The sequence below is a fragment of the Methanolinea mesophila genome, assembly GCF_017873855.1.
GTDB lineage: Archaea > Halobacteriota > Methanomicrobia > Methanomicrobiales > Methanospirillaceae > Methanolinea_B > Methanolinea_B mesophila.
On record NZ_JAGGKR010000001.1, the window covers coordinates 2007494 to 2121280 of the forward strand.

The 113787-nt window shown below is 58.1% G+C and carries 110 protein-coding genes and 4 tRNA genes (2 of these 114 only partly in view); 71 read left to right on the forward strand and 43 right to left on the reverse strand.

The window, feature by feature from the left end; genetic code table 11:
* Positions 1-1045, forward strand: the 3' portion of a protein-coding gene (locus tag J2741_RS09560) for an SLC13 family permease (RefSeq protein ID WP_342452256.1). 176 nt of this gene lie to the left of the window's left edge; 1045 of the gene's 1221 nt are visible here — the last part of the coding sequence; the start codon falls outside the window, past its left edge; it ends in the stop codon at positions 1043-1045.
* Between the two features lie 146 nt (positions 1046-1191).
* Here J2741_RS09560 and J2741_RS09565 read toward each other — a convergent pair whose 3' ends face one another.
* Positions 1192-1785, reverse strand: a complete 594-nt coding sequence (locus J2741_RS09565; protein WP_209675038.1) for a protease inhibitor I42 family protein — start codon at positions 1783-1785, stop codon at positions 1192-1194.
* A 204-nt stretch (positions 1786-1989) separates the two neighbouring features.
* Here J2741_RS09565 and J2741_RS09570 point away from each other — a divergent pair, with 204 nt between their 5' ends.
* The 6 genes from J2741_RS09570 to J2741_RS09595 all read left to right on the forward strand — a co-directional run bounded on the left by J2741_RS09570 (position 1990) and on the right by J2741_RS09595 (position 9045).
* A complete protein-coding gene (locus J2741_RS09570; protein ID WP_209675039.1) occupies positions 1990-4419 on the forward strand; it encodes a heavy metal translocating P-type ATPase in 2430 nt (809 codons plus the stop codon).
* A 16-nt stretch (positions 4420-4435) separates the two neighbouring features.
* Positions 4436-4576 (forward strand): YHS domain-containing protein, encoded by a 141-nt coding sequence (locus J2741_RS09575; RefSeq protein WP_209675040.1) that lies wholly within the window; start codon positions 4436-4438, stop codon positions 4574-4576.
* Between the two features lie 141 nt (positions 4577-4717).
* Positions 4718-5461: a hypothetical protein gene (locus J2741_RS09580; RefSeq protein ID WP_209675041.1), complete on the forward strand. Its 744-nt coding sequence runs from the start codon at positions 4718-4720 to the stop codon at positions 5459-5461.
* Between the two features lie 98 nt (positions 5462-5559).
* Positions 5560-6048 carry a ferritin gene (locus J2741_RS09585; RefSeq protein WP_209675042.1) on the forward strand — a complete coding sequence of 163 codons (489 nt, stop codon included), beginning with the start codon at positions 5560-5562 and terminating at the stop codon, positions 6046-6048.
* A gap of 78 nt (positions 6049-6126) precedes the next feature.
* The gene (locus J2741_RS09590; protein ID WP_209675043.1) at positions 6127-7254 is read left to right on the forward strand and encodes a DUF362 domain-containing protein; all 1128 of its coding nucleotides are present in this window, start codon (positions 6127-6129) and stop codon (positions 7252-7254) included.
* A 201-nt stretch (positions 7255-7455) separates the two neighbouring features.
* Positions 7456-9045, forward strand: coding sequence for an FMN-binding glutamate synthase family protein (locus J2741_RS09595; protein ID WP_209675044.1), 1590 nt, complete (start codon positions 7456-7458; stop codon positions 9043-9045).
* Positions 9046-9286: 241 nt separating this feature from the next.
* On the opposite strand, the gene J2741_RS09600 is transcribed toward J2741_RS09595, so the two are convergent.
* Positions 9287-10432, reverse strand: coding sequence for a hypothetical protein (locus J2741_RS09600; protein ID WP_209675045.1), 1146 nt, complete (start codon positions 10430-10432; stop codon positions 9287-9289).
* A gap of 134 nt (positions 10433-10566) precedes the next feature.
* Here J2741_RS09600 and J2741_RS09605 point away from each other — a divergent pair, with 134 nt between their 5' ends.
* The 9 genes from J2741_RS09605 (at position 10567) to J2741_RS09645 (ending at position 19534) form a co-directional block, all read left to right on the forward strand.
* Positions 10567-11058: a response regulator gene (locus tag J2741_RS09605; protein WP_209675046.1), complete on the forward strand. Its 492-nt coding sequence runs from the start codon at positions 10567-10569 to the stop codon at positions 11056-11058.
* A gap of 113 nt (positions 11059-11171) precedes the next feature.
* Positions 11172-11245, forward strand: a tRNA-Lys gene (locus J2741_RS09610).
* Between the two features lie 78 nt (positions 11246-11323).
* Positions 11324-11575: a DNA-directed RNA polymerase subunit H gene (locus J2741_RS09615; RefSeq protein WP_209675047.1), complete on the forward strand. Its 252-nt coding sequence runs from the start codon at positions 11324-11326 to the stop codon at positions 11573-11575.
* A 17-nt stretch (positions 11576-11592) separates the two neighbouring features.
* Positions 11593-13152 (forward strand): DNA-directed RNA polymerase subunit B'', encoded by a 1560-nt coding sequence (locus tag J2741_RS09620; RefSeq protein ID WP_209675633.1) that lies wholly within the window; start codon positions 11593-11595, stop codon positions 13150-13152.
* Positions 13149-14963 (forward strand): DNA-directed RNA polymerase subunit B, encoded by a 1815-nt coding sequence (rpoB, locus tag J2741_RS09625; RefSeq protein ID WP_209675048.1) that lies wholly within the window; start codon positions 13149-13151, stop codon positions 14961-14963. Before J2741_RS09620 ends, rpoB begins: the two co-directional genes overlap by 4 nt.
* Positions 14964-14973: 10 nt before the next feature.
* Entirely contained in the window at positions 14974-17613 is a 2640-nt protein-coding gene (locus tag J2741_RS09630) for a DNA-directed RNA polymerase subunit A' (RefSeq protein ID WP_209675049.1), read from the forward strand.
* A gap of 3 nt (positions 17614-17616) precedes the next feature.
* The gene (rpoA2, locus tag J2741_RS09635; RefSeq protein WP_209675050.1) at positions 17617-18780 is read left to right on the forward strand and encodes a DNA-directed RNA polymerase subunit A''; all 1164 of its coding nucleotides are present in this window, start codon (positions 17617-17619) and stop codon (positions 18778-18780) included.
* A gap of 12 nt (positions 18781-18792) precedes the next feature.
* Positions 18793-19083: a 50S ribosomal protein L30e gene (locus J2741_RS09640; RefSeq protein ID WP_209675051.1), complete on the forward strand. Its 291-nt coding sequence runs from the start codon at positions 18793-18795 to the stop codon at positions 19081-19083.
* Position 19084: 1 nt separating this feature from the next.
* Positions 19085-19534, forward strand: a complete 450-nt coding sequence (locus tag J2741_RS09645) for a NusA-like transcription termination signal-binding factor (protein ID WP_209675052.1) — start codon at positions 19085-19087, stop codon at positions 19532-19534.
* A gap of 510 nt (positions 19535-20044) precedes the next feature.
* Here the strand turns inward: J2741_RS09645 and J2741_RS09650 are convergent.
* The 4 genes from J2741_RS09650 to J2741_RS09665 all read right to left on the reverse strand — a co-directional run bounded on the left by J2741_RS09650 (position 20045) and on the right by J2741_RS09665 (position 27628).
* Positions 20045-26140: a PKD domain-containing protein gene (locus J2741_RS09650; RefSeq protein ID WP_209675053.1), complete on the reverse strand. Its 6096-nt coding sequence runs from the start codon at positions 26138-26140 to the stop codon at positions 20045-20047.
* 202 nt (positions 26141-26342) lie between these two features.
* Positions 26343-26417 (reverse strand) — tRNA-Arg (locus J2741_RS09655).
* Between the two features lie 83 nt (positions 26418-26500).
* Positions 26501-26893 carry a DUF473 domain-containing protein gene (locus tag J2741_RS09660; protein ID WP_209675054.1) on the reverse strand — a complete coding sequence of 131 codons (393 nt, stop codon included), beginning with the start codon at positions 26891-26893 and terminating at the stop codon, positions 26501-26503.
* Positions 26894-26899: 6 nt separating this feature from the next.
* On the reverse strand, positions 26900-27628 hold the full coding sequence (locus J2741_RS09665; RefSeq protein ID WP_209675055.1) for a proteasome assembly chaperone family protein: 729 nt from the start codon (positions 27626-27628) through the stop codon (positions 26900-26902).
* 33 nt (positions 27629-27661) lie between these two features.
* Between J2741_RS09665 and J2741_RS09670 the strand changes: the two genes are divergently transcribed.
* A complete protein-coding gene (locus J2741_RS09670; RefSeq protein ID WP_209675056.1) occupies positions 27662-27979 on the forward strand; it encodes a DUF5611 family protein in 318 nt (105 codons plus the stop codon).
* Positions 27980-27983: 4 nt separating this feature from the next.
* Here J2741_RS09670 and leuS read toward each other — a convergent pair whose 3' ends face one another.
* Genes leuS through J2741_RS09690 form a run of 4 tightly spaced genes read right to left on the reverse strand, consistent with a single transcriptional unit; the run spans position 27984 to position 33885 of the window.
* Positions 27984-30764 (reverse strand): leucine--tRNA ligase, encoded by a 2781-nt coding sequence (gene leuS / locus J2741_RS09675; RefSeq protein WP_394357420.1) that lies wholly within the window; start codon positions 30762-30764, stop codon positions 27984-27986.
* Positions 30765-30801: 37 nt separating this feature from the next.
* A complete protein-coding gene (locus J2741_RS09680) occupies positions 30802-32691 on the reverse strand; it encodes a PINc/VapC family ATPase (protein ID WP_209675057.1) in 1890 nt (629 codons plus the stop codon).
* 24 nt (positions 32692-32715) lie between these two features.
* A complete protein-coding gene (gene hisI / locus J2741_RS09685; RefSeq protein ID WP_209675058.1) occupies positions 32716-33087 on the reverse strand; it encodes a phosphoribosyl-AMP cyclohydrolase in 372 nt (123 codons plus the stop codon).
* A 12-nt stretch (positions 33088-33099) separates the two neighbouring features.
* Positions 33100-33885 carry an A24 family peptidase C-terminal domain-containing protein gene (locus J2741_RS09690; RefSeq protein WP_209675059.1) on the reverse strand — a complete coding sequence of 262 codons (786 nt, stop codon included), beginning with the start codon at positions 33883-33885 and terminating at the stop codon, positions 33100-33102.
* A 133-nt stretch (positions 33886-34018) separates the two neighbouring features.
* Between J2741_RS09690 and J2741_RS09695 the strand changes: the two genes are divergently transcribed.
* On the forward strand, positions 34019-34639 hold the full coding sequence (locus J2741_RS09695) for a hypothetical protein (RefSeq protein WP_209675060.1): 621 nt from the start codon (positions 34019-34021) through the stop codon (positions 34637-34639).
* Between the two features lie 179 nt (positions 34640-34818).
* On the opposite strand, the gene J2741_RS09700 is transcribed toward J2741_RS09695, so the two are convergent.
* From J2741_RS09700 to J2741_RS09715, 4 genes are all read right to left on the reverse strand, one after another.
* Positions 34819-35016: a hypothetical protein gene (locus J2741_RS09700; RefSeq protein ID WP_209675061.1), complete on the reverse strand. Its 198-nt coding sequence runs from the start codon at positions 35014-35016 to the stop codon at positions 34819-34821.
* Positions 35013-35798, reverse strand: a complete 786-nt coding sequence (gene minD, locus J2741_RS09705; protein WP_209675062.1) for a cell division ATPase MinD — start codon at positions 35796-35798, stop codon at positions 35013-35015. The genes J2741_RS09700 and minD overlap by 4 nt, the downstream gene beginning before the upstream one ends.
* A gap of 69 nt (positions 35799-35867) precedes the next feature.
* On the reverse strand, positions 35868-36377 hold the full coding sequence (locus J2741_RS09710; RefSeq protein WP_209675063.1) for a hypothetical protein: 510 nt from the start codon (positions 36375-36377) through the stop codon (positions 35868-35870).
* Between the two features lie 51 nt (positions 36378-36428).
* Positions 36429-37172: a hypothetical protein gene (locus J2741_RS09715; protein ID WP_209675064.1), complete on the reverse strand. Its 744-nt coding sequence runs from the start codon at positions 37170-37172 to the stop codon at positions 36429-36431.
* A 160-nt stretch (positions 37173-37332) separates the two neighbouring features.
* Here J2741_RS09715 and J2741_RS09720 point away from each other — a divergent pair, with 160 nt between their 5' ends.
* The 5 genes from J2741_RS09720 (at position 37333) to J2741_RS09740 (ending at position 43280) form a co-directional block, all read left to right on the forward strand.
* A complete protein-coding gene (locus J2741_RS09720; protein WP_209675065.1) occupies positions 37333-37680 on the forward strand; it encodes a roadblock/LC7 domain-containing protein in 348 nt (115 codons plus the stop codon).
* A 1-nt stretch (position 37681) separates the two neighbouring features.
* The gene (locus J2741_RS09725; RefSeq protein ID WP_209675066.1) at positions 37682-38368 is read left to right on the forward strand and encodes a roadblock/LC7 domain-containing protein; all 687 of its coding nucleotides are present in this window, start codon (positions 37682-37684) and stop codon (positions 38366-38368) included.
* Between the two features lie 65 nt (positions 38369-38433).
* Complete coding sequence (locus J2741_RS09730) at positions 38434-41145, forward strand: ATPase, T2SS/T4P/T4SS family (protein WP_209675067.1); 2712 nt, start codon at positions 38434-38436, stop codon at positions 41143-41145.
* Entirely contained in the window at positions 41138-42061 is a 924-nt protein-coding gene (locus tag J2741_RS09735) for a type II secretion system F family protein (protein WP_209675068.1), read from the forward strand. The genes J2741_RS09730 and J2741_RS09735 overlap by 8 nt, the downstream gene beginning before the upstream one ends.
* A gap of 1 nt (position 42062) precedes the next feature.
* Complete coding sequence (locus J2741_RS09740; RefSeq protein ID WP_209675069.1) at positions 42063-43280, forward strand: type II secretion system F family protein; 1218 nt, start codon at positions 42063-42065, stop codon at positions 43278-43280.
* A gap of 303 nt (positions 43281-43583) precedes the next feature.
* Here the strand turns inward: J2741_RS09740 and J2741_RS09745 are convergent, their stop codons facing one another.
* From J2741_RS09745 to J2741_RS09765, 5 genes are read right to left on the reverse strand one after another with little or no spacing between them, the layout of a single operon-like run.
* The gene (locus J2741_RS09745; RefSeq protein WP_209675070.1) at positions 43584-44153 is read right to left on the reverse strand and encodes a hypothetical protein; all 570 of its coding nucleotides are present in this window, start codon (positions 44151-44153) and stop codon (positions 43584-43586) included.
* A 31-nt stretch (positions 44154-44184) separates the two neighbouring features.
* Positions 44185-45273: a DNA topoisomerase IV subunit A gene (locus J2741_RS09750; protein ID WP_209675071.1), complete on the reverse strand. Its 1089-nt coding sequence runs from the start codon at positions 45271-45273 to the stop codon at positions 44185-44187.
* Positions 45266-47068 (reverse strand): DNA topoisomerase VI subunit B, encoded by a 1803-nt coding sequence (locus J2741_RS09755; RefSeq protein WP_209675072.1) that lies wholly within the window; start codon positions 47066-47068, stop codon positions 45266-45268. The genes J2741_RS09750 and J2741_RS09755 overlap by 8 nt, the downstream gene beginning before the upstream one ends.
* Entirely contained in the window at positions 47052-48287 is a 1236-nt protein-coding gene (gene hisS / locus J2741_RS09760; protein ID WP_209675073.1) for a histidine--tRNA ligase, read from the reverse strand. The genes J2741_RS09755 and hisS overlap by 17 nt, the downstream gene beginning before the upstream one ends.
* Before the next feature lie 14 nt (positions 48288-48301).
* Complete coding sequence (locus J2741_RS09765) at positions 48302-48622, reverse strand: ABC transporter permease (protein WP_209675074.1); 321 nt, start codon at positions 48620-48622, stop codon at positions 48302-48304.
* Positions 48623-48672: 50 nt separating this feature from the next.
* Between J2741_RS09765 and larB the strand changes: the two genes are divergently transcribed.
* The 3 genes from larB to J2741_RS09780 are packed head-to-tail and all read left to right on the forward strand — an operon-like array spanning position 48673 to position 51260.
* Positions 48673-49452 (forward strand): nickel pincer cofactor biosynthesis protein LarB, encoded by a 780-nt coding sequence (gene larB / locus J2741_RS09770; protein WP_209675075.1) that lies wholly within the window; start codon positions 48673-48675, stop codon positions 49450-49452.
* A complete protein-coding gene (locus tag J2741_RS09775) occupies positions 49449-49970 on the forward strand; it encodes a nicotinamide-nucleotide adenylyltransferase (RefSeq protein ID WP_209675076.1) in 522 nt (173 codons plus the stop codon). The genes larB and J2741_RS09775 overlap by 4 nt, the downstream gene beginning before the upstream one ends.
* An 18-nt stretch (positions 49971-49988) precedes the next feature.
* Complete coding sequence (locus J2741_RS09780) at positions 49989-51260, forward strand: hypothetical protein (RefSeq protein WP_209675077.1); 1272 nt, start codon at positions 49989-49991, stop codon at positions 51258-51260.
* Positions 51261-51406: 146 nt separating this feature from the next.
* Here J2741_RS09780 and J2741_RS09785 read toward each other — a convergent pair whose 3' ends face one another.
* Positions 51407-52198 (reverse strand): hypothetical protein, encoded by a 792-nt coding sequence (locus J2741_RS09785; RefSeq protein WP_209675078.1) that lies wholly within the window; start codon positions 52196-52198, stop codon positions 51407-51409.
* Between the two features lie 136 nt (positions 52199-52334).
* Between J2741_RS09785 and J2741_RS09790 the strand changes: the two genes are divergently transcribed.
* Positions 52335-52601: a hypothetical protein gene (locus tag J2741_RS09790; protein WP_209675079.1), complete on the forward strand. Its 267-nt coding sequence runs from the start codon at positions 52335-52337 to the stop codon at positions 52599-52601.
* A 33-nt stretch (positions 52602-52634) separates the two neighbouring features.
* Here J2741_RS09790 and J2741_RS09795 read toward each other — a convergent pair whose 3' ends face one another.
* Together J2741_RS09795 and J2741_RS09800 are read right to left on the reverse strand one after the other, a co-directional pair.
* Complete coding sequence (locus J2741_RS09795; RefSeq protein ID WP_209675080.1) at positions 52635-52973, reverse strand: type II secretion system protein E; 339 nt, start codon at positions 52971-52973, stop codon at positions 52635-52637.
* 86 nt (positions 52974-53059) lie between these two features.
* The gene (locus J2741_RS09800; protein ID WP_209675081.1) at positions 53060-54502 is read right to left on the reverse strand and encodes a cobyric acid synthase; all 1443 of its coding nucleotides are present in this window, start codon (positions 54500-54502) and stop codon (positions 53060-53062) included.
* A gap of 55 nt (positions 54503-54557) precedes the next feature.
* Between J2741_RS09800 and J2741_RS09805 the strand changes: the two genes are divergently transcribed.
* Positions 54558-56207, forward strand: coding sequence for an adenosylcobalamin-dependent ribonucleoside-diphosphate reductase (locus J2741_RS09805; protein ID WP_209675082.1), 1650 nt, complete (start codon positions 54558-54560; stop codon positions 56205-56207).
* A gap of 153 nt (positions 56208-56360) precedes the next feature.
* Positions 56361-56666 carry a stress response translation initiation inhibitor YciH gene (yciH, locus tag J2741_RS09810; protein ID WP_209675083.1) on the forward strand — a complete coding sequence of 102 codons (306 nt, stop codon included), beginning with the start codon at positions 56361-56363 and terminating at the stop codon, positions 56664-56666.
* A 128-nt stretch (positions 56667-56794) separates the two neighbouring features.
* Here the strand turns inward: yciH and J2741_RS09815 are convergent, their stop codons facing one another.
* From J2741_RS09815 to J2741_RS09825, 3 genes are read right to left on the reverse strand one after another with little or no spacing between them, the layout of a single operon-like run.
* Positions 56795-57220 (reverse strand): OapC/ArvC family zinc-ribbon domain-containing protein, encoded by a 426-nt coding sequence (locus J2741_RS09815; RefSeq protein WP_209675084.1) that lies wholly within the window; start codon positions 57218-57220, stop codon positions 56795-56797.
* Between the two features lies 1 nt (position 57221).
* Entirely contained in the window at positions 57222-57584 is a 363-nt protein-coding gene (locus tag J2741_RS09820; RefSeq protein ID WP_209675085.1) for a DUF2073 domain-containing protein, read from the reverse strand.
* Positions 57585-57590: 6 nt separating this feature from the next.
* A complete protein-coding gene (locus J2741_RS09825) occupies positions 57591-58232 on the reverse strand; it encodes an Era-like GTP-binding protein (protein WP_209675086.1) in 642 nt (213 codons plus the stop codon).
* A 283-nt stretch (positions 58233-58515) separates the two neighbouring features.
* Here J2741_RS09825 and J2741_RS09830 point away from each other — a divergent pair, with 283 nt between their 5' ends.
* From J2741_RS09830 to J2741_RS09960, 27 genes are all read left to right on the forward strand, one after another.
* Positions 58516-59025, forward strand: a complete 510-nt coding sequence (locus tag J2741_RS09830) for a CBS domain-containing protein (RefSeq protein ID WP_394357421.1) — start codon at positions 58516-58518, stop codon at positions 59023-59025.
* A complete protein-coding gene (locus J2741_RS09835; protein ID WP_209675087.1) occupies positions 59022-59771 on the forward strand; it encodes a CBS domain-containing protein in 750 nt (249 codons plus the stop codon). Before J2741_RS09830 ends, J2741_RS09835 begins: the two co-directional genes overlap by 4 nt.
* A gap of 118 nt (positions 59772-59889) precedes the next feature.
* Positions 59890-60783 (forward strand): CBS domain-containing protein, encoded by an 894-nt coding sequence (locus tag J2741_RS09840; RefSeq protein ID WP_245249482.1) that lies wholly within the window; start codon positions 59890-59892, stop codon positions 60781-60783.
* A gap of 2 nt (positions 60784-60785) precedes the next feature.
* Positions 60786-61625: a CBS domain-containing protein gene (locus J2741_RS09845; RefSeq protein WP_209675089.1), complete on the forward strand. Its 840-nt coding sequence runs from the start codon at positions 60786-60788 to the stop codon at positions 61623-61625.
* Positions 61622-62398 (forward strand): CBS domain-containing protein, encoded by a 777-nt coding sequence (locus J2741_RS09850; RefSeq protein ID WP_209675090.1) that lies wholly within the window; start codon positions 61622-61624, stop codon positions 62396-62398. The genes J2741_RS09845 and J2741_RS09850 overlap by 4 nt, the downstream gene beginning before the upstream one ends.
* Before the next feature lie 254 nt (positions 62399-62652).
* On the forward strand, positions 62653-63657 hold the full coding sequence (locus J2741_RS09855; protein ID WP_209675091.1) for a deoxyhypusine synthase: 1005 nt from the start codon (positions 62653-62655) through the stop codon (positions 63655-63657).
* A gap of 328 nt (positions 63658-63985) precedes the next feature.
* Positions 63986-64070: transfer RNA gene (locus J2741_RS09860), tRNA-Ser, on the forward strand.
* A gap of 34 nt (positions 64071-64104) precedes the next feature.
* Positions 64105-64560, forward strand: a complete 456-nt coding sequence (locus J2741_RS09865; protein ID WP_209675092.1) for a 30S ribosomal protein S13 — start codon at positions 64105-64107, stop codon at positions 64558-64560.
* 12 nt (positions 64561-64572) lie between these two features.
* The gene (locus J2741_RS09870; RefSeq protein WP_209675093.1) at positions 64573-65121 is read left to right on the forward strand and encodes a 30S ribosomal protein S4; all 549 of its coding nucleotides are present in this window, start codon (positions 64573-64575) and stop codon (positions 65119-65121) included.
* On the forward strand, positions 65121-65516 hold the full coding sequence (locus tag J2741_RS09875; protein WP_209675094.1) for a 30S ribosomal protein S11: 396 nt from the start codon (positions 65121-65123) through the stop codon (positions 65514-65516). The genes J2741_RS09870 and J2741_RS09875 overlap by 1 nt, the downstream gene beginning before the upstream one ends.
* The gene (locus J2741_RS09880; RefSeq protein ID WP_209675095.1) at positions 65516-66361 is read left to right on the forward strand and encodes a DNA-directed RNA polymerase subunit D; all 846 of its coding nucleotides are present in this window, start codon (positions 65516-65518) and stop codon (positions 66359-66361) included. Before J2741_RS09875 ends, J2741_RS09880 begins: the two co-directional genes overlap by 1 nt.
* Positions 66342-66710 (forward strand): 50S ribosomal protein L18e, encoded by a 369-nt coding sequence (locus tag J2741_RS09885; protein WP_209675096.1) that lies wholly within the window; start codon positions 66342-66344, stop codon positions 66708-66710. Before J2741_RS09880 ends, J2741_RS09885 begins: the two co-directional genes overlap by 20 nt.
* 5 nt (positions 66711-66715) lie before the next feature.
* A complete protein-coding gene (locus J2741_RS09890; RefSeq protein WP_209675097.1) occupies positions 66716-67138 on the forward strand; it encodes a 50S ribosomal protein L13 in 423 nt (140 codons plus the stop codon).
* Between the two features lie 10 nt (positions 67139-67148).
* Positions 67149-67550 (forward strand): 30S ribosomal protein S9, encoded by a 402-nt coding sequence (locus tag J2741_RS09895; protein WP_209675098.1) that lies wholly within the window; start codon positions 67149-67151, stop codon positions 67548-67550.
* Positions 67551-67582: 32 nt separating this feature from the next.
* Positions 67583-67771 carry a DNA-directed RNA polymerase subunit N gene (locus tag J2741_RS09900; RefSeq protein ID WP_209675099.1) on the forward strand — a complete coding sequence of 63 codons (189 nt, stop codon included), beginning with the start codon at positions 67583-67585 and terminating at the stop codon, positions 67769-67771.
* Positions 67772-67846, forward strand: a tRNA-Pro gene (locus J2741_RS09905).
* A 35-nt stretch (positions 67847-67881) separates the two neighbouring features.
* Positions 67882-68049, forward strand: coding sequence for a DNA-directed RNA polymerase subunit K (locus J2741_RS09910; RefSeq protein WP_209675645.1), 168 nt, complete (start codon positions 67882-67884; stop codon positions 68047-68049).
* A 2-nt stretch (positions 68050-68051) separates the two neighbouring features.
* Positions 68052-69248, forward strand: a complete 1197-nt coding sequence (eno, locus tag J2741_RS09915) for a phosphopyruvate hydratase (protein WP_209675100.1) — start codon at positions 68052-68054, stop codon at positions 69246-69248.
* Positions 69245-69856 carry a 30S ribosomal protein S2 gene (gene rpsB / locus J2741_RS09920; RefSeq protein ID WP_209675101.1) on the forward strand — a complete coding sequence of 204 codons (612 nt, stop codon included), beginning with the start codon at positions 69245-69247 and terminating at the stop codon, positions 69854-69856. Before eno ends, rpsB begins: the two co-directional genes overlap by 4 nt.
* A 30-nt stretch (positions 69857-69886) precedes the next feature.
* A complete protein-coding gene (gene amrB / locus J2741_RS09925) occupies positions 69887-70675 on the forward strand; it encodes an AmmeMemoRadiSam system protein B (RefSeq protein WP_209675102.1) in 789 nt (262 codons plus the stop codon).
* The gene (gene mvk / locus J2741_RS09930) at positions 70676-71545 is read left to right on the forward strand and encodes a mevalonate kinase (protein WP_209675103.1); all 870 of its coding nucleotides are present in this window, start codon (positions 70676-70678) and stop codon (positions 71543-71545) included. It abuts the gene before it with no gap.
* Positions 71538-72296, forward strand: a complete 759-nt coding sequence (locus J2741_RS09935) for an isopentenyl phosphate kinase (RefSeq protein ID WP_209675104.1) — start codon at positions 71538-71540, stop codon at positions 72294-72296. Before mvk ends, J2741_RS09935 begins: the two co-directional genes overlap by 8 nt.
* Positions 72297-72298: 2 nt before the next feature.
* Positions 72299-73390: a type 2 isopentenyl-diphosphate Delta-isomerase gene (fni, locus tag J2741_RS09940; protein WP_209675105.1), complete on the forward strand. Its 1092-nt coding sequence runs from the start codon at positions 72299-72301 to the stop codon at positions 73388-73390.
* Positions 73380-74717, forward strand: coding sequence for an RNase J family beta-CASP ribonuclease (locus J2741_RS09945; protein WP_209675106.1), 1338 nt, complete (start codon positions 73380-73382; stop codon positions 74715-74717). The genes fni and J2741_RS09945 overlap by 11 nt, the downstream gene beginning before the upstream one ends.
* An 11-nt stretch (positions 74718-74728) precedes the next feature.
* Positions 74729-75691 (forward strand): polyprenyl synthetase family protein, encoded by a 963-nt coding sequence (locus J2741_RS09950; protein WP_209675107.1) that lies wholly within the window; start codon positions 74729-74731, stop codon positions 75689-75691.
* Between the two features lie 2 nt (positions 75692-75693).
* The gene (locus J2741_RS09955) at positions 75694-77382 is read left to right on the forward strand and encodes a glutamate--tRNA ligase (protein WP_209675108.1); all 1689 of its coding nucleotides are present in this window, start codon (positions 75694-75696) and stop codon (positions 77380-77382) included.
* Between the two features lie 54 nt (positions 77383-77436).
* Positions 77437-79089, forward strand: a complete 1653-nt coding sequence (locus J2741_RS09960) for an ABC1 kinase family protein (protein ID WP_209675109.1) — start codon at positions 77437-77439, stop codon at positions 79087-79089.
* A 706-nt stretch (positions 79090-79795) separates the two neighbouring features.
* Here J2741_RS09960 and J2741_RS09965 read toward each other — a convergent pair.
* The 5 genes from J2741_RS09965 to cofG all read right to left on the reverse strand — a co-directional run bounded on the left by J2741_RS09965 (position 79796) and on the right by cofG (position 82850).
* Positions 79796-80074 carry a ferredoxin-thioredoxin reductase catalytic domain-containing protein gene (locus J2741_RS09965; RefSeq protein ID WP_209675110.1) on the reverse strand — a complete coding sequence of 93 codons (279 nt, stop codon included), beginning with the start codon at positions 80072-80074 and terminating at the stop codon, positions 79796-79798.
* Between the two features lie 2 nt (positions 80075-80076).
* Positions 80077-80781, reverse strand: a complete 705-nt coding sequence (gene purQ / locus J2741_RS09970) for a phosphoribosylformylglycinamidine synthase I (RefSeq protein ID WP_209675111.1) — start codon at positions 80779-80781, stop codon at positions 80077-80079.
* Positions 80778-81023, reverse strand: a complete 246-nt coding sequence (gene purS, locus J2741_RS09975) for a phosphoribosylformylglycinamidine synthase subunit PurS (protein WP_209675112.1) — start codon at positions 81021-81023, stop codon at positions 80778-80780. The genes purQ and purS overlap by 4 nt, the downstream gene beginning before the upstream one ends.
* A gap of 133 nt (positions 81024-81156) precedes the next feature.
* A complete protein-coding gene (gene purC / locus J2741_RS09980) occupies positions 81157-81861 on the reverse strand; it encodes a phosphoribosylaminoimidazolesuccinocarboxamide synthase (protein ID WP_209675113.1) in 705 nt (234 codons plus the stop codon).
* A complete protein-coding gene (cofG, locus tag J2741_RS09985; protein WP_209675647.1) occupies positions 81858-82850 on the reverse strand; it encodes a 7,8-didemethyl-8-hydroxy-5-deazariboflavin synthase subunit CofG in 993 nt (330 codons plus the stop codon). Before cofG ends, purC begins: the two co-directional genes overlap by 4 nt.
* Before the next feature lie 114 nt (positions 82851-82964).
* Here cofG and cofC point away from each other — a divergent pair, with 114 nt between their 5' ends.
* Both cofC and J2741_RS09995 read left to right on the forward strand, forming a co-directional pair.
* Positions 82965-83597: a 2-phospho-L-lactate guanylyltransferase gene (gene cofC, locus J2741_RS09990; protein ID WP_209675114.1), complete on the forward strand. Its 633-nt coding sequence runs from the start codon at positions 82965-82967 to the stop codon at positions 83595-83597.
* Between the two features lie 140 nt (positions 83598-83737).
* A complete protein-coding gene (locus J2741_RS09995; protein WP_209675115.1) occupies positions 83738-84286 on the forward strand; it encodes a hypothetical protein in 549 nt (182 codons plus the stop codon).
* Between the two features lie 113 nt (positions 84287-84399).
* Here the strand turns inward: J2741_RS09995 and J2741_RS10000 are convergent, their stop codons facing one another.
* The 5 genes from J2741_RS10000 to J2741_RS10020 form a co-directional block, all read right to left on the reverse strand.
* Positions 84400-85053 carry an ArsR/SmtB family transcription factor gene (locus J2741_RS10000; protein ID WP_209675116.1) on the reverse strand — a complete coding sequence of 218 codons (654 nt, stop codon included), beginning with the start codon at positions 85051-85053 and terminating at the stop codon, positions 84400-84402.
* An 18-nt stretch (positions 85054-85071) separates the two neighbouring features.
* The gene (locus J2741_RS10005; RefSeq protein WP_209675117.1) at positions 85072-85332 is read right to left on the reverse strand and encodes a putative hemolysin; all 261 of its coding nucleotides are present in this window, start codon (positions 85330-85332) and stop codon (positions 85072-85074) included.
* A 158-nt stretch (positions 85333-85490) separates the two neighbouring features.
* Positions 85491-86147, reverse strand: coding sequence for a putative hemolysin (locus tag J2741_RS10010; RefSeq protein WP_209675118.1), 657 nt, complete (start codon positions 86145-86147; stop codon positions 85491-85493).
* A gap of 573 nt (positions 86148-86720) precedes the next feature.
* On the reverse strand, positions 86721-87788 hold the full coding sequence (locus tag J2741_RS10015; RefSeq protein ID WP_209675119.1) for a winged helix DNA-binding domain-containing protein: 1068 nt from the start codon (positions 87786-87788) through the stop codon (positions 86721-86723).
* A 16-nt stretch (positions 87789-87804) separates the two neighbouring features.
* On the reverse strand, positions 87805-88347 hold the full coding sequence (locus J2741_RS10020; protein ID WP_209675120.1) for a DUF1697 domain-containing protein: 543 nt from the start codon (positions 88345-88347) through the stop codon (positions 87805-87807).
* 299 nt (positions 88348-88646) lie between these two features.
* Between J2741_RS10020 and J2741_RS10025 the strand changes: the two genes are divergently transcribed.
* Both J2741_RS10025 and J2741_RS10030 read left to right on the forward strand, forming a co-directional pair.
* Entirely contained in the window at positions 88647-89150 is a 504-nt protein-coding gene (locus J2741_RS10025; RefSeq protein ID WP_209675121.1) for a flavodoxin domain-containing protein, read from the forward strand.
* Between the two features lie 101 nt (positions 89151-89251).
* Positions 89252-90112: an SRPBCC domain-containing protein gene (locus J2741_RS10030; RefSeq protein WP_209675122.1), complete on the forward strand. Its 861-nt coding sequence runs from the start codon at positions 89252-89254 to the stop codon at positions 90110-90112.
* Between the two features lie 73 nt (positions 90113-90185).
* On the opposite strand, the gene J2741_RS10035 is transcribed toward J2741_RS10030, so the two are convergent.
* From J2741_RS10035 to J2741_RS10050, 4 genes are all read right to left on the reverse strand, one after another.
* A complete protein-coding gene (locus J2741_RS10035; protein ID WP_209675123.1) occupies positions 90186-91040 on the reverse strand; it encodes a hypothetical protein in 855 nt (284 codons plus the stop codon).
* A gap of 213 nt (positions 91041-91253) precedes the next feature.
* A complete protein-coding gene (locus J2741_RS10040) occupies positions 91254-92918 on the reverse strand; it encodes a RyR domain-containing protein (protein WP_209675124.1) in 1665 nt (554 codons plus the stop codon).
* A 99-nt stretch (positions 92919-93017) separates the two neighbouring features.
* Positions 93018-94421, reverse strand: coding sequence for a tetratricopeptide repeat protein (locus J2741_RS10045; protein WP_209675125.1), 1404 nt, complete (start codon positions 94419-94421; stop codon positions 93018-93020).
* 134 nt (positions 94422-94555) lie between these two features.
* Positions 94556-95917 (reverse strand): tetratricopeptide repeat protein, encoded by a 1362-nt coding sequence (locus J2741_RS10050; protein ID WP_209675126.1) that lies wholly within the window; start codon positions 95915-95917, stop codon positions 94556-94558.
* A gap of 373 nt (positions 95918-96290) precedes the next feature.
* Here J2741_RS10050 and J2741_RS10055 point away from each other — a divergent pair, with 373 nt between their 5' ends.
* From J2741_RS10055 to J2741_RS10070, 4 genes are all read left to right on the forward strand, one after another.
* Positions 96291-97499 carry a hypothetical protein gene (locus J2741_RS10055; protein ID WP_209675127.1) on the forward strand — a complete coding sequence of 403 codons (1209 nt, stop codon included), beginning with the start codon at positions 96291-96293 and terminating at the stop codon, positions 97497-97499.
* A 106-nt stretch (positions 97500-97605) separates the two neighbouring features.
* Complete coding sequence (locus J2741_RS10060; RefSeq protein ID WP_209675128.1) at positions 97606-98184, forward strand: DUF2178 domain-containing protein; 579 nt, start codon at positions 97606-97608, stop codon at positions 98182-98184.
* A 17-nt stretch (positions 98185-98201) separates the two neighbouring features.
* Complete coding sequence (locus tag J2741_RS10065) at positions 98202-98429, forward strand: helix-turn-helix transcriptional regulator (protein WP_209675129.1); 228 nt, start codon at positions 98202-98204, stop codon at positions 98427-98429.
* Between the two features lie 268 nt (positions 98430-98697).
* A complete protein-coding gene (locus J2741_RS10070) occupies positions 98698-101052 on the forward strand; it encodes a beta-propeller domain-containing protein (protein ID WP_209675130.1) in 2355 nt (784 codons plus the stop codon).
* Between the two features lie 173 nt (positions 101053-101225).
* Here J2741_RS10070 and J2741_RS10075 read toward each other — a convergent pair whose 3' ends face one another.
* Complete coding sequence (locus J2741_RS10075) at positions 101226-101804, reverse strand: hypothetical protein (RefSeq protein ID WP_209675131.1); 579 nt, start codon at positions 101802-101804, stop codon at positions 101226-101228.
* Between the two features lie 187 nt (positions 101805-101991).
* Between J2741_RS10075 and rsgA the strand changes: the two genes are divergently transcribed.
* Entirely contained in the window at positions 101992-103092 is a 1101-nt protein-coding gene (rsgA, locus tag J2741_RS10080; protein WP_209675132.1) for a ribosome small subunit-dependent GTPase A, read from the forward strand.
* A 201-nt stretch (positions 103093-103293) separates the two neighbouring features.
* On the opposite strand, the gene J2741_RS10085 is transcribed toward rsgA, so the two are convergent.
* Entirely contained in the window at positions 103294-103785 is a 492-nt protein-coding gene (locus J2741_RS10085; protein ID WP_209675133.1) for a DUF1579 family protein, read from the reverse strand.
* Between the two features lie 374 nt (positions 103786-104159).
* Here J2741_RS10085 and J2741_RS10090 point away from each other — a divergent pair, with 374 nt between their 5' ends.
* The 6 genes from J2741_RS10090 to J2741_RS10115 all read left to right on the forward strand — a co-directional run bounded on the left by J2741_RS10090 (position 104160) and on the right by J2741_RS10115 (position 111936).
* Positions 104160-104606 carry a hypothetical protein gene (locus tag J2741_RS10090; protein ID WP_209675134.1) on the forward strand — a complete coding sequence of 149 codons (447 nt, stop codon included), beginning with the start codon at positions 104160-104162 and terminating at the stop codon, positions 104604-104606.
* Entirely contained in the window at positions 104606-105403 is a 798-nt protein-coding gene (locus tag J2741_RS10095) for an SdpI family protein (RefSeq protein ID WP_209675135.1), read from the forward strand. Before J2741_RS10090 ends, J2741_RS10095 begins: the two co-directional genes overlap by 1 nt.
* Before the next feature lie 226 nt (positions 105404-105629).
* Complete coding sequence (locus J2741_RS10100; RefSeq protein WP_209675136.1) at positions 105630-106805, forward strand: metallophosphoesterase family protein; 1176 nt, start codon at positions 105630-105632, stop codon at positions 106803-106805.
* 64 nt (positions 106806-106869) lie between these two features.
* Entirely contained in the window at positions 106870-109308 is a 2439-nt protein-coding gene (locus J2741_RS10105) for an AAA family ATPase (protein ID WP_209675137.1), read from the forward strand.
* The gene (locus J2741_RS10110; RefSeq protein WP_209675138.1) at positions 109308-110336 is read left to right on the forward strand and encodes a DNA double-strand break repair nuclease NurA; all 1029 of its coding nucleotides are present in this window, start codon (positions 109308-109310) and stop codon (positions 110334-110336) included. The genes J2741_RS10105 and J2741_RS10110 overlap by 1 nt, the downstream gene beginning before the upstream one ends.
* Positions 110314-111936 carry an ATP-binding protein gene (locus J2741_RS10115; RefSeq protein ID WP_209675139.1) on the forward strand — a complete coding sequence of 541 codons (1623 nt, stop codon included), beginning with the start codon at positions 110314-110316 and terminating at the stop codon, positions 111934-111936. Before J2741_RS10110 ends, J2741_RS10115 begins: the two co-directional genes overlap by 23 nt.
* Positions 111937-111991: 55 nt before the next feature.
* Here J2741_RS10115 and cofE read toward each other — a convergent pair whose 3' ends face one another.
* Positions 111992-112780 (reverse strand): coenzyme F420-0:L-glutamate ligase, encoded by a 789-nt coding sequence (gene cofE, locus J2741_RS10120; RefSeq protein WP_209675140.1) that lies wholly within the window; start codon positions 112778-112780, stop codon positions 111992-111994.
* A gap of 351 nt (positions 112781-113131) precedes the next feature.
* Positions 113132-113787: the 3' portion of a dihydropteroate synthase gene (gene folP, locus J2741_RS10125; RefSeq protein WP_209675141.1), read on the reverse strand. The gene runs 160 nt beyond the window's last position; only the last 656 of its 816 coding nucleotides appear in the window; its start codon lies beyond the right edge, outside the window — the gene reads right to left on this strand; its stop codon occupies positions 113132-113134.

Consider the following 113787-nt stretch of genomic DNA (forward strand, 5'->3'; position numbering starts at 1 on the left):
GTTCGTAGTGGGCGGGGCGCTTGTTGAGAGCGGATCTCTCTCCGCCATCGCCTATAGTATTTTCAGGCACGCCCGCACGGGAAACCAGCTGATCCTGTTTATCCTGTTCGGGCTTGGCTTTTTCTCTGCGGTGCTGATGAACGACACGATCGCCGTCATCGGGACCCCCCTGGTCCTCGCCCTTGCCGGGACGTTCGGGGTCTCCCCGAAGGGGACACTCCTCGCACTCTGCACCGCAATTACCATTGGCAGCATACCGAGCCCCATTGGGAACCCGCAGAATGTCCTGGTGGCGAGTTATGCGGGATTTGCCAATCCCTTCGTAACGTTCGCGGTATATCTCGCCATTCCCACCCTTATCAGCCTGGTTATCGCCTACCTTCTCCTGGGCCGCCTGTACCGGTTCTCATCCCCGGAGGAACAGGTGCAGATTTCGATCCCCGAAATAATAGACCCGGCTCTTGCCCGGCTGGCAAAGATCTCGCTGCTTCTTGTCTTCGGCCTGTCAGGAATGAATATACTGGCAGGATTCGGGATATTTCCGTTTACATTCCCCCTCTCGCTCATCGCGGTCGTTGCGGCCCTCCCCGTCCTCCTGGGATCAGGGAAACGGTTCAGGATCCTCGCTTCGATAGACTGGGGCACCCTCGTCTTTTTTGTGTCGATGTTTATCCTCATGGAGAGTGTGTACCTGTCGGGTATCATCCAGCAGTTCCTCACTTCGGGGACAATTACCGGGATACCCGCAATATTCTGTTCGAGCGTCCTGGTGAGCCAGCTGGTCTCGAATGTTCCCTTCGTGGCGCTCTTCTACCCCCTCATCGCCGGGGCAGGACTTCCCACCGCCCAGATCCTTGCGCTCGCAGCGGGGAGCACCCTCGCAGGGACCCTCACGATCCTCGGGGCGGCGAGCAACGTGATTGTGATCCAGAGCGCCGAACGTCATGGGATAGAACTTTCATTCTGGGAATTCCTGCGGCTGGGAATCCCCCTCACTGCCCTTTCCGGGGTGGTATACGTGATCTTCCTCCTGCTCTTCTCATGAACGGGAATGGATGAAAAAAGTTCACTTTCCTGGAAAAACCCTGTATTGGAGGAGTCGAGCCGATTCCCCCTTTGAAAACGACGTCACGCCCTATCCGTCCTCTGGTGCCAATGGCCGGCACTCGCCGATCATCGTGACCTGAACAATCATGTGTGGAAAATGATGAACGGCCAGGTTGACGGCCGCATTACCGGAAACGTGATCTTCTTCTCGTTGCTCTGGAACTTTTTTATCAGTTCTGCCGCGGACGACCCATGGTCCTGGAAGGAAGGGGATACCGGGGTGGGTGTCACCGTGGGAGTGACGGTCGGTACGGAAGTCGGGGGAATATAGATATAGCCGCTCCCGGAATCCGGCTTTTCAACGACAAGGACGGTGAGCAGGTAATTCCTGGCGACTCCCTCCTCGAAGGGCCTCTTATACTCACCACGAACTTCCTGGAGGCCGGGTGCGGCTGCCAGGTAGACCCATTCGTGTTGTCCCTCTGCACCGAAACGATCGTTCTCGAGTTTAGTATAGGTATCATCTACGAGTTTCAGCCCGCTCGTTGCGTTCATCACCCAGCTGTACCCGGTCGACGGGTTTTCACTGAGTGTTACCGTGATCGTCGCGCCCTGCGAGACGGTCATGCTGTTCCGGGTCTCAAGTCCGACCCCCTGCAGGTCTGCGGCTGCAGCGGAGACGAAAAGCGATCCCAGCACCAGCAGGCCGGCCATCAGGAATATTGCACTTCTCTTCATCTGAATCCTGCTCCCTAGTTCCGGTGAGTATCGTTCTCCGGTCTACCCCTGATTAATTATACTGATGGATCCGGTTCACAATACTCCTTGTTCCGGTTCAGCCGGATCTGTCCATGATACCCCGGTATTGCGCAATAATTAAGGATTAAGGAGTTTATGAAAAAGAAGGAATAAAGGCGGGTAATGTCCGGATGATGATATGACATGGCGGAGGAAAAAAAGAAGGTCGATCTCAAGATTTCGGGAATGCACTGCGCGACATGTGCCATCACCGTTGAAAAAGCGGTGAAAGGGCTCGAAGAAGGTACGGATGCGAGTGTCAACTTCGGGACCGATACCGCCAGCGTGACCTTCGATCCCGGCAAAGTCACTCTTTCGCAGATCGAGGATGCGGTCCGTGAATCGGGGTACGAAGTGCTCTACGAAGAAGCGACCATAAAGGTGGGCGGAATGGTCTGCGCGACCTGCGTCCAGACCATCGAAGAGGCCCTCCGGGCTCTTCCGGGGGTTATCAGGGCGAACGTGAACCTCTCCACCGAGAAGGCGTATGTAGCCTACAACTCGTCGCTCACGAGCCTCGAAGATATGAAGGATGCCATAGAGTCGGCAGGATACCAGTACCTCGGGCTCGCTGATCTCCTCACCCAGGAGGCGGAAGAAAAGGCGAGGGCAAAAGACCTTTCCGGAAAGTTCCGCCGGTTCACGATCGGGTTTGCCGTCAGCATCCCCCTCTTCCTCCTGATGTACGTGTCCCTCCCCATATCGATGCAGGCTTTGGCCTATGCAGAACTCCTGGTGGCGACGCCGGTCTTCGTCTACGTGGCATCCCCCATATTCCGGGCGGCATGGACCGCACTGAAGAACCGGACCCTGAACATGGACGTGATGTACGCGATGGGTACCGGTGTCGCCTACGTGGCGAGCGTGATGGGCACGTTCGGTATCGTGCTCACCACGGAGTTCATATTTTACGATACGGCGGTCATGCTGGCATCGTTCCTCATGCTGGGGAGATATCTCGAGGCCCGGGCGAAAGGGCGGACCTCTGAGGCGATTAAAAAGCTCATCGGGTTACGCCCGAAGACTGCAACAGTGATCTCCGACGAGGGAGAGCGGGAAGTTCCGGTCGAGGACGTCCAGGTGGGGGACCGGATTCTCGTCCACCCGGGAGAGAAGGTGCCGGTGGACGGGGAAGTCATCGCCGGTGAGAGTTATGTCGACGAGTCCATGATAACCGGAGAACCTGTTCCGGCCGCAAAGAAGAAAGGTTCCAAGGTTGTGGGAGGGACCCTGAACACCAATAGCGTGCTCACGTTCCGGGCCGAAAGGGTGGGAAAGGATACTGTGCTTGCGCAGATCATCGCCCTCGTCGAGGAGGCGCAGGGTTCACGCCCGCCGGTTCAGCGGATCGCGGACGTCGCGGTGACCTATTTCATCCCCACGGTGCTGATAATCGCGGTCGGTGCGTTTCTCATATGGTACTTCGTCGCCGGGCAGACCCTTCTCTTTGCACTCACCGCCCTGATCTCGGTGCTGGTGGTCGCCTGCCCCTGTGCGCTCGGGCTTGCCACACCGACCGCGGTAACCGTAGGAGTAGGGAGAGGTGCTGAGCTGGGCATACTGGTAAAGAACGGGGAGGCGCTGGAGGTGGCGGACCGGCTTACCACCGTTCTTTTCGACAAGACCGGGACACTCACCCGGGGAAAACCGGAAATAACCGATATTATCCCGGAAGGGATGGATAAGGGAACGCTCCTTGCGCTCGCGGCGAGCGTGGAGAGGAACTCCGGTCACCCCCTGGCGGAGGCGGTCGTACGTGCGGCGAAGGAACAGGGGCTCCCGCTCCATGAGAGCGTGCGCTTCGACACCCTCGCCGGGCTGGGAGTCAGGGCGGAGGTGCTCGGCGAGGAGGTCCTGATCGGGAACAGGGCACTGCTTGCAGAGAAGGGGATACCGCTTCCGGCCGGCACGGATGCGTCGCTCGTGTCGCTCGAGAAAGATGGCAAGACAGGGATTATAATCGCGGTGGCCGGGATGGTCGCGGGAATCATCGGGATCTCGGACATCCTTAAAGACCACAGCAGGGAGGCTGTAGACGGGCTCGCGAAGATGAAGATCCGGGTCGCCATGATCACCGGGGACAATGAAAAGACCGCCTCGGCCATTGCACGCCAGATTGGGATCGACAGGGTGATCGCGCAGGTACTGCCCCAGGACAAGGCGAACGAGGTGAAGCGTCTCCAGCAGAAGGGAGAGGTGGTGGCGTTCGTGGGCGACGGTATCAATGACGCCCCCGCCCTGGCACAGTCGGACGTAGGCATCGCCATCGGGAGCGGGACGGACGTCGCCATAGAGACCGGTGATCTCGTCCTGATCAAGGACGATCCTCTCGATGCGGTGGCGGGGATCCAGCTCTCAAGGAAGGTGATGACAAGGATTAAACAAAATATATTCTGGGCATTCGCCTACAACACCGCCCTGATCCCGGTCGCGGCAGGGGCCCTCTATCCCTTCACCGGGTACACGTTCAAACCGGAGCTCGCCGCACTGGCGATGGCGATCAGCTCGGTGACAGTGATCTCGCTCTCCCTCCTGCTCAAAAAGTATATACCTCCGGCCAGGAAAGGTAGGTGACGAGGCGTATGCTGAAATGGCCGTAGATCCGGTATGCAAAATGGAAGTAGACGAAAAGACCGCGAAGTTCAAGTCGGAGTACCAGGGAAAGACCTACTACTTCTGCGCTCCGGGGTGCAAGAAGCAGTTCGAAAAGGACCCGAAGAAGTACCTCTGACCTCCAAACTTCTTCACACCCTTTTCCCGGGCTCCCTGCCCGTATCAGAACATCATCACCGGGCTGGAACCGGGTGTCTTCCGTTCAATCGGTTACGATAGGTATTTTTGCCCGGGAGGGGATGATCTTCTCGGTTTTTCGATGATTCAGCTACGCTGGCAGGTCAGGCTCGGGATTATCCTTGTCCTGGCGTCCCTGTCGATCTACATGGTAAAATTCCTGGTGCTGGGAGATCCCGAAAATACCTACTATTACGTCTTCAATGCGCTGGGATTCCTGCCCATCAACGTCCTGTTCGTGACCCTGATCCTGAACGAACTGCTGAGCATCCGGGCGAAGAGAGAACGGCTTGAGAAGCTGAACATGGTTATCGGTACGTTCTTCTCCGAGGTGGGGACCAACCTGCTGATGTACCTCTCGGACTGTGACCCGGATCTCGACCGGGTCCGTTCGATGCTCCTCGTCCGGAGTGACTGGTCGGAGGATGATTTCCGGCACCTGGCCGAGAGCCTGGGGAAGTACCAGTACCGGACCGACGCAGGAAGAGTCGATCTCCAGGCATTACATGCCTTCCTGCACGAACACCGGGATTTCCTGCTCCGCCTGCTCGAAAATCCGGTCCTGCTCGAACACCAGACCTTCACCGAACTGCTCAGGGCGGTGTTTCACCTCACCGAGGAACTGGAACGGAGAGAGCGTCTTGTCGGGCTTCCCGCAACTGACCTGACGCACCTGGAGGGGGACATAAACCGGGTCTACCGGAACCTGGGTGGGCAGTGGGTCGCCTATATGAGGTACCTGAAGAACAATTACCCGTACCTCTTCTCACTGGCGATGAGGACCAATCCGTTCGACCGGAATTCATCCGCGATAGTGGCGGCATGAAAAGAAATTCTCTCTCTTTTCTTCTCACCGGAAAAACACTGTTACGAAATTATTAAAAGAAAACAAGATACATACGGTTGCGTAAAGGAGATTGTACTATGTTGAAAAAGAGTGTCGAAGATGCCTTGAATAAACAGTTGAATGCCGAGTTATATTCATCGTATCTCTACCTTTCCATGTCGGCGTATTTTGAAGAAATACCCATGAAGGGCTTTGCAAAATGGTTGAGAATACAGGCGGAAGAGGAAAAAGCCCACGGGATGAAGTTCTACGATTACATCATTGAGGCCCAGGGTACCGTGAAACTGACCAAGATCGATGCCCCGAAGACTTCATGGAAGTCTCCGCTCGATGCATTCGAGGAGGTTTACGCCCACGAACAGAAGGTCACCGGTATGATCAACAATCTCATGGACCTCGCCGTGAAGGAGAAGGACTATGCAACCCAGAACATGCTCCAATGGTTCGTGAAAGAGCAGGTCGAGGAAGAAGCGAACGCCAGCGAGATAGTGGCGAAGATCAAGATGATCGGTGAGCGGATCGGCCACCTCTTCTGCCTGGACCACGAGCTCGGTAAGAGAGAATAACTTCTTTTTTGTTACCGCGGGAAGAATACGGTTTTTTGGGCAAATCCCGGCATGTTCCGGGAGAGAGCATTGATAAAAATGTCTGAACGTTTCGGGGATGCACCATCCGAAGTATTTTTTGCCGATATCAGGGCACGGGCCCCGGGAGAAAACACGATCGGGCAGATCAGGAATCTCTTCGACCGGGCGGGTTTTCCCGCGGTTATCGCGAATTCGGCTCCCACGGCAATCAAGCTCCATTTCGGGGAGTGGGGTAACGATTCGTATATCAACCCGGTGTTCGTCAGGCAGGTGGTGGACAAGGTAAAACAATCGGGGGGGCGCCCGTTCCTCACCGATTCAAACACCCTTTACCGGGGGAGCAGGTCCAATGCGGTTGATCACCTGATTACCGCCATCGAACACGGCTTCTGCTATTCGGTGGCGGGCGCCCCTCTTATCATCGCAGACGGGCTGACGGGGAAGAACCACCGCAGGGTCCGGGTCGAGGGAAATCACTTCACCTCCGTCCTCATATCTGCCGATATCGCAGAGGCCCCGTCTATGGTGGTGCTCTCACATTTCAAAGGGCACGAGGTGGCGGGTTTCGGCGGAGCGATCAAGAACCTGGCGATGGGCTGCGCCCCCCGGGCAGGCAAGCAACACCAGCATTCGGCGAGGCCGATGAACGTCGAAGGACATTGCGTAGGCTGCGGAAGGTGCATCGCGGTATGCCCGAGGCATGCAATCGACCTGGATGCAGGGGTGTCCCGCATACGAACGGAGGATTGTATCGGGTGCTTCGAATGCATGACTGTCTGCCCGGAAGACGCCATCGACGTGGACTGGACCACGGAGATCCCTCTGTTCATCGAAAGGATGGTCGAATACGCCCTGGGTGCAGTGCACAACAAGACGGGCAGGCTCGGCTTCATGAACTTCCTCATAGACATAACCCCTGACTGCGACTGCGTGCCCTGGAGCGATGCCGCAATCGTCCCCGATATCGGGATTCTCGCCTCGCGTGACCCGGTGGCGATCGATGCAGCAAGTTTCGACCTGGTGAATGCCAGCCGCGGGATCGAAGGTCCCTATCTTTCGAGGAACCTGGAGGAAGGTGCCGATAAGTTCAGGGGGATGAGAGCGCAGACCGATGCCTGCCGGCAGATCGCGTATGCCGAAAAACTCGGGCTTGGATCTTCGGACTACCGCCTGGTAAGACTGTAAACCTGGCGGTTTATTTGTTTTTTTTCTGTTTGGGGGTCGAATATTCCGCCGCCTATTGCATGATAGAAAGGTTTATAAAATGGGGGAAGGCAAGCGCTTATAAGCGAGAGAAATATAAAACTATGTTGTGTTTGAGCAATTCCCGCTCAAACGGACTTCGATATTTTATTGAGGTCAATTTTAGAGCAAAGGAGAGAATCAATGAATCTTCGACAGCCAAATGCCAATGAAGCGACCGGCACCGCAAACCGTTCGCGTGATGTGGCTCCCATGTCCGGGATCTGTACCAGGTGCCTGGACGGATGCAAGGGGAGCTGTGAAATATGGCTTTCCACGTTCAGAGGGAGAGAAGTACTCTATCCGGGACCTTTTGGAGAGATAACCGCCGGAGCGGACAAGAATTACCCGGTGGACTACTCACACCTGAATATCCAGGGATACGCGGTAGGTGCGAAAGGGCTCCCCGAGGGGACCGATATCGGGCCTGACACTGCCGTCTTTTATTCCGTGGACACCGAGACCGAGTACGGGTGGGACAAGAAGGTCAAGATGCGCCTGCCCATCTTCACCGGTGCACTTGGTTCCACCGACATTGCCCGTATAAACTGGGAGCACTTCGCCATCGGTGCGGCAATCTCGGGTATCACCATCGTCTGCGGAGAAAACGTGTGCGGGATCGACCCCGGCCTTGTCCTGGACAACAACGGCAAAGTAACGAAATCGCCCGAGATGGACCGGAGGATCGACATCTACAAGAAATTCTGGGAAGGCTACGGCGAGATGCTGGTCCAGATGAACGTGGAAGACACCCGTCTTGGCACGGCTGAATACGTTTCTTCAAAGCACAACCTCGAGACCATCGAACTCAAGTGGGGCCAGGGAGCCAAGTGTATCGGTGGCGAGATCAAGGTGCGTTCGCTGGACCGCGCCCAGGAACTGAAAAAGAGAGGATATATCGTTCTCCCCGATCCCACCCGGCCCGACATGCAGGCCGCATTCAAACAGGGAGCAATCAAGGAGTTCGAGCGGCATTCCCGTCTCGGGTTCGTGTCCAAGGAAGGCTTCCTGGAGGAGGTCGACAGGTTAAGGGGCATCGGGTTCAAGAGAGTGACCCTCAAGACCGGAGCGTACTCCGCAGTCGAACTCGCGATGGCAATCCGTTACTGCTCGGAGGCAAAGATTGACCTGCTCACCATCGACGGTGCCCCCGGCGGAACCGGAATGAGCCCCTGGCCGATGATGAACGAGTGGGGTATCCCTACCTTCTATATCCAGTCCCTGGCCTACGAATATGCGGAACTGCTCAAGCGCAGGGGAATGAGGGTACCCGACCTGGCGATGGCGGGAGGCTTCTCGGACGAGCCCAATGTGTTCAAAGCGCTTGCAATGGGTGATCCCTACGTGAAAGCGGTTTGTATGGGCCGCGGTCTGATGATCCCCGGTATGGTCGGCAAGAACATCGAGAAATGGATCAAGAACGGGGAACTCCCGAAGACCGTTTCCAAGTACGGAAGTGTGCCGGAAGAGATCTTCGTCACCTGGGAAGAGCTCAAAGAGAAGTACGGGTCCAAGTTCAAGGAGATCCCCATGGGTGCAATCGGCATTTACACCTATGCCCAGAAGTTCAGGACCGGCCTCCAGCAGATCATGGCCGGCAGCAGGAACTTCTCCCTGTCCTCCATCTCGAGGAACGACCTGATGGCACTCACCGAGGACGCATCCCGCATCTCCGGCATCCCCTACGTGATGGATGCCTACGCGGACGACGCGCTCACGGTGCTGTTGGATTAATCCACGGACCGGAGTTACCGATACGACACCGGGAGGGGTTCCCCCCTCCTTTTTGTCAAAAATAACCCCGGGATGAAGACTTTTCCCCGATTAGTCGTGTAACTTTTCTAAAATCCCCTGACAAAAAAACCAATGCTTTTAAGAATGATTTCAACCGGATAACGCAGAGGTAATGGGGGCAATTCAAAATCCCGGAGCAACTTCCTCTCCTGCGCGAACGATACGAATAGAATACTGAATATCAGCGAGGGGAAAACGCGTCGAGGATCTTTCCGGTTATCCGGGCTCCGAGGCTCGGGCTTATGGACTCAAGCCACAGGAAAAAACCGACTTTTGAGGGGGTTTTTCGTTCAAACTTAAAATTACCGTCTTTGTCCTGCACCATCTTCAGGTATTCCCTCTTCTGGCGGGACCGGAGATAGACCAGAGGTTCGTAATCAGGAAGATCTGTTGCAAGGATAACCTTTGAATACTGGCTCATGAGATTTTCGAAGTCGAGCTGCCGCCCTTTGATGGAGAGCGCCCGGTCCTGGCAGAGGTTCCTGATGGCCGAGGGATAAAGACCTCCGTACAGGATCTTCTTGACCAGCCTCGAGGTCTCTTCCGGGGTTTTTGTTCCTTTCACGTCGACCTCTTCGGCGACGTGCTTAAAGACCCTGTTACGCTCCCAGTCGTGATATTTCTGGTAATTAAATGGACGTTTCACCCGGATGCTCGTGGCACTGATCATTTTTGCATGCGCTTCCGGAGGCCTGTTCGGCACCCTCCTCGCGTCGTCCCTCCGCAACAGTCCCTTGATCTCCTCGCAGGATGCGGTCCTGATATTGATATTGTCGGGGGCTTTGAGGAGCCGCTTACCTACCGCGTAATTACTCACGTCGAACGATGAGACCAACAGGAATGGGACGCTCTGCTGGTCGAAAAGATACCCGAGCAACTGCTTTTTGTACGCGATCTCCCTCTCGAACTCCTTCATGTCCGAGGCTGAGGTGACCACCTCAGCGAAGGCGACCCTGTCCTGCCAGTCCACCATGAGGAGATCGAACTCCGCGAGGTCCTGCCCGTTTCCTCTGATGGTGATATCCCCGCAACGGGAATAATAAAGGCCGTTCTGTCCGAGCTGGATATTTTTCCGGCCGCAGGGTGCGTCGGCACCCTTGAGCGCGAGATACTTGATCACGTCAGTCCGTGCCGTGAGTTCAACGAACATCTCGTAGGCGATGGCCTCGTACCAGCGTCCTTCTGCGGTGCGCATCTGTTCTATCTCGGGAGAAAACAATCTTTTGCGCTCGATCTTGTTCATGTGTCTCACGGCGCTGGCGGCATGCAGCCGTGTAGGCTGGAGAAGTGAACGGTTTTGTTTAAGCCAGCTGGTGAGTTCTCCCATGGAATTCCTGGTAAGTATTTATTCTTTTTGGTTAAAAAGATACCCGAAGAGATAAAGAAATTCGGTTTGAGGCTGGGCGCGTGAAGGAAAAGACATTTCGGGAATACCCTCGAACACTGTACAGGGGAGCGGGAGTGTCAGGGGTGAAAGGCAGGGTTCTGGTCGTGGACGATAACGCCTACATCGTCGAAGGGCTCACAGAAATCCTGAAAAGAAAGGAGTATTTCCCGATTCCCTGCAGGGGCGGGGAGGAGGCGTTGCAGATCCTGAAATCGACCGAGGTCGATGTGATGTTGCTCGACATCTCCATGCAACCTCTCGACGGATGGAAGACGCTCGAACGGGTGCGCACCGACCCCTCGATAGCCGACACTCCGGCAATCATATTCTCGGCAAGGAAGTTCCTGGAGCACGAAGCGGAGGAGTGTCACTGGCGCGTCGATGCGGTCCTCGCCAAGCCCATCAATACCCGGGACCTCATTGAGGCGATAGAGAAGGCGATTAAAAGAACGAGGGCTCCTGCATCGGTCCAGGACGACAACGACCCGGATCTCCTCGTGCCGTGGCCGGGGGACGTCGTCTCGCTCGCCGGTGATGCTTCCCGGGATGGGGGCTCGCGTGACTGAAAGGATCCGGCAAACGGGAGCCGGGAAGGACCACGATGGTCCTGTGGTCAGACCTATAAATACTTTTAAATACTTTTCTTGTATTGTAATAATGCTGTGTTGTACTTCTGGGTGGGTCCGTAGCTCAGTTAGGTAGAGCGCCTGGCTTTTAACCAGGTGGTCGGGGGTTCAAATCCCTCCGGGCCCGCTACCGCGGTACAGACGTGGTTTTTCACCGGTGATGCATCTGAAAAAAACTTGTAGAATAATTGATGGGGGTTTTTAAGTGAGCACCAAACTGAATGTGTTGGAACACGTAATGGTGCCGGATCATAAAATCATGACTGAGGATGAGGTGAACGGCCTCCTCTCTTCCTACACTATTACTACCGAGCAATTACCAAAAATTTATCATGACGATCCTGCAGTGAAGACCATCGGGGCGAAGGTCGGTGAAGTCATCAGGATCATCCGGGACAGTCATACTGCCGGCAGGGCCGAATCGTACAGACTTGTTATCAAGCGACCGAAGAAATAAACGCGGAGCTGGTACATCTGATTGACCGTAGCATTCTATCTAAGGCATATTTTTCGCGCGAACACGTGGCGCGCCACCAGCTGGACTCGTTCAACAACTTCCTGACCCAGAACCTTCAGAAAGTGGTGAACGAGCAGCGGGTTATCGAGACCGATATCGAGATCCGGGGACGGAGCAACGAGCCGGTCTGGGTGGAACTGGGAAAGGTGGAGGTGAAGAAACCGCTCGTCAGGGAGGCGGACGGTTCACAGGGAGATCTCTTCCCGAGTGAGGCAAGGCTCCGAAACCTTACCTATGCGGCGCCGATCCAGCTCGGGCTCACCCTTGTACAGGGAGAAGACCGTCAGGAGCCGGTGATCACCACCATCGGGCAGTTACCCATCATGGTGGGGTCGGCAGCATGCAATCTCTATGGGATGAGCGACGACGAACGGGTTCTGCACGGGGAGGACCCCTACGACGCCGGCGGCTACTTCATCGTGAACGGAACGGAACGGGTCCTGATGACCCTTGAGGACCTGGCCTCGAACAAGATCATGACCGAGTATACCGAGCGGTATAACGAACGGATCTACGTGGCCAAGGTCTTTTCCCAGTACCGGGGCTACCGGGCACTGGTAGTGGTGGAAAGGAACCGGAAGAACCTGCTCGAGGTATCGTTCCCGTCCGTTGCCGGCCACCTTAAATTCGTCGACCTCATGAGAGCGCTCGGAATGGAGAGCGACCACGACGTGGTGAACGGGGTTTCGACCGACGAGGACATCCTTACCTTCATGATGCAGAACCTGGAGGAGAGCGAGTGCGACTCCATTGAGGACGGGATCATGTACGTGGGGAAGAAACTGGCCCCCAACCAGACGAGGGACTACCAGCGCAAGCGGTCCGAATTCGTGCTTGACAACTACCTCCTCCCTCACCTGAACTACCTCATGCCCGCGGGCTTAAAAGAGGAGGACGAAGGATACCGCGAGGCGGTTGAGAGCGTAAGGCTCGCGAAGGCGCACTTCCTCGGGAGGATGGCGGAGGCCTGTTTCGATCTCGTCCTTGAGAGACGGAGAATCGACGATAAGGACCACTACTCCAACAAGAGGCTCAAACTCGCCGGCGACCTGATGGAGGATCTCTTCCGTATCTCGCTGAACCGGCTGACCAGGGATATCAAGTACCAGCTCGAGCGGGCCAGCATGCGGCACCGCGATCTCTCCATCGGGACCGCGGTAAGGGCGGACGTCCTGACCGAACGGCTCCTCCACCCCCTCGCGACCGGCAACTGGGTCGGGGGAAGGACGGGGGTTTCCCAGCTCCTGGACCGGATCGACCACATGAGTGTGCTCTCCCACCTGCGGAGAGTTATCTCTCCGCTTTCGCGGTCACAGCCCCATTTCGAGGCTCGTGACCTGCACCCCACCCAGTGGGGCCGGATCTGCCCGAGCGAGACGCCCGAAGGACCGAACTGTGGCCTGGTGAAAAATTTCGCCCAGATGGTCGAGATCAGCAAGGGGGTTCCCGACGAGGACGAGGTCACCAGGATGCTCTATTCCATCGGGGTTGAACCCATCAAGGGAGGCATGAGATGAGACAGGCAAGAGTGTTCGTCGACGGTGCCCTGATCGGGCTGGTGGACGACCCGCGGTCCCTCGTGGGGAACATCAGGGCGATGCGCCGCCAGGGCGGGATCTCCACGGAGGTAAATGTCTCCTACAAGGAGTTCAACAACGACGTGATCATCCACACCGACCGGGGACGCGCCCGCCGCCCCCTGGTGGTGCTGCAGAACGGAAAACCCGTCGTGGGCAATGAAGACCTCGAGAAACTCCGTAAAAAAGAGACAGATTTCAATTACTTCATCCAGAAGGGGATGATCGAGTTGATCGACGCGGAAGAGGAGGAGGATCTCCTTATCGCGATCAATCCCGAAGACATCTCCCCCGACCATACCCATCTGGAGATCGACCCCTCCCTGATCCTGGGTATCGGCGCGGCACATGTCCCGTTCCCGGAGCACAACGCGAGTCCGCGTGTCACCATGGGTGCAGGGATGGTCAAGCAGGCGCTCGGATTCGGGGCCGCAAACATGAAACTGCGTCCCGACACCAGGAACCACCTGCTCCATTACGTGCAAAAACCACTGGTGCACACCCAGACTTCCGACCTGATCGGGTCGGACGACCGGCCCGCGGGCCAGAACTTCGTGGTCGCGATCCTCTCGTTCGAAGGGTACAACATCGAGGATGCGCTCATCTTCAACAAGGCCTCGATCGACCGCGGCCTGGGGAGATCGCACTTTTTCCGGACCTACGAGGGTGAGGAGCGACGTTACCCCGGCGGCCAGGTGGACCGGATCGAGATCCCCGACGAGGAGGTCGTGGGAGCGCACGGCTCCGAGGCCTACAAGAACCTGGACGACGACGGGGTTATCAACCCCGAGACGGTGGTCCAGGAGAAGGACGTGCTGATCGGAAAGACCTCTCCGCCCAGGTTTCTGGAAGAACCCACGAGCGACCTGATCACCGTGGAGAAGCGAAGAGACACCTCGGTGACCATGAGGAGCAACGAGCACGGCATCGTGGATACCGTGATCATCACCGAGGGCGAGAACAGCTCCCGCCTGGTGAAAGTACGGACCAGAGACCTCAGGGTCCCCGAGGTGGGAGACAAGTTCGCCTCCCGGCACGGACAGAAGGGGGTTATCGGACTGATCGCCTCCCAGGAGGACATGCCCTTCACCGAGTCGGGAATCTCGCCCGACCTGGTGATCAACCCCCACGCGATTCCCAGCCGGATGACCATCGGCCACATGCTTGAGATGATCGGCGGAAAGGTCGGCTCTCTCGAGGGCAGAAGGATCAACGGGACCGCGTTCTCGGGAGAACTGGAGACCGACCTCCGCGAGTCCCTGAAACGTCTCGGTTTCGCTCACTCCGGGCGCGAAGTCATGTACGACGGGTTTACCGGGCGCAGGTTCAAGGCCGATATCTATGTCGGCGTGATCTACTACCAGAAACTCTACCACATGGTCTCGTCCAAGATGCATGCCCGGTCCCGGGGACCGGTGCAGGTGCTCACCCGGCAGCCGACCGAGGGTCGTGCCCGTGAAGGAGGTCTCCGGTTCGGTGAGATGGAGCGCGACGTGATGATCGGTCACGGCGCCGCCATGGCATTGAAAGAGCGCCTGCTCGATGAATCGGACAAGGTACAGGAGTACGTGTGCGCCCACTGCGGTATGGTGGCCATGCTCGACCGGAAGTCAAATACCACCCGGTGTCTTGCCTGCGGCAGCGAGACCGACATCTACTCGGTGGAGATGTCGTACGCGTTCAAGCTGCTGCTCGACGAGATGAAGAGCATGGGAATTGCCCCCCGGCTGAAGCTGGAGGACGTGGTGTAAGGAGGTTATCATGCCCAGTCCAAAGAGAATAGGAAAAATAGAATTCGGCCTGCTCTCCCCGAAGGAGATCAGGACCATGAGCGTCAGGAAAGTCATCTGGGCCGATACCTATGACGACGACGGGTTCCCGTATCCCCAGGGGTTAATGGACCTCCACCTGGGAGTGATCGATCCCGGGCTTCGGTGCAAGACCTGCGACCAGAAGGCGAGCGAGTGCCCCGGGCATTTCGGGCATATCGAGCTCGCGAAGCCCGTGATCCACGTCGGCTATACCCGGCTGATACGGAAACTGCTCAGGGTGACCTGCCGGAGTTGCAGCCGCCTGCTCCTCTCCATGGAGGAGATCGAGAAGGTCGTGGGGACCGAGGACGACCTGACCGGTGACGTGCTCTCCGAGAAGGATATCAAGAAGGAGCGGGTCTGCCCCCACTGCGGGGAGCAGCAGCTGAAGATCAACTTCGAGAAGCCCACCACTTTCTCGGAGGTGCTTCTGGAAGAGGGCAAGAAGGTGGAGCACAAGCTCACCCCGGCCGATATCCGGGCGCGGCTGGAGAAGATCCCCGACGAGGACCTCCGCCACCTTGGGATAAATCCCGATGTGGCACGTCCCGAATGGACCATCCTCACTGTACTGCCGGTCCCGCCGGTCACCATGCGCCCCTCGATCATTCTCGAGAACGGGCAGCGGTCCGAGGACGATCTCACCCATAAACTTGTGGACATCATCAGGATCAACCAGCGGTTCAAGGAGAACCAGGACGCGGGGGCACCCCAGCTGATCATCGAGGACCTGTGGGAACTGCTCCAGTATCACGTGACTACCTATCTGGACAACGAGGTCGCGGGATGCCCGCCGGCCAGGCACCGGAGCGGAAGGCCGTTAAAGACCCTCTCCCAGAGGCTCAAGGGCAAGGACGGGCGGTTCCGCGGATCGCTTTCGGGGAAGAGGGTGAACTTCTCGGCCCGTACGGTCATCTCGCCGGACCCCAACCTGAGCGTGATCGAGGTGGGGATTCCCCTCGCGGTGGCGAACGAGATGTCCATCCCGGTCCACGTCACCCCCTACAATATCGAAGAGCTCCGCCAGATGGTGCGCTGCGGACCGGTAAGGGCGAGCCTTCAGCAGCCCTGCGGGGCGAACTACGTGATCCGCCCCGACAAACGCAGGCTGCGGCTGGCGGAAGGGAACCTGGACACCGTTGCCGAGATGCTCGAACCAAGCTGGACCGTGGAGCGCCAGATCCGTGACGGCGATATCGTGCTCTTCAACCGGCAGCCGTCGCTTCACCGGATGAGCATCATGGCCCACCGGGTCAAGGTCATGGACGGGAGAACATTCCGGCTCAACCCGGCCGTATGCCCGCCCTACAACGCAGATTTCGACGGGGACGAGATGAACCTCCACATCCCCCAGACGGAAGAGGCCCGGGCCGAGGCGGCGATCCTCGTCGCAGTGGAGGAGAACATCCTCTCGCCCAGGTTCGGGGGCCCCATCATCGGTGGGATCCACGACCACGTGTCAGGCATCTTCATGCTCACAAACCAGCTCCGGTGGTTCGAGAAGACCGATGCCCTCTATCTCCTGAAGAAGATCGAGGTGGACCACCTTCCCGAACCGGGAAGGACTGAGAACGGTATGCCGATGTGGAGCAACAAGCAGGTATTCTCCACGATCCTTCCCCCGGAACTGAACATGGTGTTCCGGGCGAGTTCCTGCCAGAACTGCGATACCTGCATGCGTGAGGACTGCGACCGTGACGCCTACGTGAAGATCATCGACGGGGAACTGGTCACCGGCACCATCGATAAAAAGGCGGTGGGTGCGTTCGACGGCCAGATCGTGCACCGGATCATCCGGCAGTACGGAATGAAGCGTGCCGCGGGCTTCATCGACGATGTCACCCAGCTCGCAATCCGTGGAATCATGCTGGACGGTTTCTCCTTCGGGATCGATGACGAAGACCTCTCCAAGACGGAATACGGGCAGATCGACGATGTGCTGCATACCGCAATGATGGACGTCCAGCGCCGGATCCGGATCTACGAAGACGGCCAGCTCGAGCCGATGCCGGGAAGGACGCCTGAAGAGACCCTGGAGATGCAGATCATGCAGGTGCTCGGCAAGGCCCGTGACCGCACCGGTGAGATCGCCGGCCGGCACCTCGGGCTCGGGAACTCCGCGGTGGTGATGGCGGTGAGCGGTGCCAGGGGTTCAATGCTGAACCTTACCCAGATGGCGGGGTGCGTCGGCCAGCAGTCGGTCCGTGGGGAACGCATCATGCGAGGGTACGACGAGAGGACCCTTCCCCATTTCAGAAAAGGCGACCGTGGCGCTGACGCCCGCGGGTTCATCATGCACAGTTACAAAGGCGGCCTGAACCCTACGGAATTCTTCTTCCATGCGATAGGGGGCCGTGAAGGGCTGGTGGACACTGCGGTGCGTACATCACAGAGCGGGTACCTCCAGCGGCGGATGATCAACGCGCTCCAGGACCTGAAGGTTGCCTACGACGGCACCGTCAGGACCACGGGAGGGAGGATCATACAGTTCAGGTACGGAGAGGACGGGACCGACCCCATGAAGAGCAGTTTCGGGGACCCGGTGGACGTAAAGGGCATCGTGGGAAGTATCCTCAAAGAGGAGGTGTAAGAGATGCGTCCGGAATTTGAGGAGCTGATCGAGTCGGCCGAGCTCCCGGTCAAGACCAAGGAGCAGCTCCGCACCCATCTCGAAGGAAAAGAGGTGAGCGAAGCGCAGTTCAGGCAGATCATCGACCAGGTGATCAGAGAATACCAGAACACCAGGATCGAAGCCTGCGAAGCGGTGGGGATCATCGCCGCTCAGTCGATAGGCGAGCCCGGCACCCAGATGACCCTGCGAACCTTCCACTACGCGGGTGTCGCCGAGATCAACGTTACCCTGGGTCTGCCCCGGTTAATCGAGATCATGGACGCGAGGAAGGAGCCGTCCACCCCCACCATGACCATCTATCTGCGGGCCGACTTTTCGGCGGACCGCGACAAGGCGCGTGAGGTCAGCTGGCAGATCGAGGCCGCACCCCTCCATGAATTCGGAGATATTACCATCGACATGGAGAACATGCAGATCCTTGTCCAGCTGAACAAGGCGGTCTGCGACAAGCGGAAGATCGCGGTCGCGACAATCATGGAGATCGGGCCGAGGAAGATCCGTGAACGGCGGCACTACCGGGACTTCGAGTTCGAGACGGACGAGGAGAAGGGGACCCTTCTCTTCTTCCCGAAGGACCGGGAGAGCTACCAGAACCTGTTCCAGCTCGCGGAGCACGTGCGGAACGTGATCGTCCAGGGCATCGACGATATCGAACGGGTGGTGGTCCGAAAGGAGAGCGGAGAGTATATACTTTATACCGAGGGCTCCAACCTTAAAGACGTGTTCGAGGTTGATGGTGTGGACACCACCCGGACCCGCACCAACAACATCAGCGAGATCTCCCAGGTGCTGGGGATCGAGGCTGCCCGTAACGCGATCATCTACGAAGCCCTCTCCACCCTGTCGGAACAGGGTATCATGGTTGACGTGCGGCATATCATGCTGGTCGCGGATATGATGTGCATGGAAGGGGAAGTAAAGCAGATCGGGCGGCACGGGATCGCCGGAGAGAAGGAAAGCGTCCTCTCCCGGGCGGCGTTCGAAGTGACGGTGAACCACCTCCTCGATGCCGCGGTGGCCAACGAGGTGGACGAACTCTCGGGTGTGACCGAGAACGTCATCGTCGGCCAGCCCATTCAGCTCGGCACCGGAGATGTGAAGCTGATTGCAAAACCTATGAACTAGGAGAAATTATAAATGGACTTTAATGCATCATTGCGCAGGGCCATCAAGACGGGCAATGTGATCCTCGGGCAGAACGAGACCGAGAAGAGCATCCGGGAGAAAAAAGCCCAGCTTGTGGTCGTAGCGAAAAATTGCCCCCAGGAATTCAGGGAAATTATCAACCAAAACAAAGAACTCGATGTCTATGTCTTCGAGGGATCGAGCGTCCAGCTCGGGATGGCCAGTGGAAAACCGTTCATGGTAAGCGCGCTTGCTGTCGTTGACCCGGGTGAATCAGATATTTTAAGCCTAAAGAGGGCATGAAATGGCAGAAGTTGTGCTGACCGAAGACTGCATGCGCCTGATCTCCCAGTTCGAGCGGCTTACCGGTGCAGGGAGCAGGGACTGCGTCATTGACGAACGGAACAACCGGATAATCTTCGTGATCAATCCGGGTGAAATGGGACTCGCTATCGGGAAATCCGGCTCTTCCATCAAGAAAGCGATGGAAGTGATGGGCAAGAGGATCGAGGTCGTCGAGTATGCCTCGAACGCCGAGCAGTTCCTGAAGAATTGTTTCCTTCCCGCCAAGGTCCTTAACGTGGACCTTGAAGGCAATGACGACGAGAAGGTGGCATATATCACCGTAGCGGATGAAGACCGCGGCATCGCGATTGGAAAAGAAGGAAAGAATATTTTCAAGGCGAAGAAGCTCGCCCAGCGTCAGTACAACATTGCAGACGTACTTCTCACTTCAAACGAAGAAGCTTCTTAACCTTCCCGCTTTTTTTTACTAATTAACGAATGATTTCAACCGATCGAATTTTCATCAGCGTACCTCGTATCCGAATATTCAATTGACCTTGTCGGATCTTGCCCGTTGTTGACAGGATAGTCCCGCCCTGGGAGAATTCTCACTGAATGAGACGCGACAACCCCGACCCTGTAGAACCGTGACTCCGAATAATTCCAGGTCTTTACCCGGATTGACGAAACAGGATCGTCGCTCCCGTCCACAGGGCAGGCACCGCGCTCTCCGAAGGCAGCGGTGGTATTGACGCCGGAATTCATGGTCCCCACGTAGAAGAAAGATCACCATCACCGGGACCGGTCAATGCGATCAGTTTGAGCATGGTGATACGCGACGACCGAGAGAAAATACACCCCTCACCTTCGTAAATACATTCGTGTATCCGCCCGTGGTGCGTCAAATCGTTCCACGCGATCCCGTGATTCGAAATTCACCGTAAGGCTGCAGGAAAAAAAAGATAGATTTGTCCGGGGGTCACCCGTGATACCACGGGGGCCTTATCCGGTCGAGGATGCTTGATCCGGAACTGCTTCCTGAAGTGGTCTGGCTGGGGACCGCCACCTTGATCTCACCTGTCTTGATCACGGTATTTGCCCCCCAGTCGTTCATCGCGGTCAGGGTTACCGTGTAGGTTCCCGGGTTGGTGTAGATGTGGGTCGGGTTTCTCAGGTGCGAGGTGGTGTTGTCACCAAAGTCCCAGAGCCATGCCGTTGGTGAGCCTGTAGAGAAGTCCATGAACTTCACCGAGAGCGGTGAACCGCCTGTCCTCGGTATGGCCACGAACCTGGCGACCGGGGGATACACGATCACTTTGTGCGGATCGGGTATCCTGGCCGGGTTGATCACTACCGTATTGGTGGTGGTGGTGGTCACCTGGTCGGAGAAGAACGTCACTACGTTGTCCACCGCCGGGTCGACGATGATCAGGGGGACCTGGACGATGATCTCGAGTTCTCCCTCGGCGCAGGCCGGAACTTCCCCGATGCTCCAGGTGACGTTGTTGCCGTCGTAGGTCCCGCCGTGCGTCGCCGACACGAACACCACCTCATCGGGGAGATGATCGGAGACGACCACGCCGGTCAGGTTTCCGCAGCAGGAATTCTCGTATTCGATCGTGTACACGAAGGACTCACCCGGCGCGACCTCCGGCTGGGATGAAGTCTTCTCCAGTTCGACTGCCGGGACGCAGCCGACTACGGTCACGTTCGTGCAGTCCTGCACGGTCTCGGTCTCGTCGGTGAGGAGCAGCGCACAGTTGGTGATGATTCCTTCGGGAGCATCTTCCTCGACCTCGACGGTGAGGGTCACGTTACCTTCTTCGTAAGGCCCGAGGGTGCCGATATACCAGGTGACGGTCGAATCTTCCAGGGTCCAGTCACCTGTGGCATTCACGAACTCCAGTCCGTCGGGGATGGTATCGACGATAATCGCCCGGGTCAGGCTAAACCCGGAGGGGTTCTCGTACTCGATGGTATAGGTGAACGTCTCTTCCCGTGCAACGTTGTCAACGGATGCGGTCTTCTCCAGTTCGGGCACGACCTCCATCACGTGAACATCGGTGCAGCTCTCCACGGGCTCCGTCTGGTCGGTGAAGAGGGTGGCGCAATTGGTGATGGTGTCTTCCGCATCTTCCTCTACTTCGACGGTGAGGGTCACGTTACCCTCTTCGTAAGGTCCGATGGTCCCGAGGTCCCAGATGACGGCGGTACCGTTAAAGGTGTAGGGGTTGGTGGCGCTCACGAACTCCAGCCCGTCGGGAATGATATCGACCAGCGATGCATTGGTCAGGTCGAAGTCCGAGGGGTTCTCCCATTCGATGGTGTAGGTGAACGTCTCTTCCCGTGTAACGTTTTCAACGGAGGCGGTCTTCTCCAATTCGGGCAGGACTTCAATCACGTGAACGTCGGTGCAGCTCTCCACGGGCTCGGAGAGGTCGGTGAAGAGGGTTGCGCAGTTGGTGATGGTGCCGGCGGGAGCATCGGTCGCTATCTTGACAAACAGGAGAACCTCACCTCCGCTGTCGGGCGAGAGGGTACCAAGGTCCCAGATAACCGCGGTTCCGTTGAAGGTGAAGGGTCCTGTGGCATCGACGAACTCCACGTATTCAGGCAGAATATCCACCAGTGACGCCCCGGTCAGGTCGAAGGTCGAGGGGTTCTCCCATTCGATGGTGTAGGAGAATGTCTGTTCCCTGGTGACGTTTTCAACAGAGGCGGTCTTCTCCAGTTCAGGTACGACCTCCATTACGTGAACGTCGGTGCAGCTCTCCACTGGATCTGCCTGGTCGGTGAAGAGGGTGGCGCAGTTGGTAATGGTGTCTTCCGCATCTTCCTCGACCTCGACGGTGAGGGTCACGCTTCCTTCATCATATGGCCCGATGGTCCCGAGGTCCCAGATCACGGCGGTCCCGTTAAAGGTGTAGGGGTTGGTGGCGCTCACGAACTCCAGCCCGTCGGGAATGATATCGACCAGCGATGCCCCGGTCAGGGCGAAGTCCGAGGGGTTCTCCCACTCGATGGTGTAAGAGAAGGTCTGTTCCCTTGTAACGTTTTCAACGGATGCGGTCTTCTCCAGTTCAGGTACGACCTCCATTACGTGAACGTCGGTGCAGCTCTCCACTGGATCTGCCTGGTCGGTGAAGAGGGTGGCGCAGTTGGTAATGGTATCTTCCGCATCTTCCTCGACCTCGACGGTGAGAGTCACATTTCCTTCTTCATAAGGCCCGATGGTCCCGAGGTCCCAGATCACGGCGGTCCCGTTAAAGGTGTAGGGGTTGGTGGCGCTCACGAACTCCAGCCCGTCGGGAATGATATCGACCAGCGATGCCCCGGTCAGGTCGAAGTCCGAGGGGTTCTCATACTCGATGGTGTAGGAGAAGGTCTGTTCCCTGGTGACGTTTTCAACGGAGGCGGTCTTCTCCAGTTGGGGAATTATTTCGATAACCGTCACATTCACGCAATCTTCAACCGGCTCGGTCTGGTCGGTGTAAAGGGTGGCACAATTCACGAGTGTCCCCAGAGGTGTATCCTCCTCGGTCTCGACGGTGAAACTCACGGATCCCTCCCCGTAGGGTCCGATAGTCCCGACATCCCAGGTAATGGTCGAATTCTCGAGAGTATAGTCCCCGGTGGCGTTGACGAACATAAGCGTGTCAGGGATAGTATCCACGATGGTCGCTCCCGTGAGACTGAATCCGGAGGGGTTCTCGTACTCGATCGTATAGGTGAAGTATTCCTCTCGCATGACCTCTCCCACCGAAGCGGTCTTCTCCAGCGTGGGCTCAACCACCATCACGTGAACATCGGTGCAGCTCTCAACAGGCTCGGAAAGGTCGGTGAAGAGTGTGGCGCAGTTGGTGATGGTATCTACCGCATCTTCCTCGACCTCGACGGTGAGTGTCACGCTTCCTTCTCCGTAAGGCCCGATGGTCCCGAGGTTCCAGATGACGGCAGTACCGTTAAAGGTGTAGGGGTCGGTCGCGCTCACGAACTCCAGCCCGTCGGGGATGATATCGACCAGCGATGCCCCGGTGAGGCTGAACTCCGAGGGGTTCTCATACTCGATGGTGTAGGAGAAGGTCTGTTCCCTGGTGACGTTTTCAACGGAGGCGGTTTTCTCCAACAGGGGCACGATCTCCATCACGTGAACATCGGCGCAGCTTTCTACAGGTTCGGAGAGGTCGGTGAAGAGGGTGGCGCAGTTGGTGATGGTGTCTTCCGCATCCCGCTCGACTTCGACGGTGAGGGTCACGCTCCCTTCTTCGTAGGGCCCGATGGTCCCGAGGTTCCAGATGACGGCGGTTCCGTTATAGGTATAGGGCGCGGTCGCGCTTACGAACTCCAGACCGTAGGGAAGGATATCGACCAGCGATGCCCCGGTGAGGCTGAACTCCGAGGGGTTCTCATACTCGATGGTGTAGGAGAAGGTCTGTTCCCTGGTGACGTTTTCAACGGAAGCGGTCTTCTCCAACAGGGGCACGACCTCCATCACGTGAACATCGGTGCAGCTTTCTACAGGCTCGGTGAGGTCGGTGAAGAGGGTGGCGCAGTTGGTGATGGTGTCTTCCGCATCCCGCTCGACTTCGACGGTGAGAGTCACGTTACCCTCTTCGTAGGGCCCGATGGTCCCGAGGTCCCAGATCACGGCGGTTCCGTTAAAGGTGTAGGGGTTGGTGGCGCTCACGAACTCCAGCCCGTCGGGAATGATATCGACCAGCGACGCGCCGGTCAGGTCAAAGTCCGAGGGGTTCTCATACTCGATGGTGTAGGAGAAGGTCTGTTCCCTGGTGACGTTTTCAACGGAGGCGGTCTTTTCCAGTTGGGGAATTATTTCGATTACCGTAACATTGACGCAGCTTTCCACGGGTTCTGCCTGATCAGTGAAGAGAGTGGCACAATTCGTGAGCGTCCCGAGAGGTGTATCCTCCTCGGTCTCGACGGTGAAACTCACGGATCCCTCCCCGTAGGGTCCTATGGTCCCGATATCCCAGGTGATGGTAGAATCATCAATGGTGTAGTTCCCGGTCGCATCCACGAACATAAGCGTGTCTGGGATGGTATCGACGATGGTGGCGCCGGTGAGGCTGAATCCGGAGGGGTTCTCGTACTCGATCGTATAGGTGAAGTATTCCTCTCGCATGACCTCTCCCACCGAAGCGGTCTTCTCAAGTTCAGGGATTATCTCGATTACCGTGACATCCACACAACTCACTACGGGATCCGTCTGGTCCGTGTAGATGGTGGCGCAGTTGGTGATGTTTCCCTCTTCTGCATCCTCGTCAACCCTGACGGTAAGCGTCCGATCACCGAATTCCCCGGGTAACAACGTCCCAAGGCTCCAGTTCACGGTCTGCCCCTCGAGAGTTCCGTTATCCGAAGCCGATACGAATTCCAGGCCGTAAGGGATCGGATCGAGGATGTACGCATCGCTCAGGCTGGCAACGTTCGGGTTCCTGAAATGAATGTTGTAACTGAAGGTCTCGTTCCGGAACACTGTGGAGGTCGTCGCGGTCTTCGTCAGTTCGGGGACCTCAGGAGTGACCACCGGGACCAGGACGCATGCGGTGCGCGGCACGGTCTGGTCCGACGTGATGACGCCGCAGTTCAGGATCAGGATACCGCTCTGCACGGAATCTTTTACCCGCACGGTAAAGTTCACTTCTCCCACGCCCATCGCCGGAATGCTGCCGATGGTCCAGTTTACGGAGGTGCCGTCAAACGTACCCCCTGCCGAGGCTGAGATGAAGATAAGTTCGGGCGGGAGCGCGTCAGTAATAGTGACATTGGTGACGGGGTTATCGCCGGGATTCTCGAACACCAGGGTGTAGACATATTCCTGCCCCGGGACCGCCTGCATCACCGAACTCTCTTTCTCCAGCTCGAGTCGGTACACGCTGACCTCAGTGCAGGAGGTCACCGGAGTCAGGTCTTCGGCATAGATGGTGGCGCAGTTGATGATGGTCGCACTCTCGATATCTTCTTCAACTTCAACCGTGAGGTTCACCATCCCGGTCTCTCCGGGGTCAAGATCACCGAGATCCCATATTACCGCGGTCCCGTTGAAGACACCTCCTCCCGATGCGGAGACAAACTCGAGCTCTTCGGGCAGGATATCTATAATTGTGGCATCATATGCAGGGAATGGCCGTAAATTCCCGTACGAAATATGGTAGGTAAACACCTCTCCCGGTGAAACAATTTCCTGGTCTGAAGTCTTGTTGATTGTAATGTTGCCACCCGGCTCGAACTCCGCCTCGAGGATGTGGTAACAGACGAGCGGCGGGAACGTGTATTCCGCATGCCCGTCGGGGAAGAGCACGTACCCCTCGGTACCGACGACGGAGACCGAATCGACCTCGACCTCATCTATGGAGAAGAACAGGTTGGGGGTGATCACATAGGTAGGGGTCTCACCGCAATCGAAGATCTCGATGTGGTAGGGAGGAGAGATAAACCCGTCCGGAGACTCCACCGTTCCGTTGGTGCCCGATATTGCAGTGACGGGTATCCTGAGATACACATTGTTGCTGATAACGGGGGTGCATTCCTGGTCGGTATTCGCCCAGACATGATACCCCGAGCAGCTGATCGGGCAGAGGTTATGAATCCCGCAGGAGAACGTGATCAGAACATCGTTGTTGAACGGAATATCCATCGGACTGTCGAATTTGACCGTGGTCGTCCCGTTCTGGTATTGGGGATAATCGGGATTTGGGTTATTGATAATGACAACCCGGTCGGGATGAGCAGACGTCCCGTTGTAGGTCACGGTGATACATTCCGGGTTGAAGTACGTATCGGCCGTCAGATTCTGGTCGAACGTGATGAAGAACCCGTCTGTGGTGTTCACAATCCCCGTGTTGATATGAAACGAAACGTTCCATATATTGTCCTGGTCTGCGATTCCGGGATATACCGAGAGATTCACGTGCGTGACATCCGCCGAAACCACCCCGCAGAAGAGCAGGAGAAAAGTCAGAAGAACGATACCGGTAATAGTGTGTGTCCGAAGAAAAACCGGCCCTTCCGGCCGGTCCCCTCCGCTATGGCCACCTGAAGTACTGCGCACCATGATTTTTTGCCACCTTATTTCACCGCAGGGATAATCTCCGGGGTATTACTTCCGATTGCCAGTCGGTAAGATCGATACCCGCCACCTTCCCAAAGAGTGAATATCTGTGAGTTATCTCAAGTAGTATTTAAACTTACCCGGGAAGTGCCTCGAAACTACACCCGAATGTGCGATAAGTGCGAAAAAACCCAAAAAAAGTGAACGGGCCTGGAGGGATTCGAACCCCCGACGTCCGGGTTAGAAGCCCGGCGCTATATCCTGGCTAAGCCACAAGCCCCAGCGACTGTAACCATTTGGCGGATATCCTCATTAAACTTGTACTGTGAGTAAAAAAATGCGGATTCAGGCATAAAAATCGGGTTATCCTGCATGATAGCAGGATGATCTGACCACTTCCACCTCGACCGGGTGGACCAGCCCCTCGTGTGTCACACTTTTCACCGTTGCGGATGCTGCGCACTTGACCTTAATCCTCGCGGACATCCTTTCCCGCTCCTCGTAATGATATCCCTGGGTAAACTCCATCATCCTTTTCATCATGATGCTCACCGAGAGCACATCCACCATGATACCGCTGTCCCCCGCGGTAAGGTCCTCCATATCCACCGAGGTCATGAAAACCGGCGTGCCCGGGTTCACCCTCGAGAGGGTGACCACATTGTGGGTGCTCTGCAGTTCAATGGTCCGTGGTTTCCCCAACTTCAATTCCCTGATCACTTCGGGAGCAATTCCTGTCAATGCGAATGCCTTCATGGTGGTTCACCCGTACATCGGAAGCTGTTCTTTCTTCGGCATCTGCTCGGCGGTCTGGACCTGCTCCGCGAGCTTGTGCATGGTCGACTCGATCTCTTCAGCCTGTTCGAGGAGTGGCTTTACCTCGAGCTCCAGGTTGTACATCTTGTTCAGGACCTCGATCGTTGCCGCGGACGAACGGGGGTCGGGCGCGTTTATCGTCTCCCCAAGGAGGCCATAGGCCGGGATATTCCGAAGCTTGCACTCGGTGAGAATGCTGCTCGCGATACCCGATATGCTTCCTATGGGAAGGATGATGGTGTGGTCCTGGATCCGTGGAAGCGCCTCCTCGGTGGTTGCAACCCCGAACACCCTTTTTTCCGGTTCATTCGTGACGATCCCCGCGATGGTGATCACCTCCCGGACCTTATGCGGCTCGAGCCAGTCCATGAGACCGTTCGCCACCTCGTAACAGATCATGGGGTGGACCGGAATATCCGCGACGATCACCGCGAGGTCGTCTTTCTCGTAAAATCGTACCGGGACGTTGATCACCCCTTTGTTCATCATTGCGAGCGGAGGGAAATATTTGCTGTTCATGCTCCCAATCTGGGTAAACTCGAGCTGGTCGACCATGTACTGGAGCGCAATGCTTCCCACGAGTCCGCTCCCGGGAAACCCCATTAACACTGAGGTGTTCTCATTCGAGAGCGGTTTTGAAAAAATCCTGATATCGGAATTCGGTTCGGGTGACATTAGATTAACATATCACCCCTCCCTAAAAATATTATGCAAGAGTATCAGGTGAAGAGAACCTCCATAAAGACGCTCCCTGTCGCCATGGTCGATCAGCTGAAGGAATGTTTCGGTGCGGAGGTCACGGAGAAGGACGGGCATTACCGGATCGGGTACGGGGCACTCACCCGTATGGAGGTCAGTCTCGGTCCCGGGGGAAAGACCCTGGTGGTCGATACCGAGTCGGACACGGGTGCGTCCGATGAGACCATCATTGACACGAACAAGAGGTTCCGTGTCTATCTTGAACGGGTTACCGGATTTACCGCCAAAGAACGGTTAAAAAAAGCAAAAAAGATGTGCGAGGAATAACTCCTCATTCCATTACAATCGCGGGTTTGAAGGGGAGTGCCGATCCCGCCTTCGCATGCCCGCTCTCTTCTGCACGTGCAATCGTTACCGGGATGCCGAACTCCGCTTCGAGGAATTTCTTTGCCCCGCTGAAGATCGCCATTTCGTCCGGGGCTCCGGCAAGGATCCGTTCCACCAGCTGAGGGGGAAGCCGGTGCACCAGAGTGACGCAGGCGCGGGTGGTATCGGCGGTCTCCTTCCCCCTGACCTTCAGTTCCTGGTCTTTCATGACCTCTTTGATCGCCTGGTTCCGGTCTTCTGAACCCGCAACGATCGCGAATATATTCTGTTTCCATTCGGGTGCGATATAAATGGTAATGGATGCAGGCTCCATCTGGATGATCTTCTTGATGGACTCGATGTCTTCCACGGTCCGGAGCAGCAGCTCCTCCGCCAGCTCCAGGTCCGGCGCAACCGCGGTCTCGTCCGGGACCGGCCAGGGTGCGAACGAGACGAGACCTTCGCCCCCGAGGTCTTTCCACAGCTGCTCGCAGGTGAACGGGATCACCGGCGCCAGCAGCCTTACCCAGGCCGAGCAGAGGTCATGGAGCGCACTGCCGCCCGTTGCGCTATCCCCAAGCCTGCGGCGGTACCACCTGAGATCGGATTCGACGGCGAAGAATGCCTCCTGGAGCGCCTGCCGGGTCTGGAACCGTTCGAGGGACTCGGTGGTCCTCGCGATATGCGCCTGGAGCCGGGAGAGCAGCCACCGGTCAAGTGCGCCTCCCCCGTTCCCGGGCTGCAGAGGTTCCGAAACGGTATTGTAAAAGCGTTCTATCTGCTTACGCGTGGAAGAGACCAGCTCGTTCCTCCAATCGAAATCCTGCCAGGGCTCCGCGCTTCCAATGAGGAACATCCTCACCGTGTCGGCACCGAACTCCTGTACCGCATCTTCGAGAAGGAATACATTCCCTTTCGAGGAGGACATCTTCGCCCCGTTCAGGAGGCCCATTCCGAAGACTACCATGCCCCGCGGGAGGCATTCACGTGGAAATATCGCCACGTGATGGAAGAGCTGGAACGTCAGGTGGTTCGATATCAGGTCTTTTGCCGAGAACCTGAAGTCATAGGGGTACCAGAAGAGAAACTCCGACCGGAGGCGGTCGAGCCTCTCCCGATCCGGAAGCCCGGGGGACTCCCTGCCGAGGAATACGTAATCGAACACCTCCGGGGTGAGTACCGCGGGATCGAACTCCCGGATCATGTGGGCGATGGTATAGTACGCCATGTAGATCGTGGAGTCGGAGAGCGGCTCTATCAACCAGGCCGGGTCCCAGGGGAGCCTGGTTCCCAGACCGACCCTTCTCGTGCAGGCCCAGTCCTTCAGCCAGTCGATAGTCCTCTCGAACTCTGCACGGACCTCGGGGGGAACGAGGTCCATGTCGCGTAAGTGGGATGCAACCTCGGCCTTCCATTCCGGGTCGCTGTACTGGAGGAACCACTGGTCATGAAGGATCTTCACGAAGACCTGGCCCCCGCACCTGCAGACGATGGGCCGGGAATCGAACTCGTACATCACTTTCGATCCGTACTGGGCGATCATCATCTCGCCTACGGTGTCCCTGGCCTGGCGGACGGGCTCACCCCCGTACCGCTCGAAGAGTTTTCCGGACGAAAACTCGGCGCTGTAGACCTCCTGGGTGAGGGCGTCCATACGGGTGTCCTGCTGGTTCCGGATTCCCGCCCGTTCCACCGCGTCCTTTGCGGGGACTTCCCCGTACCCCGGGACCCTGATGAGCGGAACGGGAGTGATGCCGGTATATCTGCCCTTTTCCTGGAGGTCGCGCAACGCGATATAATCGAAGGGGGCGTGTGCCGGGACGCTCATCACCATTCCTGATGCCATATCCGGGTCTACGAACGTAGCGGGCAGGATGGGAACTTCCCCGCATAACGGATGCGAGACCGTCTTATCGACCAGGGTGCTGCCGGGGATTTTCTCGATCACCTCCACGGAGTGGTCCTGCAGGGATAGTTTCTCCGCCGCCTGGACACTCACTACCCAGGGGATGCCGTCTACCATTGCCTTCACATAAGTGACTTCAGGGTTCACCCAGAGGTTGGTCACCCCGTAGATCGTCTCGGGCCGGAGAGTCGCGGTGGGGATGAACGCGTCCCCATACCTGAACATGACCAGGACGAATTTTATGATCTCAGCCTTGTCCCCTTCAAGAAGATCGTGATCTCCTACCGGGTTTTCACATTGCGGGCAGTAGCGGACCGGGTGGGCCCCCTTGAGTACGTGCCCTTTCTCATGGAGATGCTTCCACTGCCATTCGATAAACTTGCTGTACGTGGGGTCCACTGTAGTGAACCGCCGCCTCCAGTCGATGGAAAGACCGCATTCCCGCATCACCCGCTGGTATTCCTGTGAAAAATGCTGAACGATTGCCAGGGGGTCGACGAACTGTTCCAGTACATCCTCAGGCACCTTGTAGAGGTCCCGGTACAGGCTGATCGCTTTCGGGTCTCTTTTCGCGATCCTCTTGGAGATCCCGATAACCGGTGCGCCGGTTACGTGGAATGCCATGGGGTAGAGGACCTCCCTTCCCCTCATTCTCCAGAACCGGGCGATGACGTCAGGAACGATATATGTCCTGCCGTGGCCCACATGCATGGCCCCGGAGGGATACGGATACGCTACGGTGAGGTAGAACTTCTCCCGATCCGACGGGTCCGATTCAAAGGCATGTTCCCATGCCGAAAGTGCAGACTCCTCCATCTGCCGCATATCAAATGCACTCACTACGATTCACCCTCAGAACGCACAAAAAATTTTGATTTCACACAGGTTTCAACCTGATGGTATCCCCTTCGTTATACCGCTTAATCAGTTCCTGGGCGATGGTGCTGTTCTTCGCCAGGTGGATCTCGCCACCCTCGTTTACGGTAGCGGTGAAGAGGTATTCTTTACCTGCAAAGACATCCACGATCTTGCTCCCGTACTCGGGGCAGATTATCGCGAGCTGCTTCTTGTCCATGCGGATCTTGACCCCGCCGCCAAGCGAGAGCTCTTCTTCTGCCTGGGGCTGGGACGGCTGCTGTTTCTCAAGTTCCGACCTGGGCCGGATATCGATCCCGATGCCGACCTTGTTCACGATACCCGCGATATTCTTGCCGCCCTTCCCGATCGCGGCGGGCACGTCCTTATCGTCGATATATACCACGGCCTTTGTATCCGAGAGCATGTGGACGTCGACGTACCCGTCGGTATATCTCCCGATCTCGCGCTGGATCTCCTTTTCGAGGATCTTCCAGGAGGAGTTCCCTTCTTCCTCCTCCTTCTGGGCCGCCGGGGGTTTCAACGGGGCGGTCGCGGTCCCGGTCTGCATCACGGGCATGACGATGGTCTCGGAGTCGTACTTGAATATCTCGAAGACCAGCTCGCCGGTCTCGTAATCGCTCACCGTGGTCACCGGCCTGAGATTGATCTCGCTCGACATCCCCTCGGGGACCTTGATCGTGAATCCCACATCGTAGACGTTGGTGATCTCGCCCTTATCCACGAAGATGATGGTGTTCGCGATCTGGGGGAGCACCCCGAAGTCCACCCGGTCGGAGAACCGCTGCAGCGCGTCGTGGGCCCCAATCGCATGCACCACGCCCACCATGCCGATTCCCGCGAGCCTCATGTCGGCAAAGACCCGGAAGTCCTCGTTCCTGCGGAGTTCGTCGAAGATCACGAAATCGGGCCTGACCAGCATGAGGACGTCGGCAGTATTCTGCATACTCCCCTCGAGGGAGGTATACTGAGTGATGTGATCCGGGACCTGAAGTTCCCGGGGCGACTCCATGGTCTTTACGACCGAGCCGTGATCTGCGAGGTAGGTGGCCACGCTCTGGGCCAGGGTGGTCTTCCCGCCTCCCGGAGGCCCGGCGATGAGCAACCCCCGCTTATCTCCCATGATGCGGTTCTTTATCACGCTCGCCTTGTTGTACTGGTCGAGGGTGATATCCACGATAGGTCTGACCGCGGTGATCTCCATCCCGTCGGAGAACGGCCTGCGTGCAATCGCGATGCGCATGGACCCTATCTGGACCACCGTGACTCCCCGCTTCTCCACCTCGATGAACCCGTCCGGGTCCCGTTTGGCCCGTTCCAGGATCTCCTGTGCCAGGAACCGGAGCTCGTGCTCGGTGGTCGGGTTGTCACGGATCTTCACCAGCTGCATCTCTTTTACCGTGCCTTTCCTGGCGAATGGCGGAACCCTTTCCTTGAGGTGCACTGCGATGGTGAACTCATCGAAGAACTGGTCGATCCCGAGGGGGGTGAACCCTTCGACTTGGGGCTTGAGATACACCACGTCCAGTCCTTTTGCCTTCGCAACCTCGGCCTGGACAAAATCGCTGGTAATGAAGCGTGCCTGGTGTTCGATGGCGACGCTGCGGATCAGGGCATCGATCTCGCCCCCGCTCGCCAGCTTGACCTGTTCGAGGGTGGGTCTCGGACCGGAGAATTTCAGTTCGATGATGCTTTCCTCGGCCATCTTACACAATGCCTGCAGTTCGTTAAGGCCGGAGAACCCGATCTCCCGACCCTGGTTTGCCTGGGCCTCGAGTTCTGCAATCACCGCCTCTGGTATGATTATTGTGGCGCCGGTATATTCACCCGAATGTATCAGCTGGGTGATGCGCCCATCGATGACGACGCTCGTATCTGGAACCAATTTCAAAAAATATCACCAGATATGTACTTGTCATTCTTCTTTATTAGCATATACCTTGGAAGGATCGAAGACCAGGTCGCCGATGATCTCTCCATCGAGCGTCCGGTAGAAACAGGTCCGGTATCCCGTATGGCAGGCCGCCCCGGTCTGTTCTACCAGATACAGCAGGCAGTCCTCGTCGCAATCGACGAGGATCCGAAACACTTTCTGGAAATGACCGCTCTCTTCCCCCTTCTTCCATAATTTTTTCCTGCTCCTGCTGTAGTAGTGCGCAAATCCCGTTTCCCTGGTGAGCGCCACCGCCTCTTTGTCTGCATACGCCACCATCAGTACTTCCCGGGTTTTTGCGTCCTGGACCACCACCGGGATCAGGCCGCCTTCCTTAAACTGCAGTTCAAGCATCGTTCTTTCGCCTCATATCAATAATTGCATCATTATTACCAGGATATCCCCCGCAAACAGGGCCACTATCATCCCCGCGGTAAGGGGCACGATGAAGGGTACCCCGTACGAGATCCACACCTTCCCTGCCCTCGAATAAAGGGAAAGCTCCTCCCTGTACTCGTCCGGGTTCCGGCGGAGATCCAGGGTATACACCCTCCCGCTCCCCTTCATCATGCCCTTCAGGGCCTCGGAAAAGGAGAGAAACCTCCGCGTGATCCGCCCGTCATCATCTTCCCTGATATCTTCCATGATGTACCCGAAAGAGTTCGCGATAGTCTTCCCGTCCACAGGGAACCCGAGGAACATGTTGGCAACAGGGGCGCGATTTCCCTTTGCCACGTTATATGCGAATATTCCTGCCGGGGTGACCAGGTTCAGGATAAGCGCGTTCACCAGGACGGAGAAAGGGAAAAATCCCAGGGGAGGCACCCCGAATGCCGGCTCGAAAGGAAAGGCCGGGACCAGGACCGAGAGGAATATGAGGGCATATGCGTCTGCCCCCCCGAAGAGGTGGAGGTAGGCAAATGAATAGAACAGGAGCGAGAATACCGCAACCAGGACCAGGTATGCCAGGGCCAGGCTCCAGAAGCCGGAAAGGAACAATGACCCGTAGAACCACGCGACCAGGGGAATCCCGATGACGAGCATGGGGTACCATGTCCTGAACGGGACCCTCCGTTCAACGATGTCTCTCGCCGATGCGTAGAGGAGGGTGATCACAACCGCGATAGCGCTGACGGTCAGGGGGATAATCATGGGTCGCTGTACTATTGTCGGCAGAGGTTTTATGTCTCGCTTCTCCCTCCTTATCATTGTATAACGTGAACATTCCCGACCTGATCCCGGCTCCCGGGATCGCCAGGGAATTACAGCCGGGTACGCGTGAATCATGAAGGATGAAGATATTCTGGATGACCTGATCCGGGGCTCCTCCCCGCTCGGCCGGTTTTCCCTGACCGAGCTGGTTGCGTACGTGGGCCAGAAACGAATTTCCGGGGTTGCCTGTGCGAGGGAGGGCGGGAAACGGTATTACGTCCTTTTCTCCGAAGGCGAACCCGAGGGGGCGGAACTCTTCGACGAACAGGGTTCGCTTTTCGGCAATGCGGCGACCTATCACCTGAAGGGGAATGAGGCATTTACCCTTTATGCACTCGATACGCCGGTTGCCGATCGCCTGATTCTCAGGTGCAGGGTCTTCGATAAAAGTCACCTGAAAAAGAACATATCGGTCAGCCTTCCTCAGATAGGAAAAAAACCCGAGGGGATCGGGATCTTTTCCATGAAGGTCACCGGGGAAGGAACACCCCTCGGCGGGATGCAGGTCACCATCCGGAAAGGAGGCCAGGTGCTTGGCAGCGACATGACCAACAGGGAAGGCAGAGTCTCCTTCAAACTGCTCCACGGCCGTTACGAGTGCGTGGTCTCGGGGAAGGGATACTCCCTCAGGGCGTACGATTTCGTATTCAACCCCGGCCAGCCCGAAGGCGTCCTTGAACTGGGTCCCGCATAGACCGGTCCGGGAATGTCTGTCAGCACGACTTCATCCGGTGCAATCCGCGAGCTCCACGGACTGGGGAAAAGGCAGCGGGATAGGGGTGGATTATTGCGGCCGGATACGGGGTCAGGCAGTAACACGGCCGCATGTCCGGGCTGCAGCCATAAAAAAAGGGATAGAGAATAAGAGAACGCTCAGATCTTCAGTTTCTTGATCTCTTCCACATTTCGTGCGAGCGCCTCTATCTCCGAGTCGGTGACTTTCATCCTCGACTCCATCTGATCGAACTCCCGGAGCAGTTGCTGTATCCTGACATACATGATGTAGACTACAAAAAGGAGGACCAGGATGATGATCCCGAAGATGATCAGGAGTATGGTCTCGAATGTCATTTTTTCCCCTTGAACAATGCTTTTGCAAAACGATCGACAAATCCTTCCTTCATTTCAATCCGGGCCTCCTCGAAGGAGATCCCGGCGAGCTGGGCTGCAATTTTCTTGATGGCCATGGACGCCCCGGAGACGGGATATTTAATGACGACCGGAGTCTTGCTTGAGGCCGCCCGGCGGACATTCGGGTCTTCAGGGATCACCCCGAGCACCCGGACTCCCAGCACCTTCTCGATCTTCTGGGTCACGATGTCCGGCTTTTCAAGACCGATCCGGTTAATGACCACACCCATGACATGACCGCCCACCACTTCTGTGAGGATCTTGGTCTTGAGCGCATCCACGATCGAGGAGAGTTCGGGATTCACCACCAGGATCACGTCGTCGGCTACCGCAAGAGGAATGACTCCGTCCCTGCTAATCCCTGCGGGGGCGTCGATCAGGAGAAAATCGCAGCGGTCGACCAGGTCCTTGAGAACATCCCGCAATTTCTCCGGATCTGCCTGCTGGAAGCCCTGCAGGGAGATTCCGCTCGGGACCACCTTGACCCCCCCGGGACCTTCGTAGATGGCATCGCTGATGTTTGCTTTCCCGGCAAGCACCTCATGGAGGGTGACAGGAACATCCTCCAGGCCAATGGCCAGCCCGAGATTGGCCATTCCGATATCAGCGTCCATAATATAGGTATTTCTTCCGAAAAGCGCGAGACTGGTTCCGAGGTTCACGGTGACTGTGGTTTTTCCTGTCCCCCCCTTACCGGATGCAAAAGTGAATACCCGGACCATTTAACCCTCCATACGTTTTGATTGTCGGTGGATTTATATATAGATGTTGTCAAATTGTCTGAAAAGTTCCTATAATTCAGCTTCCAGTATCCTGACGACGTCTTTTTTGATCCCTGCCATCCATGAACGGGATATCTCTCTCTGTGCCCGGATTATTCCCACCAGCGGCGATCCGCGGTAATTGACAGAGAAAAGCGTGACTTCCTTCTCGACGGGGGCCACTCCCCGGACAAGGGCACTGCTGTAATGTGCTGCATCGGTCTCGGCATCGGAACCTCCCGAGGTCGCCACGACCAGGCCGTCGGTGGTGGCCAGGGTGATCGAACCGAGGGAGTATTTGCGCACAAGAGCCTGCAGCGCTCTGCCCATTCCCCCGCCTCCTGCCAGTACATCGATATCCGGGGGCATTTCTTCGGGAACAGGGATTGCCGCCGCGGCCGGTGCGCTTTTTTCTTTTACCGACCTTTCGCGGAGCTTTGAATAAAGGCTGGTCATCTGGCGCTGGATTCGTACCAGGACATACACCTGGTAAATCCCGAGGACGATCACCACCAGCACGAGGGCAAGCAGAACGATCATCAGATCGGATTGGGAAGGAAATGCCGTTGTTTTCACCTCTTTGACTGATTCCTATTCGTGGTTTTGATTCTCGATCAGGTGACCCAGGTTCAGTTTTTCCACCATGAGCTTGCAGTTCGTGCGGATCTTTTCGGTCATGCCGTCGAGATCCATTGCATCGAGGGCTTTTAAGTCCCGCGCGATGCTCTCGTCGTTTTCCGCATCTTCGATATCCGGGACTGGGTTTGGCGTCCATTCCTTCGGAGGCGGAGGAACGGGCGGAGGTAGGGGTACTGGTGCGGGAACCTCAGGCTCTTCACGCGAATGACCGCTCTCGATCGCCTCGACCAGTGACAGTACCTCCGACGGACCCGGCGAAGGGGTCGGCAGAATGGAGGGGCCGTTCTCATCAGCCGCAGGCTTTGTCACGGGTTCACGGTACTTCGTAGTCTGCGACGGCCTGGATGGTGTCTCCTTCTCCCCGCTTCCGGCCTTTATCGGGCGACTGCCTCCCTGAAGTTTCGACCCGGGGTTGAACTCCTGTGCAAGCGAGATCTGCGGCTCGGTCATCTCGGAGAGACTGGCATCGATGTTCCGATCGCAAAGACTCCCGATGCGCTCAAGGGCGGCATCCCCCTGATCGGATCCGAATTCGGCAAGGAGGACCTTCCCTTTGCGAAAAACGAGGTTCACGGCCGTTCTGTCGACCTCGATCGCCGCCGAGCCGGTGAAGCGCATATCCTGCAGTTCTTCCAGAAGGTTTGCCACGCCGATATCCCTCTTTATACCCTGGAATGTCCCTCTGGGGAGCTGCATACAGTATCAGGTGGCACGGATTTCATATAAGCATATGCGATTATCGCCGAAAGATTGTGAATATCGATAAAAATACGCCGTTTAAAATCCCTAAAGCGGGGGTGGGAAAGCTTAATTACTTCCGGTAAAGACAAATGGTTTATATAAGGGTGGCAGGGTAATGCTGAAACAGATTCTTGGTGAATTTTTAAAAATCGAAGGTGTTTCTGCCGCAGTAGTGGTGGGCAGAGACGGTTTTGTCATCGAAAGTGCGGTTTCGGGTAAGATGGATATCGATGCACTCGGGGCGATGGCCTCGACGGGGCTCGGGACATCCGAAGCGATGGGAAAAGAACTGGGCAAGGGAGAGCTCCGTCAGTTGCTTGTTGAACTGGACAAGGGACCGATCATCATGTCTCCTCTCTCGGCTGACGAACTCATCGCGATTGTTGCTGAAAACGAGTCCAACGTGGGCAGGATCCGGTACGAACTGAAGAAAAACAAAGAACGCCTTGTCGCAGCACTCTGATATGAAATTGCCCCAGGGACAAGTGCTGGGGTCGATTGAGGATCCTCTCCAGAAGAATTCGTTGCAGAACCTCCTCACATTTGTGGGGGTGATCGAGATCTCCATGGAAACAGGAAAGGGATATATCCTCGCCGACCGGGGGAATATTTTTGCAGCCTGTTTTAGGGACGACTCTGGAATATTTCAGGGAAAAGATGCACTCGCCCGGTTGAAAGAACAGGGTTCGATCCGGGACCGGAATCTTTTGTTTACATTGCGAGTCTATACCGACGACGAATTCGCCGAGGCAAATGAGGCATTTGTGAACGCGGGAATGCAGATCAGCCATCCACAGGAGCGGACCGCCTCGACGGTGAAAAACATCATCGACCGGGATAAACTTGCGAGACTGCTCGAACAGCCTGGGGTAATCGCGGTCTCGATTTTTTTTGAGGGTTTCGCGGTCCAGTCGATGGGAGAAGCGGATTTCGATCAGGTTGCCGCAGTGGCCGAGGATCTGCTCAGGGCAAGCAGGAAGATCGCAGACGACCTCAGGATCGGAGAACTCGACCAGGTCCTCCTGGAGACCGGGGAGAACAAATGCATCATCGCCCCCTACCAGGACCTCTACATCTGCCTGATTACCCGAAACGATGCGAATCTGGGCCTGATCCGGCTTGCGCTCAGAAATCTGACCAAAGGGGTGTGACATTATACCTGCAACCACTATACTGTACCGGGTGACCCGGAGAAGATCGGGGAGGCGGTCCTGATATGGCAGAAAAAGAGAAGGAAGGGGCACGATCGTGGCGGAAACTCTTCGGGAAAGAGAAGGCGGGCGAAGAGCCGGTCGCAGGACCGGACCAGTCGGGACCCCCGGCAAAGGACAATGCCGCGGCAGGAACATCACCGGAGGAAGTTCTTGAAACGCTGATAACGCGGCTGGGTATTTCGCTCGAACAACCGAGACCCGGGGCCCCGGCGACCCCCGGATTTTCCGTGCCCTTCCCGGTGGTTGAACAGGCTACCCCTGCAGGGGAAGGAGGAGCAGCGAAAGCCCGGGTGGTTCCGCAGGGGAAACCTGAAAGTCCCCCGGAAGAGCCGATAGAACAGTTGCTTCAGCGACTGGTGAACAAACCGGCAGAACCTGCTGCAGAGAAAGAGGCTTCCGGACCGGCGAAGTCACCGGGAGAGGGGCCGGGAGCAGAGCAGCCCGCGGCACTGCCCCGGAAACCTGCGCCCGCCCCGGTTGAGGAACCCGTGAAGAGTCCTCCACCTGCTCCGGTTGAAGTACCAAGGGAGGAACCGCCCGCGATTCCTGTAACAAAAACGGAAGGATCTCCGGAGGGGGAGCCGATTGAACAACTGCTCCAGCGACTGGTGAATAAACCCGGTGAGCTGAAGGAGGAGAAACCGGTTGAGGCGAAAAATATTCCTGAACCGGAAGAAGCGACCGTACCTGCGGCTGAAGAAGAATTGCCTGCGCGTCCCCCGGGTTCTCCCGCCCCGATGACGGTACCCGTCGCGGAGCCCGCTCCTCCGGTGTTTGAAGAAGCGGCGGAGAGCGGGGAAGCCGGTGAGATCGCCCCGCCCCAGGCCGCGGGACCGGAGTTCACTCCTGCAAAGAAGACCATCTGGTCCGAGGGGAATGCGGGGGAGGCAGAAGGAGGCGTAATCTCCATCGACCAGATCGATGACCTCTCCGGGCTGATCCTTCCACGCGGAGCTTCATTCGAGATCGATGAACTGAAGATCCGGAACCAGTCGGGCATATTCTCTCCCAAAGGGACGGAGGGAATTCCGTTCCAGAGTGAGGAGCTCCGGAAGAGCGACATATCCCAGTCCGGCATGCGGACGATAGCCCAGGAGGCCGCCGGAGTGGAGGCGGAGGGTGAGAAAAAGAGCGCGTTCAGCAAACTGAACATACTCAGCGTGATCCGCCATGAAGTCGTGGAGTACAACCCCCGGATCCACGGCCCGATGGTCAACCTGAAATGGCGGCCAAAACCGGGAATGGAGGAGATCGAGATGTATCCCGTCAATGAACCCTATGCATATGTCCGGATCATCTACGACCACGCCACCCACGAGTATACCTACGAGGTCCTCGAGCCCGAACTCTCCCCGGCAGAGATAGACCTTTTCAGGGAGATCAAGGAACGCATATTCGAACGGCTCGATATCAATACCACCGATGTAATCGCGGATTTCGCCAAAAAAACCCTCCGCTCCGCAACCGACGATATCATCGCCGACTTCGGGATCAAGCTGACCCCCCTCGAACGGGAGAAGATCCTCTACCAGATGTACAAGGAATTCCTCGGAAACGGCAAGATCGATCCCATCATGCACGACCGGTACATCGAGGATATCTCCTGCGACGGGGTGAACACCCACCTCTTCGTGTACCATTCCCGATACGAGTCGATGAGGACCAATCTCGAGTACAAGAGCGCCGAGGAACTGGACTCGTTCGTGACCAAGCTCGCCCAGAAATCAGGGAAGTACATCTCGATCGCAGAACCCATGCTCGATGCCACCATGAGCGACGGCTCGAGGATCCAGATGACCCTCGGCCACGAGGTGACCGCCCATGGATCGACCTTCACCATTCGTAAATTCAGGGACGAGCCTATCAGCCCCACGGACCTTATCGAATGGTCGACTTTCTCCCCGCTCTCGATCGCATTCCTGTGGCTTGCGGTCGAGAGCGGCAAGTCCGCCATCTTTGCCGGCGGGACCGCGTCGGGAAAGACCACCTCGCTCAACGCCATCTCCCTGTTCATTCCCCCTCTCGCGAAGATCGTCACCCTCGAGGACACCCGGGAATTAAAGCTCCCCCATCCCAACTGGATCCCCTCGGTCACCAGGGCTTCGTTCGATACGGCGGGGAAGGGCGAGATCGACATGTACGAGCTCCTCCGGGCGGCACTCAGGCAGCGTCCGGAATATATCATCGTGGGTGAAGTGAGAGGCCGGGAGGCCCTTACCCTCTTCCAGGCGATGAGCACCGGGCACGTGACGTATTCCACCATGCACGCAGATTCGGTGGCGAGTATCGTGCACAGGCTGGAGAACCCGCCCTTAAACGTCCCCCGGAACATGCTCTCGGCGCTGGACATTGTCTGTGTCCAGGTCCAGGCCAGGGTGGGCGGACAGCGGATCAGGAGGAATAAGCAGTTGATCGAGATCCTCGATCTTGACCCGAGGACCAATGAACTGATCACCAACGAGGTCTTCAAGTGGCATCCTTCCACCGACGAGATCACCTACTCCGGCAAATCCTTCATTCTGGAAGAGATCATGGAGGAGCGGGGGTGGGACGAGAGCAGGATGAGAGAAGAACTGAAGATGCGGCAGGAAGTCCTGGAATGGATGCGTATCAAGAAGATCAGGAACTACCAGGACGTCTCGAATATCCTGATCCAGTACCACCGTGAACCGGCCTCGGTGATGGAACGAGTGCGGGCTGACCTCTATGAATAGTTTCGAACGCTTCTGTTTCCGCCTCCTGGGAGACTGGGTGGGGAAACGGAGGGATAAATACGCCGAGCTGCGAAAGGACCTCGTATCCGCCAGGATGAAGGTACCGTTCGAGGTCTACCTCTCTACGGCGTTTTTCAGTTCGTTCCTGGCGGGGATCATCGGAGCGGTGGTGCTGGGATTCATCACCTACGCCTTCAACCTCCCCCAGATGATCATCTACCGGGGAGCGGTCCCCCAGTTCGTGTTCGTGCTCTCCCAGTACAGCCAGATCATCGGCACCATCCTCGCGGTAATCGTCTCTTTCGCGGTAATCGCCGGAGTAACCTATCTTGTATTCCTTGTATATCCCAACATCGTGGCAGGAACCCGGAAGAGGAACATCGACGCCACGCTCCCTTATGCCATCAACTACATCACGGCGATGTCAACGGCCGGTATCCCTCCGGCGGAGGTATTCCGGCAACTTGGGAGCAGTACCATTTACGGTGAGAGCGCCACGGAGGCCCGGTTCATCGCCATGGAGATAGACCTCTTCGGCAAGGACCTCATCGATGCCATCCGGCTCATATCCGCCACCACCCCGAGTCTCCGGATGAAAGAGTTCCTCCAGGGGGCGATGGGGGCGATTTCCAGCGGGAGCGACCTCACCGAGTATTTCAGGACCAAGGCCGAGCAGTATTCGCTCGAGAACCGGCAGACGCAGAAGGTGTTCCTCGACACCCTGGGACTTATCGCGGAATCCTATGTCACCGCGATGGTGGCGGGGCCCCTTTTCCTGATCATCCTCCAGTCGATCATGTCCATCCTCTCTCACCAGACGCAGCCGTTCTTCCTCTACATCATCATCTACATGATGATCCCGTTCGGGAGCATCATGTTCGTCATCCTGATCAGTTCAATGACTCCGGAGCAGTGACATGGCACTCAAGGATTTATTCGGGGGTAAGAAAGGGGGCAAGGAGAAGGACTCCTTTGAAGTCAGCCCCAAAGTGACCGCAGGCAGTCCCGGCGGAAAACCGGGAAGCAGTCCCGGCACACCTCCTGCAAAGAGCGCTGCCACTGCACCCGGCGGCCCGTGGGCGAAGCAGCCCGAGCCCGAGAAGACCGGCTTTTTTGCAAAGCTGTTCCCGGGGAAGAAAGAAGCCGAGGTGATCCGGGGTTCGAAAGAAGAACAAGAATACGAGAAGAGGGAGAAAGAGATCGAGAAGAAGCTCGAGCACGGCCGCAAAGCCCGGCAGGGGTTCGAGCGAGTCATCCGCCACCCTCTCAAGGCGGTACTCGAGAAACCGATCAATATCCTGATTGTCACGGTCCCCCTAGCGATGATCGTCTTCGTCTTCGGGACGGCGCTGCTCATCCGGGACTACGGGGTATCGATCCTGTTCTATGCCACCACGGTGGACGACGTAGCGATCATATCGCTCCTCATCGTGATGGTCCCCCTCGCGATCCTGGACTTCCGGGAGAGCCAGCGGGTCAAGCATATCGAGGATGCGCTGCCCAATTTCTTCCGGGACCTTGCCGGGATGAACGATTCCGGTATGACGCTCCCGAACGCGGTCCACCTCGTGGCCCAGAGCGAGTACAGCACGCTCACCCCCTTCATCAGGAAGATGGACGACGAGATGTCCTGGAACACGACGTTCATCGATGCGATCAACCGCTTCAGGGCCCGGCTCGGCACGCCTCTCACCGACCGGAGCATCGACCTGATCGCGAAGGCAAGCAAGGCAGGAGGGGATGTGAGCGAGGTGCTCCGTGCTGCGGCGAACGACGCGTACTCGTTCATCCAGCTCCGGAACGAACGGAGGAACAACATGCTGATCTACGTGATCATCGTGCTGATCTCCTTCATGGTCTTCGTGTTCGTCATCCTTATCCTGGTGAGCACCTTCCTTACTACCATGGCCAGTGCGGGAAGTGCCGCCTCGAGTGCCGGCGCAGGAGCGGCGTCGTTCGCCGGCACGGTCGACCTCTTCTTCTATACCCGGCTCTTCTCGCATGCCGCGATGATCCAGGCGGTCTTCTCCGGGCTCGTGGCAGGACAGATGGGTGAAGGGAGAGCAGTTGCCGGCCTGAAATACTCGGCGATCATGCTGGTAATTTCGTGGGTCATGTTCCGGTTCTTCGTGTGAGTGGGCTTGCCTCACCCGGTATTTTTTTTGATCCACCTGCACATGAAGCTCCAGTAATGTGTTCCCGCCCGTCACGGGGACTCGACAGGGCAGGCCGGCAATTGGTGATGCCTGACTTTTGGATCCCTGGTCTCCGGGATACCTCTTTTAAAGGACCAGGGAACCTGTGCGTAAAAATGAAGAGAGCCTTATTTCTCATGTGGTTTTGTTCTTAGAAACCTACGGACTGACCAGATCCTTTAAAAAAAAAGGTTATCGCTCAATGCCCGGTATTACCTCGAAACCGACCGGGAAAAATCCCTATTACTTCCCGTTTACCCAGTCCCTCATCCGGCGGATGATATCTGCGATCATCTGCCGGAACTCGTCCCCAATCTCGTTCCACGTGGGACTTCCGGAGCATGGACCGGATCCCGGCGATCTGCTCCGGTATTCCGGCGTTTCACCCCGGAGTTCTGCGGCAATCGACACATATCCCGCGATCAGGACGACGAGGGGTACGAGCGGATACAGGATGAGTTCGAGAAGGTCCAACGCCGGGGAGAGCCCGAAGCCGTAGTAAGACTCAAGGAATGCGAAGATGTTGAAGATGAACGTCACCAGGAAGACGCTTCCCACGGCCTTGATGATCGGGAACGGAAGGTCGAACGGGTACCGGAACGCCTCGAAGATGTCGCCGATCATGAACAGTAGGGAAAAAAAGACGATGAGTGCGGCATTCGCATAGAGGAAGTCCACGAACGCGGAGAAGAACGGCCAGGCCGCGTGCTCTGCGATGAACCTGAACAGCACGAGCACGAGCAGGAATATGACGATCCCGATCACGCCCGAGACCAGGGCGCGAACCGGAGAACGACAGCGGTAATGTCTCATGATATCCTTTTGTTCGTGGTGGAGAATATCCTCAGATTATCCCCATATCCGTGAGCCGGGCGGGGAGGTATTCTTTCGTCACGAAATCGAGTCCCTTGGCGGCGAAGGCCTGCTGTTCCGATTTCAGGTTCAGGGAGAGCTGGAGCTGGATCTGCTCTTTCCAGTAATCTGTCGCGAACCGGGGATCGGTGAGCTCCGCCTGTAAGGCGGCGACGTCCCGCTCGGTGAGCTTGTCGGAAGGGAGGTTGTAGTCCCGGATATCGCTTGGCTGAACCCCGATGAACTGCGCCTTCGGGGTCGCGAGCAGTTCGGACATGTGGGCGCTCTTGATGGCCCCGTAAGCGACGCTCGCATAAATCCGGTAGGACCAGGGGTCGCCGTCGGTGAAGACCACGACCGGGATCCCGAACTTCTCGTTCAGCTTGTTCAGGCAGCGCCGGGTGGAACGGGCAGGCTGGCCCTTGAGGTGGACCAGGATGGCGTTATGGTCCGCGTCGAAGCCGTTCTCGATCAGACGGGCGTACATACCGCCGGTCTCAATGGCGATGATGAACTTCGCATCGTGGTCAAGAAAATCCACGCTCTCCACGTTGTTCGGGATCTGGTATCCTGCCTCGCCCACGTCGTCCTGGCAGTGGATCTCACGGTCGCCGCGCCTGGTCAGCTCTTTTAGCCGGAGCGGCCCGAATATGGTGGCCCCGTCCTCCTCCGGACGGAGATGGAACGCCTCCCGCTGGAGGTCGGTCAGGATCTCCAGGTCCTCGATTAAGAAGTTGCTCTCGTCCTGGGCCCCGAACTTGGCCTTTTTCCAGCCTTCCGAGATATAATACAATTCTCTCAGTGTCGACGAACGGTTTTCGAGGATCTGCTTCTTCAAAAACCATATCACATACGCCATCTTCAGGAGATGGAGCGCACTTTTTGCGTTTCCCGCGGAACGGACGCTCTCACGGTCTCCGTACTTCCATACCTCGCTCTCGTCGTCGTACTCGATATTCCGTTTCGTCCTGGTGGGCAGCGAGATCGAGGGCACTTCCCCGCCGGTCATCTGGTCGTACCACCGGCAGGCAATCTCGATCAGTTTCCTCTTCGCAGTGTTATCCATCTCTTCCTTAGACATCGAGATCCACCGTCACTACGTATTTCTGGTCGATTCCGCGGATATCCAGGCTCCCCCCGCCTGACCCGGAGTACTCAACTCTCCATACCGAACCCGGCTCTATCGGGACCTGCCAGACCTTGGTGAACTCCTGTTCCATCTGCGTTGAAAAGTCGGGTTTTACGGTAGCGTCCTCTGCGGTGTCGGCAGAGGTGTCGTAGAGAGTGACCGCGCCTTTCTGGTCGGTGTAGTTCCTCACTTCGATGACCACCTTCCCGTCGCGGGTCTCCCGCCGGGTCACCAGTTTCCGCATGATCTTGCCTTCGATGGGGGAGATATCGGGAGGCGGCAGTTCCACGATCTCCGCTACTTTCGCAGCGATCTCGGGGATGATCGCACACACCGCCCTGGCCCGGTCTTCCTGGAGGCGGCTCTTGTCGCGCCGGGAAAGATAGGTCTTGAGCTCCCGTCCCAGGTCCTGCAGGGCAAGGGTGACCTCCCGTTCGATCTCCGGGATGGATGCCACGGCATCCTTGCTCTCGCTGGTGAAGGGGACATTGGTGGAGGCGATATGGACCAGGATCAGGAGGGGCCCGATAGGAAGGCCGCTCTGGGAGATCCCATAGGTCTTCCAGTTTATCCCCGCGATACACCCGGTGATGGCGCATGCGCCCTGCTGGTAGACCAGCGGGACCCGGTTTGCAAACCGGAGGATCTGGGCGTTTCCCTCCGGGGGAAGTTTCCCCCCGTACCCAATCGCAGCCTCCACCATGAACGGGTTGCCCGCGTACACCGAACTCGGCCTTGTCCTGGCGCTCACGAAGTCCATCTGGATCTCTTTCTCCAGTCCCTGGACGATCAGCGTTTCGCCTATCGGTGAGAGGCACTGCGTGGTCGGCGGAGCGGGGACCCTGACCTGCTGCATCGCATCGATCAGGCTCTTCTGCTGTCCCGGCGTAAGTGTCCTGGCCTTCATATCACCCTGGAGGCCGGCGAGCCGGCACATCTCCCGGGCGGTCTTGGTCCCCACCCGGGCGAAGCCGTTGACCAGGAAGTCTTCCAGCGTGTCATCCGAGTAGGCGAGCATCCGTTTCAGGTTCCCGATCTCTATTCCGTGGGGATGGGGCTGTATCGGTTCGGGGCAGGCGATTACCTCGTCGCTCACCCGCTCGAAGAGGAACGCCTCGTCATCCATCTCCACCCGGATCCGGGCATGGGGGTTGACGATTGAGGTATATTTCAGGTAATCGAGGAGCCTCTTCTTTGCGGCGAGCGTGCTCCGGAACTCGATCTGCACCCGGGTCCCGTGGGTGCGGTCCCACTCCGTCTCCTCCCGGCGGATGATCTCCGGTTCGTTCGACTCGATATCGATCTGGATCTCGAACCTCCAGGCGGGTGATCCCGCCCCCGTCCGGGAGATCACCGTTGTGGGCACCCCGGTGGTGAGCTGTGCATAGAGCACCGCCGCACTGATCCCGATCCCCTGCTGCCCGCGGCTTTGCTTGATCTGGTGAAACCTCGACCCGTAGAGCAGTTTACCGAACACGTAGGGGATCTGGTCGGGGACGATCCCCGGCCCGTTATCCTCGACGATAATCCGATAGACCTCCCCGGACACTTTCTTGATCCCGATGTAAATGTCGGGAAGGACCATGGCCTCCTCGCAGGCATCCAGGGAATTGTCCACCGCCTCCTTGACGGTGGTGATGATCCCCCGGACCGGGGAGTCGAAGCCGAGCAGGTGCTTGTTCTTCTCGAAAAACTCTGCGACGCTTATGCTCCGTTGTTTCTTGGCCAGTTCATCGGCCAGTGACACCGGTTTCCACCTCCCTGACCGCTGTTTCCAGCGGGACCGTCTTCTGCTCGCCGGAGGCAAGGTTCTTCAGGGTGACCATCTTCTGTTCCGCCTCCTTCTCCCCGATAATGAGGGCGAAGTCTGCATGACGGGCGATATTTGAAAGCTGGGCCCCTATTCCCTTCCCCGAGAGGTCGAGTTCCGTCCTGATCCCCGCGTCGCGGAACCTTGCCGCCACCCGGATGGCATAGTCCCGGCCTTCCGCCGTATGGGCAACACCCGCCACGGTATGGCGCGGGCCGGGGATCTCGCCCAGCGCGACCATCACCCTGTCGAACCCTATTGCGAACCCGCAGGAGGGGGTGTCTTCACCTCCGAAGAGGTGGGCGAGCCGGTAGGCCCCCCCGCCGAGAATCTGGTTCTCGGCTCCGAGGTTCTCCGCGAACGCCTCGAAGACCGTCCCGGTATAGTAATCCAGTCCCCGGGCTATCCCCGCATTGAGGGTGTAACTGACCCCCGCCGCGTCGAGCATGGAGAACACCTCACCTATCTTCCGGGCATCGGGGATGGGTCCGGTGACTTCCAGTGCCTCCTCAAGGGAACGCGCCTCTATCAGCGCGACCAGGGACTCCTCCAGGTCACGCATACCAAGGCCGTCCAGGTACTCCGCAAGCCCGGTCCGGTCCTTCTTGTCAAGGTACATCCTGATCCTGCGCTGTTCATCCGGGACCAGGTGTGCCACGAGGGACCGCATCAGGGAGAGGTGGCCCACCTGCAGATCGAACTTCACCCCGGTCGCGTTCAGCAGGTCCGACCCGAGCATGACCGCCTCGGCCTCGGCGGTCGCGGAGTCGGCCCCGATCAGTTCCGCACCGAACTGCCAGAACTGGCGGTATCTCCCCTTCTGGGGACGCTCATACCGGAAGCAGTCCGCAAAATAGAACCACCTTAGCGGCTTTTTGAGTGTTTTCCCCTCGTTGACGTACATGCGAAGGACCGGGGCGGTGAGTTCGGGACGGAGTGCAAGCGACCTTCCTCCCTTGTCTTCGAACACGTACATCTCCTGGATGATCCCTTCACCGGAACGCAGGGTGAAGAGCTCGAGCTCCTCGAACTCGGGGGTGCAGACCTCACGGTAGCCCCAGCGGCGGGCGGCCTCGCGCAACCGGGCTTCCACCATTCTCCTCCGCTCCATTTCGTCCGGTAAAAAGTCCCGGGTGCCTCTCGGTTTTTGCAGCATATCTTGTGTAGCTCCTATTTTGCCGGTTTCCTGTTCTGTACCCGGACACTGCCGAGAAACCGTTCCAGGGTCGTCTCGCCGGTCCAGACATTCGGCTTTTTGATTCTCCCCTGGAGGTACAGCGCGGCGAGGATGATCCCCAGACCCAGCAGTTCTAGCGTGGAATACAGGGTTACCATGACCCCGAGCAGGGCTATCGCCCCGTACACGACCCCCCGGTAGGCCGCCGTCCGGTATTCGGCAAGTCCTGTCCGGAAGAAGATCCGTGCGTCCCGTAGCCACAGGAAAAAGACCACCGCCGCCCCGAATCCTGCGACATAAATCAGATAACTCATAATTCTGCACCTATTATTAACACGCCAACCCATATCTTTATTATCACGTTATGCAAGGGAATCACATGCTTCGGGAGATGCTCATCCGCTTCCGGGACGGCGATATCACGCTCGAGGACGCGATGAAAGAGATCGAGGGGCTCCGCATAGAGACCATCGGGGACTTTGCCCGTATCGACCTCGGGAGGGCGATGCGGTGCGGCATGCCCGAGGTGGTCCTCGCCGAGGGGAAGGAACCCGGGCATCTCCGGGAGATCGTATCCGGGATCGTGGCCGCACGGGGGATCTGCATCGTATCCCGGCTCGCCGGTTCCGAAGCCGGCACCCTTGCACATTTTGCGGAGGAACAGGGATACCAGGTCAGGCATAACGAGCGGGCGCGGATGATGGTTATCTCGACCGGGGAACGGATCCCTCCGACCGGTGGCGTGGTGGCGGTGATCACCGCGGGAACCTCGGACATCGCGGTCGCGGAAGAGGCCCGCGTGATCGCCGAGGAGATGGGGTGCAGGGTCTGCACCGCATACGACGTCGGAGCGGCGGGGATTCACCGTCTCTTCCCTGCGCTTCGCGAGTGCCTCGAGGCCCACGCATTCGTGGTGGCGGCGGGGAGGGAAGGCACCCTGCCGGCGGTGGTTGCCGGGCTGGTGGGAAGGCCGGTGATAGGAGTCCCGGTGAGCACCGGGTATGGCTACATGGGGAAAGGGCGCGCCGCGCTCGCGAGCATGCTCCAGTCCTGTTCGGTACTCACCGTGGTCAATATCGACGCCGGGTTCACGGCGGGAGCCTCGGCGGCGCTTATCGCGAACATGGTGGTGGAGAGCAGGTGACAAGAGCATTTTATATCGGGCGTTTCCAGCCTTATCATAACGGGCACCAGTATGTGCTCGAACAGATCGCCGAACACTGCAACGAGATAGTAATCGGGGTAGGGAGCGCCCAGCTTTCGCACGAGCCGACGAACCCGTTCACCGCCGGAGAGCGGGTGCTGATGATCACCCGTTCCCTGGAGCGGCAGAAGGCACGGTTTTACGTCATCCCCATCGAGGATATCAAGAGGAATGCGCTCTGGGCGGCCCACGTCCGTTCCATGACACCTCCGTTCGACCTCGTATACTCTTCAAATCCCCTGGTAGTGCGGCTGTTCTCCGAGGAAGGCACCAGTGTCCGGTCTCCGGCAATGTACGAACGGCACACCCACAGCGGGACCGAGATCCGGAGAAGGATGTTGAAGGATGAGAACTGGCACGATCTGGTGCCGGACGCAGTGGTGCAGGTGATCCGGGAGATCGACGGGGTGGAACGGCTCCGCCAGATCTCCCGGAATGACTGCGAGGTCGATTCATAACCGGGAAACGAGGTAACTATGCCCCCCCTGAACCTGTTCAAAGGAATTTTTGGCAAAAAAGAGACGCCCCGCAAGGAGCTGCACCCCGGGGAGGTCCCGGCCCTGCTCGCGGGGATCGAGAAAGAGGCGACGGATGAATTCCGGAACGCGATGCAGGAGCCGATGCGGGAGGTCCTTGCCGCCCGGGAGGAACTCGGGGAACTGATGGACCACCTCCATTCGGTGGAAAGGGACAAGGCATTTCACCCGAAACTGGAGAAAATCGCGGTAAACTCTCTCCCGCTCTTCGAAAAAGCGATAAGTTCATCGCTCTCGCGGCCGCTCCCCGAAGATCCGGAGGAGTTCTATGACGCCTCCGCCGAGAGCCTGAAGGGAATGGTCAAGGCCCTGACCGGCCCCGGCAGGTACCTCACCGGCGTGCTTCCGGAGGAGATGAAAGCGGTAAAAGGCGCGGTGAACCGGGTCGGACGGGCGATGAACTCCATGAATCCCCTCATCACGGGATACCGGGCAAAAAAGGAGACTGTCCAAAGACTTTTATCCATCACCGAGGAGTACCGGTCCGCCACGGAGGGCATCGCCGGGATCGACCGCCAGATCCCGCGTATGGAGGAGGAGATCCGTCGTACGGAGGATGCGATGGACGGAAAGGGAGGACAAGAGCCGGAGACGAGCAGCGCGGAGGAGGACTCTCTCGCCCGCCTGAAGGAAGATCGTGCGGATGTCGAGACTGCGTTGAATGAAAAAGAACGGGAACTGCGCTCACTCTTCGCGGTGGTGATACATGTCCTCCGGAAAGGAGAGAAGATCGCCCACCGGAACAACGACACGCTTGCCCGGGAGATCCATGAGGTCATCCGTCTCCTCGAAGGAAAGTCCCTCCCCTCCTACCAGGAGGTTTCTGCCCCCCTCTCCCATGTGGTCGGTCTTGTGGCGAGTATGGTCGAATCCGGGGAGATCACCCTTAAAAACAAGGAGGAGAAGGAACTGTTCTCCCGTCCCGGGCAGATCACCGCCCGGGTAGAGGAACTGCTCTCGGATATATCCACGCTTTCGGCGCAATACGGTGAGATCGATACACAGATCGGGGTTCATCCCTCGACCCGCCGGAACATCGCCCGCGAGGAGGAATCGCAGAGTCTCCAGGAGCAGCATGAAACGCTCGTAAACGAGAAGAACACGCTGGCCGGGGAGAGAAAAAATCTCGTGGAACGATCCGTAACGCTCCGCGATTCGCTTGGGTCCGGTCTCGAAGAACTGCTTGGGATACCCGTGACTATCACGGGGTAATCCCCGTTGTGTCTTCTGATGAACATTTTTTGAAAAATAATTGCCTCTGCTCCAAGATGAGCATGAATTGCGGTGCCCTGAATTCCTGGCGTATGATGTGTAATCCGTTTGATTCCTTCATCCGGAAAAAAGAGGAAAATTTTTAGCTATTTTTTCATCTTTCCGACAATCAGGAGTGCAGCGAGGAGTCCCGCAATTGCGAGGGTGACCGGTCCCGGACCGGGAGCGGTGGTGGGGAGGGGAGTGGGAGTCGAAGGTGCGGCCTCGATCACGTTCCCTTCTGTCTGCGCTGCGGTCACCACGGGAGTAACCTGATTTTGTGAACCTCCGCTGCCCTCCCCGGCGGGGCCCGAAGCCGTGCCGGAGGGTGTGGCAGACGACGTCCTGGTTGGTGTGGCAGGCGTCTCTACTGCAGTACCCCCGCTCACCTCAGGGCCGGTATACGAGATGCTGCCCAGCCCGCTTTCACTCACGGTAACCGTAGGGACCGCACCCGTGGGAGTTATCGAGACCTCTACTTCCCCCGAATAGCTGTCGACCTCGGCATACACGATCTCCGGGATGATGGTACCTGCTCCGGAAGCCGTGACGTAGATGCGGGCCAGTTCAACGCTCCCTTCGGCCGGAATGGCGGAGCTCTGCATATTTGCCGCCCGTATCCGCACTATCTCGGCCGGGAGTGGCGAGGTCTGCGAAAGCACGGCCCATCCCGGGTACTCGACCCTGGTGATATTCGCGATGCCCGCCGGTTCCAGGGAGATTGTGATGTCGAATCCCGAGATGCTCCCCGGTGCCTGGTCGAGGGTGACATTCGATACACGCTCCTCTCCCGGACCGGAGAACACGATTTCAGGAGCATAGAGTCCCACGGCGGCCGCACATGGGAATACTGCGAGGACCGTCGTCATGACTGCCACGATAATCCATAGTGATCTCATTCTGAACACTTCGCCCGTTTTCCTGCATTAGTATCCGGAAGGAGACAATTTGAGCTTTTCTCCCGGATCACACTGTACTTGCCGGATCTGCGGGTTTGAATAAGCATGGGGGTGAGGAGGTACAGGAAAGACGATCATGCCCGAAGAAGATTACCGCGAAATTCCGGTGAGGAAAGGGACCGTGCAGTGCCTTCCGGAGAGGGAAGAGACGATAGAACACTGTCGTTTCTGTGTATTCTCCCGCTATTTCAAGGTCGGGGGGCACTATGTCAAATCTCCCGCTCTTGCATACTGTACACGCCACCGTGCGACGGATGAGGTGGATCTCTCGAAAGTAGAGTCGGTGAAGTGTGCCGATCGCAGGGGAGAAGGCTACAGGAGTATCATGAATATTATCGGGTGACCGGGTTCTCTGTTTGACCGAATCCAAAAGTCACTACGTCTTCCAGAACTCCCACCAGCGTTTCGTCTGGTAGGGGACGCCCCGCATCTCCCTGCCCCACTCGACGTCGATTGTATGGTGGATGAGGCGGAGCTCCTCGGTGACCCCCAGGAGTGCCGTCCTGATCTCTTCGATTCCTGCTTTTAATTCCCGGAACTCCTCGAATCCCCGCTGCTGGTTGAGGTTGATGGTGCCACCCTCGTTGAGCCGCGCGTACCCGTTCTCGATAAACTCGAGAATGGCACGGTTCCGGTCGATCCCATGCTCCTTTGCAAACTTGTCGATAAGGTCCATGGTTTCGGTATCAAGGGTGAAAGAGACTCGCATCGCCATTACGTCCAACTCCGGGTTTCTGTAATCTGGTATGTCATCGTTCGTTCAAAAAGCCCTTCCCCGGGTGCACCTGCCTTGTGGCATGATCAGGGAAAATGGACCGTTAGTGCGTCGATATCCACGTGCCGTGAAAAAAATTCGCACAGGGCTTCGTAGGGGTCTTCGCAACAGTCATCCCTGACCGGGGTAAAAGCGAGTCCTTTTCTCTCGTAGAGGTACGAGAGCAGGGCGTTCACCGCACCGGGGTTCTCGAAGAGGCCGTGGAGGTAGGTCCCGAACACCAGCCCGTCCGCCGATGCCGTCCCCTCGTCCCCGAATGCCGGGAGGTCATCCCCGCGTTCTGTCTCGCCCATGTGGATCTCGTACCCTTTCACCGTGCCCATCCTGGAAAGGATAGGCCCGACCGGCGATGCCGTCCTCTTCACCTGGACCGTCTTCTTACGGTACGGGCCGAATCTGGTCACCGCGGCGAGCAGCCCGAGACCGGGGTAGGTCCCTTCCCTGGACTCGACCCCGGAATCAACCAGGGTGGCAGAGAGCATCTGGTACCCCCCGCAGATCCCGATGATGGGAATTCCGCGTTCCCTGGCCCTGATCAGGGCGACCGCCGTGCCGTTCGCGATCAGGTCCTGGAGGTCCTCGATGGTGTTCTTGGTCCCCGGGATGATGAGGCAGTCGTATCCCTCCAGGCTCCCTCCCGGGATGATATAGTCCACCGTGGCATGCGGCTCGAGTTTTTCGAAGTCGGTGAAGTTCGAGATGTGCCGGAGCCTGATGATCCCGATCTTCACGGGGCCGGAGGAAGGCTTCTTGTCGGCGATGGAGAGCGAGTCCTCGCTCGGAAGGGGAAAGGGCGTATGCGGGAGCACTCCAAGGACCGGGACCCCGCAAAGATCCTCGATGATCGTCACCCCGTCCCGGAACAGTTCGGGGTCACCCCTGAACTTGTTGACGATCACCCCGATCACCAGGGGCCTGATGTCAGAGGGGAGAAGGGAGAGCGTTCCGTATACCTGGGCGAACACACCGCCCCGCTCTATATCGGCCACGAGAAGGATGGGGAACCGGAGTTCCCGGGCGAGCCGGATGTTCGCGATGTCCCTGTCGTACAGGTTGACCTCCGCCGCACCTCCGGCGCCCTCGACTACCAGGCTCCCGTACCGCTCCTCCAGCCGCCGGGCCGCCTTCAGCGCCGTTTCGAGCAGGAAATCAGTCTCACGGTAATATTCGGAGATACGGACATCCTTCCACGGGTGGCCGAGGAGCACCACCTGGGATGACTTCTCCGCCTTGGGCTTGAGCAGAATAGGGTTCATATCCGCCTCGGGCTCGAGGCAGGCGGCGAACGCCTGCATCGCCTGGGCGATGCCGATCTCCTCTCCGGCCGAGGTCACGTAGGAGTTAAGGCTCATGTTCTGGGACTTGAACGGGGCGACCGGGATCCCCCGCTTCACCATCGCCCTGCATATCGCGGCAACCACCGTGCTTTTCCCCACGTGGGAGGACGTTCCAAGGACCATCAGGGACATGCTGTGGTACAGTATGGGGAGGATTTTAATAAAAAGCGGTACCTTCAGACTGGTAATGGACCTTTCCCGGGCCGGGCGCATCCTTCTGGAAAGCCGGTACCTGCTGCCGGGCGAGACCCCGGAGGAGATGGCCCGCAGGGTGTCGGGCGCAGTCGATACGGGAAGAAGCGATGAGTTCCGGAAAGTGATCGACGACCTGCTGTTTCTCCCGAACTCCCCCACGCTCATGAACGCAGGGCTGCCTGACGGGCAGCTCTCTGCATGTTTCGTCCTCCCCGTAGAGGATTCCATCGAGGGGATCTTCCGGACCCTCAACCACATGGCCCTCATCCACAAGAGCGGAGGGGGTACGGGGTTCTCGTTCTCGAGCCTTCGCCCCTGCGGGGACCTCGTTGCCGGGACTGCGGGGGTGGCGAGCGGTCCGCTGCCATTCATCCAGGTATTCGACGAGGCGACCAATGCCCTCCGGCAGGGAGGGAGACGCCGGGGGGCGAACATGGGAGTGCTCTCGATATCCCACCCCGACATCGCCTGCTTCATCGAGGCCAAAAAAGGCGGTGGGCTCTCGAATTTTAATATTTCGGTCGGGCTGGACGATGCATTCTTCTCCGCCCTGGACAGGGGCGCGGGGTTCGACCTGGTCAACCCGAGGGACGGGGCGGTCTGGGAGACCAAGGATTCGCGGGAGTTATGGGACCTGCTCTGCAGGAACGCCTGGGCGTGCGGGGACCCCGGGGTCCTGTTCCTGGACGAGATCAACCGGGCCAACAAGGTCCCCGGCCTCGGAAGGATCGAGGCGACCAATCCCTGCGGGGAGCAGCCCCTCCTGCCCTACGAGAGCTGTAACCTGGGGAGCGTCAACCTCGCCCGGTGCGTAACCAGGGGAGAGATCGATTTTGAACTGCTGCGAGAGACGGTCAGGTGCGGGGTGGCGTTCCTCGACGCGGTGATAGACGTGAACCGGTTTCCCCTGCCCCGCATCGATGAGCGGACCCGGAGCACCCGGAAGATCGGGCTCGGGGTGATGGGCCTCGCCGACGCCCTGATCGCGATGGCGATACCCTATGCATCGACCGAGGGGCTGAACACCACCGACAGGATCATGGCTGCTGTCGAGGATGAGGCAGTGGCGATGTCCCGCGAGATCGGAGAACAACTCGGGTCGTTCCCGGCTCTAAACGAGAGCGTCTATACAGGCCCGATGCGGAACGGCACGGTGACCACGGTGGCGCCCACCGGGTCGCTCCACCTCATCGCCGGGACCAGCAGCGGGATCGAACCCGTATTCTCTCTTGCATTCGACCGGCTGATCAACGGGGAACGGTTCAGTTTCGTCCACCCGGCGTTGAAGAAACTTCTCGAGGGCCGTCCGGGCGGCCACGCCCTGATGCAGCGGGTGAAACGGACCGGGAGCCTCCAGGGTCTCGGACTCCCCGAGGACGAACTGGAACTATTCCTGACCGCCGCGGAGATCCCGCCCGAGTTCCACGTCCAGATGCAGGCGACGGTGCAGAAGCACACGGATAATGCGGTCTCGAAGACCGTGAACCTCCCCGAGGAGGCCACGCCCGGTGACGTGGGGAGGATCTTCCTCCTCGCCCGTGAACTCGGATGCAAGGGGATCACGGTCTATCGGTACAGGAGCAAGGCGGATCAGGTACTTTCACGGGGCTGCGAGACCTGCAGGGTGGATTCCTGGAGCTGAAACCCTCCGCCTGCAGGAGGGGATATTTTTAACGTTGCGGTGGTCGAATTTGTATGCCACGCGGAGAAACCGGAGTTTTATCCCGGCTGAAGCAATAAATTCCGGCACAATCCATGCCAACAAATATATAAGGAGAACTTGAAGGTACTTGTAATGAGTGGAGGTATTTGTCCGACTTGTGGACTGCCCAAAGAACTGTGTATCTGTGAAGAGGTCGCAAAGGAACAGCAAAGGATCAATGTCAAGGTAAACAGGCGCCGTTACGGAAAAGAAGTGACGGTCATCGAAGGCCTCGACCCGAACGATATCGACCTGGAAGACCTCTCGAAATACATGAAAGGGAAACTCGCCTGTGGCGGGACCGTGAAAGGAAACTCAATAGAACTGCAGGGAAATCACCGCGAACGGGTGAAGGAACTGCTGGCCGATAAGGGATACAGCGTGGAAAACATCACCTGATCCTTCGGATCATTTCAGCTTTTTTTCGTCCGGGAAACACCGTACCCTTCGACCGGCAGGTCCCGGGAAGATCGGATCGCTTTTTTTTTCATTATTTCGGAAAACCGGAAAAAACAGAATAAAAATATTCAGGAACTTTTCTTCTTCTTTTTCTTCCCCTTGATCATGGAGAGGAGGTCGAGGTGGTAACTTCCCTCTTCCCCCATTCCCACGACCCTGTCCTCGGTCCCGGCGAGTTTCGAGATATTGAGCTCGTATTCTCCGGGAGCGACGATGGTGATGCTCTCCACCCGGTCGGGATCGAGCTTCCGCTCCTCCCGGGTTTTTTTCTGCTGCTCCGGCTCGATTATGGTAATCTCTTCTTTCCGGAGCTCGCGGTCCCTCTCCGGCCTCCGGTCGGAGGGTAGGGCGGGCCATTCCCCCTTTGCCCTTTTGTGTTTTGACTGGTCCCCCACGTAGAGGAACTTCCTCCCCCCGCAGCTCTCGCACCCGTCGAGGATCAGGGGCGAAGACTCGGGATACAGCCTCCCGCAGTTCATGCACTTATGCGGCATACTATTTCGTGGATACCCAGGCGCTGATCATGTCCCGGTCCTTCTTGATCATCCGGAGCTGGTTGGCGGGCCCGATCACGGTGAGCCGCGTCTCCTTGGCGCTCTTTCCCATGAGCCGCTTTAAAAAACCGGGGCTTTCCTCCCGGGAGGGGTAGGTCTCGATCTCGATCCCGTTGAACCCGTCGGGGAGGATCTCCCGCATGGTCATCTCTATCAGGGTGCTCTGCTCCTCGGGCTCGAGACCCCGCTCCAGGATGACGATGGTCCCCTGCCGGACATCGTCGAGAATCATCCGGATCTTCTCCATCGAGGTCATGTCGGCAAGCCGCTCCTCGGAGATCAGGTCAATTTGTACTCCCTGCATGTTCCGTCACCTGAAGTAATACACCATCTTTTCATAGAGCTCGTCCAGGCTGCTTCCCTCGAGGCAGGAGATGGGCACCACCGGGTGCTGGGGGAAGGCGCTCCTGATCCGCTGCGGGGACGCATCCGGGAGGTCGGTCTTGTTCGCCGCGATGAGCACCGGGAGGTTCCTGCTCTCGATGATCCCGATCATCATGATATTCACCTGCATGAAGGGGTCTTCCGAACTGTCCAGCATGTAGATGACCCCGTCGATGTCTTCCCGGAGCCAGTGCATCGCCTCCGCGACCCCCTCGGTTGCCTCTCTGGCCCGGACGATGGCATCCTCCTTCGCCACTCCGTACTCCAGGAACTCCTTGTAGTCGACCTTGGTGGTGACCCCCGGGGTGTCCACGATGTCGATGGTGATCGAACTGCCGTTCGAGCCGGTGATGCTTATATCGGATTTTCTCACCGCTCTCCTGGTCTCGTGGGGGATCTCGGAGACGAGGCCGAGCTGCTCCCCGGTCCAGTCTTTGGCGATCCTGTTTGCAAGGGTGGTCTTCCCCGCGTTCGGCGGCCCGTAAATACCTATCCGCGATCGCTTTTTACGGAGGAAGGCCGCCAGAAATGTTGATATCCGATTCCGGGTCTGGACGAAAATATTCATGATATACCTCGAGGCTTATGGTTAACCCTGGCGGAGGAGCATTTCCCCGGAGAGCACCTGATACATATAACCTATTGAATAGCCGGATTATTAGATTTTTTCTGCATCTTCCGCTCCGGAGGTTCGTGCCCGGCATGGGCTGACCAATTCTTTTATATCGATGGTTACACTATGGTAACGTGAAAAACCCATCAACCTAAAACAACAGCAGAAAGGAGGTGATCTTCTGAAAAATTCTTCAGATACGATTCGATTCGAAACCCGGGTCTCGGTTCGCGACGTCATGCGGAGCGACCCTACGACCATTCAGCACAACGAGACCGTGGCGAAGGCTGCCATGGCGATGTGCCGCGATGAGGTAGGGAGTTGTATCGTGCTCGAGAACAGTCTCCCCGCGGGGATCGTGACCGAGGAGGATATCAACTGCAAAGTGGTCGCGAGAGACAGAAAGCCGGGATCTGTGCTTGTCAACGAAGTCATGAGTACGCCGCTGATCACCATCGGTGCTGATAAGGCTGTCCGGGACGCCGCTCACATGATGATCAAGAACCGTGTGCGCCGGCTCCCGGTGGTGAACGAGGAGAAGAAAGTCATCGGGATCGTCACGGTCAGGGATATCCTCTCGGTGTCTACCGAGATCAACGAACTGATGAACGACCTGGTGGAAATTAACCGGGAAGACGTCGTGGAGGTCGGGATGTGCAACCGCTGCGGCCAGATGTCCGACGACCTCCGCCGGATCGATAACGTGATGCTCTGCCCTTCGTGCCGCGAGGAGGAATTTCTCCAATGAAGTGCGTCGCAGATTTTATTACCGACGTGCCTGTGCTCAGGATCGACGACCAGGTGACCAAGGCACGGGCGGTGCTCCGTGACGATATCTACCGGGAGATATTCGTCCAGGAAGGAAAGAAGGCCCTGGTCGGCTACATCGACATATCGGATGTCCTGAAGGTCACCGCCACAAAGTCGAACGTGACCATCGAGGGGTATTTGAAAGAAATTACCCCTGTACATCCCGAGGATACGGTTGAATGCGCCGCAAAGATCATCCGGGAGAACAAAACCGACAGCGCCCCGGTCGTGGACGCCCAGAACCGGATCCTCGGCGGCGTGCTGCTCTCCGATCTCTTCCCGGTAATAGTCACAAGGAACGAGCTCCGGGGAACGGTAAGGGATTACATGACCACCAGGGTAGTCACCTGCTCCCCCGAAGACCAGGTGCAGAAGGTGCATACCCTGATCCTCGAGACCGGGCATACGGCGTTTCCGGTAGTAAAAAAAGGCGTCCTGAAAGGGATTATATCCCGGAGAGACCTTCTGGTGGACGGAAGGCTCCGGAATGCGCTCGAGGGGAATGCCCAGGCCCGGGTGGACACGGTGATGATCCGGGAACTGACCACGATCACTCCCGGGGAGTCCGTCGCCGTCGCGGCGGAAAAGATGGCGAAGTACGATATCAGCAGGATTCCGGTGATGAACGAAGATCGGATGGTAGGAATTCTGGACCGGCACGATATCCTTAAAGGCCTGGCATGAACCCGGTCTTACGGGATTATCCGACACGTTTTTGAAATTGTGCGAATATGACCTGACACGAGGGGTGTAGATGCATCAGCATGATAAAAATCTGAAACAGGGAGACAGGCTCCTTAAAATGCCTGGGAAGCTCGACAGGGGACCGATAGAGTTCAAGACGCGGATGGCGGAGCATGAAGGGGAGATCATGGCCATCGCGACCAGGGAAGTGATCACGGTGTCACCCACCACCACGATCATGGGGGCGGTGGAGAAGATGACCGAGTGCGGGTTCCGCCGGCTCCCGGTGGCCGATCCGGGCAGCAGGAGGCTGCTCGGGATCGTCACGTCCAGCGATATTATTAATTTCATGGGAGGAGGGGACAAGTTCAACCTTGTCAGGGTGAAGCACGGGGGAAACCTGATCCCCGCGGTCAACGAGAGTGTCCGGACCATTATGACCCCCCACCTGACCACCCTCCCGAGCTCCGCCTACATCACGGATGCCATTGAGATCATCACCGGGAAGATGGTCGGAGGCATACCGCTCCTGGGGACCGAGGGCCAGCTCGAGGGCATCGTGACGGAACGGGACGTTATGGGCGTGCTCGCCAGCCAGAAATCGTCCCGGAAGGTCGAGGACGTGATGAGCACGTCGCTCCGGGTGACCGAACCGGACAGCCCTATCGGCAAGGTGACGAGGGACATGACCACTCACCACTTCAGGCGTCTCCCGGTGGTGAGCGGCGACGTGCTCTTCGGGATCGTAACCAGCACGGACATCATGAAGTACCTGGGGAGCAAGCGGGTGTTCGACCGTATGGTCACGGGCGACGTGAAAGAGGTGATGGCCCTCCCGGTCCGGACCCTCGTTTCGGGAACCCTGATCACCATCACCCCGGACAAGACCCTCAACGATGCCGCCCGTATGATGCACGAGAAAGGGGTCGGGGCGCTCCCTGTGATCGAGAACGCCCGTCTGATAGGCCTTATCACCGAATTCGACCTTGTAAAAGCACTTTCGGAGGAATAACGATGCGTGCCGATGATATCATGACCGCCCCGGTCCACGTGGTGGCCGCGAACGAGAACGTCGCCCATGCAAGGAACCTGATGCTCAAACACAAGATCTCCCGGTTACCGGTGATGGACGGCGACTGCCTCACCGGGATCATCACCAAGAAGGACATCGGGTACCGGCTCCGCCAGACCGAGCCCCACTGGAGGAGACGGCCGATCGACCACATCCCCATCTCGGTGCTGATGACCTGCAATCCACTCACGGTCGGGCCCGAGACCAGCATCGCCGAGCTTGCCGGGATCATGATCGAGTGGGATATCTCCGGCCTCCCGGTCATGGAAGAGACCTCACTGGTCGGGATTGTGACGAAATCGGACCTTATGAAGTCCGCGATGGTAGGAAAACTCTCCACGCACGTCGAGGACGTGATGGAAGATGCCATCACGGTCTCGCGCTACCACTCGCTCGACCACGTAATCGACCTGATGAAGGAGAGGAATGATAAGGTCATAGTGGTCAATAATGATGGAACTCTTGCAGGGATCATTACCGAGAGCAACCTTGCGTTCTTCCTCTACGAGACGGAACGAAGGGAACTCCCCCAGAAAGATGTGAAGATCCTGCGCCGGGAGGAGTCGGCAGGGAAGAAAGTCTTCCGCTATGTCTTTGAAACATCGGCGATTGCTGAAGACCTCATGTCCCGCCCGGTGGTGACCATACCACCCGGGGCACCGCTCTCCGAGGCGGTGACGCTGATGCGGGACCAGCATGTCAACAGCATGGTGGTGCTTGACGGCACCGAGATCAGGGGGATCCTGAAGAGGGACGATATAATTAGGGAAGTGGCACAATGAGCAACGATCTGTGCATCAAGGACATCATGTCCAAACCGGTGACCATCGCAAAATCGGCGCTGATCACCGAGGCGCTCGACAAGATGCTGGAGCAGGGGATCGACCCCCTGATCGTGGTCAACAACGGCTCGGTGGTGGGAATGGTATCCCGCCGGAATCTCGCGGAGAAGCTTGGGACCCGGCGGAACTCGGACATCGCACCGACCTCCATCCACGTGGCGAACACGATGGACGAGGACTTCACCACCGTGTACCCGGACGAGGACCTCGACGTCCTGATCCCTCTTCTGCAGACCTACAAGACCGTAGTCGTGTACGACACCGAGCACCGGCTGATCGGACAGGTCAGCTCGGGAGACCTCCTCAAGGTGGTTCGCCCCACGGGAAGTGCAGACGAGGTCATGGAAGCCGCGTGCACCATCGATGCCGAGGAGCGGGTCGTCCATCTCAGGAGAAGGATGCTCGATGACGGGATTCTCAGGTTTGTGGTCACCGAGAACGAACTGATGGTGGGGATCGTGACCGAGACCGATGTCGCGGTTGCCATGCGCAATTTCCGGGAGACCGTGGAGGACAAGCACCAGGACCACCGGATTAGAAACCTGCTGGTCCGGGACATCATGACGAGCCCTGTGCTCTCGGTCGACCGGGGGACTGATGTCGGGGAGATCATCGACATGATGGAGAAGAAGAACATCAGTTCCATGCCGGTCACCGACCAGGGAAGGCTGTGCGGCATGGTCACCCGCTATTCCCTGATCAGCGCCCTCTGAATTTCCCGTCGGAAAATGCTTCATATTTTCCTTTTTTTTGTAATAAAAGCTTAAATTAGAGATTTTCCTCATACTTCTGAATGAACCGGGGTATCCGGTCTAGAACTCTCCCTGAAGTGTCCGGCAGACCGCGATCAGGGTCATTCCATGACCTCCCAAACGACGGGAGGGACTTTCGGATGAACTGCGTGACCTCCCGGAATTTTAACGTCCCATTTATTTTTAGGTATCCGAGCACAATATCTGGAGAGACTATGGCGCTTGAACCGAACGTCCCCGTCGTTCCCACCGGCAACGTGGCCGATCTCCTCAGGGGAATGAGCAGGACCGGATTCCAGGGAAGAAAGCTTGGAGAATCGGTGGAGATCTGGAAGCGGATGATCGAAGACCCGGAATGTACGATCTTCCTCGGGCTCTCCGGCGCGATGATCCCTGCAGGGATGCAGCAGTGCCTCGCGGAGCTCGTCAGGCACCGGTACGTGGATGCGATCGTTTCGACGGGCGCCAACATTTTCCATGATATCTGCGAGCACGCCGGGGTCCGCCATTACCTCGGCCACCACCACGTGGACGACGAGGAGCTCTACCGCCAGGGAATCGATCGGATTTACGACGTCTTCGCGTTCGAGAACGAGTTCCGGGAGATCGATCGCGGGATCGCGGATTTCGGGGAGACTATCGCGCCGTTCCGCGGCTCTTCACGCGAGTTCATGCGACTGTACGGGGAGTTCCTCGTGCGGGAGTATCCCGGCCGCGACTCGCTGGTCGCCGCGTGCACGGAGAAAAATGTCCCCATCTTTATCCCTGCCCTCTGCGACTCGTCCATCGGGATCGGGCTCCTGATCGCCCGCCGGCGCGGGGTGGACGTTGACGTGGACCAGATCGCGGATGCTGACGAGATCACCTGCATGATCGAGGACGCAAAGAAGACCGGCGTGGTCTACATCGGGGGCGGGGTCCCCAAGAACTTCATCCAGCAGACCCAGGTGATCGGTTCGATCCACGAGAAGGACCTCGGCGGGCACGATTACGCGGTCCAGTATACTACGGACGCACCGCACTGGGGCGGGCTCTCCGGGTGCACGTTCGAGGAGGCGATCAGCTGGGGCAAGGAGTCTACAGGTACCTCGCAGGTGCAGGTCCATGTCGATGCGACGATTGCACTCCCGCTGGTGGTCTCCGCCCTGATCGCGTCCGACGCGGAACGGGTGAAACAGTCCGGGGCAAAGAAAAAGAACGTCTTCCGCCAGGGACTCTGATTTCACAACCCGGACAGGAATATCATCCCTCCTGCGGACAGAAGGAGTGGCCCGGGTGAAGAAAGTTTTCGGACGGAATAACGAATTCCGGGAGGGTATGGCCGTGGGATCAACCGGTCCCTCCCGGTTTCGTCGGATTTAAAAGGTACGTCCCGCGAAATGTATGACATACTCCACGATGGCGGCACAAATGAATAGCAGGAATTTGTCGATAGAAGGGATTTGTCTCTCCCGCAACTCTTATTACCCAACCCTTACTATAATATAAAGCACCATTCATGGAGCAGCATGGAAGTTGCTGCGAGTATCGAAAGATGCGAGATTCTCTGTTGAGGTAGCCAAGCCAGGTATGGCGCAGGTTTGCTAAACCTGTGTCCCCTTGGGACTCGAGGGTTCAAATCCCTCCCTCAGCGCTGTCGGAATTCTCAAGAAATCAAGAGGGATTGGATGGCACAACAGGAAGAAGAGATAAGATACTTTGTCCGGGTCGGGACCACCGACCTTGACGGCACGAAACCGGTGGGGATAGCCCTGACTGGCATCAAGGGCGTGGGCCGGCACACCTCGCAGGTCATCGCCCAGATGGCCAGTGTCGACGAGCACGAACTCATGGGCAAGATCCCCGAAGAGGACGTGGACCGTATCAGGAATGCCGTAGAGACCTACGTACAGAACGTACCGACCTGGATGGTCAACCGGCCGAAGGATGTGTATACCGGGGAGGCCCGGCATCTCTTCGGGACCGATGTCGCGACCGCACGGGACGAAGACGTCAACCTGATGAGAAAGATCCGTTGTTACAAGGGGATCCGCCACGAGACCGGACAGAAGGTCCGCGGCCAGAGAACGAAGTCCACAGGCCGTACCGGAACCACGGTGGGTGTCCGCCGCAAGAAGGACTAACGAGGCGACTACATGGGATATCCAGGAAAAAACCATAAATCGTACCAGACTCCGAAGCGACCCTTCGAGAAAACGAGGATCGAAGAAGAGACCCGCCTGGTGATCGAGTACGGGCTCCGGAACAAGCGGGAGGTATGGAAGGCCGCAAGCACCCTCCGTCGTTACCGTAAGGGGGCCCGGGACCTCCTCGCGCTCATGTCCGCCGGGGCGGACGCCGCGACCTTCGAAGCCAAGAAGAACGAACTGCTGGGACACCTGGAGCGGATGGGGCTGCTCGGGGCGGACGCCGATATCGACAGCGTCCTGTCTCTCAAGATCCCCCAGGAACTCGAGCGCCGGCTGCAGACCCTCGTATACCGTAAGGGTCTCGCCCGGTCGCCGAAGCAGGCCCGGCAGATGATCACCCACGGCCACATCGCCGTCTCGGGCAGGAGGGTCACCATTCCCGGGTACCGTGTACCGCGGGACCTCGAAGGCCAGATCTCTTATTACGGGAGGTCTCCCTTCTCGAACGGCGACCATGCCGAGCGGAACAGGATTAGCAAGGTCGGGAGGGCATAATGGCGAGTGACAAGGAAAAATGGGGTATCGCCCATATATTCGCGTCGTTCAACAACACCATCATCACCGTGACCGACCTGTCGGGTGCGGAGACGGTGACCAAGAGCAGCGGCGGCATGGTGGTCAAGCAGGACCGGAACGAGAGTTCACCCTATGCGGCGATGCAGATGGCGGCCAACGTCGCCCAGACCGCGATGGAGAAGGGAATCGTCGGAGTGCACGTGAAAGTGCGTGCCCCCGGCAGAGGCAAGCAGCGCAGTCCCGGGCCGGGTGCGCAGGCGGCAATCAGGGCCCTCGCCCGTGCGGGCATGAGGATCGGGAGGATCGAGGACGTGACTCCCGTCCCCCACGACTCGATCAGGTCCAAGGGCGGACGCCGGGGAAGGAGAGTCTGATGGAGATCATCATCAGCAGGCTCGAAGACGGCATCACCAGGTTCAAGCTGGCAGACAGTAACCCTGCCTTTGCAAACGCCCTGCGCAGGGCGATGATCGGCGAGGTCCCCAGCCTTGCCATAGAGGATGTGCGAATCTACGACAACACCAGCGCGCTCTTCGACGAGATCCTGTCCCACCGACTGGGCCTGATCCCGATCGTCACCGACCTTACCTGCTACGTAAGGCCGGAAGAGTGCAGTTGCGGCGGAGAGGGATGCGCGAGTTGCACCGCGGTCTTCACCATGAGCGTGGAAGGCCCCGGTATGGTATACTCCCGGGACCTCATCCCGCAGGACCCCTCTGCGAGGCCGGCGCTGGAAGACGTTCCGCTGGTCAAGCTGACCAAGGACCAGAAGGTGGTCCTCGAGGCGCGGGCGGTCCTCTCCACGGGAAGGAAACATTCCAAGTGGCAGCCCACCACCGCGTGCGGGTTCAAGAACTACCCGATAGTCGAGATCTCGGACCGTTGCGATGCATGCGGCCAGTGCGTCGAGGAATGCCCCCGGGGTATCCTCGAGGTGCAGGGCGGCAGGGTCACCGTGATCGAGGGCCGGGTGGAGGAGTGCTCCCTTTGCAGGCTCTGCGAACGGGCCTGCATGAACACCGGGATCGGGGAGGAACCCGCGATCCGGGTCACTCAGGACGAGTCCCGCTTTATCTTCGTGGTGGAAGGGGACGGGTCGCTCCCGGTCGTTGAGATCGTGGAACAGGGCCTGAAATTTTTCAAAAATCGCTCCGATGAGCTTTCCGAACAGATAAGTGAATTATCCGGAGGGACAAGAGATGAAAAGTCCGAAGAATAACAAGACCAACCCCCGCCTGTTGGCCCTTATCGATGAACTCAAGGCCGTTTCAAGGGATAACCAGGTCAATATCTGGCAGGATATCGCGGCAAGGCTCGAGACATCGAGCAGGAATTATGCCGAGGTCAATCTCAGCAAGATCAGCCGGTATGCGGCTGACGGCGAGACGATCCTGGTCCCGGGCAAGGTGCTCGGGAGCGGGGTCCTCGAGACCTCGGTACGAGTAGCGGCGCTGAACTTCTCCCAGTCTGCGACAGACAAGATCCGGGGAGCGAGTGGAGAGTGCCTGAGCATCGAGCAGCTGATCCGGGACAACCCCAAGGGCAGCAAGATAAGGATTCTCCGGTGATTCCAATGGTGACAGTGATCGACGCGGACGGGCTCCTGCTCGGGCGGCTGGCAAGTATCGTGGCCGGGAGAGCCCTTGCAGGGGAAGAGATCGCGATAGTAAACGCGGAAAAGACCATCATCTCGGGGAGCAGGGCCCGGGTACTGGCAAATTACGACCAGAAGAGGAGGCGCGGGTCCACCGAAGGCGGCCCGTTCTTCCCCCGGAGGCCCGACCACATCGTGCGACGCACGATCAGGGGCATGCTGCCCTACAAGCGGCAGGCCGGAGCGGCGGCGTTCAAGCGGGTCTTGTGCTACGTGGGAGTGCCTGTCGAGTTCCAGGGGAAAGAGTTTGAGACCCTTGAAGAAGCACACATGGACCGGCTGAACACCCCGCAGTTCGTGACCGTCGGAGCAGTGAGCACGTTCCTTGGAGCGAAATATTAGAGGTGAAGATATGGTGAAAGTGGTGAATACAAGTGGAAAGCGGAAGACGGCGATCGCCCGTGCGACCCTCCGTACCGGAAAAGGTATCGTCCGGGTCAATTCCGTTCCCCTGGATATTTACGGGAACGAACTTGCCCGGCTGAAGATATCCGAGCCCCTGCTCATGGTGCCCCATGCCCTCGACGGGATCGATGTGGCCATCGATGTCGCCGGAGGCGGGATGATGGGACAGGCCGAGGCGGTCCGCACGGCGCTTGCCCGGGGTATCCTGAAGTGGCATAACGATCCCGCGTTAAAGGACGTCTTCCTTGCCTACGACCGCACGCTGCTGGTGAACGACTCGCGCCAGAAAGAGTCCAAGAAGCCCCACGGGCGCGGCGCACGTAAGAAATTCCAAAAGTCTTATCGTTAAGATAATCGAATTAAGAGGGAGATCAAATCGGTATGATACCCGTACGGTGTTTCACCTGTGGAAAGGTGATATCTACAGCCTACGAAGAGTTTAAACGCCGCAAAGAGGCCGGAGAGGATCCTAAAAAGATCCTCGACGATCTCGGCATGGAGCGCTATTGCTGCCGGCGTATGCTTCTTACGCACAAGGAGATAATTGATGATCTCAATCCGTATCAGTGAGGGGTCGTAGGGTAGCCTGGTCCATCCTATGGCGTTCGGGACGCTGTGACCTGAGTTCGAATCTCAGCGACCCCATTTATTATTACCTACGTAGATTTTGAGGATCGATGATGCAGTCTTATACTCGTTACGAGAGAGCGCGGATAATAGGAGCTCGTGCCCTGCAGATATCGATGGGTGCCCCGCTGCTTGTCAGGACTTCAAAAATTGACCCGCTCGAGATAGCCATCGAGGAATATCAGCAGAACGTGATTCCGATCACGGTAAAGAGGAAATGAGCATGACCACCATCTGCGAGATTGAGCTCCGGACCATACTGGACAGCAGAGGGAACCCCACCGTCGAGGCGGACATCTATACCGACAGCGGCTTCGGAAGGGCCGCTGCACCGAGCGGCGCCAGCACCGGGGCCCACGAGGCGAAAGTCCTGGACCCACGGGCAGCGGTGGAGTACGCGAAGGAGAACCTCATCTCCCGGCTGATCGGGGAGGACACCAGGAACCAGGTGGGTTTCGACGCACTCCTCCGGGAGATCGACGGGACCCGGGACTTCTCCGTCATAGGGGCCAACGTGGCGGTAGCGCTCTCCCTGGCCAATTCGAAGGCGGCCGCATCCTCCCTGGGAATGGAACTGTTCCATTACCTGGGCGGGGCGTTCGTGCCGGAACTGCCGCTCCCCCTGGGGAACGTGATCGGGGGAGGAGCCCATGCCGAAGGGGCCACCGAGATCCAGGAATTCCTGATCGTCCCCACCGGGGCGTCAGGCCCTGAAGAGGGAGTGTTCGCGAATGCTGCGGTACACAAGACCGTAAAGGACCTCTTAAAAAAGAAGGGCAAGTCCTCGGGCAAGGGAGACGAAGGGGCCTGGGCACCGCACATCGAGGACCAGGAGGCCTTCGAGACGGTAACCGAGGCGATCGGCATCGTGTCCGACAAGATGGGGATCTCCATCTCCATGGGCGTCGACGTCGCTGCGAGCCAGATGTGGAACGAAGGAGAACAGAAGTACCGTTACCGGGCGAGGACCCTCGACACCGAGGGGCAGGTCGCGTATATCGCCGAACTCGTCGACCGGTACAACCTGATATACGTGGAAGACCCGCTCCAGGAAGAGGACTTTGCAGGGTTCGCCGACCTCACCGAACAGGTGGGAGACCGGTGCCTGGTGTGCGGGGACGACCTGTACGTGACCGACGTGTCGCGGATAATCCAGGGACTGGAACAGGGCTCCACGAACTGCGCTCTGATAAAACCCAACCAGGTGGGAACCCTCACCGAGACGTTCGAGGCCATTCACCTCGCCCATACCCACGGGATGGACACGGTGATGAGCCACCGCTCGGGAGAGACCACCGATGCCACCATCGCGCACCTTGCGACCGCGTTCGGGTGCGTGTTCCTCAAGACCGGGATAGTCGGAGGAGAAAGGACGGCCAAACTGAATGAACTCATACGTATAGAGGAACTGATAGAATGACAGAAGCAACAGAGATGGAAATTGAACTGAAAGAGCCGCTGGTCCCGGTCGAGGAATACCTCGCCGCCGGAGTGCATATCGGCACCCAGCAGAAGAGCAAGGACATGAAGAGATTTATCTACCGGGTAAGGGGCGACGGCCTCTACATCCTGGACATCAGGGAGACCGACGAGCGGATCAAGACCGCCGCCAAGTTCCTCGCCCAGTTTGAGCCCGGTAAGATCCTCGTGGTGACCTCACGCCAGTACGGCCAGTACCCGGCCAAGAAGTTCGCGGAGACCGTGGGCGGCATCGCCGCAACCGGCCGGTTCATCCCCGGGATGCTCACCAACCAGAACCTGAACGGATACCTGGAGCCCGAGGTCCTCGTCGTGACCGACCCGATCGGCGACTCGCAGGCGGTCAAGGAAGCGGTCCAGTCGGGGATCCCCATCGTGGCCCTCTGCGACACCAATAACATGACCAGTTTCGTCGACCTGGTGATACCCACCAACAACAAGGGACGAAAGGCACTCTCCATGATCTACTTCCTGCTGACCAGGGAGATCCTGCACCTTCGTGGCATATCCACCTCCCTCACCCAGGAAGACTTCGAGACCGAGTTATAATAATAACCCCAGAAAACGAGGGTTTACCGGATGAAGATACGTGCAAGCATGCTCGCCGGCACGTGGTACCCGAGGGATCCCAGCCATCTCGAACAGCTGCTGGAGAAGTATTTCCGGGGCAAGGAGCCGGGAGTGAAAGCCCTGGGGGTCGTATCCCCCCACGCGGGCTACCCTTACTCCGGGGAAGTCGCCGCCTGGGCATTCAGCGCCATCGATCCGGATTTTTCCGGTACAATCGTGGTGGTGGGCCCGAGTCACCGGGGATACCGGACCTCCGTGTCCCGGGTCCCCTGGGAGACTCCTCTCGGGATCCTCGATAACGACCCCGGGTTTTCGGAGGCCCTCGACCTCGTGCAGGACGAGGTCTCCCACCAGGAACCCGAAAACTCGCTCGAGGTGCAGATGCCGTTCATCAAGTTCCGGTTCCCCCGGGCACGGGTGGTCCCCATCATGATGGGCGACCAGGACCCGTCCCATGCCGAAGAACTTGCCGGGATAATCCTCGAGGCAGTGAAACGGACAGGAAGGGAGGTCAGGATCGTCGCGTCCAGCGACTTTTCCCACTACGTTCCCGAAACGCAGGCGAGGGAGCAGGACCTCTACGCGATAGAGGCGCTCACCACCCTGGACGTCCCGGAGTTCTACCGCCGGATAGCATCCCGCGGGGTGAGCGCATGCGGGTACGGGCCCATCGCGACCATGTGCCACGTATGCCGGGGGCTTGGGGCTTCTATGGGACGCCTGATCCGGTACGGGACCAGCGGCGACGTCACCGGGGACCCCACGGTCGTGGGGTATGCGGCCATCGCGGTGATATAGGTGGCGACCTGGAGCGCACCGGGGAAAGTATTCCTGTTCGGCGAACACGGGGTAGTCTACGGGAAACCGGGGATCGCCATGGCGATCCGCCCCCGGGTGTTCGTCACGGTGCGCCGGAGCAGGGTCGCCCACCATGCAAAATCTCCCTACATCGAGAGTTGTTTCGACGAGATGGGGGTGCGGGGAAGCGTGTATGTCAACTCCCAGCTCCCCAGTTCCTCCGGGCTCGGGTCCTCGGCGGCCGTTACCGTCGCCACCCTGGCTGCAATAAACGACGAGTTCGGGAAGAAGAATTCGCTGGAGGAGATCGCGGACATGGCATTCGCCATCGAGAAAAAGGTGCAGAAGGGGCGGGCCAGCCCCACCGACACCTCGGTCTCCACGTTCGGGGGGATCGTGCTGATCACCGGCACCTCCCGGAGGCGGCTTGCTCCCCATAATTTCCAGATGGTGATCGGCAACAGCATGGTCTCCCACAATACCAGCAAGATGGTGGAGAAGGTCGCGGACCTGAAGGCGAAGAGCCCGGGTATCTGCAATCCGGTCCTGGACGCAATCGGGGCCCTCACCATGACGGCCATGCACCATATGACCGACCCGAACTCCCTCGGGAGACTGATGAACATGAACCATGCCCTCCTTGAGGTGCTCGGGGTCGGACACCCCGCGATATCCCGGCTCGTCCTCGCGTCCAGGGCTGCGGGCGCCTACGGGGCAAAGATTACCGGCGCAGGTGGCGGCGGGTGTATGGTCGCCCTCTGCCCGAAACACCTGAAAAGCAGGGTTGCGGGAGCAATCGAGGCCTGCGATGCGCGGGCCATTATCACTACCCTCGATACCGACGGGGTAAGAAAGGAAAAAGATGTCTGAACGGATCCTCCTCAAGCTCGGCGGGAGCGTCGTCACCGAGAAGGGAAGAGCCGGTGCCATCGATGAAGGCCGTGTCCTCTCCATAGCCCGGGAGATAGGGAAACGGCCCGAGAAGGAGTACCTGCTGGTACACGGGGCAGGGTCCTGCGGACACCCGGAGGCGAAAGCCTACGGGATCGCCGGAGGGGTGGACCGGAGCAACCGCGAAGGTATTGCCATCACCCATCACGCGGTCCTCGCCCTGAACCGGGAGATAGTGAAACGCCTGCGGGAGGCGGGCGTGGACGCAGTGGGGATCTCCCCGCTGCAGGGATGCCTGGCGGACAACGGACGAATCCGATCCTACGAGCACCGGCATATCGCCGGGATGGTCGGTCTCGGGATCGTCCCGGTCCTGCACGGCGACGTGGTGATGGACTGCACCAGGGGGGCCTGTATCGTATCGGGCGACCAGCTGGTGCAGTACCTGGCAAAGAACCTGGCACCGGACCGTATAGGTCTGGCGACCGACGTGCCGGGGATCCTCGAGGGGGACCGGGTGATACCCTCGATTGTTCCCGGAAAGTTCGATCCTTCCTCCATCGGTTCTTCCGGTCACACGGACGTGACCGGAGGGATGAGGGGGAAGGTGGAAGAACTGATGGACCTTGCTCGGACGGGCAGGACCTCGGAGATATTTCATGTCTCCCGGCTTTCGGACTTCCTCGACGGAAGGCCCCACGGGGGGACTGTAGTGAAGGGAAGGGACTAACGATGGGAGACAAGAAAAGATTCACCTCCGGCCGGAAACTGGACCATATCAGGATCTGTCTCGAGTCGGACGTAGAGCAGGGAGACCCGGGTTTTTCCGATGTCCGGCTGCTCCACGAGGCCCTCCCTGACTGTAATATGGCGGAGATCAGGACGGGCGTCCGGTTCCTCGGACACGAGTTCTCGTCCCCCCTGTTCATCGCAGCGATGACGGGCGGGCACCCCGATACCAGGGAGGTAAACCGGACCCTGGCACGGGCGGCCCGGCACTTCGGGATCGGCATGGGTGTCGGGTCCCAGAGGGCGGCGCTGGAAAACCCGGAACTGGAAGATACCTACTCCGTGGTCAGGGAAGAGGCGCCGGACTCGTTCATCGTGGCAAACCTGGGGATCGTCCAGCTCCGTGACCACGGGACAGAATGGGCCGAGCGGGCGGTGGAGATGATCGATGCGGATGCCCTCGCCATCCACCTCAACTTCCTTCAGGAAGCCCTCCAGCCCGAAGGCGACCACAATGCCACAGGATGTTTCGGAGCGCTCGCAGACCTGTGCAGCGGGTTTTCCACCCCGGTGATCGTGAAGGAGACCGGGAGCGGGATCTCGGCCCCCACAGCCCGCCGCTGTTTCGGTATCGGGTGTGCGGCGATCGACGTGGGAGGCTCCGGAGGGACCTCCTGGCAGGCCATAGAGGGTGTCCGGGCCCGGGAGAGCCGGAAGGAGGAACATTCCGGCCTGGCCTCCATGGGCGAGACGTTCCGTGACTGGGGCATCCCTACGGTCGTGAGTATCTGTGAGGTAAACCGGGCCGGTGGCCCGGTGATCGCTACGGGAGGGATCCGCTCGGGGCTGGATATGGCCCGGGCGATCGTACTCGGCGCCGACCTCTGCGGGATGGCCCTCCCGCTTTTAAAACCGGCGCTTGAAGGCGATGAATCGTTAAATAAAACTATCGAGGCATTTCTGCAGGAACTGAGGGTGGCCATGTTCTTAACCGGCTCAGGCACTCTGTCCGACCTGAGAACTACCAAAGCGACCATCACCGGGGCTACCCGGGAGATGCTCGAATCCATTTCGGAGGAATATCATGGATATTGAAATAATTGCGGTGGGCGGCTATGACGAAGTCGGGAGAAATATGACTGCCGTCCGCTGCGGCAAAGAAATTGTTATTTTGGATATGGGACTCCGCCTGGATCAGGTCATGATCCACGAAGAGGCGGAGGTGGAGAACCTTCACTCGCTGGACCTGATCCAGATGAAGGCGATCCCCGATGACACGCTGATGAACACCGTGGAAGGGACGGTAAAGGCTATCGTCTGCTCCCACGGGCACCTGGACCATATCGGAGCGATCCCGAAACTGGCCCACCGGTACAACGCCCCCATTATCAGCACCCCCTATACGACGGAGCTGATCAGGCAGCAGATCGCCGGGGAGCAGAAGTTCGGGGTGAACAACAAGCTCTTCGCACTCAAGTCAGGGCAGCGCTACACGCTCTCGCAGCACCTCTCCCTGGAGTTCGTGCGAATGCAGCACTCCATCATCGACACGGTGACGGTGGTCCTTCACACCCCCCACGGGGCGATCGTGTATGCCTGCGACTACAAGCTGGACCGGACCCCGGTGATAGGTGAGCCGCCGGATTTCGCCCGCCTGCGCCAGATCGGAAAAGAAGGCGTACTCGCGCTGATCGTGGAGAGTACCTACATCGACAACCGCGGGAGGGCCCCGAGCGAACGTATTGCCCGGGACCTGGTGCGGGACACTATAACCAGTTACGAGGACGATAAAAGCGCCATCATGGTGAGCACGTTTTCGTCCCACATCGCCAGGGTGAAGACCATCGCCGAGTGCGCCCACGAGATAGGGCGAAAGCCGGTGCTGCTCGGCCGTTCGATGGAACGTTACAGTTCCACCGCGGAGCAGATGAAACTGGTCGGCTTCCCGGAGACCATGAGCATGTTCGGTAACCGGAGGACCGTGGACCGGACGCTCCGCCGGATGATGAAGATGGGGAAGGACAAGTTCGTCCCTATTATCACCGGCCACCAGGGCGAACCGGGCTCGATCCTCACCAGGATCGCGCTCGGGGATACCCCCTATAAGGTGGACAAAGGGGACAAGGTCATCTTCTCGGCGAAGGTGATCCCAAACCCCATGAACTACGGCCAGCGGTACATGATCGAGGCCCATCTCGGAATGGCGGGGGCCAGGATCCTTCCCGACCTCCACGTCACCGGGCACGCCTACCGGGAGGACCACTACGAGTTCATCCACCTGTTAAACCCCCAGCACATCATCCCTGCCCACGGGCACATCAGGATGACCTCGGGGTATGCGGAGTTCACCGGGGAGATCGGGTACACCCTGCATAACGACGTACATGTACTATCAAACGGGCAACGCGTAAAACTGAAGTGAGGAATCAGGCAATGGAGCTGAAAGAGTATCTGGAGAAGACCGCGCTGCAGGTTGACAAGATGATCAACCGCTATTTCGGGGACACATGCGACGACTTGGGAAAAGCGAGTGCGCACCTGCTGATGGCCGGAGGAAAACGGCTCCGGCCCGCGATGCTCCTGCTTGCGGCCGATGCGTGCGTGAAGGGCAGCAGCATCGATGTCATGCCTGCCGCGATCTCCCTGGAACTGACCCACAGCTTCACCCTGATCCATGACGACATCATGGACGAGGATACCGTCCGCCGTGGAGTACCCACGGTGCACACGGTATGGGACGAACCCACCGCCATCCTGGCCGGGGATGTCCTGTTTGCCAGTGCATTCGAGTTTCTCTGCCTGGCCGACGCCCCGGAGAACGCCAAGGTGCGGGCGGTCTCGATGCTTGCCCGGACCTGCATCGACATCTGCGAAGGACAGCACATGGACATGTCCTTCGAGACCCGCGACGACGTGTCGGAGGGTGAATACATGACCATGGTGGGGAAGAAGACGGGCGCACTCTACGCCGCCGCGGCGGGGATCGGAGGGATCCTTGCCGGTGGAAAGCCCACCTACATCGATGCCCTCTACCACTACGGGTACGGTATCGGGATGGCATTCCAGGTCCAGGACGATATCATCGATCTCATGGCGAGCAAGGAGATCAGCGGCAAAGACCAGGCCTCCGACCTCCGGGAAGGAAAACAGACGCTGATCAACATCAAGGCGAGGGAGAAGGGGATCGACCTCTCTCCCTACCGTAAGGAACTTACCCCGGAGGAGATCGATGAGGTCATCGCCCTGCTCCGGAAGGAGGGAGTGATCGACGAGGTGCAGGCGATCTCCCGGGACCTCGTGGACTCCGGGATCACCCGGATCGGGATCCTTCCGGATTCGCCCGAGAAACAGCTCCTCCTCTCCATGGGTTCGCACTTCATCACCCGGAGTTACTGACCATGGAAGGGGACCTCCATCGGATTCTTCTCTCTTTCGCGCTCCAGAACGCGGTGCGGCACGGGAGCGTGCCCCAGGCGGGTGCGGTGATGGGGGCGGTCATGAGCCGCCACCCCGAGCTCCGGCCCCGGGCGAAGGAGCTGTCCGGACTGATCCGGGAGACCCTCTCGGAGGTCCAGGCCCTTTCTCCGGAAGAGAGGATGGACCGGCTCCGGGAGATCGCCCCGGACCTCCTGGAAGACCTCTCGAAAACCCGGGAACACATCAAGGAGCTCCCCGCGCTCGAAGGCGCGGAACAGGGTGTAGTGATGCGGTTCGCCCCCAACCCCAGCGGTCCCCTCCATCTCGGCCACGCCCGCGCGGCGGTGCTGAATGACGAGTACGTGAAGCGCTACGGGGGGAGGTACATCCTCCGGATCGAGGATACCGACCCGAAGAGGGTCGATACGGACGCCTACCGGATGGTGCAGGAGGACATCGAATGGCTCGGGCTCGGGATCACCGATATCGTCTACCAGAGCGACCGGTTCGACCTGTATTACGACCTGGGGAGGCAGCTCATCTCACTCGGCGGGGCCTACGTCTGTACCTGCGAGAACGAGCAGTTCAAGGAACTGAAGCTCAAAAAGACCGCATGCCCCTGCAGGGCGCTCTCCGTGGAGGAAAACCTTGAACTCTTCGATAAGATGCTCGCCGGGGAGTTCTACGAAGGAGCCGCGTCGGTCCGGGTAAAGACCGACCTCGCCCACCCGGATCCCGCGATGCGGGACTTCCCCGCATTCCGCATTCTCAATTCGCCTCCCCACCCCCGGAAGGAGGCCCTCGTATACCCCCTGATGAACTTCTCGGTGACGGTCGACGACCACCTCCTCGGGGTGACCCACGTGATCAGGGGCAAGGACCACATCGCCAATACACGGAGGCAGCGGTTCATCTTCGAGTATTTCGGGTGGACGCCTCCTGTCTACCGGCATTACGGGAGGATGGGGATCGAGGGCGTAGTCCTCTCCACTTCCCAGATGCGGGAAGGGATCCGTGCCGGAGTCTACCAGGGATGGGACGACATCCGGCTGGGGACGCTCCGGGCCCTCGCCCGCAGGGGTATCACGAAGGACGCGGTGCGCCAGGCGATGCTTGATATCGGGAGCGGGGAGACCGACATTTCGTTCTCCTGGGACAACCTCTACGCCAGGAACCGCGAACTGGTCGACCCGGTGGCCCACCGCTACTTCTTCGTGCCCCGGGCGGTCCTCTTTTCCATCAGGGAGGCTCCCCCGCACACCGCCCATGCCCTTCTCCACCCCGGCGACCCCACCCAGGGGCAGAGGACGCTCCATTTCACCGGGGAAGCGCTGCTCCCCGAGGCAGAACTCGCGCCCGGGGTGAAGATGCTCCGTTTGAAGGACCTCTTCAACATCGGGGTCGAATGGACCACCGAAGGACGAGTCCTTACTTACAAGGGCGACTCGCTTGCGGATGCACGGTCGGAGAAGGCCCCAATCATCCAGTGGCTCCCCCCGGAAGAAGCGGTGCCCTGCACCCTGGTGACCCAGGAAGGGGAGCAGAAGGGATACTGCGAACCGGGGGCCGCCATGGAGGAAGGGAAGGTGGTCCAGTTCGAGCGGACCTGTTTTGCGAGGATCGACACGGTTTCCCGGGAAGGTATTATAGCCTATTTCACTCACAAGTAGTGTAAAGGGCATACAATCTCCCCGGGGCACTTCCCGGGTCCGGGTGGCATCGTCATGGTTACCAAGTTCCGTCGCTACTGGCAGATCGCGGACATTCTTTTCAAATACGAGTACGGGATCTTCGTCCAGCGGCTGTTTCCCGGAGTGCACCGGTTCCGGAGGTGCAGGAAGTGCCCGGTGGAGACGGTCTCGAGCGAGTATGCCCGGGCACGCCTGGCGATCGAGGAACTCGGCCCCACCTACATCAAGTTCGGGCAGATCCTCTCCACCCGGCAGGACCTCCTTCCCCCCGGCCTTATCAAAGAGCTGAAGAAACTCCAGGACCACACCAACCCCCTCCCGTTCGAGACGATCCGGCCTGTGATCGAGGCGCAATGTCCCCAGGGGTGCGGGGCGTTCTCCTGGATCGACGAGACGCCTCTCGCTTCTGCTTCAATCGCCCAGGTCCACAGGGCGAGGCTGCAGGACGGCACCGAGGTAGTCCTCAAGGTCCGTCGGCCGGGGATCCAGGACATCATAGAGACCGACCTGGTAATCCTGGAAAATGCCGCCCGGCGGTCGGGATCCGCCTTCCCCGAGTGGAAGGTCTACAACCCCGAAGGCCTCGTCGGGGAATTCGCGGTGCAGATACGAAAAGAACTCGATTTCGTTCTTGACGGGAAGAACGCCGACCGCCTCCGGAAGAACATGCGGGAGGTCGAGGGTGTCAGGGTCCCCTTCGTATACTGGGAATACAGCACCCCCGAGCTCCTGGTAATGGAGTTCATCGACGGTGTCCGGGTGGACGACCTGGAGAAGATCGCGGAGTTCGGGGTATCCCGGTGGAAGATCGCTGAGCACGGGTTTAATGCCTATATGACCCAGATCTTCGAGGACGGGTTCTTCCACGGCGACCCCCACCCCGGAAACCTCCTGGTGACCCGCGATGGCGAACTGGTCTTTTTAGATTTCGGCATCGTTGGCATCATCCGCCCGGAGCGGAGGATCTGGTTCATCGGGGTGATCAACAGCATGGTGGAGAAGAACCCCACCATGCTGGTCAAGTCCCTCGAGTCGCTCGGGGTGATAATCCCGGAGGAATACAGGGAAGATCTCCGTGACGACCTCTACGTGGCCATGCTGGACTCGGAAGGGACCACCATCGGGCAGTACAGTTTCTCGGGGATGGCCAACGGCCTGACTGATATCCTGCGCAAATACCAGATCGTGGTTCCGAGCAACCTTATGCTGATGCTGAAGGTGATCATCATGGTCCTGGACGTGGGCGTGACGCTCGACCCGAAGTTCGATTTCCTCACCCACACCCAGGCCTTCATGGGCCAGCTCTCCCGGAGGTCCTCCATCATGGACTACCTGTTCAAGAGGGGCACCGGATCGGTGGTCGAGGCTATCGACGGGCTCCTCGATACCCCGCGAAGCCTCAACATGATGGTAAAGCAGCTCGCCACCGGGGCGATAAAGCTCGATATCGAGCACGAGTTCCTTCACCTCCAGGACTCGCTGGAGCGCACAAGCGACAAGATCCTTATCGGGCTTATCATCGCCGGGATGCTCGTAGGGTCGTCCTATATCCTCCAGGCCGCGACAAATCTAATCGTCCCGGACATTGTGGTTCTCCTCTCCTCGCTCACCTACATCGCCGCGATCATCATCGGGTTCTACGCGGTGTATCACGTGCTTTTCGCCGTGGGAAGGCAGAGGAAATAAAGGCAAAGAGCACGAATCAGCCGGGGAAAAGCAGGAAATACCGTTGTCAGACTCATCGTCGCCCGGGAGCTTTCGTGAATGGACCTTGCTCTGTCGCATTTAAAGGAAAATCAACAGGAATAATCCCTTGCACTTGTCGGCAGCAATCAGTGGTCCACGGGGAAAGAACATTCTACAGGGGTACCCTTGTTCACTTGTCTCCATTCTGCCGCTTTTCCGCTGACCGGGCAGAAATGAATTTCAGCACCGTCGAGTTTTGTCAGCATGCAGGGTTTTTCGCACTGTTCGCATCTTAATATTCTCATCACGTATATCCACCGCCGTTCCTTTCAGTGATGACAGAGGAAATATATATATTTAATTCATAATATCGTAACTATCGATGAATAATATTGAGAAATATTTAGATCCCGAAGGGTAGGAATGTCCCAAGGGAACGGGGCTTTTGCCTGTCATCGGTTTCGACCCCCGGAGAAATTTGTTCCTTCATCCTCCTTTGTGATTTTCCGGAGATCTGGGGACGTCCTCCTTCCAGATACATCTCCAGTCATTTAATGCTTCTGTTGAAACGGGCCTTATTGGATGCAGTCCCAATGATTCAACTCACATGGGCAAAAAAAGGCCGGGACTGCATGCGTGGAAAATCTGAAAAATCTGACGGGAAGCAGGAATACACAGACGGAGAAAACCCTTCGCTCTCCCCCAGTTATTCCTTCCTGTAATAGAGGTTACAGTGGCAACTGCCTTCCTGCTCGATCTCTTCCTCGTGGAAGACACAGGGGCAGACAATGGCCTTGTCCTTCTCCTTGTCCCCGCTCCGCAGCCGGCAGGGGCAGTAGCGCTCCCCGAACTTCGCCTCGTTCCTTGCCAGGCCCTTGACCACGATATTCAGTCGTTTCTGGTCGGGGTTTAAGGCCAGGTGGTGCTTTTCCGCATAGTTCCTGGCCCATTCCAGTATCTCGATCTCCTTCTCGTCCTCGCTCATGCTCACTTCGCCTCGTTCCGCTCGATATGCCGTATCATGGAGAGGAATATCTTCTCCCCGTCCTTTGAGCCGAGGATCTCTTCGGACGCCCGCTCGGGGTGGGGCATCATGGCCATCACGTTCCTCTTCCCGGAGAGGATCCCGGTGATATTGCCCGCGGACCCGTTCGGGTTGCTCTCCGGGGTGACCTCGCCGTCAGGGGTGCAGAACCGGAACGTGATCCGGTCGTCCCGTTCAAGATCCCTGCAGATCTGCTCGGGTGCCACGTACCTCCCCTCCTTGTGGGCGATGGGGATCCCGACGACCTCTCCCTTCCGGTAGAGCGAGGTGAACGGCGAGTCCGTGGTCTCCACCCTCAGGTGCACCGGCCTGCAGATGAACTTGGGATAGGCGTTGATGGTGAACATCCCCGGGATGAGCCCGCTCTCGTCGAGGATCTGGGCGCCGTTGCAGATCCCGAGGACGAGTTTCCCTTTCTCCGCGTGCCGGACGATATCCGCCATCACCGGGGTCCGGGCGGCGATCGCCCCCGCCCGGAGGTAGTCCCCGTAGGAGAACCCGCCGGGGATGATCACCGCGTCGTAGGAGGGGTCGAGCCTCGATTTGAACCATACCAGGTCGGTGTCCACCCCGCAGATCTCGGAGAGCACGTACTCGGCGTCACGGTCGCAGTTGCTCCCCCCGAACTGGATGACGGCGAATTTCATCCGCTGACCTCGATGGTGTACTGGTGTATCACCGGGTTTGCGAGCAGCCGTTCGCACATCTTGGCTGCCATCGCTTCGGCCTCTTGTACATCCTTCGCCTCGAACCCGATGAAGAAGAGTTTCGCCGAGGTCAGGGTGTCGGTCTTGTATCCAAGGTTGGCAAGGGCGTGCTGAATCGCCCGGGCTTCGGGGTCGAGCATCCCTTCCTTGAGGGCTATGGTAATTTTTGCCTGGTAGTGCATCGAATGTTCCTCCTTTCCGTGAACGTGATCGGCATGTTCATCCTGCCACGCGTGGGTCCGGGCCGCAGAGGTCCGTCCTGCACACGATCACATTCACCTTCATAGCATATACGTCGGACGATCGCCCGGGAGGTTACGAGAGGATCCTCTCGCTCACCCGGCGATAGACCTCCATCACGTCCCCCTTGCCGAAACGGAATACGTCCTTGTCCAGGGACTCTCCGGTCTTCTTGTCCCAGAGCCGCATGGAGTCCATGCTGATCTCGTCCCCCAGGTAGACCCCGTCTTTTCCTCTCCCGAACTCGATCTTGAAGTCCACCAGGGTGATCCCCAGCGAGTCGAAGAGTGCGGCGAGGACCGAGTTTACCCGCAACGCCTCACGCTTTATGGTCGCGAGCTCCTCCGGGGTCGAGAGTCCCAGGGCGAAGATAAGGTCGTCGTTCAGCATGGGGTCGTGGCGGGCGTCGTCCTTGAGGTCGATCACGATAACGGGAGGGTCGAGGGGGGTACCCTCCTTTATGGGATAGTTCCGTGCCATTGACCCTGCGGCGACGTTCCGCACGATGACCTCGAGGGGGATCATCTCCAGCCTCCGGACGAGCATGGTCGACCGGTCCATCATGCCGATAAGGTGGGTCTTCACATGGTGGCGCTCGAGATAGCGGAACAGGTACTCCGAAACCCGGGCGTTGAACGCCCCCTTCTCGGAGAGCACCTCTTTCTTTCCCCCGTCGAACGCGGTGATGTCGTCCCTGAATTTTACCAGCAGTACGTCGTCCTCGTCGGTCAGGTACACCGATTTGGCTTTTCCGGAGTAGAGCAGCTCTCCCTGTTTCACGCGGTCCTCTCCTTTCCCATTATCTGTTGGGCAAGTTTCCTTATAAGGGGTTCCAGCACCGGCGGGTACCATCCCTTCTCGATGTAGCGGGGGTAGATGCAAAGCCGTTCTTTCAGGACTGCATCGCCGACAATGGTCTGTAGTTGGTCGAGCTCCGGCCACGGGTGTCCGGGGTTGACGTAATCGATGGTCAGGGGGGAGACTCCGCCGAGGTCGTCCACCCCGCAGTCGATCAGCCGGGACGCGTCCGCGAGGTTCGGGGGGATCTGGACCGCCACTTCGTCAGGGAGAATATCCCGGGCCAGCCGGATCGTTTCGCAGATCTCATCCGGCCCCACCCCCCGGACCCCCGCCATGGGGGTGCCAGCCTTCGGGCAGAAGTTCTGGATGATGACCTCCTGGATATGCCCGTAACGCCGGGAAAGGTCCCGGATCACCTCGAGCGACTCCACGCGGTCGGCCCTGGTCTCCCCGATCCCGAGCAGGAGCCCGGTGGTGAACGGGATCCGGAGCATCCCCGCCTCTTCCATCATCCGGACCCGTACTTCCGGGTCCTTTCCTGCCGAGTTTATATGTGCCGGGACCCGTGCGGTGGTCTCGAGCATCAGGCCCATGCTCGCGTTGACCTGCCGCAGCCGGTCCATCTCCTGGTAGGTGAGGATGCCGGCGTTGGTATGAGGGAGGAGACCGGCGGCAATGCTCCTGTTGCAGAGGTGCTCGCAATACTCGAGGATATCGGAAAAACCGGTGGTCTCGCGGAGCCTCGCGGTGAACCCCGTCTCGAGCCCCGGCCGCTCCCCGAAGGTGAAGAGCGCCTCGGTACAGCCGAGCGTCGCCCCCCGGGCCAGGGTGTGCTCAACCTCCGCAGGACGAAGGATGCATTCCCCGTCGACCGGGGTGCGGAAGCAGCAGTACCCGCACCGGTTGTGGCACACGGTGGTCAGGGGGAGAAAGACGTTCTTCGAGAAGGTGATTTCCCGGGACGGCATGGTTACCATATCATGCACCTGATCCCTAATAATTGCCCCGAATGCGGATTTCTGAGTTCCCGAATGCGCATTACGATGCTTTTTTGAACCATCGTCTCCAACCCCGCTAAGTATATGGGAATCCCCGCGGTCATCCCCTTCAAGCCGGTCAACCCCAAGACCCGGCTCTCCTGCGTGCTCGACCAGCCCGAGCGGGAGAAGTTCGCCGAGACCATGCTCGCCGACGTGGTGAACGCGGTGGAAGACGCAGGGTGCGACCCGCTTATCCTCTCGACGCACCCCTACAACTTCGACCGGGTGCCGGTGCGCGAAGACCCCACCGGGCTCAACGAGGCGCTCAACGCGATCCTTTCGGAGGAAAGGGGCCCCCTCATGATCATCATGGCCGACCTCCCTCTTGCAACGGGAGAGGCGGTGGAACGGTTGATCTCCACCCGGGAGGATATCGCCCTGGTCCCCGGAAGGGGCGGAGGGACGAACGCCATCTACCTCTCCCGGGCGGACCTCTACCGGGTGGACTATTACGGGGCGAGTTTTCTGAAGCATCGCAGGATCGCGCTCGAGCGGGGTCTTTCACTCAGGGTGGTGGACTCGTTCCGCCTCCATACCGACGTCGACGAGAAAGAGGACCTTGTGGAGCTGCTCATCCACGGGGCGGGGCTTTCCCGGGGGTTCCTCGAAGGACTGGGCTTCTCTCTCTCCATAGAGAAGGGAAGGGTGGGTGTGGTCCGGGAAAGAAAGGAATAGCCTGGATTACAGTATTTTTCATTGTTCCATTACGGGGGTGTGTCCTATTTCGGCGGAGTCCCGGATCTTTTTGGAATCCCAATCCACTCATAATTTTTCGAAAGCAATATTATCCCGGCCTCCATTAGTCCTTTTGAGCAGTGAAACTCATGAGCAAGAAACATCACGGCGAACAACATTCCAGTGAAAAGAACGAGGAGAAGTCGCCCTCGGTCAACAAGGTGGTGGCGATCATCATCATCTTCTGTTTCATCGGGATTATGCCGATTCTGACCCTCTGGAGTGTACCCCCGGTACATCCCATTACGCCGACCGCGCCCCCTCCGGCAAGTGTGGTGAATGCCGCCGGTGCTGCGGGGATGAAGGTCTGCAGCACAGGCCCTGTCACCTATAAGAATGCGGGTATCGAGACCGCCTCTCTCTACCAGCTCTCGACCGACTGCGGGAAGGTGACCCAGAGTAACTCTGTCGCGGTCCTGGTGGTGGAATTTTCCAGCGTTAATGCCATGAACAGTGTAATAAGCATCGCCTTAAGCCAGTTATCGAGCTACGAGGCAGTGAATTACATCGCCTACACCGACGGCACCCAGGTCATCATTGTCAAAGGGTCTCCCGGGAATTCGTACGTGCAGCAGGTCGGTACATCGTTAGAGGAACAGGGCGCGGTTGAGTTCGCGTCCGGTTCCTGACACTTTCCGGGAGACCAGATCTCCTCTTTTTCCTTCCGGGCCCGGACGTGCCGTTGGGCGCGATGCAGTGGTGCCTGGGACGTGTTTGTATCCGGCGACGTCCCGCTCCCGGTTCAGTCCCTGATATTTTCCTGCTCCCGGGCTCGCCACCACGCGAGGAGGACCTCACCAAACAACGCCATCGCGATGACGAGAATGCCTCCGGCAAGGAACACGGTGAGGAGCGTGGAATCGTGTGCGAGGATGTCCGGTGGTGCGGCGGGCGGCGGGGCGGACACCGGTTCGAGCCTCCCTCCGCCGAGGAGGGGTTCGGGAGCGGGAGAGAGTAATCTCGCCACTACCGCGACTGCGAGGGTCCCGAGGACGAAGATGCCGAAGATCGAGGAGTACCGGAGGAGCATTGTTTTGAGATCGACCTTTTTAGGGGCGACCACGAGGATCTGCTTCTTCAGGGCGTAGAATTTCACGGGCCGCCCCTTGACGCTGTACCGTTCCTCCGCGACCTCGATGACCCCCGCATCGAGGAGGTTTGCGATATGGTAGGTCAGGCCGGAGATGGGGACCTCGAGCATCTCGGAGATGGTGGAGAGCGGCGCCGGGCCTTCTTCGAGCACCTGGAGGATCTGCCCTGCGGTCCTGCTCGCGATGGCCTTCGCGATCTTCTGCGCCCGCTCGTCGCCGGGTTCGAGGATGATCACCGGTTCCTTGTTCCGTGAGTCCACCGGTTCTTCCCTGGTCTCTCCCCCGGCCCCGGTCTCTCCCGTCATGGATCCCTTACTCTCCGTTCATCCCGGATGGGTACTCCGGAAGAGCTCCCATTCGTCCACTTCGGTCCCGTTCGGGAACTTACAATACCCGCATTGACTTCCCTGTGCGTCAGTGTGGATCACCGACTCGTACCCGAGCGAATGACAGTAGAGTGTCGCGGGGTTTCCCATGGGGGCCTGGTCGGTACCGGCGGAAATCTGCTGCTGCTGGGTGCACCCTACAAAGAGGAGGCAGAACAGCAGGAGTATGCCGGACACGATGATCATGAACCGCTTCATCCGAAATTTCTCCTATTCTTCGCTATATCAGGTATCATCATCCCGACTCTAACATTTTGTGATCCACAGGGAGATCCCGGATAAAAGAAGGGGTGTGCCGGGTGTTCCCGCCCGGACATCCGTACCGGGCGGGTGAACGGCAGGTGGCGAATGTCACCTTATTGTGCGAGCAGGCTCGCGATAAGCGACTGCCGGAAGGACTGCCCGTCGCCCAGGAGGGAGGCGACGGTCGTCCCGGAGTGCACCCTGGAGAGCGCGTCGTCCGCGCCGGATGCATGGAAAAAGTCCCGTCCGTCCCCGTTCCTGTAGGTGAACAGGTCGTGCTTGTACACGAAGTCGTCAGATCGGATGAGGCTCGTGAATCCTGTGGAAGGATCCGGCATACCGATTACGGGATCGGTCCCCGCGTCCTGTGCTGCGAGGTATTCGCGGTAGGCTTCCCAGGCATCGCGTTCGGTCCCGTCGGGGAGTATGATGACGCCGTACTGGCCGCCCTGTTCATCGGTCCGGGTCTCGTACTGGTACCCCATCTCGTCGGCCCACACCGCGGACGGATTCGGCATCCCGATCATGGGGCCGTCCTGCTGGTTCGGGTCATCCTGTGCTGCGAGGTATTCGCGGTAGGCCTCCCAGGCATCGCGCTCGGTCCCGTCGGGGAGTATGATGACGCCGTACTGGCCGCCCTGTTCGTCGGTCCGGGTCGCATATCCGTATCCCATCTCCGCAGCCCATACGGCCGAGGGATCCGGCATCCCTATGATCATTCCCTGGTCGGACGACCCTGTCCCCGCGTCCGCGAATACCGGGACCGTCATACATGCCGCGGTCAAAAATAGTGCGGCTATTATCCACTGTATCTTCATATGGTGTTCCTCCGTCGAGGCGACCCCGGCCGTGCGTCCCACCCGGGCCTTGGAGTCGGGCGGGCCTCATGCCGGTGCCACCTTAACAGCTTCAATCAATGATATTCGAAGAAATAAACCATTCTGTGGGTTCAAAATTTTTTATACCCATGGGCAGCGCACTTCCCGGAGTGACATAAATTCGAAAGTGGGTGCTGTTTTTGGTCCTTCTTGTCCGGCGGTGGTTCCGGACACGGCATGAATTGACTACTATTTCCAAACGTGTAGTACGTGTTCCTTTGGTGAGCGGTATTGCGGATGCCGTCTGAATAACCTGTGGAGGGTGTAGTGCGTGTTCCTTTGGTGAGCAGTATTGCGGATGCCGTCTGAATAACCTGTGCGAGCGCGTATGCGTTCTCCTCCATGTCCGATAGTCCGGAAACCGAAGAACCGTAACTTTGATTCCATGATATTTCCCGGGACAGGGATGTCTTGCCCCAGGACTAATCGCGTAAGGGGCGATTCCCCCCGTTCCACCCGCCAGATCTATCCGGCGGTAATGCCAAGGAATTCGGCGTACCGTTGTGCGGCAGCGGAAAACGCCTCCGCTTCGCCCCGGCGAAACGGCGTGAACGGAGTAGGGACGATGCGTACGCTGCCGTTCTTCACGGTCTTTTTCCAGGTACCTGCTATATGGCCGTCGATCACAATGGTAGGAGTGATTATCCCGTTCTTAAGGACCAGGGACCTCCATTTTCCATGGCCGGCCATGGCGCTCCGGTCCTTGTACCCGACGAGGAACTCGTCATAGGCGGGGAGAAGGTGCATCGCGGGAGGTTCTTCTTCCGCCGAGGCCGTGTTCCCGGGGCCTATGAAGCTCAGGTTATCAAGCTCTGTCCGGATGAGCCCGGGAGCGGCCGCTTCGAGTCCTGCCCGTGCGTCTGAGGCCGGAAGTCCCGACCACCAGGTGAAATCTTTCAGGGTTGCGGGACCGTGGCTGGTGAAGTACCGCCTGGCGAGCTCACGGAGGGCATCGCTCCGGTCCTTAAGTTCCCTTCCCGGCGGATACGGCCCGGGCGAGGCGAACACGGGTGCGTTTCCGCACATCCCACGCTGGACGATGAGCCCCTCGAGTGACGCCCGCTGGAGCATATAGACGTACCTCTGCCCCCCGGTCAAGATACCGCGATCCTCGAGAATTGCACGGAGCGAGGGGCGGTCCAGCGCGTTTCCGTCCTGAAGGGCCTCCCGGATCACCCTGCTGCTCCGGGCAAGAGTATGGTCGTCGAGCCCCAGCTCACGGTATCTCCGGGCGTTCTTCCGTATCACGACCGGTCCAACCAGCCCGAGCAGCCACCGGAGGTCGCAGGCAGCCACAAGGTGCAGGGTCCCCCGAAGCGCCCAGGTCCGCACGATCTCCTTCCCGGCGAACGCCTGCTCGATGGCCGCGTCCGTGCTGCCCGGAAGGCGGAGCCCGACGGCCCACTTTGATCCCGCATAGTCCTGGGCCTGTACCGCTCCCATATGCATAACAACCTCCGAAGGGCTGGTGCACGCGGAGGCGGCGATCTGCTGGTTTATGACGCGTTCCAGGGCTATCTCCTTTTGATTCACTCTCTTTGGCCCTCTCTCATTCTTTTACCATCTCCGCCAGTGCGGTTACGGTCTTCCAGTTCCTGGTCGTTGCGACGAGCGCGAGTCTCTTCTCGAAGAAGGCGTTCGAAAATTTCGTCCTGCCGTACCCCTGGGGACAACAGAGGTAGATTTCAGTTCCCCTGACAATGAAACGGTCCGTCTCATCCCGCACCCTGTACATCTCACCGACTGGACCGGCCGCGGGCAGACCCGAAAGAAACGTGACGTGCAGAGCCCCGGGGTTGCATGATTTTTCCCTTAAAAAGGGATTATCCAGGGCTATCCGGGAGAGTTCCTCCCCTGTCCGGAGAAGAACCTTTACCGGGAAGCCTGTCGCCCCGGCGAGGGAGTCCTCAATGGTCGTCGCCAGGGTATCCGACTCCCGGTCCGGGGCATCGAACAGCACGTTCCCGCTCCTGAGATAGGTCCTGATATTCTCCAGTCCCAGGGACCGGTACAGCATCCCAAGGTCCTCCATCTTCACCGTCGTGTTCGGGCCGACGTTGATCCCCCGGAGGAGAGAGACGAATGTGGTCATCGTTTCAGACCCGTTTTTGTGTACAGGATGATTTATCCTTTCTTCCTCCTCGCCGGGAAAACACTGTTTTCCAAGGCGTTCCTCCGTCACTCCACTGATCGGTATGACGGAGTGGGGAGTGACTGACAACGGTGCTGGTCCGGAAGACCTTAAGCATGATGCTTTGTTGTTCACATGCAGAAAAAATTCGTCCCGGCTGATCGCAATCCCGGCATTGAAAGGGAAAGAGGTTCCGTGGACTGTTCTCTTTCCACCGCTCCTTTTTTCTTCTAAAACCCCGATATCCCCTCGGGAAATGTATGCCGGGAACCATTCTTGTCGCGTATGTATCGCCCAAGGGATCGACTGCCGGGATCGCGGAGGCCATCGGGGACGAGCTCCGGCTCGCTGGGTACCGTGTCGACGTCACGGAACTGAAAGAAGTGTCATCTCTCGAGAGTTACCAGGCGGTGATTATCGGGGGGCCCTTCTATATGGGAAAAATCGTGGGGGATGTGAAGAAATTCGTCGGCCGTTTCCGGGACGCACTGGGAACGCTGCCGGTCGCTGCGTTTGCCGTGGGGGTGGCCCCTGTCAACGCAACCCCTGCCGACATCGAAAAGGCGCGGGAGATCTTCCATTCGACGCTCGACCCCGTGAAGCCGGTCGCAGAGGCCCTCTTTGCCGGGAAAATCGACCGTGAGAAGCTGTCATTTGTCCAGAAATGGATGGTGGAAAAGGTGAAAGCCCCGATCGGCGATTTCCGAGACTGGGACGCTATCGCGGCGTGGGCGAGGGAGCTCCCGGGGAAGTTCGGGATGTAGGTGTCCGGGCTTTCACTCACGGTCCGGTCTGATCGACGAAGGACAACTATTTACCCCGGTGGCTGGAACAGGGCATGCGATGAGATGAGAGAGGATTGGAAATGTCAAAGCGAAACGATAACCGGGAATTGTTCTATACGCGGACATTCAACGCGCCGCGTGAACGGGTATGGGATGCATGGACCCGGCCGGAACTATTCGGGCGCTGGTGGGGGCCTAAAATATTCAGCGTACCTCTCGTGAAGACGGACCTCCGTGAAGGAGGCAGCTACCTCTGGTGCATGCGTTCTCCCGAGGGGAGGGATTTCTGCAATACGGGGGAGTTCCGTGAGATCGTTCCCCCTGAGCGGATTGTGTTCTCCCAGAAATTCGCCGATACAGGAGGCCGGGTGCTCCCTGCAGCGGAATTCGGCCTCCCCGGAGACTGGCCTCCCGAGATCCTCGTCACCGTGAGGTTCGGGACGAAGGGGAAAAAAACCATAATGACCGTAACGGAATCCGGTATCCCCGAAGAGATGAGAGGTCCTGCATCGGCAGGCATGAACGAGTCCCTGGACAAGCTTGCGGGCGTTGTCGAGGAAGATCTTGTCTCTACCGCCGGGGAATCCGACTCCGTGGACGAGTTTGTCGCCAGGAAGGTGCTGCCCGAATTCCAGCCGGTAGTTGCGATGCTCCGGGAGTTGATGCGGGAAGAGGCTCCCGGGGCGAAAGAGGTGATCGCCTATGGCATCCCCGCATACAAAGGGAAGAAGTTGATCGCCGTAATAAACCCGACAAAGAACTACGTCACCTTCGGCTTCGGCCGCGGGGCCGAGTTCGAGGATAGGTATGAGCTCCTCCAGGGAGAAGGGCATGTTTCGAAGCACGTGAAGATCAAGAAGACCCGGGACATTGACAGGAACGTGCTGAGGTATTACATACAGCAGGCGGTCCGTCTCGACGAGGAATCCGCGAAGAACTAAACCCTCCCCCGGATCCTGAACGGAGACAACCCGGAGTTTTGGAAAAAAACCGGCTTTCTTTTTCTTCACAAGTTCACCAGGGCTCTTCACCACTCGTGTTGGCTTCGGCCCCTGCAAAGACCGGGCACTCGGTGATGCACCTGCTGCACCGGATCGTCGCCGTCCTCGCGATCCACGGAGCGAGGGGTGCCATCGCCGAGAGCAGCATACGCCGTCCCAACATCCATTTCACCGCGGGAACGTGCAATGGCGGGATGACGGCACTGATCGTCCGGCAGCGGAAGGTGTCCACGCCATCCGGACCAATGGCCCTCTCCGGGCAGATCTTTGCGCATTTCCCGCACATCGTGCATTTCACGGAACCTGTTGTATCTGTCGGGCTTCCGCCGCCGGGCGCCATGGCCGGCCCGTTACCCACGGGAGCTCCGGCTGTTCCACCGGCCACATCTCCGGGTATGGCCCCGATATCGGGGAATTCCGCAACAGGCTTGCCGGTCACCACGCCGGAGAGCAGGAGGCGCGGGCCGAACCGCGGGGACACCAGCACGGTATTCATCCCGATGCTTCCGAGCCCGCCGGCAGCGGCGACGTGTTTCAACCGGACAAGACCGTGCACTCTCCCGTGCGAAATCCCTACGGGGAGGTAGAGAGGGACCGCCTTAGCCGGGATATTTTCTTCATTCAGGCGTTCTGCAAGAAGTTTTGCAGTCGCATCCAGCGACTCTGCGATGGCGAGCATCCCCCTGGTCTTCTCTTTTGCCGTCCTTCTGTATACGTCAACCGGGACTTCCTTCCCGAATACGATGACGGACCGGGCTCCCGGGAAGAAATTTTTCACCAGATTCTGGTCCTCCACTGGGAGGTCTTCGGCCCCCACCGCCGAGAAAACGTCGATTCCTCGTTCTTCGAAAAATTCCGGAAGATCCACACTTTCACTCCTTGATAGAAATTAGGCGCTGATTTCTTGAGCGTGTCGGTGGATAGTTGTGCCAGCCCACCTTTCCGGAGTCCAGGGTTTCTATCGTGGTCTAGAGAGGAATTGGCTGATCCAAAAGCGGTTTTGATAACCAGGAAAAAACCGGGGACCTGCCGGGGGTATATATTGCAGGAATGGTATTGCCGAACGATCCCTTCTGACCAGTTATGAAGCAGCATACCCGCTGGAGAGCAGGGAATCTCCGCCCTGTCCAGGGCGATAGACCTGAAAGTCTATCAGGCTCAGGTAGTAAGGAATCATTCGCACGGTTTCGCGATCTTTTTCTTTTTCTGCCTCGGAAAGACTTTCGTAGGCTATCATCGAAGGATGAGTTTTAGCCCGTTCGTCCTTAATAGATCCAAACGAGAATCCCTGTGTATCCATTTCTTTTACCCACCGGATATGTTCCTGCTCTGCGAGGTATTCGACCTCACCAGGGGTAAACGAAAAACAGGCCGCCGACCAGTCGGTCATCGGGCAGATATCACAGCCGATCGCATGTAATTTTTCAACGATGCTCGCTGCCTGGGACCGGTTCGATTCTTTCAGCCTCCGGGAGAGGCGTTCCCATGGGACGAGAGCCGGGTCGTCGAGAAGAGGGTCATCCGACAGCCTTGCGGTCACGTAGTGTTCGTGGATCGCCCTCGCGAGTGTTTCCCTTATCCCTCCGAGCACCATGCCACATTCAGAGGATACTGTAAGGCTGTTGAACGGGATGATCCCTGTCTCTCCCATCACTTTCTTTCCGAGCAGGCTGGCAAGGGACGGATTGTTGTCCATTCTCACAAATATCCTGGTATCAGCTCCCTTCAGATGGTGCGAGAGAGTTAGGGCGGCTGAAAGTCCGGCAGTGTCGTCCTTGAGACATACGAATGCGATCGTAGGGGAGGAAGGTAGCCTCTCTAGGTCTATAAACCCGGCTTTCTGAAATTCTGCCGACTGGATGTCTATTGATACCGCCGTAATGCTCGCTGCATCCTCCAGGCGGGGATACGTTGCGACAAGCCGCTCCTTGAGCGACGATGCTTCCAGATCGATGAGGATCATGCGAAGTTTTTCGTTCGACTGCCTCTTGTCGAACCATTCCCGCGCAGCACGTGCAGTGATGTTCTCGCCAAGCTTCCCAAGACCGACCACGACCAAAAGAGGGGGATTACTTGTCCATTCCCCGGTATGAGGGGAAAAAAATCTTCCGAGCAGAATCCGGGCGCTCAACGCGGGAGGGTTGTAGAAATCGATTCTCATCGGTTTATTCTGGCGGGGTAAAAGCGCATGTTCCCGGATAATCCTCCAGAGCCCCGGGTTGTGAATCTGGAGGATGCAGTTGAGCGGTTCCGACCTTGTCTTTTTCACAAGTTTCCCTGCGGAAAGAGCGATTTCGGCATTTATACCATCCGAATCGGTCAGGGCAAGAAGCGTCCTTGCCCGGGTTATTCTCGCCAGTGCGAGCGTGGATGGGTCCTTTGGGTCTCCCGATAGCACTATAGTGCCGTAGTTTCGGAGACTCTGAGCTTCCGGGGAGCGGTTGTCAGACCCTATGACAATGGTCTTGATCTTTTTCGCTTTCAGCTGGCGCACGAGCGGAGTGGTAATCTCATGAAGTCCGCAGATAATGACGTGATCCCTGCAAAACAGGAGAGGGATCTGGCGTATTTTATCCCAAAAATAGATCACGACGACGCCTGCGGACCCGGATCCGGCAAATGCTGCAGTAAGAATTTTGAGGTAATCCGCCTGGTTCGGCGCGATCACCTCTTCATAAATCGGGATTATCCCGCTCCTGAGTAAGGTGAAAAATGCCTGCAGCACCCCTATCAGACTGTTATCCATGCTCTCCCCCTATAACCGTTGCCGCACCCAGAATTCTGTCGGTTTCACAAATAATTGGCGTGAAACTGGTTATAAAATCCGGGCCGGATAGTATGGACGTCATCGCGGATCGTCATTGCGCTCCGGGGACTCAGCGGAAGGAAGGAGCACCCGGATGGTATCGGCGAGATGCACGAGATGTCTTTCGAGCGGGGGGGTCATCGCGTCCAGCCAGTGCGGGATTCCAATAAGGTACTCCATGTCTTTCGAGGGGGGGATGTTCTCGATCCGGAAGGGAATAATAATCACTCCCCTGGAGACTGCATGGGTGAGTTCACGGACGACATGAGGTGATGAATTCGAATGAGAGGAGTACACCAGCACCATTACCCGGCTCCCGTCGATAGCCTCAACAATCGAACGGGGATAATTTGATCCGGGGAGGACGTCCCTCGGAGCGATCCAACACCTGATACCTCGCGATTCGAGGGACGCGCAGGTAGCGTCTGCCACTGCCTTGTCGTTCGAGGAGTAGCTGATAAACACATCATGGTGGTCTCCACCGATCCGATCCCCCGGTTCATGGGCATATTCCGGTCCGCTCGCGGGGGGCGGATAGATCGCCCTGCCACCATCACTTCCCCGGACGGCACTTCTCTTCATCCGGATGAAGAGAAACAGTCCCGCTGCAACGATGGCAACGGCCGCCAGGAGCAGGACCTGAGCGAGCGGATCGGGCATTGAGGGGGTTCCTGCCGTTGAACCGCTCGTGTTTCCACCGATATAACTGCGCAATGCCGATTCGGCTTTGGCCCTGGCCTGGATCAGGTCGGCATTCCCGGGGGATACGATCAGCCCCCTGTTGTAACCCTCGATTGCTTCCTGATATCTTCCCATGTGAAACAGAGTGTCTCCCTTGTATTGCCAGGCGATGGCACTCCGTTCGTCGATATCGGTGGCACGTTCGAATGCGTCAAGGGCTGACGGATAATTCCCAATAGAATAATAATCAAGGCCCATACAGAGCCAGGCATCGAAATTGTCCGGGGCGAGTTCGATGACGTTCGTGTAGGCCACTATCGACTCGTTCGTCCTCCCGAGCGCGGACAGGGTGAGACCTTTCTGAAGCCATGCGAGCTGGTCGCCGGAATTGATCTCAAGGGCGTGATTAATCTCAGTGAGAGCTGCCTCGTCCTTCCCCTGCCGCGAATAGACATATGCCAGGCCTTTAAGCGCGGGGGTCATGTCCGGTTCGACTGCGAGCACGTGCAGGTACGCATCTGCTGCGTCATCCAGTCGTTCGGTCTGGACGCACACGTATGCGAGCGAATACCAGGCGTCGGTGTACCCCGGGTCAATGGAAACGGCATTACGGTACGCGTCGACGGCCGCAGAATAGTCTCCTTTCTGCCGGAATTCCTCTCCCTGGTTGTACCATGTTTTTGCATCCGTGGCCCCTGCGGGCATGGCGGACAGGCATGCAAGCATCAGTGCCGACAGGATCACCAGGAACAGGAGGCGCATAGAAATGGATCATGTAACAATATCGAGGGGGTGTATAAAAACGCTGTGAATCGAAAGAGCCCCCGGGGGAAGGAGCGGAGGAATTGCATCCGAAGGTCGGGATAACAGTTTTTACCGTGCGGGCAGTGGTTTTCCTAGGGTATCAGAGACCGGTTGTACGCGTCGCGGGCTGCTTCTTCATTCTCGATCAACAAATAGAGTACACCTATCTTCTCCCATACATCAGCATCACCGGGTTGTATCCGGGCTGTCTCATTGAAGGCGGTGATTGCGCCACGATAGTCCCCGAGGTCGCGGAGGACGACACCGAGGTTGTACCATGTATCCGGATTCCCGGAATCGAGCAGGAGGCTTTTATCGTAATATGCCTTTGCCTCTTCATAGTCTCCCTTTCGCAGGGAATAATCGCCAACTTTTTTCCAGTACATCGCAGAGCCCTCGCGGAGAACTTCGGCGTATACTTTTGCGGTGACAAAATCTTCAGAATAACTCGAGGGGTATCCCCCATAGCTTGAATATTCGAATGAAAACCTCGGGTCGATGACAAAATAATATTTCGAGGTCTTAGGGATGGAAATAAACGCTTCGGTGTCGAGGGAGAGATCTTCCTGGAAAATCCCTCCGTTGTTCGCCGAGATCTCCCCGTATGAATATCCCCAGTGTTCGGCGTCGGTGGTCCTGTTCCGAATATTCATCGCAACCGGTTCTACTTTTGAAAATGCCTCCATTGCTTCTGCATCGAGAACGAGGACGTTCACCGGCCTGGTAGTGCTCACCGAGATGTGAAGCGAATCTCCCGGGGCCAGTGTGGAATACCCATACTCGTCGAGCGGATAGATCTTGGTTGTGCCAACGTATCCTGTTGGGATGCCCACGATCTCGTTTATCGTATCCGGACCTTCACTCCTCGCTGCCACTCCCGGAAAGTCGTGCTCTTCGAGCTCCAGTGTCGTTCTGAAATAATCATGGGAGATCGAAGCTCCGGAGAGATCCCATGTGACGTCTCCATGGAACCGCGGATCCAGTATGATGAGGTATTTTCCCTTCCTCGGGACAGTGAAAAGGACGATATCCTCTATGATATTGTCTTCCTGGGCGATGAGGGGCACTCCGTAAGAAAAACCGTAAGAATAGGAGACGGTGCGATCAGGTGCTTTTGAAGGCCTCGTTCCATATTCGGGGAGAAAGAGGGGGAACCTGTCGGCATAGAGGGAGTCTATAACGAGAAGATTGACAGGGCGGCCGGAAACGATATGGAGGGTATACTCGACATCCGGCGAGAAGTACTGGTAACCGTATTCTTCCGGGTCTATGATCACGGGGTCCCCCCCTGCAAGTACAGGGAATGTCCGCGAGAATATCATACGGGAATAGGCCGGGACATTTTCAGAGGCGGGAGTTTCACTGGGAAGGGCTGCCACGGCTGAACTGTTGAGCTCGGATTCCTGCGTGGGAGTGGGAAGAGGGGTGACGGACTGAGTTTTCTCAGGAGGCATTGTGCAGCCACAGAGTACTACCATGCCTAGCAGTGCGATTACCAGAAGGGATGGGACAGTTAAATACCCCCCACACGACATCAGATGATTCATCTGGCGATGACATGATAAGAATAGCGGATTGGAGCTGCTTGTCAAGCAAATCGTATTTCACGACAGTCAGCTCCGGAGATGACCCGTCCGGAATTATTGCATGTTGAACTGTGCATTATGACAAAACGTTTATGCATAATGACAAGTACAAATTGCATCAGGGATGAGAGGGGAGACCCTGGCATCCTCCTCCTACAGTGTGAAGACCGGAGATGACGCGGGATATGAATACCATAACAGGGATTGCCGCCGGATCGGCAGGAAGAAAACCAGAGGTTCTATGAAAAAAACGGCCCTGTTTTTCGCCGGGATCGTCTCGGCTACGATTCTCGTGGTCATGGGACTCGGGATCCTCCTGACCGGCTCCTTCTACTTTACGCCCTCGATCACAATAGATCCCTTCAGCGACAGGGATATCGATGGAAACGGCATGCTGGTGCTTACCGGCACGACAAACCTCGGACTGAACACTCACCTCCTGGTGAACCTCTCGGCAGGACCGGGACAGGTTGCAGGTCCGGACCGGGGATACATAACTGAGATTGTCCAGGTCCTGCACGGAACGGGGGGGCGAAACACGTGGAAAGCCGCCCTCAACGTATCCTCGCTTGCACCGGGTGACTATACGATCAGGGTGTCCAGCGTCACCTTTTCGGGTAACAACTGGACGGCTGCCCCCGGAACCGTAGTGGTCGCCAGGCAGTTCAGGCTCGGGGGCGAAACGGCCGGAGAGAATCGCACGCTTCCCGCAGCGTTCATCGTCGCGAATTTTATCGGGGACAAGGTTCCGGGAGCGCGTATTACCGTCAACGGGACTACGAGTCTTCCAACGGGGACCACCCTACTCTGGGATGTGTATCCGGGTCAATGTCCGGTAAACGGGACAGGATCCCCAGTCAGCGTACCGGCACCTCTCCTGACGGGCAGCTCCACGGTTGCGACCGGGACCTCCGGGGTCAACAGATGGGCGCTCCTGTTCAATTCGTCGGGGATGGCGCCGGGCTGTTACCTGATACGGTTCTCGGGGGAAACCCCTGAAGGGATGTTTTCAGAAGGTGCGGCAGAGTTTGTTCTTTCGAATACGGCGAGTCCCGAACCCCAGGGCCCGGGTACGTTCATCACCATCGATACGCTCCCCGGCCTGAAGGTGAACAGCAGGGTCGTCATTACCGGGACGACCAGCCTCCCGGAACATGATGAACTTTTGATCGAGATCTCACCTGTCACCCGGGGAGGGTACGACTTCCTCGTGAACCCGCGAGACATGTCCCAGGGTGCAATATTTGCCGGGGTGGCCGGGACGGCGGTAATAGTCGCCGGGACGGACGGGGTGAACCTCTGGGCGATGGACTTCGATACCTATCACCTTCCCCCGGGAGACTACGCGGTGAACGTCCACAACACGAACGTGAACCTGACAACGTTCCGGGCCGAACCCGGGGATGTATCCGCCATCGGGACGTTCACCGTTCGGGAGGGTTCGCCATGACCCGGAGGGTGAACACGGCCTGTTCAATTTCCACGGAATCCCGTATCGAAATACTATCCGGATGGACCGTCGCTCCAGGATTTTTCACAGTGCGGGGTGAGAGTCCGTGAACCGCACGACGTACCTGGTCTGCGCACTCCTCACTTCGGCCCTCGTTGCGGCAATGGTCGGGTGGTCGGTTGCCGCGGGTGCATTACTTGTCCCGGTCATCGCGGTCCCGCTCGGCATCGTGGTCATCCTTGCCTGCCGCCAGCAGGTGAAGGGGGTAATTTCTGACGAACGATCGAATCGAATCCGGTATCAGGCTTCATTCCGCACCATCGAGATCCTCCTGATACTGGGGGTGATCGGTACGGTAGTCTTCTCGTCGTACGCCTATTCCGCTCCGCTGGCACCCACGATAAACGGGAAGGTGACGATCAACGAGGACGGCACACGGTCGATGACGATCACGATCTCACGGGGCGGGGACCCCGGGATGCCGGGAGACGTGATCAGGTCGATCACTATCAGGAACATGGACGCCATGAACGAGACCGAAGCGTCGGCATACGCTGCCTTCTGGCAGGAGGGCCTCCGGCAGTACAACGAGAGTGCGATCACCGCCAGGACCATCCTGTACTGCCTGATCGTGCTTATCGTGACATTCGGGGCGTTCTACCTGTATTACGCCAGGAAATACTAGAGAATCGCGAAATTACCATGAAAAACAGGATACGGGTCCTTCGGGCAGAAAGAGAGATAACGCAGGAGGAGCTCGCGGAGTTGGTCGGAGTGACGAGAAACACCATCACATCCCTGGAGAAGGGGAAGTATTACCCGTCCCTGAAACTTGCATTCCGGATTGCGGATGCGTTCGGGGTCGGGATCGAGAACGTATTCACGTATGAACGAGACAAGGACGGTCCCGGTTCGGGTGATGACCCATGAACCGGGGGTTGCTGCAGGCTTCTGAACACGGGTGGCGCCCGGATGGGTTCCATGCCTGCCATCGCGTTTCAGGGAAAGGTGCAGGCATACGTCACAGAATGGACTTCGTTCCTGCCGGCCCTTCGTATCTCCGGAACACCGGACACGGGACGAAAGTCATGCAGAAGGAACGTGGTTCGCGGTCCGTCGGGTCGGGCAACGGCCCTTCCCCCCGGGCCGGGGGTCGGATCTTCCGTACCTCGTGCAGGTCGTTACGGGGTGATCCGGCATGATCGGAAGAAAGGAGAGTCTTATCCTGGTTTCCGGCGTCGCTATCGGCATCGTGATCGCGATAGGGCTCCTCGCGTTCGTCCAGGTGCTCTCGCCCGGGACGGGCACGCTGCCTCTTCCCGACCTGACCGGGAACGGGGACACCCTGCCGCTCACCCAGGGGATCGGACAGTTGCCCTCGGCAGAAGACGTGAGGAATTTCATCCTTTCCCACACGGAGACCGAGACCCAGTCCGGGCAGGAAATGGTGCCCATGACGGTGCAGGAGACATCCCCGGTCCCATTGGGAGAAGGAGTGCGGACGTGGCGGTACGAACTGGATACTGCGACCTTTAAACCCGATGAGTACATCGTGACCGTCTCCGGAATCCAGGTCTCGACGAGCGCTTCGGCATTGTTCAACCTTCTCGCGGGGCCTTCCGGGGGTGTCGTAACCCAGCAGGTCATTCACGTGCCGGTCAGCCAGAGGGGCGGCAGCGACAAGCTCTTCATTTCAATCGACCCGATCGGGGACCATTACGTCGGAGAGAAGTTTGCCATTACCGGGACCACGAATCTTCCCGCAGGCGAAGACGAGATCCTCGTCGAGGTGGTTTCTTCATCCTTCGCACCCACCCAGAAGACACAGTCAGGGGAGTTCTCGGGCTCGACAGGGACCATACACGCTTCAACCGGGGGGGCAGGGGCCTTTTACACACCGGGGGGCTATTGGCAAACGCCCGTTCCGACCCCCGCGATGACCCTCGTTCCCACTACCTCTGCGGACCGTGAGTACTCCACCACGAACGTCCAGGTGAAGGAGGTGGACGAGGCCGACATCGTCAAGACCGACGGAACGTATATTTACGTCGTCTCGGGCAACGAACTTAACATCGTCCGTGCCTACCCGGCAGAGTCCGCCGGTATCATCTCGACGACGGGGTTCTCCGGGACCCCGGTATCCCTCTACCTCTACGGGGACAAGGTCGCCCTGATCTGCAGGGACTACCGCCCGCCGGAGTACTGGCGATGCGAACCCGGCCGGTGTACGTGGCCCGCAGGGAACGGCGAGAAGACCGTTATTTACATCTTCTCCGTCAAAGACCGGGCCATGCCCACGCTCGAACGGGAAGTGGAGATCGACGGCGGGTACACCGATTCCCGGATGATAGGGCAGTGGCTCTACTTCCTCACGTCGACCCCGGTGAACCCGCACTCCGACGACATCACCTTCCCGGCGGTCCGGGACGGGGTGGCAGGGACATTCACCCCGGTCGCCTATTCCCTCGAAGGGACCGACAAGGCCTTCGCATTCACCACCATCGGGTCGGTCGGTCTCGATACCGATGCCCCGGTGAGGGCGAAGACATTCCTGGTCGGGACGGCCGGGACGGTCTACGTCTCCCCGACAACCCTCTACTTCGGCGTCCACTCGATGGGTGAACCCTCGCCGCTCCGCCACGTCGACGCACAGGGACGTGAAGTCGGAGGAACGACCGATCAGACCGCGATCTACTCGTTCTCCCTCCAGGATGGAGCGATCCGGTTCAATGCGGCCGGAAAGGTGGACGGGACCCTGCTCAACCAGTACGCGATGGACGAGTACAAGGGCAACCTCCGCCTGGGGACGACCGTCACCGAGTACGGGTATACCGGGAGGTCCACGCTCTCCAGCACGGTCAGCGTGCTCGACACCCGGCTCAACACCATAGGAATGGTCGCCGGTATTGCGCCGGGCGAACGGATCTACGCCACGCGGTTCATGGGAGACCGGCTCTACCTGGTCACCTTCATGCAGACCGACCCGTTCTTCGTGGTCGATCTCTCCGACCCGGCGCACCCGGCGCTCGCGGGAGAACTCAAGCTTCCCGGCTTCTCGAATTATCTCCATCCCTACGATGCCACGCATATCATCGGGGTGGGGAAGACCGCGAACTTCGGGGCGGTGAAGCTCTCGCTCTTCGACGTCTCGGACATCTCGAGACCGGGCCTCGTGGACAGCGTGGAGCTCGGCGAGGCGGGGAGCAGTTCCGAGGTGCTGAACGACCCGAAGGCGTTCCTCTTCGACAAGGAGAAGGATATCCTGGTCCTGCCCGTGGAGCTGGCCGGACTCTACCGGACCCAGCCGGCGGGAGGGAACTACTATGGTACCCGGGATGTCTGGGGCGGGGCATATGTCTTCTCGGTCGACCCGGACCGGGGCTTCTCGCTGAAAGGGACGGTGAAACACTACGACGAACACTCAGGGGACCAGGTGCAGGTGAAGAGGGCGCTCTATATCGAGGATACCCTCTACACGATCTCGCCGAGAGTGATCTACATGAGCGACCTCGCCAACGGGGTGAGCTACCTTAACAATGTGAGGCTGGGGTGAACGAGCAATACTATTTTTTTTGATTCCCCCGATTCCTGCAGTTTATGCTCACAATTTTACTCTTATTCCCTTTTTGTAACCATTGTGCCGGGGTCAATGCATTATACCCTTAAGAACTTCATGCGGTTGAAAAAATAATCGGCGTTTTTCCCGAAAAAAAGGCAAATAAAAGTTTATACCTGATAATCCACCCCGGCCAGGATCACCGAAGTATTCGAGCCTGTGTCCACTGGGGCGAATCCGGATATGAATGTGCCATATTCATCGGTATATGGCCCGATCCCGATCGGTCCTGTAACGGGCGTTTTCAGCACCTCAGGGGGATTAAGATATTCCTGCATGAACAAGGGAGCCCCCGGTTCGCCCTGGTAATTGGTGACGATAAACACGACTGTACCGTTCTTCTGCTCGAGCACATAGGCATAGAAGACCTGCGGATTGTCCGCCTTGAAAGTCTGGAGTTGAACGAGCACGGCCGCGAATGCCGTGGAGTTTTCGCCTTCTTTTAGTGCGGCGGAGAGATTCTGCTTATCGATGGTGGTTGCCAGCGTTTCGGCCATGGCCATCATTTCGGTTTTCAGCGTCTCGTTATCTGCCGGGGGAGTGGTGACAGGAACAGTCACCTGGGGGGTGGCAGTCGCGGTTGGTGTCACGGTGGTTGTGGGGGCACCCGATGGCTGGGTGCATCCTGCTACAAGGAGAACGAGCACTAAAAGCAGTGCTCCGAATGCCATTGTACGAGTACGTTTCATAGGTTGATCTTCAAGTAAGACAATATAAAAATAATTCTCGATAGGAGGACAATCCAAGGAGATAGATTCCACCGTAAAGTGGAGCAATGACACTGCCACGGTCACTCTGATTCCCCCCCCCGTGCAACCACAAAGAACTTGGACTCATTGCGTCAACCTTTCCTTCATCAATAGTTCGGGTTTTTTCATGAACGACCAATATACGGGGTGCGGTCAGCCGCATTCTCTTCCTTTGCAACAACTCGGCTGGACGGACGAACACGAAGACGCCTACGCAAAATATGACGGTCCCTACCGGCCCGGGAGAGTTGCCTGCCGGCAGAAGACCGTGTGGGAAGTCCTCACCGAAGACGGACAGGTGACGGCGGGGATCTCCGGCGCCATGCGAAAGCTCGGCCGCTACCCGGCGGTAGGGGACTTCGTGGTCCTCCTCGTCCGGCCGGAAGCCGGAACCACCATGATCGTTGACATCCTACCCCGAAAGACTCTGTTCTCGCGGGGAGCTTCCGGGCGCGAAGGGACCGACCAGGTCATCGCTGCAAACGTGGATACGGTCTTCATTGTGACCGCCGCCGGGCACGACCTGAACGCCCGGAGGACTGAGCGATACCTGGCGATCGCCCACGCATCCGGCGCCCGGCCGGTGGTAATCATCAACAAGGCGGACCTCGCCGAAGACCCCGCCTCGCTCGCGGAAGGAGTCGTCCCGGCATCGTCCGGGATCCCGGTCGTCACCCTGAGCGCCCTGACCGGCGAGGGGATCGACCGGATCGAACCGTTCCTCGCACCCGGAAAGACTATCGTCCTCATCGGCTCCTCCGGCGTGGGCAAGTCCACGCTGATCAACCGGCTGCTGGACCGCTCCGTGCAGGAGACGGGAGGTATCCGGGACTACGACGGGAAAGGCCGCCACACCACGACCGTCCGCCAGCTTTTCGTATTGGACGGCGGAGCGCTGATGATCGACAACCCCGGGCTCCGGGAGGTCGGTATCGGGACCGCGGTCGCAGGCCTCTCCGACACCTTCCCCGACATCCAGGAACTGGCCGCGGGCTGCCGTTTCGCGGACTGCCGGCACGAAGGCGAACCGGGCTGCGCCGTCAGGGAGGCGGTGGAGCGTGGGGACCTCTCCCCGGCCCGGCTGGAGAACTACCACCGTCTCGCCCGGGAGCTTGTCTTCGAGCAGGAAAAGGCGGAGATCGGCCTCGTCCGATCCGAGCGGAAACGCTGGAAACAGATCAGCGGCTATGCAAAACAGGTAAAGGAACACAGGGACCGGTGGGAGTAGGGCTGTGGGGCGGTGAGTGCTCGAAACGGAAAAAGAGGATTGATAGCATCCCTGCCGGACTTTTGAGATGACCTGGGATCCGGCGATAATTGTGAATACTGTCGACGCTCGATCCGCCACGGTTTACGGTCCGGGATATGCAGGTTCAAATCAGCCGATTGACTGTCCTGAATATACAAGTTCAAATCAGCCGCTTCACGGTTAATCCGGCTTCATCACGTACTCTTCGATCAGGCTCCATGGTGCACCGCCGACCGACATCTCGTTCTTCCAGGTCATTGCGTTCGGATCCTTCGCGTCCCAGGTGAACCGCAGCCTGACCGGGACATCCCCGAGCGACTCCATCACCAGCCGGTCACCTTCGATCTTCCCGTGGAATATGAAGGCGAGACCGTTGGTGTCGGCACCGACCGCCCGGTATTCATTCGCGATTCGATCCCACCCGATGATCCACTTCGCCTTCCAGGTCAGGACCTTCCTGCCTTCGGCGAACTGGTCCTGTTCGAAATGGCAGGAGAGCCAGAGCCCGTCGAGGACCCACTCGCAGGTCGCTCTTCCTTTGCCCTCCATTTCGGGTGATCCTGGCCCCATCCCGTTCGCTTCAACCGTGCCGGTCCAGGTCCCGTTCCAGAGGAACCGTGAGAGTGCCTTCGTCTCCGGGCCGGGAATTACTTTCGGGGGTGTCCATGTCATGATGGAGGAGGATGCGTGAAGGGATATATGAGGGTTGCGGGGAGTGGGCAATCCGGACAATTCCATTGAGCCAATCCGGATGATTCCATTGAGCCAATCCGGATAATTCCATTGAGCCAATCCGGATAATTCCATTGAGCCAATCCGGATAATTCCATTGAGCCAATCCGGACAATTCCATTGAGCCAATCCGGATGATTCCACAGAGTTAATCCGGGTGATTCCGTAAAATCAATCCGTCTCTTCCGGAGATCAATCCCGATAATTCCACAGAGTTAGTCCGGGTGATTCCGTAAAATCAATCCGTCTATTCCATTGAGCCAATCCCGATAATTCCACAAAGCATTTAATGTAAACATTCAAATGTTGACGGTATGTTTCTCACAACGGATGACAGGCAATTCGGATTCTGGGCATTACGCCGGAGCGGCGAGTCCAATATCGGGATTGCCAACCGCTTCGGCATCTCGCGCCAGGCGGTGTCACGGGCGCTCCTTCTCATGAACCGGAAGGTTGAGGATACTCTGCGCGGGATGGCGGATGCGAACCAGATCACGGTTGAGAAGATTAATCCCGAGAAAGGAGTCCTTCTCGGAAGGTCGGTCCCCTTCCAGACCACGGCCATCGTCTTCGTGACAAAGAAATCCGGGGTGCAGGTGTGGTACGAACACGAGGGCGACTGCGGGACGTGCCCGCGGTATACCGAGTGTTGCGAGCTGCTCTGGGACTATGCCGCCGAGCTCGGCGTCCGGATCGGGAAGACTGCCGACCCGACGACGATGGCGGACGAACTCTTCAGAAACGTGAAGGCGATGGTCTGATGGCACGGTTTGCCTCAGTACTCTGGGACACCATGGGCTGGTGCCCGATGGAGGAAGCCTTTACGAAGCCGGCCGTAAGAACGAGTGGGATCGTCGGTCAGGTGCAGGAGTCACGCAGCCACGGCCGGATCAGCCGTCGTTCGCCGCTCCACATGCGTCTCGCCTGGGGGGTCGTCATTCTCTCCTGGGTCGTCGCGTTCCTCGTCCTGCCGTACCTGCCGGATGTTATCGAAGTCCACTGGGATGTCCACGGGGTGGCCGACGGGTTCGCCGACCGTTTTACCGGTGCGTTCGGCCTGCCCCTGATCATCACGCTCGTCATGGGGATCCTCATCATCCTGCCCCGGTTCGACTCGATGCAGATTAAGCTCACGCCACTCCGGGACATCTACGCGTTCGTGATACTTGCGGTCATTTCGATGTTGTTCTGCATCGAGGTGATCACGCTCGCGGTTGCGCTCGGAGTCGACCTGCCGGTTGTGACGGTCATCCCGGTCGTTTTGGGTTTCCTGTTTGTAATCCTTGGAAGAGTCCTGCCCTTCATCGACCGGAACACCACGGTGGGGATACGGCTTCCGTGGACGCTCGCGAGCGAGGAGATCTGGAAGAAAACCCATGAATACGGGGGAAATCTCATCACCCTCGCAGGCATCCTCATAATCTTCGGGAGCCTGGTCTCCGGGACCTGGGCGATCGCCCTGATGCTCGTCATCATCTTCGGGGTGTTCCTGTATATCAGCGTCTGGTCGTACCTGCTCGCAAAACGGGAGAATGAAGATAAGTTCCCGGGCATGTAGGAAAAAACCCGGAATGTACTCGGGTATGGGCCGAACCGTTCTCCCGGGGAACTCTCGGCCTCGCTTTTGGGCCACCCCCTATTAATCGAATTTCCAATTTTGTTAAAAAAATTATGGTTTCCCTCAATCTTGACGATTTTTTATAACAAATGGATAATAGATTGAAATCACCTTCACCCCGCCTACCTTCATCTTATATCAATTCCCAGTTCCAAAACAAACATAGATGAAACTCATCCACATCGCCGATACCCACCTCGGACACGCCGCTTTTAACAGGCTCGATGCGGAGAGCGGGGCAAACCTCCGCGAGAAGCAGATTTATGATAATTTTCTCTCTGCCATCGATCGGATCATTGCGGAGAAACCCGATGTTCTGGTCCACGCCGGGGACCTCTTCGACCAGGTGAAGCCGAAAACCGCGGCATATAAAACGGTCATGGAGGCGCTCGACCATCTTCACGCCGCCGGCATTCCGTTCGTAGTGATTGCAGGAAATCACAGCATGGTGAAGACCCGGTACACTGTATCGCCTTTTGCGGTCCTGGATTACCATCCCGGGGAGATGACCGCGGCATACTCGTTCCGGTACGAAAACGTGGAGATCGGGGACACTATCTTTCACCTTATTCCCAACATGCTCCGTCCCGAAGATTATCGGAACGCCTTTGACCAAATCGAGCTCTCCGGGAAACACCACAACGTGCTGGTTACGCACGGGCTTGCCACGGGATTAAAAGATAAACGGCTCTCTACGGTGGCGGAACACGAGTTGGACAACACTATTCTTTCCGACGGGTTCGATTATATCGCACTCGGGCATTATCACGGCCAGTCGGAGATAACAGGGAACGCCTGGTACTCCGGTTCACTCGAATACATCACTTACGGCGAGATCTCTGATGAGAAGGGAGGTCTCCTCGTAGACCTGGATAAGACTCCGTCACCGGACACGCCCCACGGGGAAGTGAATATTCGTCACTTCGACCTCCCCAAAACGCCGATGGTGGACCTGGGGACCATCCTGTGCGAGGGTATGGCACCAGGCGAGATTACCGAGGAGATCATCTCCCTCGTTGCCAGAAAGAACGTGCCACTCCAGGCGATGGCGCAGGTGACCCTCAAGGACCTTTCGCGTGAGCATGGGAAAGGCCCGGATACAAAGGACCTCGCCAGTGTGCGTGAACAACTGCTCGACCTGAAGATCCGCCAGGTCTCCAGGGACCAGGGCGGAGAGGCCGTCCCGATCCAGCAGGACGTGCGGGCGATAGATTACCTGCAGGAGTTCTCTTCGTTCCTCGGCAAACAGCAGATCAGTGCGAAACAGAAGGAGTACGTCGCGTCGTGCGGTCTTGAAGTCCTGAGGACCGTTATGGACCGCCACCGGGAGGACTCGGAATGATCCCTGCCGGTGAAAACCGTGTGATCCCCGGAAACACAATGCCAAGCTCAACGGGGGTCTCGCGATGATCATAGACCGCATCGTCCTTAAAAATTTCAAGCGGTTCAGGGACCAGGAGATACGGTTCAGGGATGGGATCACCGGGATCCTGGGGAACAATGGGACCGGAAAGAGCAGCATCGTCGAGGCGATCTTTTTCGCCCTGTACGGTGTGCAGGCAACCGGGATCTCGTCGGAATACATCGTTTCATCGTTTGCGTCTCCCAAAGACAGATGCGAAGTTCGTGTGGACTTCAGGATTGGCGGTGACGAATATACCATCCTCCGCACGTTCAAAAAGGGGAAAACTGTCCAGCATGATGCACAGTTTAACAAAGGGCAAAAACTTTTAGCGAAAGGCGTCAGCGACGTAGAGATCCAGGTGAGAAGGGTTCTGGGGATGGGGCCTGTCGACTTCCGGAACACGGTATATGCAGCCCAGAAAGATCTTCTCACCCTGCTCGAAAACACTCCCGGTAAAAGGAAGGAATGGTTCCTCAAAGCACTCGGCATTGATTACCTGAAGACGGAGAGCGATCGGCTCCTGAAGGAGCGGACCGATGCAAAAGACCGCGACCTGAATCTCCTCGAAGGAGAACTGCAGGGGCTCATCGCCCGGCACGACCCCGAAGAGCTGAAAGCCCTGGAAGATTCGAAAATGGTGCTCTGCACTGCACTTCAGGAACTCGGTTTGCGAGTGGAACACCAGAAAGAGAAAAGAAAACAGGTTGCAGCAGAATTGCTGCAGTTCTCCGATAAAAAAACAGAATACACGCGTCTTGTTGAACGGAAGACGGCACTTGCGGCGGAGGCTCAGGGGCTAGTCCGGCAAAGGGACCTGCTTGCTCTCCAACTTGAAGGTCTTCCCGCTCTGGAAGAAGAGTATCAAAGACTCGGAAGATCTCTGGCGGCCCTTGAAGGAAAAAAGAACGCTCTCGAAAAATTACGGATAACGAAATCAGATTTCGAGCACCTTAAATCGGAACAGAGGTTCGCGGAAAAAGAATTCAGTACTTTGAAAACACAGGAGGAAAAAACAAGGGCAAAGATTGAACTCCTCGAAAGGGACTCGGTACGGCTGGCATCGTTGCGAAAAGGAGTCAGGGACCTTTTACATATCGGCCAGGGGATCCCGGACCCGGATCTTGAACAGGCTGCTCTCGCAAGAGAAGGGGAAATCGTTCATTCCCTTGGTTCGCTCACGGCGAGGCTCGAACATTTGGTGGATGAAAGAAAAAAGCTCGTTTCTGACTGGAAAATCATTGAAGATGCGGGTTCCGATGGAGTATGTCCCCTTTGCCGTCAGACGCTTGGGGCTCATTTCGGTGAGATCGAAGAGGAATTTTCGTCCCGGCTCGATTGGATCGAGCAGGAAGCAATGCGGGTAAATGATGAAAAGGACAGGATGATCGCTGAGAGAGACAGGATTCATCAACAAAAACCGGCATTTCAGGAGATACGGAATATTTCGGAGAGACTGAAGAACCGTGAGTCTCTCGAAGCAGACCTCCACGACCTGTTGACACAGATCCGGGAAAAAGAGGAGGTCAAAAAGTCCCTTTCAGCCCGGTTGCTGAAGACGGGATATGACGAAGCCATGTACCAGCAGACCGTGAAAGATATCCTGGAACTGGAAAAGGTCCAGGTGCGTCATACGGAGGTCGGGAGAACTATTGCTCATGGTACGGCGCAAAAAACCCAGCTAGCAGAACTCGGTACCAGGATCGTGGCGAAACAGGATGAGATCGGCAAGTTGGAACTCATGATCGTCCAATCGGAGTTCGATCCAGAGATCGGGAGAGGCCTTGAACGGGTCCTGGAAGAAATCGATTCGAATCTCCGTGCTGCCGGAGCAGAGATCGCGGCAAACGAGGAACGTGTCCGGGGTAACGAGGAGAAAATTACAAGGCATAAACAGGACAAGGCGACTATTGAAGGACTGAAATCCCAAAAAACGGGTCTCGAAGAAGAGATCGGAATGCTACGCCTGACACGCTCGATGATCGGAGAATATGTGCTCTACCTCATGCAGGTCGTCAGGAGCCATATTGAAGGGGAAGTCAGCAGGATTATCGATGAGATCACCGGCGGCCGCTACGAGCAGGTGCTTCTCGACGAGGACTTCAACCTCCTCGTCCGCGATATCGACAATGATTACCCCATTGATCGTTTCAGTGGAGGGGAGCAGGACGATATTGCAGTCGCACTCCGGATTGCACTCTCCCGATACCTTGCCGAACTGCACCAGGTACACGAGAGTACGCTGCTCATCTTCGACGAGATTTTCGGGAGCCAGGACGAAGAACGGCGGACAAACCTCCTTACCGCGCTCAGGACCCAGGAGTCCCGGTTTCCACAGATCATACTCATCTCGCACATCCCGGATATCCAGGGAGAGTTCTCCAATACCCTCATGGTTGAGATGGGGACTGACCTCTCGAGCAGGGTTCAGGAGGTGACGTGATGGCCCGTGATCCGGACTATGAGAAGGCGTTAGATGCCGCAGTGGGCCGTATCCATGCAACCGTCCCCGCCAATCTGGTCGAGAAATTTCGAAAAGAGGGGGGCATTTCTCCGGAGGATTTCCAGTCCTGCACGCCTGTATCCTGTGGGGAGGTTTGTGCGGTAGACGGGAGCGATGTCCTGATCCTTGAATCGGGGAGCATGGCAATTGCATTGTTCCGTGCAGCCCAGAGTACGTTCTTCAACATGGAGAGAAGCAGGAGATCGATCTCTTCACTGGAATTCGGGATCATCGGACCGGGGGCGGAGAACGAAGATTTTACCAGGGTTTACCAGGACTGTTTCGATGAGGCCCCCGGGACCCCGCTTGCGAACGAAGACCGTGTCCGGACTGCGGGTATCCTGCGTGACACGGTGGAATACCGGGTCACCGAAGAGATGGCACAGTCCCTGGGAGGGGGAGCCATGCTCCTGCGCGATGGGCCGCTCAGAGTCTCCCATGCAAGTCATGACCCGGTCCTGACCAGGATCGAACAGACTTGCACGGCGAGGAAGGTCGATCTGGCAGGGGTGAGTAAACAGACCTCAGCGACCTGGGGTGGCGGGCACCCGATCCTTCCGTCAGTCGACGGCCTTGCGTCGGCATTCGGGATAAAAGCCCCCTGGTGGATCAGGATCGACCCTGGAATCCTCGATCACACCCAGTTTCCACGGTGGCAGCACGGGAAGATGTTCGTCGCCCGCCTTCACTCCAGAGCGAGGTCGCCCCTTAAGATCGAATTGATAAAGGATCTTCCTGACTCACACGCGGAAGGAATTATGAACCGCCTTGCGGCATGTTCCGGGGATGGAAGGATCCCCGGATACCCCTACCCGTTATTTGACGCCCACCGTACCGTGGTGCTTAACGAGGAGATTGTGGAACAGGCCCGGTCTGACCTGATGCGGAGGATCACCGAGGCCGGCATCGAACGACAGACCTTTGAGATCCTGTTTGGAGATTACCATGATGAATTTGCGCGATATTGAACCGAACGACCCTTCAAAATACAGGCTGATCGGGCGCAGCGTCCTCTCGTACCGATTTATTGCACCCTATGACACCACCCTCTATATCGGAGACATTAAAAAAATCACCGACAATACGAAGGGAGTTACGTTTTTTGCAAAGATCACCGATCTCTCTCACGATAGCAATTTCGCTGATACCCGGTGGGACACACGGGTTTATGCCGAGCAGTTCTATGGTCTCGGAGAGGATGTATTCATCACCGTAGATGCCGTCCCTCTCGGTTTTGTCGACAATGCGAGCGGAAAATTCCATAAACCCCGGACGATCCCCTCGAAATTCTCCACCGTCGGAGATCCGGACGCAGAGGACTTCCGGTTTTTAACTGAGCAGATGGGAGAGATAGAGGTGGGTCTTATGCGGAGCGGCCAGGACGTGATCAAAGACGTTGCCGTCCGCATCCCGAGCAAAGTGCTCCCTCAGCATATGGGGGTATTTGCGACTACCGGAATGGGAAAAAGCAATTTCATGAAGACCTTTTGTGCTTCGTGCATGAAAGAGAAGAAATTCGGTCTGCTGATCGTGGACCCGCACGGGGAATATGTCAGCGGCGGCAAGTCTTCCATCGGGGAACCCACAAATGGGCTCGTCCATTATACGGCGGGAAAGGACGGGCTCTCGATCTTTACGATCCGTCATGAAAACGACCGGAAAAAGTACGGAATGAATCGGTTGTCTCTCGAATACGATGATTTCAGGATCGGCGACCTTTCCATCCTTTACGACCTTTCTGCAGCTCAGCATGAAATTCTCGAAGCCTTCGCCAACGAGAAAGGCAAGGATGTGATTGAGTTCTTCAGGAGTACAGACCCCGAGATCTTCCCGATAAGGGATCCCGAGGCCGCGGGGGTCCGGGAGGGGAGCATGGCCTGGAGGATCCGGAATTCCATGGGTGGGCCGGTAAGAGTATTAAAGAGCCATATCGAGAACATCGTCAAAGGAAACGAGGCATTTTTCAGGCCCCAGGGCTCTTCGATCCCGGATATTATCCGGGACCTTCATGATAACCGGGTGGTCCTGGTCGATATCCCCGATATGAGCGAGAGAAGCGAACTTTTCGTTCTTTCCATCATCACCAGGAGAATCATGGAGCGGCACAGGCTGGAGGCGAGGGGTTTCGGGATCGATGACCGGCAGGAGAATTCTCACCAGGTACTGATTACGATCGAAGAGGCCCAGCGGGTTCTTGCCAGCGGAGGGTCTTCAACCCAGGTTTTCAGGGAATGTGCGATGGAAGGGCGCAAGTTCGGTGTCGGCCTCTGCGTCATCACGCAGCAGCCGAAAAATGTTGATCCTAAAGTCCTGGCACAAATCAACACTTTTGTGGTCATGGCCCTCGGGGATCGGGGAGACCGGGACATCATCATGGGAAGTGCCAAGCAAGACCTTTCGAAGATGGAGATCGAGATCCAGACCCTCGACAGGGGCGAGGCGATTATTAGTACCATTGGAATCCCGTTCCCTGTGAGCACCCGGATCCACAAATTCGAGGACTACATCAGTGTATTGAACAGGGAAAAGAAAAAATCAATTTCTGAAGGACTGGATTCAGGGTTCTGAAAAATCACATAAAGACTTTACAATCTTTTGTGAAAGCCAATCCCCCTATCCCCCTTCAATAATTCTCCCCTTCGTCCCCTCTTCTCGCGATCAGTCCCATGAACAGGCACTTGTCCGCCGCAATCGACTCGATCCCCTCGAAATCCCCGATCGGGACATCGAGCCCCCGTATGACCGCCGCCGGGGTGCATTCGTCCGCCTCGCCCATGACGATCTCGGCCGCCGATGCGAGGTTGTCGGCGAGCGCGAGCTTGGTCACCTCGAGCTCCCGCCCGAAGAGGTCCTTCCTTCCCCGGGCGTCGATGACCGCGAGTATCCCCGAGCACCCGATGGCGACCCCGCTGCACCCCGACCGCATGGCATGGGTCCGGCTGTCCGCGACGATCACCCCTATCTTCGCCCCGCAGAGCCGGAATATCTCTTTCCGGATACGCTTCGCGCTCCCGTCGGGGTCCCGGGGAAGGGGGACCACGCACCCCGGAGGGGCGTTCGACCCGTCCACGCCTGCGTTGGGGAGAAGGGTCCCGTTGGTCATGGAGAGCAGGAACCCGGGGATACCCCCCACGATCTCGTCGCTCTCCTCCCGGACCACCTGCACCAGGCGGGGGTCCATGTCGTACCGCTCCCCCATCGCGATCGACTCCTCGTCCGGTTCCACGCAGTCGAGGCAGGTGACCCGCTCCTCGGCGGTGGCGAGCGCGGACTCGGCAATCACCAGGACGTCCCCGTTGCGAAACCCTCCCAACGACGACTCGAGGGCCGCCCTGAGGAGGATCCCCGCCATATCGTCCCCTTCGCGGATGAGGGGAGTGCGGAGCCCCGTGGTGGTAAACGATCCCTTCATTGTTCTCTATTCTCTCCTGCACCTGCTTGATGATTCCGATGGTCCCTGCCCCGGACCCGCCCGGCCTGGTAAACGGCCTTCTCTCTTCGCGTCACCCCGGGATCTTTACGGAAAAGGCGAATCATTGCGCGGCCAGGGGATCATTACGGGAAAATGAATCATTGCGTGACCCGGGGATCTTTTTCGAAAAAGGCGAATCATTGCGTGAACAGTGGACTTTTACAGGGACTGTGACTTTTGCCGGGAGGAGTGCAGGTTTTTTCAGGAATCAGGTATGTCAGGCGAATTCGTCCGATGCGGGAATTCGTCCTATAATTGAAAAAGGATGTTCTATCCGTTCCCAGGGATCTGTCATACCCCGTGTTCGTTCATCCGGGACACCACCCGGATCACCTCTGCCGTCTCGGCCACGTCGTGCGCCCGGACCATGTCGGCTCCCTGCCGGAGCAGCAGCGCGGTCATGCCAAGGGTTGCCGGGAGCCGTGCTTCCGGTCCCTGCTCCGGTGTGGCCCGGAGGAAGGTCTTCCGGGAGATCGCGGCGAGGAGCGGACGGTCGAACTCCCTGAACCGGGAGAAGTTCCTGCAGAGCTCCCAGTCCATCTCCACCGTCCGTGCGGGAGTCCAGAGCCCGATCCCCGGGTCGAGGACGTATTCCTTTACCCCTGCGTCCTCGCAACGGGTGACGATCTCCTGCAGAGCCCGGACTGTCATCTCCACCCCCAGGGCATCGCCGGGCTCCATGCACGCCGCCATAAGGATCGCGGGGAGCCCCGCCCCGGCCGCCATCGCTGCGTACCCGGGGGTCGAGAACCCCCCGATATCGTTCACCGCGTGGAGGTCGTGGGAGAGGCAGGCATCGAGCACCTCGGGGTAGCGGGTGTCCACCGAGACGGTGATCCCGCTCCCGTCCAGCTCGGAGAGCGCCCGGGTGATCCGCTCCGTCTCCTCGGCGACGCTGATCGCCGGGCTCCCGGGAGCGGTGCTCCTCGCGCCGAGGTCGATGATAT

What these genes read in the sequence shown, in the direction of transcription:
- J2741_RS10070 (WP_209675130.1), top strand. Translation starts at nt 98,698, where the DNA reads ATGATCGGAAGAAAGGAGAGTCTTATCCTGGTTTCCGGCGTCGCTATC.
- J2741_RS09890 (WP_209675097.1), top strand. Translation starts at nt 66,716, where the DNA reads ATGGTGACAGTGATCGACGCGGACGGGCTCCTGCTCGGGCGGCTGGCA.
- rpoB (WP_209675048.1), top strand. Translation starts at nt 13,149, where the DNA reads ATGAGACAGGCAAGAGTGTTCGTCGACGGTGCCCTGATCGGGCTGGTG.
- purQ (WP_209675111.1), bottom strand. Translation starts at nt 80,781, where the DNA reads ATGAAATTCGCCGTCATCCAGTTCGGGGGGAGCAACTGCGACCGTGAC.
- rsgA (WP_209675132.1), top strand. Translation starts at nt 101,992, where the DNA reads ATGAACGACCAATATACGGGGTGCGGTCAGCCGCATTCTCTTCCTTTG.
- J2741_RS09800 (WP_209675081.1), bottom strand. Translation starts at nt 54,502, where the DNA reads ATGTCCCTGATGGTCCTTGGAACGTCCTCCCACGTGGGGAAAAGCACG.
- J2741_RS09720 (WP_209675065.1), top strand. Translation starts at nt 37,333, where the DNA reads ATGCTGAAACAGATTCTTGGTGAATTTTTAAAAATCGAAGGTGTTTCT.
- J2741_RS09650 (WP_209675053.1), bottom strand. Translation starts at nt 26,140, where the DNA reads ATGGTGCGCAGTACTTCAGGTGGCCATAGCGGAGGGGACCGGCCGGAA.
- J2741_RS09845 (WP_209675089.1), top strand. Translation starts at nt 60,786, where the DNA reads ATGCGTGCCGATGATATCATGACCGCCCCGGTCCACGTGGTGGCCGCG.
- J2741_RS10045 (WP_209675125.1), bottom strand. Translation starts at nt 94,421, where the DNA reads ATGCGCCTCCTGTTCCTGGTGATCCTGTCGGCACTGATGCTTGCATGC.
- J2741_RS10115 (WP_209675139.1), top strand. Translation starts at nt 110,314, where the DNA reads ATGATGAATTTGCGCGATATTGAACCGAACGACCCTTCAAAATACAGG.
- J2741_RS09895 (WP_209675098.1), top strand. Translation starts at nt 67,149, where the DNA reads ATGGTGAAAGTGGTGAATACAAGTGGAAAGCGGAAGACGGCGATCGCC.
- J2741_RS09565 (WP_209675038.1), bottom strand. Translation starts at nt 1,785, where the DNA reads ATGAAGAGAAGTGCAATATTCCTGATGGCCGGCCTGCTGGTGCTGGGA.
- J2741_RS09840 (WP_245249482.1), top strand. Translation starts at nt 59,890, where the DNA reads ATGCCTGGGAAGCTCGACAGGGGACCGATAGAGTTCAAGACGCGGATG.
- J2741_RS09910 (WP_209675645.1), top strand. Translation starts at nt 67,882, where the DNA reads ATGCAGTCTTATACTCGTTACGAGAGAGCGCGGATAATAGGAGCTCGT.
- J2741_RS09825 (WP_209675086.1), bottom strand. Translation starts at nt 58,232, where the DNA reads ATGAATATTTTCGTCCAGACCCGGAATCGGATATCAACATTTCTGGCG.
- J2741_RS09955 (WP_209675108.1), top strand. Translation starts at nt 75,694, where the DNA reads ATGGAAGGGGACCTCCATCGGATTCTTCTCTCTTTCGCGCTCCAGAAC.
- J2741_RS09960 (WP_209675109.1), top strand. Translation starts at nt 77,437, where the DNA reads ATGGTTACCAAGTTCCGTCGCTACTGGCAGATCGCGGACATTCTTTTC.
- J2741_RS09745 (WP_209675070.1), bottom strand. Translation starts at nt 44,153, where the DNA reads ATGAGACATTACCGCTGTCGTTCTCCGGTTCGCGCCCTGGTCTCGGGC.
- J2741_RS09885 (WP_209675096.1), top strand. Translation starts at nt 66,342, where the DNA reads ATGAAAAGTCCGAAGAATAACAAGACCAACCCCCGCCTGTTGGCCCTT.
- J2741_RS10005 (WP_209675117.1), bottom strand. Translation starts at nt 85,332, where the DNA reads ATGAAGCGGTTCATGATCATCGTGTCCGGCATACTCCTGCTGTTCTGC.
- J2741_RS10050 (WP_209675126.1), bottom strand. Translation starts at nt 95,917, where the DNA reads ATGCCTCCTGAGAAAACTCAGTCCGTCACCCCTCTTCCCACTCCCACG.
- J2741_RS09710 (WP_209675063.1), bottom strand. Translation starts at nt 36,377, where the DNA reads ATGATCGTTCTGCTTGCCCTCGTGCTGGTGGTGATCGTCCTCGGGATT.
- J2741_RS10065 (WP_209675129.1), top strand. Translation starts at nt 98,202, where the DNA reads ATGAAAAACAGGATACGGGTCCTTCGGGCAGAAAGAGAGATAACGCAG.
- J2741_RS09740 (WP_209675069.1), top strand. Translation starts at nt 42,063, where the DNA reads ATGGCACTCAAGGATTTATTCGGGGGTAAGAAAGGGGGCAAGGAGAAG.
- J2741_RS09850 (WP_209675090.1), top strand. Translation starts at nt 61,622, where the DNA reads ATGAGCAACGATCTGTGCATCAAGGACATCATGTCCAAACCGGTGACC.
- J2741_RS09795 (WP_209675080.1), bottom strand. Translation starts at nt 52,973, where the DNA reads ATGGCGATGCGAGTCTCTTTCACCCTTGATACCGAAACCATGGACCTT.
- J2741_RS09865 (WP_209675092.1), top strand. Translation starts at nt 64,105, where the DNA reads ATGGCACAACAGGAAGAAGAGATAAGATACTTTGTCCGGGTCGGGACC.
- J2741_RS09765 (WP_209675074.1), bottom strand. Translation starts at nt 48,622, where the DNA reads ATGAGTTATCTGATTTATGTCGCAGGATTCGGGGCGGCGGTGGTCTTT.
- J2741_RS10000 (WP_209675116.1), bottom strand. Translation starts at nt 85,053, where the DNA reads ATGACGGGAGAGACCGGGGCCGGGGGAGAGACCAGGGAAGAACCGGTG.
- J2741_RS09660 (WP_209675054.1), bottom strand. Translation starts at nt 26,893, where the DNA reads ATGAAGGCATTCGCATTGACAGGAATTGCTCCCGAAGTGATCAGGGAA.
- J2741_RS10055 (WP_209675127.1), top strand. Translation starts at nt 96,291, where the DNA reads ATGAAAAAAACGGCCCTGTTTTTCGCCGGGATCGTCTCGGCTACGATT.
- J2741_RS09640 (WP_209675051.1), top strand. Translation starts at nt 18,793, where the DNA reads ATGGACTTTAATGCATCATTGCGCAGGGCCATCAAGACGGGCAATGTG.
- J2741_RS10100 (WP_209675136.1), top strand. Translation starts at nt 105,630, where the DNA reads ATGAAACTCATCCACATCGCCGATACCCACCTCGGACACGCCGCTTTT.
- J2741_RS09950 (WP_209675107.1), top strand. Translation starts at nt 74,729, where the DNA reads ATGGAGCTGAAAGAGTATCTGGAGAAGACCGCGCTGCAGGTTGACAAG.
- J2741_RS09690 (WP_209675059.1), bottom strand. Translation starts at nt 33,885, where the DNA reads ATGATTATCCCCCTGACCGTCAGCGCTATCGCGGTTGTGATCACCCTC.
- J2741_RS10040 (WP_209675124.1), bottom strand. Translation starts at nt 92,918, where the DNA reads ATGGATAACAGTCTGATAGGGGTGCTGCAGGCATTTTTCACCTTACTC.
- J2741_RS09835 (WP_209675087.1), top strand. Translation starts at nt 59,022, where the DNA reads ATGAAGTGCGTCGCAGATTTTATTACCGACGTGCCTGTGCTCAGGATC.
- J2741_RS09715 (WP_209675064.1), bottom strand. Translation starts at nt 37,172, where the DNA reads ATGCAGCTCCCCAGAGGGACATTCCAGGGTATAAAGAGGGATATCGGC.
- J2741_RS09700 (WP_209675061.1), bottom strand. Translation starts at nt 35,016, where the DNA reads ATGACATTCGAGACCATACTCCTGATCATCTTCGGGATCATCATCCTG.
- J2741_RS09750 (WP_209675071.1), bottom strand. Translation starts at nt 45,273, where the DNA reads ATGTCTAAGGAAGAGATGGATAACACTGCGAAGAGGAAACTGATCGAG.
- J2741_RS09815 (WP_209675084.1), bottom strand. Translation starts at nt 57,220, where the DNA reads ATGCCGCATAAGTGCATGAACTGCGGGAGGCTGTATCCCGAGTCTTCG.
- fni (WP_209675105.1), top strand. Translation starts at nt 72,299, where the DNA reads ATGGGAGACAAGAAAAGATTCACCTCCGGCCGGAAACTGGACCATATC.
- J2741_RS09580 (WP_209675041.1), top strand. Translation starts at nt 4,718, where the DNA reads ATGATTCAGCTACGCTGGCAGGTCAGGCTCGGGATTATCCTTGTCCTG.
- J2741_RS09780 (WP_209675077.1), top strand. Translation starts at nt 49,989, where the DNA reads ATGCCCCCCCTGAACCTGTTCAAAGGAATTTTTGGCAAAAAAGAGACG.
- rpsB (WP_209675101.1), top strand. Translation starts at nt 69,245, where the DNA reads ATGACAGAAGCAACAGAGATGGAAATTGAACTGAAAGAGCCGCTGGTC.
- hisI (WP_209675058.1), bottom strand. Translation starts at nt 33,087, where the DNA reads ATGCTTGAACTGCAGTTTAAGGAAGGCGGCCTGATCCCGGTGGTGGTC.
- yciH (WP_209675083.1), top strand. Translation starts at nt 56,361, where the DNA reads ATGAGTGGAGGTATTTGTCCGACTTGTGGACTGCCCAAAGAACTGTGT.
- cofE (WP_209675140.1), bottom strand. Translation starts at nt 112,780, where the DNA reads ATGAAGGGATCGTTTACCACCACGGGGCTCCGCACTCCCCTCATCCGC.
- J2741_RS10090 (WP_209675134.1), top strand. Translation starts at nt 104,160, where the DNA reads ATGTTTCTCACAACGGATGACAGGCAATTCGGATTCTGGGCATTACGC.
- cofG (WP_209675647.1), bottom strand. Translation starts at nt 82,850, where the DNA reads ATGCCGTCCCGGGAAATCACCTTCTCGAAGAACGTCTTTCTCCCCCTG.
- J2741_RS09575 (WP_209675040.1), top strand. Translation starts at nt 4,436, where the DNA reads ATGGCCGTAGATCCGGTATGCAAAATGGAAGTAGACGAAAAGACCGCG.
- J2741_RS09870 (WP_209675093.1), top strand. Translation starts at nt 64,573, where the DNA reads ATGGGATATCCAGGAAAAAACCATAAATCGTACCAGACTCCGAAGCGA.
- J2741_RS09590 (WP_209675043.1), top strand. Translation starts at nt 6,127, where the DNA reads ATGTCTGAACGTTTCGGGGATGCACCATCCGAAGTATTTTTTGCCGAT.
- J2741_RS09790 (WP_209675079.1), top strand. Translation starts at nt 52,335, where the DNA reads ATGCCCGAAGAAGATTACCGCGAAATTCCGGTGAGGAAAGGGACCGTG.
- J2741_RS09830 (WP_394357421.1), top strand. Translation starts at nt 58,516, where the DNA reads ATGCGGAGCGACCCTACGACCATTCAGCACAACGAGACCGTGGCGAAG.
- amrB (WP_209675102.1), top strand. Translation starts at nt 69,887, where the DNA reads ATGAAGATACGTGCAAGCATGCTCGCCGGCACGTGGTACCCGAGGGAT.
- J2741_RS09570 (WP_209675039.1), top strand. Translation starts at nt 1,990, where the DNA reads ATGGCGGAGGAAAAAAAGAAGGTCGATCTCAAGATTTCGGGAATGCAC.
- J2741_RS09855 (WP_209675091.1), top strand. Translation starts at nt 62,653, where the DNA reads ATGGCGCTTGAACCGAACGTCCCCGTCGTTCCCACCGGCAACGTGGCC.
- J2741_RS10085 (WP_209675133.1), bottom strand. Translation starts at nt 103,785, where the DNA reads ATGACATGGACACCCCCGAAAGTAATTCCCGGCCCGGAGACGAAGGCA.
- J2741_RS09670 (WP_209675056.1), top strand. Translation starts at nt 27,662, where the DNA reads ATGCAAGAGTATCAGGTGAAGAGAACCTCCATAAAGACGCTCCCTGTC.
- cofC (WP_209675114.1), top strand. Translation starts at nt 82,965, where the DNA reads ATGGGAATCCCCGCGGTCATCCCCTTCAAGCCGGTCAACCCCAAGACC.
- J2741_RS09645 (WP_209675052.1), top strand. Translation starts at nt 19,085, where the DNA reads ATGGCAGAAGTTGTGCTGACCGAAGACTGCATGCGCCTGATCTCCCAG.
- J2741_RS09820 (WP_209675085.1), bottom strand. Translation starts at nt 57,584, where the DNA reads ATGCAGGGAGTACAAATTGACCTGATCTCCGAGGAGCGGCTTGCCGAC.
- J2741_RS09730 (WP_209675067.1), top strand. Translation starts at nt 38,434, where the DNA reads ATGGCAGAAAAAGAGAAGGAAGGGGCACGATCGTGGCGGAAACTCTTC.
- J2741_RS09965 (WP_209675110.1), bottom strand. Translation starts at nt 80,074, where the DNA reads ATGAGCGAGGACGAGAAGGAGATCGAGATACTGGAATGGGCCAGGAAC.
- larB (WP_209675075.1), top strand. Translation starts at nt 48,673, where the DNA reads ATGCAAGGGAATCACATGCTTCGGGAGATGCTCATCCGCTTCCGGGAC.
- J2741_RS10025 (WP_209675121.1), top strand. Translation starts at nt 88,647, where the DNA reads ATGCCGGGAACCATTCTTGTCGCGTATGTATCGCCCAAGGGATCGACT.
- J2741_RS10110 (WP_209675138.1), top strand. Translation starts at nt 109,308, where the DNA reads ATGGCCCGTGATCCGGACTATGAGAAGGCGTTAGATGCCGCAGTGGGC.
- eno (WP_209675100.1), top strand. Translation starts at nt 68,052, where the DNA reads ATGACCACCATCTGCGAGATTGAGCTCCGGACCATACTGGACAGCAGA.
- purS (WP_209675112.1), bottom strand. Translation starts at nt 81,023, where the DNA reads ATGCACTACCAGGCAAAAATTACCATAGCCCTCAAGGAAGGGATGCTC.
- J2741_RS09585 (WP_209675042.1), top strand. Translation starts at nt 5,560, where the DNA reads ATGTTGAAAAAGAGTGTCGAAGATGCCTTGAATAAACAGTTGAATGCC.
- J2741_RS10105 (WP_209675137.1), top strand. Translation starts at nt 106,870, where the DNA reads ATGATCATAGACCGCATCGTCCTTAAAAATTTCAAGCGGTTCAGGGAC.
- J2741_RS09900 (WP_209675099.1), top strand. Translation starts at nt 67,583, where the DNA reads ATGATACCCGTACGGTGTTTCACCTGTGGAAAGGTGATATCTACAGCC.
- J2741_RS09600 (WP_209675045.1), bottom strand. Translation starts at nt 10,432, where the DNA reads ATGGGAGAACTCACCAGCTGGCTTAAACAAAACCGTTCACTTCTCCAG.
- J2741_RS09805 (WP_209675082.1), top strand. Translation starts at nt 54,558, where the DNA reads ATGGACCTTTCCCGGGCCGGGCGCATCCTTCTGGAAAGCCGGTACCTG.
- J2741_RS09945 (WP_209675106.1), top strand. Translation starts at nt 73,380, where the DNA reads ATGGATATTGAAATAATTGCGGTGGGCGGCTATGACGAAGTCGGGAGA.
- J2741_RS09595 (WP_209675044.1), top strand. Translation starts at nt 7,456, where the DNA reads ATGAATCTTCGACAGCCAAATGCCAATGAAGCGACCGGCACCGCAAAC.
- J2741_RS10020 (WP_209675120.1), bottom strand. Translation starts at nt 88,347, where the DNA reads ATGACCACATTCGTCTCTCTCCTCCGGGGGATCAACGTCGGCCCGAAC.
- J2741_RS09735 (WP_209675068.1), top strand. Translation starts at nt 41,138, where the DNA reads ATGAATAGTTTCGAACGCTTCTGTTTCCGCCTCCTGGGAGACTGGGTG.
- J2741_RS09935 (WP_209675104.1), top strand. Translation starts at nt 71,538, where the DNA reads ATGTCTGAACGGATCCTCCTCAAGCTCGGCGGGAGCGTCGTCACCGAG.
- J2741_RS09665 (WP_209675055.1), bottom strand. Translation starts at nt 27,628, where the DNA reads ATGTCACCCGAACCGAATTCCGATATCAGGATTTTTTCAAAACCGCTC.
- J2741_RS10010 (WP_209675118.1), bottom strand. Translation starts at nt 86,147, where the DNA reads ATGACGGTCCCGGTATTCGCGGACGCGGGGACAGGGTCGTCCGACCAG.
- hisS (WP_209675073.1), bottom strand. Translation starts at nt 48,287, where the DNA reads ATGCTGCAAAAACCGAGAGGCACCCGGGACTTTTTACCGGACGAAATG.
- J2741_RS10095 (WP_209675135.1), top strand. Translation starts at nt 104,606, where the DNA reads ATGGCACGGTTTGCCTCAGTACTCTGGGACACCATGGGCTGGTGCCCG.
- J2741_RS09875 (WP_209675094.1), top strand. Translation starts at nt 65,121, where the DNA reads ATGGCGAGTGACAAGGAAAAATGGGGTATCGCCCATATATTCGCGTCG.
- rpoA2 (WP_209675050.1), top strand. Translation starts at nt 17,617, where the DNA reads ATGCGTCCGGAATTTGAGGAGCTGATCGAGTCGGCCGAGCTCCCGGTC.
- J2741_RS09630 (WP_209675049.1), top strand. Translation starts at nt 14,974, where the DNA reads ATGCCCAGTCCAAAGAGAATAGGAAAAATAGAATTCGGCCTGCTCTCC.
- J2741_RS09880 (WP_209675095.1), top strand. Translation starts at nt 65,516, where the DNA reads ATGGAGATCATCATCAGCAGGCTCGAAGACGGCATCACCAGGTTCAAG.
- minD (WP_209675062.1), bottom strand. Translation starts at nt 35,798, where the DNA reads ATGGTCCGGGTATTCACTTTTGCATCCGGTAAGGGGGGGACAGGAAAA.
- J2741_RS10075 (WP_209675131.1), bottom strand. Translation starts at nt 101,804, where the DNA reads ATGAAACGTACTCGTACAATGGCATTCGGAGCACTGCTTTTAGTGCTC.
- J2741_RS09695 (WP_209675060.1), top strand. Translation starts at nt 34,019, where the DNA reads ATGAAGGATGAAGATATTCTGGATGACCTGATCCGGGGCTCCTCCCCG.
- J2741_RS09785 (WP_209675078.1), bottom strand. Translation starts at nt 52,198, where the DNA reads ATGAGATCACTATGGATTATCGTGGCAGTCATGACGACGGTCCTCGCA.
- J2741_RS10030 (WP_209675122.1), top strand. Translation starts at nt 89,252, where the DNA reads ATGTCAAAGCGAAACGATAACCGGGAATTGTTCTATACGCGGACATTC.
- J2741_RS09725 (WP_209675066.1), top strand. Translation starts at nt 37,682, where the DNA reads ATGAAATTGCCCCAGGGACAAGTGCTGGGGTCGATTGAGGATCCTCTC.